Raw genomic sequence first — 115343 nt, forward strand, 5'->3', positions numbered from 1 at the left:
CGGCTCCTGCAAACGGTGGTGGCGGTCGCGGCCGAGAAGAACTCCACGCTCGTGCTCCCGTTCCCGGTGGAGCTGCTGCGCTTCCTGGAACGGGCGCAGCCGCAACCGCCCCAGTCCCCTCCGCCCCCTCCGCCGCCCGCCGTCGAGCAGTAGCGTGGCGGCATGCGCCCGAGGTTCGTGATCGTCGCGGTGGCCGCCGTGCTGGGGAGCGTCGCCGGATGCGGGGACGACGGAAGCGGCCCGTCCGCGCCCACGCCGAGTGCCTCGCAACGGATCGCGGTCACGAGTACGGAGTACACCGAGAACGGCACCGTCCCGCGCCGCTACACCTGTGACGGCGCGGACGTGTCCCCGCCCCTGGCCTTCACCGGCGTCCCCGCCGACGCGGCCGAACTGGTCGTGGTCCTGGAGGACCCGAACGCTCCGCACGGCACGTTCACGCACTGGCTGATGTGGGGAGTGTCCCCGCGCGACACCCGCCTGACGGCCGGGGAGTCGCCCCAGGGCGCGGTCCAGGGCCGCAACGGCTTCAAGAAGGTCGGCTACGGCGGCCCGTGCCCGCCCAAGGGAGCCGCGCCCCACCGCTACGTCCTCTCGGTGTACGCCGCCGACAGGAAGCTCTCCCTCGCTGCCGACGCCTCACCCGACGACGTACGACGTGCCCTGACCGGCCACACCCTGGCCGCGGGCACGCTGACCGGCCGCTACGGGCGCTGACTGGCGGACCCCGCCCCCGCGCCGGAGGATCGAAGGAGCCGACCGGAAGGGGTGCCCCCATGGCCAAGAAGGGCGCAAAGCGCAAGAACGGAAAGAAGACCCTCGCCGACCTGCTCCGCGTCCCCACCGGCCGACCGGTCGACCTCTCCTCCCACGACGCCAGGGCCACCCCCGGCGGCCCCGCCGACAAGGCCGCCGGCCGCAAGGACACCGCCCGGATGGGCGAGCACCTGGCCGACCTGCAAGAACGTCTGTGGGCAGCGAGCACGGCCGGTGACCGGCGCCGCCTGCTCCTGGTCCTCCAGGGCATGGACACCAGCGGCAAGGGCGGCACGGTCGAGCATGTCATCGGCCTGTTCAACCCCTCCGGGTGCCGCATCCGAGCCTTCAAGGCACCCACACCGCAGGAGCGGAAGCACGACTTCCTCTGGCGAATCAAGCGGGCCCTCCCCGAGCCCGGCGAGATCGGCATCTTCGACCGCTCGCACTACGAGGACGTCCTCATCGCCCGCGTCCGCGAACTGGCCCCCCACCGCGAGATCAACGACCGCTACGGCCGCATCAACCGCTTCGAGGAGTCCCTGACCGACGACGGCGTGACGGTCGTCAAGTGCTTCCTCCACATCTCCCACGACCAACAGCGCCGCCGCCTGCTGGAACGCCTCGACGACCCGGACAAGCGCTGGAAGTTCAACCCCGGCGACATCGAGGAACGCGCCCTGTGGCCCGCCTACCAGCAGGCCTACGAGACCGCCCTCACCCGCTGCTCCACCCCGGAGGCCTCCTGGTACCTGATCCCCGCCGACCGCAAGTGGTACCGCAACTGGGCGATCAGCCGCCTGCTCCTGGAGCATCTGACGGCACTGGATCCGCAGTATCCGAAGGCGGACTTCGATGTGGCGGAGTGCCGGGAGCGGCTGCTCGACTCCGGCTGACGGCCTATTCCGTGTCTATGGCCGATTAGTCACTTTTATTGACTTATGTTCCTATGGTGATCATTCGAGTACGACGAGTCGCCGCCGCCTGTGCACTCGGCGCCGCGCTCACCGCCTGCGGCGCCCCCTCTGTGCCCCACGCCAGCCGTCCGGCGCCCGTCGCGCCCACCGCCGCAACCTCGCGGCCTCCCACTCTCGCGCCCGGCCCCGCCGGACTCACCCCCGTCTTCAAGAACGGTCCGCGGATGGACGGCAAGACCGTCGCGCTGACCTTCGACGCCGATATGACCGCCGATCAGGGTCCGCGTGCGGCGGCCGGTGAGCACTTCGACAATCCGCAGCTCATCGCGACGCTGCGGGCGCTGAAGGTGCCGGCGACCGTGTTCATGACCGGTCGATGGGCCGACGAGTATCCGGCCGAGGCCCGCGACATCGGGCGGGACCCGCAGTTCGAGATCGCCAACCACTCCTACAGCCACTACGCCTTCACGGGCGACTGCTACGGCCTGCCGACCGTGTCCCGGGACCGGATGAAGGCCGATGTGGAGCGGGCGTACACGGCGTTCAAGAAGGCGGGCGTGCCGAACGCGATGCCTTACTTCCGCTTCCCCGGCGGGTGTTACGACCGGCAGGCGCTGAAGACGCTGAGCGCGGTCGGTGTCACGGCGGTGCAGTGGGACGTGGTGAGCGGGGACGCCTTCGCAACGGACTCCGATGCCGTGGCCCAGCAGGTGCTGGAGGGTGTGAAGCCCGGGTCGGTCGTCGTCATGCACTGCACGCGCAGCGCCGCCCCCGCGACCGAGAAGGCCGTCCGCATGATCGTGCCCGAGCTGCGCAGGAAGGGGTACCGGTTCGTGAAGGTCTCCGAGCTGATCGGGGCGGCGGACCGGCACCGCTGAAGGACGCGCACTCCTCTTGCGTCACGCACTCCTCTTACGCTGGTCGCATGAGTGACGAGGAGTCGGCGTCGGCGTACGCGGAGTGTGTGCTGTGCCGGGAGCCCACCGAGTACCCGGCGTCGCAGAAGGGGATCACGCTGTGCCCCGTGTGCGAGTGGCAGGAGGCACAGCGGACCGCCTGTTCAGGGTGAGCGGCGGGAGGCGAGGGAGCAGGTCGCGGCGGTCACGGCCGCCGTGACCAGAGCCGCCCCGGCCAGGGGGAGCAGCGGGACCGGGACCGTGCCCGACTGCGAGCCGGTCACCAGGCCGCTTACCGCCGCCTGCGCCGGGGAACCGGTCACCACCACCGACAGCAGGGCCGCCAGCAGCATCGCGGGCACCGCCCGGCCGGGTGAGCGCAGCAGCGGCCAGTTGGTGAGCGCGCCGGCCGCCGTGCCGAGCAGGGCGCAGACCAGGACCGCGAGCAGACCGGCCGCCCCGGCGGCGAGGAGCGGTACCCGGGTGCGGTGATCCGCGCTCGACGGATCGCTGATCAGCGTGACGACGAGGGCAGCCGCCGTGCCGAACACTGCCGCGGTGCCCAGCGCGACCAGCAGACAGGCGAGGTGCGCCCGCGCGGGCCCGACCGCCGCCGCGACACAACTCCGGGCCGCGGGCGGCTCGTTGGTCGTGCAGATCCGCACCAACCAGGCGGCGACCGGCAGTAGGGCCGCGGCTGTGTAGCCGAGCGAGTCGAGCACCGGCTGCCCGCCCTGGACGCCGATGCCCAGGAACGCGGCGTACAGGATGACCGGCGGCAGCCAGCGTTGCGAGCGCAGGAGAAGGGCGGCCTGGTAGCGGAGCAGGGCCGGCATCGCGGTCATCGGGGACCTTCGTCGTCGAGGGGGAGGTCCGGGTCCGGTGATCGGTTCAGGCTCACCACGTGCCAGGGCGGACGGGCCGTCAGCAGGGCGCGGAGCAGGACGTCCGAGTGGGAGGCGGGGACGGTGAGACGGTGGGAGCCGGGAGCGAGTTGCCTCGATCCGGTGATGAACTGGTTTGCTTCTGAAGGGAGTTGTCCCCCCGGCGAGCCCTGGACGTCCACCGAGACCTGTGGTCCGGACGGTGAAGTGACCTTGTCCGTACGGTGGTTGAGGGCTCCCTCGGCAACCGTGTACGTCGCGTCGAGCACGCCGGTGAGGCGGCTCGGATCGTGGTCGACGAAGACGACCGCCCCGCCGGCCGCCGTGCGTTCCGCCACGGCTCGCTCCAACTCCGCCCCGGCGTCGGCGTCCAGGCCGGTCCATGCCTCGTCGAGGACGAGCAGGTCCGGTTCGGCGAGCAGGGCCTGTGCCACGGCGACCTTCTGACTGCTGCCCTTCGAGAGGCGGGTCATAGGGGTGTTCGCGTGGGCGGTGGCCCCGAAGCGGTCGAGCCACTCGTCTGCGGCGCGCGCCGCCGCCGTACGGGAGAGGCCGTGCACCGTGCCCAGGTGGGTGAGGTAGCCCTCGGCGGTGAAGGGGAGCGCCTGCGGGAAGCGCTCGGGGACGTAGGCGGTGCGGGGGCGGCCGGTGACGCGGCCTTCGGTGGGGGCGTCGATTCCGGCCAGGAGTCGGAGCAGGGTGGATTTGCCGGTGCCGTTGGGGCCCTCGATGCGGGTGAGGGTGCGGGGTGCCAATGCGAGGTTTACGCCTCGGAGGATCCAGGGGCCGCGTAATCCGTAGCGGCGGCCGACGTTGTCCAGCTGTAGATCGCGTCGCATGAGGGCATCTTTTCGCGAGAGCGCCGTGGGAAGTGGGTCGTTCGGCGGGTGCGGGTGCGTTTGGGCTGCTCGCGCCCGCGCGGCGGAGCCGCACACTGTCACAGCCCCGCGCCCCTGGTTGGGTGGGTGCTCTCAGTGGTGTTTTCAAGGGGCGGTCCCTCTCCTGGCAGACTGGACGGCGTGACCAGTGATTCCACCGTTCCCGGCGGCGATGTCGACCCCTTCCGCAATGAGCGCACCGTGCGCGACGAGGCTCCGCAGTTCGTGCTGCCCCTGGTCGTGCGGATCGAGCGGGATGCTCCGCCGGCGCGGACGGACGCATTGGAGACGGCGGCCCGGGCCGTGCTGACGATCCTGAGCGATGAGCGGGCCCTTGGCGACGGGGAGTGGGCGCAGGTCATGCGGGACTGGCAGGACGCGCGTATCCGGAAGGTGGTGCGGCGGGCGCGCGGGGCCGAGTGGCGGCGGGCCGAGGCGCTGCCGGGCATCACGGTGACCGGGAAGTCGGCGGAAGTACGGGTCTTCCCGCCCGTCCCGCTCGACGGCTGGCCCAAGGATCTGGCCCGGCTCCAGGTGTCCGGCACCGACCTCGACGACCCCGAACCGCCGGCCGACGCGGACCCGACGGCCCCGGTGCTCTGGCTGAACCCCGATCTCGGCATGTCCGCCGGCAAGACGATGGCCCAGACCGGCCACGGCGCCCAACTCGCCTGGTGGGAGCTGTCGGACGAGGAGCGGACCGCCTGGCGGCAGGCCGGCTTCCCGCTCTCCGTGCGTACCGCCGCCCCCGCCCAGTGGGCCGAACTCATCAGCAGCGAAAGGCCGTTGGTCCGGGACGCGGGCTTCACGGAGATCGCCCCCGGACTGACCGTCGCGGTCGAGGGACACCACCGGGTGGGCGAACTGGGCGACGAGGGGCGCGGAACTGTCGGCTGAGGTCGTGGCCCCCCTCCCCACTACGCCTGCCGACTGCCGGCAGCCCCGGGGCCGACCGGAGCAGGTCGGGTCCACGGGATCAGTGCCGGGACACGGGCGCGGTAGGCCTCGTAGGACGCACCGAACCGGTCGGCCATCATGCCGTCCTCTGTCCGGACCCGGCGCACCAGCCAAAGGACGGCGACGGCCAGGAACACGGTCCAGACGCCGAAGCCGCAGGCCAGCATTCCGCCGAAGACCAGGCCGAGAAGGCCGGTGTAGATGGGGTGCCGCACTATTCGGTACGGGCCCTCGGTGCGCAGTTCGTGGTGTTCGTGGACCAGCGGGATGCTGGCCCACATGACGCCCAGCACCCAACGGGCCCAGAGCAGCAGGGCCGTGGAGGCGACGGCGATCAGGGCACCCAGGAGGGCGAGTTCGGGCTGCCAGTACCGGAGGTGGTGCCAGAAGGAGTCCGGGGTGCGTCCGATGAGCAGGGAGAACGCGTAGGCGCCCACGATCAGGAGAAGCCGCCGGGGCAGGGTGCGGCGCAGGCCGCGTGCCCAGCCACCGAGGCCCGCCTCGCTCTTCACGCCGAAGTACACCGCGCCCGCGATCCACGCCACGACGAAGATCGCGACACAGACGCCGGTGAGAGCCACGAGTGCGGAATGTAGTGATCCCATGGCACAAGGCTGCGCCCCGACCTGCGTCGTTCACCACCACCCACGGGCTGATTCAGCGGCTCCACCCTCGGGTGGAGATTCCGTCACAGGTCCGTCACCCTCGGTCGAGGTGACGTAGATCACGACGGATCAGGGCATCGGTGGGCGCGTGCCGCGGCGTCCCCCTCCTGAAAGTCCGAATGGGGGAACCGATCGTGCGCCGTGGCTACAAGTGGGTCGACCGTGAACTGGCCCGGATGGACCCGGACACCGACTGGGAGCGCATGATCTCGCTCTACGTCGGCCACCGCGTCCCCGAGTTCGCACTGGCGATGATGGTCTATCCGGGCACGATGCGCATGATGCAGCCGGGCTTCGGAGCCGCCACCCTCGCCCACACCGCGAAGCTGGAGAAGCGGCCCCGACGGCGTTTCGAGGACGGCAACGAGTTCTTGATGGCGTGGATGGTCGACGGGTTGTCCAGCCCGGCGGGGCGCGCCGCCGCCGAGCGGCTCAACCGCATCCACCTGGCCATCGCCCGCGCGACCCCGCAGTTGCCCGGCAACTTCGACGACGTCGACGACTTCGTCTATCCCCTGGTCCTGCTGGCCACGTTCGCCGACCGGCTCCAGACCTCGCTGGGCCTGCCCGGTACGAGCGAGAGCATGAAGGTCGCCTGGCACCGCTGGGCGCGGACCCTCTTCCGGCTCCTGGAACGCGAGTCCGGGCCGCTGGCCGACGAGGCGTTCCCCGAGGACTGGGGCGCGATGACCGAGTTCGCCGTGAAGTTCGAGGCGCGACCGTACGAGGGGACGGAGTCCGGTCATCGGGTGGCGACCGCGATGACGGAGTTCTTCGCCGAGCGCTGGTTCCCCGTCCCCTTACGGGCGTTCGGCAGAGACCTGACCCGGTATCTCGCCGGCGAGCGGGTCTGCCGGCTGCACCGGATCGGCACGCTCACCCCGCGCCGCGAGCGTGCCGTCCGCCTGTTCCTGAAGTCCGCGTTCCTCGCCCAACGCCTTCTCCCCGACTACCGCAGACCGCTTCCCGAGCGCTTGCGGCAGACCCGGCGCCGGACCGGCCCGGCGTTCAACTCCCCAGCATCTTGAGGGTCCTTCGGTGCCACACGAGCGGACTCCGCTCGTCGTCCGACCTCATGGCCAGTACGCGCAGCACGATGATGTCGTGGTCGCCTGCCGGATAGCTGTGTTCGACGGTGCACTCCAGCCACACCGGCGCGCCGTCGAGGAAGATCGCACCGGATTCCGCCTCCACCGTGCACAGGTCGGCGAACCGGGCCGCCTTGCTGCGGGAGGCGAGTTGCCGGGCCTTGTCGCTGTGGCCCTCGCCCAGGACGGAGATCCCGATCGCCCGCGCGCGGGACAGCACCGGCCAGGTCGTCGAGGTGTGCTGTGCGGCGAAGGAGACCATGGGCGGGTTGTGGGAGACGCCGACCGCGAACGACGAGACGATCATGACGGTCGGGTCGCCGTGGACGCGCGCGGAGAGGGCCGCGACCCCCGCCGGGAACCCGGAGAACGCCCTCGTCATCTCCCCGGGATCGGAGGTGACGCCCGCCAGGTTCCGCAGGCCTTCCATGCCCTCCGTGCCCTCCGTTCCTTCCGTTGCCGTCATCGTGCGACCCCCGTCCGCGTCGGGCTTCATCAGGCGACTCCTGTGGGCAGCTGTGGCGCGGCGGGCGCGATCGGGCGTCCGCTCCCCGGAGGCCCGGTCCGCAGCAACGCCGACGCGAGGAGACAGAGCAACCCGACCGCCGCGAGCCCGCCGAGGGTGACCGCGTAGCCGTGACCGGCCAGCAGAACGGCACAGACCGCGCTGCCCAGTACCGCTCCGAGTTGCTTCATCGCGTTGAAGGTTCCGGAGGCCGCCCCGACCTCGTCCGGGCCGACCGAGGTCACCGCCGCGATCGAAAGGGGCGACCAGACAAAGGAGTTGGCGACCCCGTACACCGCGAACGTGGCGGTCAGCGCGGCGATCGGGGCGTCGGTCGCGACGAGCACCGCCGACGTGCCGATGGACAGGACTAGCGCGCCGGAGCCGATGACGGCGACCGCGCGGGACCCGATTCCGTTGTTGAGCCGGGCCGACACCGGCGCCCCCAACAGGCAGACCACGCCCATCGGTACGAGGGTGAGAGCCGCCGAGCCCGCGTCGAGCCCGCGCTCCCGCTGGAGGTACAGCATCAGCGGGATCATGGCCGACCCGGAGCAGAAAGCGGCGGCGGCACCGGCCCAGGCCGCGACGACGAACCCACGGCTGCGCAGCAACTCGACCGGTACGAGGGCGCGTTGACCGTCCCGGCGCTGCAGCCAGACGACAGCCACCACGACCAGCACACCCACGCCGGCCAGCAACCACCGCGGCACACCCAGCACTTCCGCACTCGTGCCGTCCGTGCCCTGGATACCGATCACCAGCACACCCGCACCGGCCGCGTTCGCGCAGATAGCCCACACCGGGATGCGCGCCGACTGCCGTGGGAGGACCGGCACGAACACCGTTACGGCGACCATCGCGGCGACGCCGACCGGGACGTTGACCCAGAAGACCGCGGGCCAGCCCCCGGCCGCCACGAGGAAACCTCCCAGCAGCGGCCCGACAGCGACCGCCGCTCCGCCGACCGCGCCCCACACCCCGAGCGCGACGGCGAGACGCGGCGGCCGGAACAGCGCCTTGATGAGGGTCAGGCACTGCGGGGTCATCAGCGCGGCACCGATGCCCTGCGCCACCCGCCAGACGACAAGTGCCCTGATTCCGGGGGCAGTTGCGCACAGCAGCGACCCGAACGTGAACGCCGCCAGCCCGACCAGGTGAACCCGTCGATGGCCGTGGCGATCGCCGAGCCGTCCCGCGACGACCAACGGCACCGCGTACGCGATGAGGTAACCGCTGTTGACCCACATCGTGGCGGTCTCACTGGTGTGCAACCCGCTGATCAGTGACGGCAGCGCGACCGAGGTGATCGTGCTGTCCAGGAGCAGCATGAAGAACCCGGTGCACAGACTGCCGAGAGCGAACCAGTCACGCCGCGCACTCAGACTCTCCGCCGTCACCTCAAACTGCCAGGTTCTCGCGGAGAGTCGATCCGAGGTAGGCCGGTGCGAGCGCGCCACGGCGGCGCAGTTCGGGCAGCAGCAGTTCGCTGATCTCGGCGAAGCCTGCGGGCATGGCCAGCGGGCTGGAGAACATGAAGCCGCCGCGTGCTCCGGTGGCGGCGAAGTTCTCCTCCAACGCGTCGGCCACAGCGGCCGGATCGCCGACGAGGCTGTGGTCGAGGCCGGTCGCCCGCCCCCTGCCGTGCGCGAAGAACTCGCTACGGCTCATGGTGTGGTCCGCGCCGAACTCCGCGACGAGCGAGCCGACGAGCCCCGCCGGACTCGCGTTGGCGGCCGCCAACTCGTCGCGCAGTTCGCCGAGTCGGAAGGAGGCCGGAAGGGTCGAGAAGTCGTAGCCGGCGTTGTGCGAGAGGTAGGTGGCGACCGCCTCCTCGTTCCAGAACTCGTGCACCGCCTCGCAGCGCGCCAGCGCCTCGGCCTTCGTGCGGCCGACGATCACCTGGGTGGCCCAGAGGATGCCCACGTGTTCCGGGTCCCGTCCCTCGGCGAGCAGCGCCTCGTCGAGCAGCTTGCGATGGCGCTGCTGACTCGCCAGATGTCCGCCGAAGCCGAAGACGAGGTCGGCGAAGCGGGCCGAAGCGGCAATGCCCCGGGGCGAGTTGCCCGCCTGCACGATGAGCGGGTGGTACTGCGGGCCGGGTACGGACGCGAGCGGTCCCTTGACGGTGAAGAAGCGCCCCTCGTGGTCGATGGGGTGGACCTTCGCGGGGTCGGCGAAACGTCCCGTGCTCCGGTCGCGGACGATGGCGTCCGGCGCGACGGAGTCCCACAACGCCCGGCAGACGTCGACGAATTCCTCCATCCGCTCGTAGCGCAGGTCGTGGTCCATCAGCTCGGCGAACCCGTAGTTGGCCGCGTCGGCGCCGCGGGTGGAGGCGACCACGTTGAAGGCGATACGGCCACCGGTCACATGGTCGAGCGAGTTCAACAGCCGGGCGACGTAGAAGGGATGCATGAACGTCGAGGAGTACGTCAGCCCGAAGCCGACCTTCTCCGTCACCGTGGACATCGCGGCGATGACCGGTGACATGTCGTGGCGCGGCCACTGGATGCCCCACTCGACGGCCGGCGCGATGCTGCCGCGCCAGGTGCTGGGGATGCCGCTGCCGTCTCCGAAGAACAGCAGGCCGACGCCAGCGCGTTCAGCGGTCTGCGCGAGTTCCATGAACATGCGGACGTCGGGGAAGTCCCGCCCGATCCAGGAACCCTGGCGTGCCCAGGCGCCCTCGGTGTGGGTGAAGGAGAGGTCGTAGCCGATGCGCATTCCGGTCATCGCACGGCCTTCTTCCACAGCTCGACAACCTCGCCGGCATCGCTCAACACAGCCACGTTCAGGCCGAGTTGGAAGAGAGCGGCGGCGTTGACGTGGTGGTCGTAGGCGGTCGTCGTGTCCTGGGGCACGACGACGGGCCAGTCGAGTTGGACGGCGTCCTGGGCGGTGGCGTAGACGCAGCACTCGCTCGTCAGGCCGACGACGGTGAGCCAGTCGCAGCCGGCCGCGCGCAGCCGTGCTTCGAGGTCGGTGCCGAGGAAGCCGCTGTAGCCGCGCTTGACGACCCGCAACTCCCCTTCCGCAGGCTCCATTTGGTACCACTCGGCGCCGGGCGTCCCGATCCGGCACGGCTCGTCCGGGCTCATGGGTGCGTCGTAGTCGCCCTCGCGCAGCCAGTTGCTCGACCGCCACGGCCGTGCCGGGTCGCTTCCCAACTCGACCCAGACGACCGGTACTTCGGCGGCGCGTGCGGCGTCGACGAGTTCGGCGATACGGGTGACCGTCCGGCCCAGTGCCGCCAGCGCCCCGTCCGTCAGGCCGTACGCCCCGACCCGGTCCGGGTCGGCGAAGTCCCGTTGCACGTCGACCACGACCAGCGCGGGCCTGCTGAACGAACCGGCGAGTTGAGCGAGTTGTCTGTCGCGCAGGTCGGACATCAGGCCGCCACCTCGTCGCGGGCGCGCAGCGCGGGCAGCACGGTGTCGCCGAACAGCAGCATGTCCTCGTCGTACTCCGGGAAGATCAGCATGAGTCCGTCGAGGTCCGCCTCCCGCACGATGTACTCGATGTGCTCGGTGACCGTGCGGGCGCTGCCGGCGACGTACGGCGTCTGGAAGGCCGCCTCCCCGTCGGCGCCGTCGGCCCAGGCGCGGGCCTGGTCCTCGGGCACGCCCCAGGTGTGCCGCATATGGGCGAGGGCCTCGCGGTCGACACCCACGCCCCACTCCTTCACCTTCTTGACGGCCAGTTCGTCGGTGTCGTCCTGGACGACGGTGAGCATCGAATAGGTCTTGCAGACTCGGCCGTTGGCCTTCGCGCGGGCATGCACGTCGGCGGAGAGCGACCGCATGTCGTCGAGGCTGTCGGCGGCGAGGAAGGCGCCGTCGGCGTACTTGGCCTGGAAGCGGCGGGCGTCCTCGGAGCGGCCCGCGCTGATGACGGTCGGCCGGGTCGCCGGGTGCGGGCGGGACTCGCAATCGACGAGGTCGAAGTACGGGGTGCGCATGGTGACCGAGTCCTCGGTCCACAGCCGGGTGACGGCCTCGGTCCAGAGTTCCGTCATCCGGTAGCGGTCCGCGTGGCTCAACTCCGGGTCCCAGTCGCCGAATTGCTCGAACTCCCCGGCGTACGAGCCGTTCACGATGTTCATCCCGGCCCGGCCGCCGGAGATGTCCTGGAGGGTGGTGAGCATCTTCGCCGCGACGGCGGGGTTGTGGATGTTGGCGTGCAGGGTCGCCCAGATCCTGACCCGGCTGGTCGCCTCGGCGAGCGCCGCCATCATCGTCATCGACTCCAGCGAGCGGCCCCAGTGGTCCGTACTCCCGCCGAAACCACGCCACTTGGCCATCGACATGACGAAGTCGAGGCCGATGTTCTCCGCGTGCAGGGCGGCACGCCTGTTGTACGCGTAGGTCGCCTCGGGGTGCGGCGCGGTGGTGGACAGCATCCAGCCGCCGTTCCCGATGGGAAGGAAGATTCCGTACTCTTTCGCGGGCACGTTGCGGGCCTTTCTACGGCTCTGCGGTCTCTTGCTTCTTACGGCGCGGGCCAGACCAGCTTGTCGCCGCTGTAGATGTCCTTGACGAACGAGGTGTCGAACCACCCCTGGGCCTTGGCGGCGGTCACACTGCTCGGCACGATCTTGAACTGGTGCAGCATGGCGACGAGCTGGGTGACGTTGTCGGTGTCGATGCCACCGAGCGGCTGTCCGGGCGTCCGGTTCTCCTTGACGACCTGCGTCTCGGTCTTCCAGATCGTGGCGTTGAGCTTCTTGTCGTAGGTGGGCCCGGACAACTTGGCCGCGTAGCCGACGCATTCGGTGATGTGCGCCTCGCTGGAGGAGCAGTACGCGTACGCGTGCAGGGCCGCCCGCAGAATGTCCTCGACGGCGTGCGGGTGGGCCTTGGCGAACGCCGGGTTCACCGCCATCGCGCCGATGGAGCTGGGGATCTTGTAGTCGACCGGCTTCCACACGGTGACGTCCTTGCCGGCCGCCTTGAGCTGGTTGGGCTCGTTGGAGATGAACCCGGTGAGCGCTTCGAGGCCGCCCTGCTTCCGGGGCAGTACGGAGGGGTCGTAGCCCTCCTTGACCAGCTTGAGCGAGCTCCACTTGACGCCGGCCTTGACGAGCATCGCCTCGACGGCGGCGGGGACGTAGCCCTTGTGTCCGACGACCTTGCCGTCGAGCCGGGTCAGGTCGGTGATGTCCTTGTTGGTCATCAGGATGTCGAGACCGGCGTTCGAGTACGAGGAAATGCCCTTGATGTCGATCCCGTTGGCCTGCGCCTGGATCAGGTCCTGCTCGGAGATCGCGGACACGGTGGCCTGTCCGCCGGCGAGCAGCTTGGTGTTCTGCGCGGTGTCGCCGCTGCCGGGCTTGAGGTCGACGGTGAGGCAGAGGTCCTTGAAATAGCCCAACTTGGCGGCGGCGATGTATTCGAGGATCGAGACGGACGACTGGAACTGGTACCCGGAGAGATACGTGATCTTCCCTGCGGCCTTGTTCTCGGCACAACGCTTCGCGGATATCGCGGAACCGGCAGCACCGGCTGAGGTGCTGTCACTCGACCCGGAGCCGCATCCGGCGACTCCGAGCGTCAGCGCGGTGGCGACGAGGGCGGATCTGGTGAGGCGATGACGGGACATGGGTGACTCCAAACTGGCGTCAATGCCGGTGAGTTGAGCGCCCCAAAGGGGCGCGGGACTGTATCGATCTGCGGCTCCGCCGCGTGGGCGCGACCAGCCCCCACCGGGCCCGCAGACAACAACCGTGCTGTCAGGCTCAGTTCGTGCTGTCGTGCCAATGCAGCACACGCCGCTCGACGACAGTCACGGCGAGCAGCAACAGCACGCCCATCACCGCGAGGACGAGGATCGAGGCGTAGACAACCGGGAGTTGGTTCATGGAGGAGGCCACACTGATCGCCGTCCCCAGACCCCCCGTGGATCCGGACGCCGACATCTCGGCGACCACCGCCCCGATGATCGACAGCGGAAGGACGATCCGCAGCGCGGCGAAGAGATACGGCAGCGCGTTGGGCACCCGCACATGCCACAGCAGTTCGACCCGGCTCGCGTCCATCGTCCGGTAGACCTGCAACACCTGCTTCGGCACGGACCGCAGCCCCGTGGCCGTGTTGATGAGGATCGGGAAGAAACAGATCAGCCCGGTGATGATCAGCTTGGGCATCGGCCCGAAGCCGAAGGCGACGACCAGGGCCGGTGCGACCGCCACCAGCGGGGTGACGTTGAGGACGACCGCGACCGGCATCACCGCCCGCCGCACCAGCGGGAGTTCACTGGTCAGCACGGCGAGGACGAACGCTCCGACGAAGCCCATCCCCAGCCCGGCCGTCGCCTCACCCAGAGTGACAAGGGCGTTGTGGACGTAGTAGCCGAAATTGCCGGTGAGCGAACTGCCGACGTCGGACAACGGCGGTAGCAGATAGGGAAGTTGCTCGGCCCCCCACTGCCAGAGCCCGGCGAGGATCGCCAGCATCACGACGAGGGGCAGCCAGACGGCCGGACGGATCCAGGCGATCCGCGACCTCGGGTGCTTGAGGCTGAAGCGGGAGGGTTCGGCAGGCGGCCGGGGCCCGGCCGGTGCCGGTGCGGTGGTGCGCTCGTCGGCCACGGTCATGTCGTCCACGCCCCCACTCACGCGGCTTCGCTGTGCCAGGCGCGCCGCAGCCGCTCTCTCACCAGGTCTTCGTACTCGTGGAACCGCCGTTCCCCGAAGAGCCGTTCACCGCGCGGCCGGGCCAGGTCGACGTCGATGCTCTCGACGACGCGGCCGGGGTTCGGCGCCATGACGACGACGGTGTCGGAGAGCCGTACGGCCTCGGAAACGGAGTGCGTGACGAACAGGACGGTGGTCCGCAACTCCGCCCACAAATCCAGGAGTTGGTCCTGAAGGCTTTCGCGGGTGAACTCGTCGAGCGCCGAGAAGGGTTCGTCCATCACGAGCACGTCGGGTTGCAGGCCGAACGCCCGGACGATCGCGGCGCGTTGGCGCATCCCGCCGGAGAGCTGGGCCGGGAGTTTGTGCAGGGCGTCGCCGAGGCCGGCCTTGACGAGGAGTTCCTTCATGTCGGGGGCCGTCCGGCGCCCGGTGAAGTCGGCGATGCGTTCCCGGCGCCCGGCCGCGCCCCGGTTGATCTTCTGGGGCAGCGTGACGTTCCGCAGTACGGACAGCCAGGGCAGCAGCGCGGGGCTCTGCGGGACGAGTCCGATCAGTTTGGCCGCGCATGCCTGTGCCGGTGTCACACCGTGCACCGACACCTCGCCGCCGTCCGGCTGTTCGAGCCCCGCGACGAGCCGCAGCAGGGTCGACTTTCCGCAGCCGCTGGGGCCGATGAGACTGACGAAACGGCCCGACGGCACCGTCAGGTGGACGTCGTCGAGGGCCGTGGTCGCCGCCGACCCGAACCCGTAGACCCTTCGCACCGACCGCAGTTCGAGTGCTGGCGTACCAGTCACCTTCACGCTCCCATCCATGTCGCGGGCACGAGTGCCCGATCCTGGAAGTCGGAGAGCGTGCGTAGCGAGTGCGACTGACTGCCACGCGGAAATCCGCTTAGGTGCCCCCGACCGTAGGAAGATTGTGTTTCGGGACACCGCATTCGTCTGTTACGGGCGTTTTACGTCTGGCCGCGACGGGAGTCGGAGCGGGACGGCCGCACTGCCGTCGTACACGTGGATCTCGATCCCGAGGTCGGCCGCGGCGCGCGCGACCCAGCCGCCGAGGGCCTGCACGATCAGCTCGCTGACCAGGAGGACCGCACGCTCGGCGGTGGGTACGGACTCGCGCAGCCAGAGCAGTTTGAACATGTCCGCCATGACCTTGTTGCGGTAGGCGGGCTTGTAGGCACCCTGATTGCCGACGAGTTGGACGAGGACACGGCAGGCGGGATCGATTCCCTCGACCTCGACGCGGCTGCCGTCGGGCAGCATCAGCGGCTTCGGGCGCAGCGGGGTGCCGAGCAGGTCGCCGAGCGCGAGCAGCATGCGGCGTTCGACGGAACCCTCGGCGAAGCGGCTCCACTCGGTGGGGGCGTCAAGGACGGTCAGGTGCACCCGCCGCATCCTAGGAAGTGTCCGTTTCCCCCGTGTTGCTTAGGGTGGACCACCATGAGAGCCGGCGGAGCGACAAGGACACCTGACGAGGGTGCGGGCACGACACGTCTCGACGGCCGGGTCGAGCGGGGCAACCGTACCCGGCGGCTGATCCTGCGCCGTACCGTCGACATCGCCTCCGTCGAGGGCCTGGAGGCGCTGTCCGTCGGCCGGTTGGCGACCGAGCTGCGGCTAAGCAAGAGCGGGGTGTTCGCGCTCTTCGGCTCCAAGCAGGAGCTGCAACTGGCCACCGTCCGCGAGGCCGCCCGCATCCACACCGGGAAGGTCATCGGGCCCGCCGTCGAACTCCCCGCCGGGGTCGGCCGGTTGTGGCGGCTGTGCGAACTGTGGCTGGAGTACTCGCGGGGGCGGGTCTTCCCGGGCGGCTGCTTCTTCTACGAGGTCGTCGCCGAGTTCGACGCCCGGTCCGGTCCGGTGCACGACGCGGTGGTGCGCGCACAGCGGGACTGGACGGCCTTCGTGGAAGGGACGATCGCCGGGGCGCGGGACGCGGGCGAGCTGCGGACCGATACCGACATACCCCAACTCGCCTTCGAACTGGTCGCGTTGATGGAGACAGCCAACGTGGTGTCCGTACTGCACGACGAGGAGACCGCATACCGCCGGGCGCGCGTCGGCATCGCGTCGCGGCTGCGGGGAGCGGCCACGGACCCTTCGAGGGTCCCGCAAGTCCCGTAATCCTCACGGCACTTCAGCCCCTGCGTCACCTCGGCCGAAAAACAAGTAGCACGATCGTTCGCACAGTTTTAGCGTCAGTCCCATGACTGCCAGCGGAACGGACATCGTCGAGCTCGACCGGATCGCCGTGTACGAGGCCCTGCGCGTAGTGGAGTTGGCGCAGGAGGAGGACTGGGAGCGGGACACGCCCTGTGCGGGGTGGGACCTGCGGCGGCTCGTGGCGCACATGGCCGCGCAGCATCACGGGTTCGCGGCCGCCGCGCGCGGCGCGGGCCGGGACAGGGCGTACTGGCGGGAGCCGGAGGACATGGGCGACCCGGTCCGGACACACCGCGCGGCAGCCACGGCCGTCCTCGCCGCGTTCGCCGAACCCGGCGCCACCGAGCGGGAGTTCGCCCTGCCGGAGCTGGGCATGAGCTTCCCCGGCCGGACCGCGATCGGCTTCCACTTCATCGACTACGTCGTCCACGCCTGGGACGTGGCCGCCACCCTCGGCACAGCGCCGGACCTGTCGGACGACGTCCTGGACATCGCGCTCGTGGTGGCCAAGCTGGTGCCCACCGACCCGGCCGGACGCGGCCCGGGGTTCGCCTTCGCCCCGGCGTTCGACGTACCGCCGGACGCCGGCCCGCTCGACGAGGCGCTACGGCTGCTGGGCCGGGCGCCGGAGCGCTGGCCCGTCAAGAGCCGCTGAACTCGCCCTCTTTGCCTGCCCTTTGAGCAAAACTGCCCTCCCTTTGAACAAGGCGACCTGCCCGCGCGTACCTCCAGGCACTGGCCACGCGTCAACTTCTCCAACGACCAGTTGGTTTCCCCGGGAGGCTCCCTTGCGTCGTATCAACGGCACGACCGTGCTCATCGCGGCTATCTTCGCCACAACCGGCGCACTCGTCTTTCCCGTGTGGTCGTACGCCGACCGCGCGGGCACCGGTCAGGCGAACGTGGCGGCGGGCACGGTGAACACGCAGTGGGGTCCGCTGACGGCCGCCGACCGGGATCTGATCGTGCGGGTGCGGCTGGCCGGGCTGTGGGAGCTGCCGGCCGGGCAGCAGGCGGTCGAGCGGGCGCCCAGCCAGGCGATCAAGGAGGCCGGGGACCATCTCATCGTCGGCCACACCGACCTCGACAAGCGGGTGCGGATCATCGCGGCCCAGCTCAACGTGGCGCTGCCCAACGTGCCGAACGAGCAACAGCAGGGCTGGCTGCGGGAGATGAGCGCGGCGACCGGCGCGGAGTACGAGTACAAGTTCGCCAACCTGCTGCGGTCCGCGCACGGCAAGATCTTCCCGGCCATCGGCGCCGTACGGAACACCACCCGCAACACGCTGGTGAGACAGCTGGCCTCGGACGCCAACCAGACCGTGCTCGACCACATCACGGTGCTGGAGAAGACCGGGCGGGTCGACTTCGACGCCATCGCCAACGGAATCGCGAACGCCTCCACCGCCAGCCCGACCGGTCCCGCCGCACCCGTACCCGGTCAGGTGGTGCCCTCGGCACCGGCCGCCGTGGCCAGCCCGAACATCGGGACCACCTCACGGCCGTCCCCGGGCGCGCCGGGCACGGTCAACACCGGGCGACCGGATCCGGTCGACTCGAATGGGGTACTGGGCTAGCCGGCCGGGCCCCGGCCCCGAACCTCAAATGTTCCTCTGAAGGTGACACGGCCGGGGTTCGGGGCCGGGCCCGGGGGCGATACCTCCGTCACACCGAACAGCGGTCTTGTGGAGTGGATGGATTTCGGCGAGGACATCGAGAACGGGGACGGGCGATGGAACGACTGGGGACGGGCATCGGATGGCGGCCGGAGATGGCGGACGCCGTGGAACACCTGCCGGGCATCGACTGGGTCGAGGCCGTGGCCGAGAACCTCTGCCCCGGCCACCTCCCCGAATCGCTGCTACGGCTGCGCGAGCGCGGCGTGACCGTGATCCCGCACGGTGTCTCCCTGGGCCTCGGCGGCGCCGACCGGCCGGACGAGGGCAGGCTGACCGCGCTCGCCGAGCGGGCCGAGGCCCTCGGCTCACCGCTGGTCACCGAGCACATCGCGTTCGTCCGCGCGGGCGGCCCGCTGACCGCCTCCCCGCTCCTCGAAGCCGGCCACCTGCTGCCCGTGCCACGCACCCGGGACGCCCTCGACGTGCTGTGCGAGAACATCCGCATCGCCCAGGACGCGCTGCCCGTGCCGCTCGCGGTCGAGAACATCGCCGCGCTGCTCGCCTGGCCGGGCGAGGAGCTGAGCGAGGGCCAGTTCCTGTACGAACTGGCCGACCGCACCGGGGTACGCCTCCTCATCGATGTCGCCAACCTGCACACCAACCACGTCAACCGCGGCGAGGACCCGGCCAAGGCCCTCGCCGAACTCCCCGTCGAGGCCATCGCCTACGTCCATGTCGCGGGCGGCGTCGAACGCGACGGCGTCTGGCACGACAGCCACGCCCACCCCGTGCCCGCCCCGGTCCTCGGCATCCTCACCGACCTGGCGTCCCGCGTCTCCCCGCCGGGGGTGCTGCTGGAGCGCGACGACAACTTCCCCGAAGCGGCGGAACTGGAGCGGGAGTTGACGTCGATTCGCGGGGCGTTGGACAGCGGGCGGGCGCGCTCGGCCGGCGAGGCACGGCGGACGGCTGCCGCAACCCCGGCAGCCGCACCGCGGGCTCCCGCCGCCGCCCGCCAGCGTCTCGCCCTCGCCGAGACCGCGCTGCTCTCCGCGCTGGTCGCCGGTACTCCGGTGCCCGAAGGGTTCGACCGGGTGCGGCTCGGGGTACAGGCGCGGGCGCTCGGGGCGAAGCGGGCCGATGTCGTGGCGAAGGTGGCTCCCGAACTGCCCGAGATCCTCGGGGACGCGTACCGGCCGGCCTTCCTCGCGTACACGCACAGGCACCCCATGACCAGCGGCTACCGGCGGGACGCACTGGATTTCGCCGGGCAGCTGCTGCTCTCCGGCGGGCCGGAGAACGCCGAGGTGCGGCGGGAATTGCGGGAGTGGTGGCTGGAGCGCTCGGGACCGGCCCCGCGATCGACGCGGCCCGCGGTCCGGCTCGCCCGCGCCACCCGGCGGGTGCTGCTGCGCCGCTGACGGGTCGGGGAAGGGCCGGGAGGGGCCTTGGAAGGTGAGAGTGACTCCACAGTAATATTGCGGTTCCGCACGAGAAGCGCACTCACGTGCGGTGCCGTCACAGGAGGCACCCCATGCGACCGCGACCCCCCGTAAAGGGCCGAGGCATATTCAGTGGTACCGGCGTCATCGTCGTGGGCCTGACCGCGACCCTGGCGGCGCTGATCTTCCCGGTCTGGTCCTACGCCGACCGGTCAGGGACGACGGCTGCCAATGTGCTCAGCGACCAGACCGTGGCGACGCAGTACGGGCCGCTGTCCGCGCTGGACAAGGACTTCGTCACGCGGGTGCGGCTGGCCGGGCTGTGGGAGCTGCCGGCCGGGCAGCAGGCCGAGGAGAAGGGCACCACCGCTGCCGTACGGACGGCGGGACAGCATCTGATCGACGGCCACACGTTCCTGGACGAGCGGGTGCGCGATGTCGCCGCCCGGCTCGGTCTGCCGCTGCCGAATCAGCCCAGCGCGCAGCAACAGCAGTGGCTCGCCACCCTCAACGCGGCGTCGGGCGTGGACTTCGACCGCAAGTTCGCCAACATCCTGCGTCTCGCGCACGGCAAGGTCTTCACGGTGGTCGCCCAGGTCCGTGCCACCACCCAGAACTCCCTGGTCCGCGCCCTCGCCGACGACGCCAACACGACCGTCCTGGACCACATCAAGGTCCTGGAGGCCACCGGATACGTCGACTTCGCGGCGCTGGCCCGGGACATGGCCGCGAGCAGCACACCCGCGATCACCAACTCCCCCGCCGCGTCCGCGCCCTTCACCGACCCCGGCCAGGTCGTCCCGCTGACCCCGTCGGTCTCGCCGACGTACTCGCTGCCGCCGCCCGCCTCCAGCCCGCCGCCGTCGACGCAGCCGTAGCCGTAGCCGTAGCCGTAGAACTGTTTCGGCCGTGGTCTGTTTTCGGACAAGCGGAACGTCACAGGCAGACAACGCTCCGTCCGGATTGTGAACAAGGCATGGCGTCCTCCTGGGCCTTTGGCATAGAAACTTGGCATGTTCTGGGTCCTTCTCCTGCTCCTGGCCTGGGCCGTCGCCGGCACGGCGTGCACTCGGCTGTGCCTGGCCGCCGTCAGAGCGGCGGCCGTCGGCGCGGACGACGCGGGCAAGGGACACGATCTGACGCTCTACGAGGCGGCGTTCCTCTCCGGCGGTCCCGCGCGGGTCGCCGATCTGACGCTGGTCTCCATGGCGCGCCAGCACCGGCTGCTGCTCGCCCACACCGGCTGGGCGACCGTCGTGGACCCGCGCGGACGGGACCCCATCGAGCGGTCGGTGATAGGCGCCATCGGGCCCGAGGGGCAGTCCCGGATCGCCCCGGTGCGGGCCACCGCTGCGGCCACGGACGCGGTGCGCGACGTGGCGGACCGGCTCGTCGACGCGGGTCTCGCCGTACCGGACGGGACCCGTACGACGGTCGCCGCCGGGGTCCGGCAGGTGCGGGCCGCCGCGCTCGTCGTGCTGGTGCTGGGCGCGACCGCGCTGCTGACGCCGGGGGCCGAGATGCCGCGCGGGCTGGTCGCGCTCTGGTTCGCGCTGCCGCTCGCCCTGACGCTGAGCTGTCTGGCCATCGCCCGGGTCGAGGTGCACCCGTACTCGCACTGGGCCTCCCCGGCGGGTCAGCAGCTGCTCGGCACGCTGGCCCGGCACGCGGGCGGCGGCGCCGACGACCGTACGTATCTCACCTCCGTCGCCGTTCGCGGCATCCGCGCGGTCGGCGAACCGGATCTGCGGGCGGCCTTCGCGCACCGGGAGCAGTACCGCGAGCAGTTCGACGAGTGGCGGCGCTGACCTCGGCGTGAGAGCGCGCCAAGGGGCGCACAGGGGTCATTGGGGCCGACACCGGCCCGACGGTGCTTGCCTTCGCCAACAAGCGAACGAAACATCCCTTTTGTTGCAGCCGTGCTCCGAAGGGATACGCCACCATGCGAGCCGCCGCCCTGTACTCGGCCGCCGGGTCCTTGCTCCTGACCAGCCTCGCCGCCGCCCCGGCCTCCGGTGCCCCGGATGCCGTCGAGTCGGCCGGCACCGCGCTCGCCGCCGCGCACGCCCGCGCGAAGGGCATCGACTTCGGGAAGTGCCCGGACGCGCAGGACATGCCCGGCACCATGGAGTGCGGCACGGTCTCCGTCCCGCTCGACTACGCACACCCCGACGGCAAGCAGATCAGACTGACCGTCAGCCGGGCCGTCGCCACCCACAAGGACCCGCACAACAGCAAGCGCAGAGTCCCCCGCCAGGGCTCCCTGGTCTACAACCCGGGCGGCCCCGGCGCCTCCGGCCTCTACTTCCCGCTGATCGGCATGCTCCCCGAGTGGAAGCGCATCGCGTCGGCCTACGACCTCGTCGGCTACGCACCGCGCGGGGTCGACAAGTCGGCACCGCTGTCCTGCGAGGACCCCAAGCACTTCTTCAAGGCGCCCTCGCAGTCGCCGGCGTTCCCCTCCGAGTCGTACAAGAAGGAACGCACCGCCGAGGCCAAGGCCTACGCACGCGGCTGCGCCAAGCGCTCCGGCAGCAAGCTGCGGTTCTACAACTCCCTCAACAACGCCCGCGACCTGGACGTCCTGCGCGCCGCCCTCGGCGAGGACAGGCTGACGTTCATGGGCGCGTCCTACGGGACCTACTTCGGGGCCCTGTACGCGACGCTGTTCCCATCGCACGTACGGCGGATGGTGTTCGACTCGGCGGTGAACCCCGACCCCGAGCAGGTCTGGTACCGCAACAACCTCGACCAGTCGGCCGCGTTCGAGGGCCGCTGGGCGGACTTCCGGGAGTGGATCGCCAGGCACGACGACGTGTACGGGCTCGGGAACACGGCCGCGAAGGTGCTGCGCAGCTACGAGAAGGCCTCAGCGCGGCTCGCCGAGAAGCCGGCGGGCGGCAAGGTGGGGCCGGCGCAGTTGCAGGGCGCGATCCTGTCGGCCGGGTACTACGACGACTACTGGCCGCACACCGCGGCGGCGCTGTCGGCCTACCTGAAGGGCAGGCCCAAGCTGCTGGTGCAGCAGGCGGGGCCGACGCCCGGGGCGGCCGTCGAGGCGGAGAACGGCAACGCGGTGTACACGGCCGTCGAGTGCAACGACGCGCCCTGGCCGACGGAGTGGAGCGTCTGGGACCGGGACAACACGCGGCTCGCGCGGGTGGCGCCGTTCGAGACCTGGGACAACGTGTGGATGAACCTGCCGTGCGCGTACTGGCCCGAGCCGCGTCAGCAGCCCCTCGATGTGCGCACGGGCCCGGGTGAACTTCCGCCGGTGCTGATCATGGCCGCCGAGCGGGATGCGGCCACGCCCTATGACGGTGCGCTTGAGTTGCAGCGGCGGTTGTCCGACTCGGTGTTGGTGACCGAGCGGGATGCGGGGACGCATGGAATTGCGGGTGGGTCCAACAAGTGCGTCAACGGGTATCTGGAGGCGTACTTGTTGGAAGGGCGGTTGCCTGAACGGCATGCTGCGTGTGCGCCGCATGCCGAGCCGAAGGCTGCGCGACCTGGCAGTGTTTAGTCTGCGGGCCGGTGGGGGCTGGTCGCGCCCACGCGGCGGAGCCGCATGTCGACACAGCCCCGCGCCCATGAAGGCAACTACGCCAGGCCTGCTACCAGGTCGCCGATGTCCTTGCGGCGGCCCGTGTAGAACGGGACCTCTTCGCGGACGTGCATGCGGGCCTCCGACGCGCGCAGGTGACGCATGAGGTCGACGATGCGGTAGAGCTCGTCGGCCTCGAAGGCCAGGAGCCATTCGTAGTCGCCGAGGGAGAAGGAGGCGACCGTGTTGGCGCGGACGTCCGGGTAGCCGCGGGCCATCTTGCCGTGGTCGGCGAGCATGCGGCGGCGGTCATCGTCGGGCAGCAGGTACCAGTCGTAGGAGCGCACGAACGGGTACACGCTGACGTAGTTGCGCGGGGTCTCGTCGGCCAGGAAGGCCGGGACGTGCGAGCGGTTGAACTCGGCGGGGCGGTGCAGCGCCATGTTCGACCAGACCGGGTCCAGGGCGCGGCCGAGCTTCGTGCGGCGGAAGAGGTTGTACGCCTCCTGCAGCTGGTCGGCGGTCTCGGCGTGCCACCAGATCATGAGGTCGGCGTCGGCACGCAGGCCCGATACGTCGTACGTGCCGCGGACCGTCACGTCCTTCGCGGCGAGCTGGTCGAACAGCTCCTGAACCTCGTCGGCGTATCCGGCGCGGTCCTCGGGCAGTACGTCCTTCAGCTTGAAGACGGACCACAGCGTGTAGCGGATGACCTCGTTGAGGTCCTTGGCCAGCTTGCCCTTGTTCGGGATGCGGCCGGGCTCGGTGGTGGGGGCGTCGTCGCTCATGGGGCTATTCTCCCGCTCCGCCGGACGCGCTCGGCACCGGGTCACCGGTCAGCCGCTCGACGGCCGCGTAGGCGCTCGCGATGGTGGCCGGGATGCCGACGCCGTCGTAGGCCGCGCCGCACACGGCGAGTCCTGGCAGCTTGGCGACGTGTTCGCGGACGCGGGCCACGCGCGCGTGGTGGCCGACCGGGTACTGGGGCAGGCCGTCGGTCCAGCGGGTGACGCGGGTGTCGAGGGGCGTGGCGTCGAGGCCGGTGGCCGCGCCCAGGTCGTGGCGCGAGACGTCGACCAGGTCGGCGTCCTCGCGCTCCAGGATCGCCGTCTCGGCGTACCGGCCGACCGAGGTGCGCAGGACCAGTACGTCCGGGTTCTCGTCGGCGATCCAGCCCCACTTCTGGGAGGCGAAGGTGGACGCCTTGATCGTGCGCCCGTCGACGGGGGGCACCAAGAAGCCGCTGCCTTCGGGGAGTTCGACGTCCGCGCGGCGGTAGGCGAGGGTGACCAGGGCCATCGAGGCGTACTCGACGGCGCTCAACTCGGCGGCGGCGCCGGGCACTTCGGCCCGCAGCAGCCGGGCGGCGACCGGTGCGGGTACGGCTACGATCACCCCGTCGGCGTCGAGGACGCGGTCTCCGGCGACGACCCGCCAGCCCGCCGTCCCGCTCCTGCGCAGCTCGGTCACCGGTGTCCCGGTGAGGACCTCGGCGCCCCGCGCGCGGACCGACTCCGCGACGGCGAGCGGGAGTTGGCCCACTCCGCCCTCGATGCCCATGAAGACCGGGCCGGTCTGCTGTGCGGCGGCGGCGCGCTCCTGGATGCCCCGGACGGCCTCGGTGAGGGAGTCGTGGGTCTTCGCGGCCTGGAAGAGCTGGGGGACGGCGGAGCGCATCGAGATGCGGTACGCGTCGCCCGCGTAGACCCCGCCCAGGAGGGGTTCGACGAGACGGTCCACGACCTCGCGGCCCAGGCGTGCCGCCACGTACTCACCCACCGCCACGTCGTCGCCGACCTCCGTGCGCGGCAGGTCGGCGTCGCGCTCGATGCGGTGCAGGCCCTCGTCCGAGAGGACCCCGGAGAGGGCGGAGGCGGTGCCGGGGACGCCCATGACGTGGCCCTTGGGCATGGGGCGCAGGGCGCCCCGGGTCCAGATCGAGGCGGTGGCGGTGGCGGGCGGCTGCAGCCGGTCGGTGAGACCGACCTCGCGGGCCAGTGCGACGGCCTCGGGGCGGCGGGCCAGCATCGATTCGGCGCCGAGGTCCACGCGGGCGCCCGCGATCTCGCCGGGGAGCAGCTTGCCGCCGACCCGGTCCGACGCCTCGACGACCGTCACGCGCACGCCTGCGTCCAGCAGCCGGTGTGCGGCGGCCAGCCCACCGATCCCGGCGCCGATGACGACGACATGGCCTGTACCCGTACGAGTCTCCAGTTCGCGCATGCCTCCAGCCTCTCAGACCCCGCTGACAGTCCGGCTCCGGGCCGGTGCCTGGCACGAGTCCCGACCGTGACCTCATCGGAACCGTTTCCGGCCAACGTCCGGGCCGGTCCCGGCGTCGAAGGTGCGTCAGTCGTCACGACGAACCTCGGGGGTACCGACCCATGCGCACACGACACTCCGTCCGGCCCGTGCAGGCCCTGGCCGGGCTCCTGCTGGCCTCTGCCCTCGCGCTGACCGGGTGCAGCAGCAGTTCGGACAGGACCAGCGCGAGCGACGCGGGCGCCAAGGCCGCGGTTCCCGGCACCGCCCGGCAGGAGGGCGCCTCGGGCAGCGGCAACGCCCGGAACACCAAGTCCGTGCCGAAGCTCACCGCGAGCAGCATCATCCGTACGGCCTCCCTGTCCGTGCGGGTCAAGGACGTACCGAAGGCACTCGACGAGGCCCGCACCACGACGGAGAACGCGGGCGGGTTCGTCGGCGACGAGACGACCACCCGCGACGGACAGGGCCACGAGCGCACCCGGGTGGTCCTGCGGGTGCCCACCGACAAGTACGACGAGGTCCTCGCCGACCTGGAGGGCGCGGGCAAGCTGCTCGACCGGACCGCGAAGGCTCAGGACGTCACCGACCAGGTCGTGGACGTGGAGAGCCGCATCACCTCGCAGCGGGCCAGCGTGGCACGCGTGCGTGAACTGATGGACCGGGCCACCAAGTTGAGCGACGTGGTGGAGCTGGAGGGCGAGCTGAGCACCCGCGAGTCCGACCTGGAGGCGCTGCTCGCCCAACAGGCCTCCCTGAAGGACCGCACCAGCCTGGCCACGATCACCCTGTCCCTGTCGCAGACCCCGGTGGCGAAGGCCGCCGCCGAGGACGACTCCCCCGGCTTCGTGGACGCCGTGGCGGGCGGCTGGCACGTCTTCGTCACGATGCTGCGCTGGATCGCCCTGGCACTCGGCGCGGTGCTGCCGTTCGCGGCGGTGGCGGCGCTGCTGGTCGTCCTGTGGCTGCGTCTCGTACGGCCGCGCCGGGCGGCGGCCGTGCCCGCGGCCACCGCGGTGGGCCCGCTGCCGGCGGCGGCGCCGGTGCGCGAGGAGGAGCAGGGCGGACAGGACTGAAATGATCGGTCCCCGTAGCGTGTTCGCATGGACATGAGCCGTGCGAGGAGTACCCGGGAACGACTGGTCGTCGTCGGATGCGACGCCGCGGGCATGTCCGCGGCGTCGCAGGCTCGCCGCCTCAGGGGGCCGGACAAGCTGGAGATCGTGGCCTTCGAGCGGGGCCACTTCACCTCGTACTCGGCGTGCGGCATCCCGTACTGGGTGGGCGGTGACGTCTCCGCTCCGGAGGAGCTGATCGCCCGTACCCCGGAGGAACACCGGGCGCGGGACATCGACCTGCGGATGCGCACCGAGGTCGTGGAGCTGGACGTCGCGGGCGGGCGGGTACGCGCGCGTGACGTCGATTCCGGGGCCGAGTCCTGGACGTCGTACGACAAGCTCGTGATCGGGACCGGGGCGCGGCCGATCCGTCCGGAAATGCCCGGGATCGACGCCCCCGGAGTGCACGGGGTGCAGACGCTCGACGACGGGCAGGCGCTGCTCGACTCACTGGCACGCACGCGTGGGCGTCGGGCGGTGGTGGTCGGAGCCGGGTACATCGGGGTGGAGATGGCGGAGGCGTTCGTCAACCGGGGGTATGACGTCACCGTCGTCAACAGGGGCAAGGAGCCGATGTCGACGCTCGACCCGGACATGGGGCGTCTGGTGCACAAGGCGATGGAGGGCCTGGGCATCACCATGGTCAACGACGCCCATGTCACCGAGCTGCGCACCGGGGACGACGGGCGGGTGCGGGCGGTCGTCACCGAGGACGCGGAGTATCCGGCGGACGTGGTGGTGCTGGGGATCGGGGTGCGGCCGGAGACGAGCCTCGCGAAGGCGGCCGGGCTGCCGCTGGGGCAGCACGGCGGGCTGCTGACCGACATGGCGATGCGGGTGCGCGGGCACGAGAACATCTGGGCCGGGGGCGACTGCGTCGAGGTGCTCGACCTGGTCTCCGGGCAGGAGCGGCACATCGCCCTGGGGACGCATGCCAACAAGCACGGGCAGGTCATCGGCACCAATGCGGGCGGCGGTTACGCGACCTTCCCGGGGGTGGTCGGTACGGCCGTGAGCAAGGTGTGCGACCTGGAGATCGCGCGTACCGGACTGCGGGAGAAGGACGCCCACCGCGCGGGCCTGCAGTTCGAGGCGGTCACCATCGAGTCGACCAGCCGCGCGGGCTACTACCCGGCGGCGTCCCTCATGACGGTGAAGATGCTCGCCGAACGCCGTACCGGCCGTCTCCTGGGCGTGCAGATCGTCGGCCGGGAGGGCGCCGCGAAGCGTGTGGACATCGCGGCGGTCGCCCTCACGGCCCGTATGACGGTGGAACAGATGACGGCCCTGGACCTGGGTTACGCGCCGCCGTTCTCCCCCGTGTGGGATCCGGTCCTGGTGGCGGCCCGAAAGGCGACCGCCAAGGTCCGGGCCGGCTCTCGTTGAACGTTCCTACGTGTTCCGTGTCGAACGTTCCTAGGCCGTCCCGTTGATGCGGTCTATGGCCTGCCGTGCCTGCTCGGCCGGCGGCCTGGCGGGCAGCGAGGACACCGACGCGCTCGGCGGCATCATCGCGGCGGGCTGCGCGGCCGCGGGCTTCGCGTGGGCGCCCAGGGCCGTGGAGCGCAGCCGGTTGCTCACCGCCTCGTCCAGGGTCACCGGCCGCCGCATCTGCGCGGCGAGGCGTCCCGCTTCCTGACCGAGCTTGGCGACGTCCTCCCACGGGAGGCGCACCACCAGGGAGATCTCGGCCTCGCCGTCGGGCGTGGCATGCATCTGGGGGGAAATCCGGTCGTTCATCGCCTGTTCCTCACGTCGTCCCCGCGACACGCCTTCCCCGCACCGCGGGCGGTTGAGGAGTCATACGCACCGGCGGACGGCGGTGTTCACCGGTTCGCCGCGCGTATCGGGGGCACTAATCCCTTGTGGTGATCCCCGTCCATGACGTGAACCCGGTGCGCCGCACCCCCTGGGTGACATACGCGCTCATCGCCGCGAACGTGCTCGTCTTCCTGGGCACGCCCGGAATGGCGGGTTCCGTGGCGGGCGGCAGCGACCTCTCGCAGCTGTGCCATCTCCAGGCGTTCCTGGACCACTACGCGGCCGTGCCAAGGGAGTTGATCCACCATCAGATGCCGCAGCTGGTCCCGACCGGTGCCGTCCAGAACGGCCCGGGCGGCGCCGGCTGCGCGGTAGCGCCGCCGAGCTACGACAAGTCGGCGCCCCTGAGCGTCCTCACCGCGATGTTCCTGCACGGCAGCTGGATCCACCTGCTGGGCAACATGCTGTTCCTGATGATCTTCGGCAACAACGTCGAGGACCGCATGGGCCACATCCGCTTCACGCTCTTCTATGTGGTGTGCGGTTACGCGGCGGGCTACGGATTCGCGCTCCTCAACGCCGACTCGGGCGACCCGCTGATCGGCGCCTCCGGGGCGATCGCCGGTGTCCTGGGCGCCTATCTGGTGCTGTACACGAGAGCCAGGGTGTGGGTCCTGGTGCCGTTCCTGTTCTTCCTGCCGCTGCGCCTGCCGGCCTGGCTGGTGCTGGGCTTCTGGTTCGTGCTCCAGGCGTTCTACTCGGCCGGCGAGGGCGTCTCGGAGGCCGGCACCGTGGCGTACGCGGCACATGTCGTCGGCTTCGTCGCGGGGATGCTGCTGGCCTGGCCTCTCAAGACGGGCACTCCCCCGCCGCCGGAACCGCGCGGCCTGTTGTTCGGCAGGCGGGCGCGGCCCCGGCACACGTGGTGAACGCTCCCCGGGGCGGGTCCGGCGGATCATGCCGCAGAGGAGGGGTCAGGCACGCCCTCCCCCACTGCCCCAAAGGCGCGGGCGCCTTGCAGCTGCACGCACCAGACCCCGCTCGCCCGTGCTCATGAGGCGCCGCCGGCTTCCTCCGACCCGATCCGCCGACAGGCCCTAGCGGGCCGTCTCGGTGTGGACGAACTCGGCGAGCCGGGTGAGCGCGTCCGGGTCGGTGGACGGCATCACGCCGTGCCCGAGGTTGAAGATGTGGCCCTCGAGGTCCTTCGCGTCTTCGAGGACCTCGCGGGTCTTCGCCTCGACGGCCTTCGTGGGGGCGAACAGGACGGCCGGGTCGAGGTTGCCCTGGAGCGCCTTGCCGGGGCCGACGCGGCGGGCGGCCTCGTCCAGCGCGACGCGGTAGTCGACGCCGACGACGTCCGCGCCGGCCTCGCCCATGAGCTGCAGCAGCTCGCCGGTGCCGACACCGAAGTGGATGCGGGGAACGCCGTAGCCCTCGACCGCCTTGAGGACCTTCGCGGAGGCGGGGAGGACCGAGCGGCGGTAGTCGGCGGGGGCGAGGGCGCCGGCCCAGGAGTCGAAGAGCTGGACGGCGCTGGCGCCCGCCTCGATCTGGACCTTGAGGAACGCGGTCGTGATGTCGGCGAGGCGGTCGAGAATGTCGGCCCAGAGCTCGGGGTCGCCGTACATGATCGCCTTGGCGTTCTCGTACGTGCGGGACGGGCCGCCCTCGATGAGGTAGCTCGCGAGGGTGAACGGGGCGCCGGCGAAGCCGATGAGGGGCGTGGAGCCGAGCTCGGCGGTCAGCAGGCCGACGGCCTCGGTGACGTAGGAGACGTCCTCGGGGGTGAGGTCGCGGAGCCGGGCCAGGTCGGCGCGGGTGCGGATCGGCTTCTCGACGACCGGGCCGACACCGGGCTTGATGTCGAGGTCGATGCCGATGGCCTTGAGCGGGACGACGATGTCGCTGAAGTAGACCGCCGCGTCCACGCCGTGCCTGCGCACCGGCTGGAGCGTGATCTCGGCAACCAGCTCGGGACGCGTGCAGGACTCCAGCATGGGGATGCCCTCGCGGACCTTGTGGTACTCCGGCAGCGAGCGCCCGGCCTGCCGCATGAACCACACGGGTGTGTGCGGTACCGGCTCGCGCCTGCACGCCTTCATGAAGGCGGAGTCGTAAGTGGCGGTCGGCTGCTGGCCCGTGGGGCTCTGGTTGACACTCACGGGGCAAGTCTCGCACGGCGCCGGAAGGCGATTGCACGGTGTGCTGAACCGAAGAGCGGGTGTCTAGGCCCGCACGATGCCTCCGTTCCCCTTAATCTTCCCGCATGGCTGCGGCTCAGGGACGACTGTCGGACGGCGCTGACGGAATGGACGACTCCAAGGAGGGGGACCGGAATGGGGGCGGTACGGCACCGCCGGCTTTCCAGGCCGCGGTCCAGGCCCTGCGGAACAGTCGGCTGCGACCGCAGATCGAGATCGACCCGACACCGGCGCCACAGCGCCTCGCCCCCTACGCGTACGCGCTGGAGGCAGCGGTCGTCGACGGCGACCAGGACCTGGCCGACGGCCGCCTGGTGCTGCTGCACGACCCGGCCGGGCACGACGCCTGGCACGGCACGTTCCGGCTGGTGACGCTGGTGCGCGCGGAGCTGGAGCCGGAGATGGCGGCGGACCCGCTGCTGCCCGACGTGTGCTGGTCATGGCTGACCGGCGCGCTCCATTCGCGCGGACTGACCTACGGCGAGCCGAGCGGCACCGTCACCCGGGCCAGCTCCCACTACTTCGGCGGGCTGTCGGAGCGTCCGTCGGCATCCCAGATCGAGATCCGCGCCTCGTGGACACCGCGTGAGGGGCTCGGCGGCGTCCCGGACACGGCTGCACATCTGGCCTCCTGGTGCGATCTGCTGGCCCAGGTCGCGGGCCTGCCGCCGGCAGGTCCGGGCGACGCGTCCATCGTCACGCTGCCGCAGCGCCGGGGTCCGCAGTCACGCTGAGCCTTACCCGAGGCGCACCGAGGTCTTACCCGTCACTTGTGGTGTCTTTGTCGATACGGCCACTTTCAATCACGAGTGACCCCTCGAACGAACCCTTTCGTTCACCGAACGATCGACAGCGTGTCCGAATTGCACTGATTGCTACTCACTAAATCGTGATCTTTCTCTAAAGGCCCGCGGGTTTGCTGCCGAAGACGACTGTGACCTTGAAAGTCGTCCCACACCCCAGGAGGCCTGGTGTCCGTTCTCCTCGAGCAGCCCGCAAGCCTGGTCGCCTACCGCCCGAACAAGCCGACCGCCATGGTGGTCGTGGCCGACCCGCGCGTCCGCTCCACCGTCACCCGCCACCTGTGGGCGCTCGGTGTGCGCGACGTCATCGAGGCCTCGTCCGTCGCGGAGGCTCGTCCCCGCATCGGCAACCCCCGCGACATCTGTGTGGCAGACGTCCACCTTCCCGACGGCTCCGGACTCACCCTGCTCTCCGAGACCAGAGCCGCAGGCTGGCCCAACGGCCTGGCCCTGTCCGCCGCCGACGACATCGGTGCCGTGCGCAACGCCCTCGCGGGCGGCGTCAAGGGCTACGTCGTCACCGGCACCCGTACGAACGTCGGGCTCCCCACCCGACCCGGCGCCGCTCCCATCGGCTCCGCCGCCGCCCGTATGCACCGCCGCCCCCCGGGTGCCCCGAGCCACCCGGGCGGCTACCGCGAACTGTCCGGCCGTGAGGTCGAGGTGCTCCGTCTGGTCGCGGAGGGCCAGTCGAACAAGGCGATCGGTGTCTCCATGGGCCTGTCCGCACTGACCGTCAAGAGCCACCTCGCCCGCATCGCCCGCAAGCTCGGCACGGGTGACCGCGCCGGCATGGTCGCGGTGGCCCTGCGCACCGGAATCATCCACTGATCCTGTCCCGGAACCACGTCCTCCACTCCCCCGCCGAGCCGTGAACCGGATCTTTCACTTACCTGACTGGTTTACGACCCCCAGACGCCCGTCGACGGAACGTTCCGTCGACGGGCGTTGTCCATACACGGATACCCTTGACACGTGACCGACGCCCAAGAAACCGCAGCAGACAGTTCACTGCGAACCACCGGAGGCGCCCCTCCGGACGACGTCGAAACGGCGCCGATCCCCTTGCTTGAGCCCCGGGAGGGCATTCCACCCGTGATCGCCGACGAGGACGCCCTCGCCGAGGCGATCGCGGCCCTCGCCGCCGGCACGGGCCCCCTCGCCGTCGACGCCGAGCGCGCGTCCGGCTACCGCTACGGACAACGCGCCTATCTGGTGCAGCTGCGCCGCGAGGGCGCGGGCACCGCACTGATCGATCCCGTCGCATGCCCCGACCTCTCCGGCCTCGGCGAGGCGGTCTCCGGCGTCGAGTGGGTGCTGCACGCCGCGACCCAGGACCTGCCGTGTCTGCGGGAGATAGGCATGGTGCCGACGCGGCTCTTCGACACCGAGCTGGCGGGTCGGCTCGCCGGATTCCCGCGGGTCGGCCTGGGTGCGATGGTCGAGAACGTCCTCGGTTTCGTCCTGGAGAAGGGGCACTCCGCCGTCGACTGGTCCACCCGCCCACTGCCCGAACCCTGGCTGCGGTACGCGGCCCTGGACGTGGAACTCCTCGTCGACCTGCGGGACGCCCTGGAGAAGGAGCTGGACCGGCAGGGCAAGCTGGAGTGGGCCCGCCAGGAGTTCGACGCGATCGCTGCGGCCCCGCCCGCCGAGCCCCGCAAGGATCCGTGGCGGCGTACGTCCGGGATGCACAAGGTACGGCGGCGCCGGCAGCTCGGTGTCGTCCGCGAGCTGTGGCAGACCCGGGACCGGATCGCGCAGCGGCGGGACGTGTCTCCGGGGAAGGTGCTGTCCGACGGGGCGATCGTGGAGGCCGCGCTCTCGCTTCCCGCCGATGTGCAGGCGCTGGCCGCGTTGAACGGGTTCGGGCATCGGATGGGGCGGCGGCAGCTGGAGCAGTGGCAGGCGGCCGTCGACCGGGCCAAGGCCCTGCCCGACTCGGCCTTGCCGCAGCCCGGGCAGCCGGTCACCGGGCCGCCGCCGCCCCGCGCCTGGGCCGACAAGGATCCCGAGGCCGCGGCTCGGTTGTCCGCGGCTCGGGCCGCGGTGTCTGCGGTTGCCGAGGGGCTCAACATGCCTCAGGAGAACTTGATCACCCCGGACACGGTTCGGCGGGTTTGCTGGGAGCCGCCGAAGAGCGTGGATGTGGAGTCCGTGGGCGCTGCGCTTGCAGGGTACGGGGCTCGGCCCTGGCAGGTGGAGCAGGTGGCGCCTGTTCTGGTGGGGGCTCTGTCCGCGAAAGCACCCTAGCGGCTGCTGTCGTGTGGCGGGTACGGGTCGTCTGTGGCTGGTCGCGCCCACGCGGCGGAGCCGCAAATCGATACAGCCCCGCGCCCCTGAAAGCCCGAAGCCGAAGCGTCTAAATCGCGCCAAGATCTTTGAACTCGGCGAACGGGTCACAAGCGGCGGAAGGTGCTGCGAGACTCCCCTCGATGAGCACAACTCGCGTCACCATCAAGGATGTTGCCGCCCGCGCCGGTGTGTCCAAGGGTGCGGTGTCGCTTGCCTTCAACCACAAGCCCGGACTGTCGGACGCGACGCGGGAGCGGATCCTCGAGGCCGCGCGGGAGTTGGGCTGGACGCCCAATCTCACCGCGCGGTCGCTGGCCGGGGCGCGTGTGGACGTCGTAGGACTGGCCGTGTGTCGGCCGGCGCGGCTGCTCGGGCTCGAACCGTTCTACATGGAGTTCGTGTCCGGGGTGGAGAGCGTGCTGGTCGAGCACTCCTGCACGCTGCTGTTGCGGCTCGTGCGGGACACGGACGAGGAGGTCGGGCTGCAGGAGTCGTGGTGGCGGGCCCGGCAGGTCGGCGGGGCGATTCTCGTGGATTTCCGGGCGGACGATCCACGGGTCCCGGTGGTGCGGCGCCTGGGGCTGCCGGTGGTGGCCGTGGGGCATCCGTCGCTGACCGGAGGGCTCACCTCGGTGTGGACCGACGATGCCGGCGCCGTGACCGAGGCGGTGCGGTATCTGGCCGGGCTCGGGCATCGGCGGATCGCGCGGGTGGGTGGGGTGGCGGCGCTCACCGCGCTGCGGACCGCCGCCTTCGGCACGGCGGCGCGGGCGCTGGGGCCGGCCGGGGCCCGGCAGCTGGCCACCGACTGCTCGGGGGAGGCGGGGGCGCGGGCCACGCGGTCGCTGCTGACGAGGGCGGCGCCGGACCGGCCGACGGCCATCGTGTACGACAACGACATCATGGCGGTGGCGGGGCTCGCGGTGGCCGCCGAACTGGGGCTCGCCGTGCCGGCCGATGTGTCGGTGCTGGCCTGGGACGACTCCGAGTTGTGCCGGATCACGCGTCCGACGCTCTCCGCGATGAGCCATGATGTGCACGGATTCGGCGCGGACGCGGCACGGACGCTGTTCGGGGTGATCACCGGGGAGGGTTCCGGTTCGCATCCCGTGCCCACTCCCGTGCTGACCCCTCGGGGGTCGACGGCACCGCCCGGAACGTGATCGCGAGGGTTCCGGGGTGTGACGTTCGCCGCTTGGAGCCCCGGGACTGGGCAGCTTGGTTACTCACAAGTAGCATGGTTCCTGAGCGCGCGCTCAGCGCATCGCAGCAGTGCAGATCCCGCACCCTGGAGGAGAGCCAATCGTGCCTCGTACCGTCAGGGACGTCGTCTTCGTAGACGGCGTCCGTACCCCGTTCGGCAAGGCGGGCCCGAAGGGCATCTACCACGAGACCCGGGCCGACGACCTCGTCGTGAAGGCGATCCGGGAGCTGCTGCGCCGCAACCCCGGTCTGGACCCCGCGAAGATCGACGAGGTCGCGATCGCCGCGACCACGCAGATCGGCGACCAGGGGCTCACGCTCGGCCGTACGGCCGGCATCCTTGCCGGGCTGCCGCAGTCCGTCCCGGGCTACTCCATCGACCGCATGTGCGCAGGCGCGCTGACCGCCGTCACGACCACCGCGGGCTCCATCGCCTTCGGTGCCTACGACGCCGTCATCGCCGGTGGTGTCGAGCACATGGGCCGCCACCCGATGGGCGAGGGCGTGGACCCGAACCCGCGGTTCGTGAGCGAGAAGCTGGTCGACGACTCCGCGCTGTTCATGGGCATGACGGCGGAGAACCTGCACGACCGCTACCCGCACATCACCAAGCTGCGCGCCGACGAGTACGCGGTGCGCTCGCAGGAGAAGGCCGCCAAGGCGTACGCCAACGGCAAGATCCAGCAGGACCTGGTGCCGATCTCGGTGCGCAACACCAACGAGCAGGTGGGCGAGACCGGTTGGGGTCTGGTCACCGCCGACGAGCCGATGCGTCCGGGGACGACCCTGGAGAACCTGGCCGGGCTGAAGACGCCGTTCCGGGTGCACGGCCGGGTCACCGCGGGCAACGCGGCCGGTCTGAACGACGGTGCCACCGCCTCGATCATCGCGAGCGAGGACTTCGCCCGCGAGAACAACCTGCCGGTCAAGATGCGGCTCGTGTCGTACGCCTTCGCGGGCGTCGAGCCGGAGGTCATGGGCTACGGCCCGATCCCGGCGACCGAGAAGGCGCTCGCCAAGGCGGGCCTCGGCATCGGTGACATCGGCCTGTTCGAGGTCAACGAGGCCTTCGCCGTACAGGTGCTGGCCTTCCTCGACCACTACGGCATCGCGGACGACGACGAGCGCGTCAACCAGTACGGCGGCGCGATCGCCTTCGGCCACCCGCTGGCATCCTCGGGCGTCCGCCTGATGACGCAGCTGGCCCGCCAGTTCGAGGAGCAGCCGAACGTCCGCTACGGCCTGACGACGATGTGTGTCGGCTTCGGCATGGGCGCCACGGTCATCTGGGAGAACCCGCACTTCGAGGGGGACAAGTGAGCACCACCACCGAGCTTCTGAAGGGTGCGGCCGAGCTGTTCCCGGACGAGGTCGTGACGTCCGCGCACGTCCGCCACCTCGAACTGCCGTACAGCGCCGGGCGGTTCGCGCTCATCACACTGGACAACGGCTTCGACCACACCAAGCCGACCACCTTCGGCCCGGCCTCGCTGGCGAACCTGAACACCGCCGTGGACCAGGTCGAGAAGGAGGCGGCGGCCGGCGAGATCGTCGGTGTCGGCATCACCGGCAAGCCGTTCGTCTTCGCCGTCGGCGCGGACCTCAAGGGCGTCGAGCTCCTCAAGAACCACGACGACGCGCTCGCCATCGGCAAGGGCGGCCACGAGGTCTTCAAGCGCCTCGCGGACATCGCGGTACCGACCTTCACGTACTACAACGGCGCGGCCATGGGTGGCGGTGTCGAGGTCGGTCTGCACTGCGAGTACCGCACGGTCTCGAAGCACATCGCGGCCTTCTCCCTCCCCGAGGTCTTCCTCGGTCTGGTCCCCGGCTGGGGCGGCTGCACGCTGCTGCCGAACCTGATCGGCGCCGAGAAGGCCGTCTCGGTGATCATCGAGAACAGCCTCAACCAGAACAAGCAGCTCAAGGGCCAGCAGGTCTTCGACCTCGGCATCGCGGACGCGCTCTTCGAGGGCGCCGACTTCCTGGAGCAGTCGCTGATCTGGACGGCGAACGTCCTCAAGGGCGACATCAAGGTCGAGCGTCCGGCGATCGACCGCGGCGAGGCCTGGGACCAGGCCGTCGCCAAGGGCCGTTTCGTCGCGGACTCCAAGGTGCACGGCGCGGCCCCGGCCGCCTACCGCGCGCTCGACATCATCGAGGCCGCGAAGAACGGCGACCTCCAGCAGGGCTACGACGCCGAAGACCTCGCGCTCGCCGACCTGATCATGGGTGGCGAACTCCGCGCCGGCATCTACGCGTTCAACCTGGTGCAGAAGCGCGGCAAGCGTCCGGCGGGCGCGCCCGACAAGTCCCTCGCGCGTCCGGTGACGAAGGTCGGCGTGGTGGGCGCGGGCCTGATGGCCTCGCAGCTCGCACTGCTCTTCCTGCGCCGCCTCGAAGTACCGGTCGTCCTCACGGACATCGACCAGGAGCGCGTCGACAAGGGTGTGGGTTACGTCCACGCCGAGATCGACAAGTTGCTGTCGAAGTCCCGCATCAACCAGGACAAGGCCAACCGCCTCAAGGCCCTGGTCACCGGTGTGCTGGACAAGGCCGAGGGCTTCTCCGACGCCGACTTCATCATCGAGGCCGTCTTCGAGGAGATCGGCGTCAAGCAGCAGGTGTTCGCGGAGGTCGAGGCGGTCGCCCCGGCGCACGCGATCCTCGCCACCAACACCTCCTCGCTGTCCGTCAGCGAGATGGCGTCGAAGCTGAAGAACCCCGAGCGGGTCGTCGGCTTCCACTTCTTCAACCCCGTTGCGATCCTTCCCCTCTTGGAGATCGTGCGCGGTGAGCAGACGGACGACGCCTCGCTCGCGACCGCGTTCGCGGTGGCCAAGAAGCTGAAGAAGACCGCGGTGCTGGTGAAGGACGCCCCGGCGTTCGTCGTCAACCGCATCCTCACCCGCTTCATGGGCGAGATCCAGAACGTCATCGACGAGGGCACCCCGGTCGCGGTCGCGGAGAAGGCGGTCGAGCCGCTCGGTCTGCCCATGTCCCCGCTGGTGCTCCTGGAGTTGGTCGGTCCGGCCATCGGTCTGCATGTCTCGGAGACCCTCAACCGGGCCTTCCCGGACCGCTTCACGGTCTCCCCGAACCTCGCGGCCGTCGTCAAGGCGGGCAAGCGCGGCTTCTACGTCTACGACAGCGGGAAGCCCGAACTCGACCCCGAGGTCGCCGCGTTGCTCAAGCAGGGCGACTCCGTACTGACCGAGGAGCAGGTCCGCGACCGCGTCCTGGACGCGGTGGCCCAGGAGATCGGTCTGATGCTCGACGAGGGTGTCGTCGCCGAGGCCCAGGACATCGACCTGTGCCTGATCACGGGCGCCGGCTGGCCCTTCCACCTGGGCGGCATCACGCCGTACCTGGACCGCGAGGGCGTCTCGGCGCGGGTGAACGGCAAGCCGTTCCTGGCGCCGGGTGTGGCGAGCGTTCCGGCCTAGTCCGTTCGTACGGTGCCCGGTACATCGGCCGATGTACCGGGCACCGGCATGTCAGGGGACGTCCTCTACGTGGACGACGCGCAGTTCGGAGCCGTCCTGGTCACGCTTCGACCGGCCGTGGATGCCGACGGCCAGATGCGAGGGATCGTCGGGCTCGTCCGCCGCGACGAAGGTGACGACGTCCCGGTGATGGCTCGTCACCAACCAGCCCTTGTCGTTCTTGAGTTGGAGTACGCGGAAGTCGCCCGCCGACGTCGCCACCTGTACGGGGCCGAACTCGCGCAGGATCCCGGTGGCCTGTTCGGCGGGATCGCCGTCGGGCTCCTCGAGCAACACGCAGGTGCCGTGCTCGAACAGGACCCACGGCTTTTCGGAGCCGTCGAGGATACGCCGCCAGGCGGCGATGAGTGATTCGGTGTCCACGGTGGCCATCATGGCGCACTCACACCTCCCGCCAGGCCTCCAGGGCCAGGCCCGGCTCGTCCTTCCGCCGGGTGACCAGGAGTTGACCGGTGGACGGGGACACCGTCGCGGCGGCGACCCGGTCGTTCTCGTCCAGGGTGAGCGAAACCTCGGCGTCGGCCGGGAGTTGGGGGCCCGACTCGGTCCACCAGGCGCCCGCGGACTCCTGCTCCGTGGGGTACGCGGCGAAGGCGACCCGGCCGCTGGCCGAGCGCTGGGCGAGCAACGTGCAGTCGTAGCCGTCGAGTTCGCAGCGGACGGCGGAGACCGGACCCGGGCCCGCGGAGGGGAGAAGGGTGATCGGCTTGGTGCCGGGGCGCCAGGCGCAGAGGTCGCCGGAGTCGTCCGTGTGGAAGAGGGTCGTGTTCTCCGGGGAGGTGGCCAGGGCGCGGAGCGTGCCGGGGCGTACGCGGGCCTCCATCGCCTCCTCCAGCACCGGTTGCGCGCCCGGCTCCGCCTGGCGCCAGTGCAGGATCGCGCCGGACACCGCCGCGTACAGCTCGACCGTGCCGGACTCCCCCGTCACCGCGGCCAGGTCCTCGTGGACGTCGCTCCCCTTGAGGTCGCGCCAGGGTTCCCAGCCGCCCTTCTCCTTCTGGGCCAGCATGCTCACCCCGCCCCCCGCGTTGCGCACGAAGACATGGGCCCGGCCCTCCGCGTCGACCGCGATCGCCGGTACGCCGGTGCGGTCGCCCTTCTTGTCGGGGTGGCCGATCGGACTCCAGTCGAGGGCCGCGAGCCTGGGGCGGAAGTGCGTGGAGTGGACCAGACCGGATTCGCCGGGCACCGTGGGCCGCCAGGACACCAGGTGGGCGTAGCCGTCCGCACCCTGCCCGATACCGAGCAGCCCGGGGTGCAGCTTCTGGTCGCCGCCCACCGTGCGCGGGGCGCCCCAGAGGCCGTCGGGGCCGCGTTCCGCCCGGCACAGGACGGCGTCGCCCGAGGGCAGATACACACTGAGCCGGCCGTCGCGGCCGCGTAGGAGCCAGTCGCCGTTCACCGGTTCACTGTAATCGGGGCGGGTGCTTCCGCGTGGGGCGCCCCTGCCTCGCGTGCGACCCTTGCCCCATGGACGAGGACACTCCCCTGCTCGTGATCGTCGACGGTGCGAACGTCGTCGGTTCGGTACCCGACGGCTGGTGGCGCGACCGCAAGGGCGCGGCGGAGCGCCTCCGCGACCGCCTCGCGAGCGACGGTCTGCCGGGCCGCACGGACCCCGTGGAGATCGTCCTCGTGGTGGAGGGCGCGGCCCGTGGAGTCGAGTCCGTCCCGGGCGTACGAGTGGACTCGGCCCCCGGCAGCGGCGACGACCGCATGGTCGAACTGGTCGCCGAGGCCGCCGGCCAACCCTGTCTGGTGGTCACGGCGGACCGTGAACTGCGGCGCAGGGTATCGGAGTTGGGGGCGGAGGTCACGGGTCCGCGTACGGTCCATGGTCCGGGCGCTCCGCGGTGAGTCCGGATCGGGCACGCCACCGTGATCATGCAGCCGTCCGCGGCGCACTTCGCGGCCGTGCCGGTACTGCCCGAAGTGCTCGGCCGGCTCCGGGAGAAGGCGAGGACCAGCACCGCCACGACCCCGAAGGCGTGACCCCCCGCCGTCAGATCGGGTGCGGGTCGAGCTCCAGCCCCACCCGCTGACCACCGCGCAGCCGGACCACCTTGGAGTGCTCCCCGCCTAGCTTGGCATTCAGCGCGGCGAGGCTCTCCTGGGCCAGGTGTTCGGCCTCGGTGGTACGGCCGACCTCGCGAAGCACGATCGAAAGGTTGCCCTTGCAGACAAGGGTCGTTGGACGGTCCGGACCGAGCCGCTCGCACAACTCCTCATACGCCTGGCGGTAGTTGCGCTCGGCTTTCACGACCTCAGCGAGGGCGGCCTCGGTGTTCGCCAGGTTCATCTGGCAGGTCATGCCGAACGGGTGCTCCGGTCCCATGGTGGTCTGCAGCGCCGAACGGGCCGGCTCGCACACCTCGCGAGCCTCGACGGGCCGGCCGGTCGACAGCAGGTTGATGCTGTGATCGACCGCGCAGGCAAGCGTGTTGGGGTGGCCCTCCCCGAGCGCGGCCCGGAACCGGCCGAGCAGTTCGGCGGTCTCCTCGCAGGCCTCCTCGTGCCGGCAGCCGGTGACTCTCCAGTGAGAGGGGCGTACGGCCGTGTCCGAGGAAGCCGTACGGCCTCTGGGCGCCGGGGCGCGCCCGGTGATCGTCGGTGGATGTCCGCGAACGAGTGCTGCGCACGGCCCAGAGGGTGACCCGTGCCTCTTCCGCAGACCGTCCCAGGCCGTCGGAGAGGGTGGGAGCCGCGCTCAAGGGCTCCATGTTCACACGGTAGGGCCGGAGTTGATGTCGTGTCAGGCCTTCCGGTAAGCGGTCCGGCCCCGTGGGTTCCGCCCGAGCGGGGCCCACGGGGCCGGTGGGACAGGGCAGTTGACTACGGCGTCTGGCCGCTCGGCGGCTGCGGTGCCCCACCCGCTTCCGCCGCCTGTCGCAGACCCAGCCGGCTGTGCGTGCGGCCGTAGAAGAAGTACACGACGAAGCCGATGGCCATCCAGATGGCGAAGCGGAGCCAGGTCTCGGCGGGGAGGTTGAGCATCAGCCAGAGGGAGGCCAGGACCGAGAGGATGGGGAGGGCCGGAACCAGGGGGGTGCGGAAGGAGCGGGGCAGGTCGGGGCGCTTGTTCCTGAGGATGATCACGCCGATCGCGACCACGATGAAGGCGAACAGGGTGCCGATGTTGACCAGTTCGGCGAGTTCGCTGAGGCTCGTGAAGCCCGAGATGATCGCGATGATCACGCCGAGGAGGATGGTCGGGCGGTACGGGGTGCGGAAGCGCGGGTGGACGTGCGAGAAGAAGCGGGGCAGGAGTCCGTCGCGGCTCATCGCGAAGAAGACCCGGGCCTGGCCGAGGAGAAGGATCATGCACACCGTCGTCAGGCCGATCGCCGCGCCGAAGCTGATCAGGCCCGCGAACCACGGGTGCCCGGTGGCCTTGAACGCGTCGGCGAGGGGTGCGTCGATCGACAGCGAACTGTACTTCTGCATACCGGTGACGACGATCGACACGGCGACGTACAGCGTGGTGCAGATGATCAGTGAGCCGAGGATGCCGCGCGGTACGTCGCGCTGCGGGTTGCGGGTCTCCTCTGCGGCGGTGGCGACGACGTCGAAGCCGATGAACGCGAAGAAGACCACGGAGGCGGCGGTGAAGATGCCCATGACGCCGAAGTTGGAGGGCGCCCAGCCGAACATCAGCTGGATGAGGGGGGCCTTGAGGTTGCCGCCCGCCTCCACGGCCTGCGACTTGGGGATGAACGGCTTGTAGTTGTCGGCCTTGATGAAGAAGGCGCCCGCGACGATCACCACGAGGACGACGGCTACCTTGATGGCGACGACGACGGAGGTGACGCGCGCGGAGAGCTTCATGCCGAGCACGAGGATCGCCGTGAGGACGAGGACGAGCGCGGCGGCGAGGATGTCGAAGCCGAAACCGTGGGCGCCGTCCCGGCCACTGAGCGCCTCGGGCAGATGCCAGCCCGCGTTGTCCAGCAGCGAGTGGATGTAGCCGGACCAGCCGACCGCCACCACCGCCGTACCGAGGGCGAGTTCGAGGACCAGGTCCCAGCCGATGGTCCAGGCGGGGAGTTCGCCGAGGGAGGCGTACGAGAAGGTGTAGGCGGAGCCCGCCACCGGGACCGTGGACGCGAACTCGGCGTAGCAGAGCGCCGCGAGGGCACAGACGACGCCGGCCACGACGAAGGACAGGGAGACCGCCGGGCCGGCGTTGTTCTTGGCGGCGGTGCCGGTGAGGACGAAGATACCGGTGCCGATGACGACACCGACGCCGAAGACGGTCAGGTCCAGGGCGGAGAGGGATTTCCTGAGCGCGTGCTCCGGTTCCTCGGTGTCCTGGATGGACTGTTCGACTCTCTTCGTCCGGAAGAGGGTGCTGCTCACGGGTGTACCTCCCACGCTTGGCGTCCTCGACATGATCGAGAGGGGGCGATGTGCGTATGCCCCGACGCGGGCGGGTTCACGCGAATGGGCCGCTTTCACCACTGCGAAGAGTGGTGGAAGCGGCCCGTTCAGCGGTGTGGCCGTGCCTCAGTCGCGTGCGGACTCCACCGAGTCGACCTCCGCCGCGGGCCGGTCGATGGGGGTCCCCCCATTCGAGCGAAGCCGAGAAAGGGGGAGGCCGTCCAGCTTGGAGACCAGGCCGGTCACCTGGCGGGCGACGTCGGGGGCGGTGAGGCCGATCTCCGTCATCACCTCGGCGCGCGAGGCGTGGTCGAGGAAGCGCGGCGGGATGCCGAAGTCGCGGAGCGGAACATCCACACCGGCGTCGCGCAGTGCCTGTGCGATCGACGAACCGACGCCGCCGACACGGGAGTTGTCCTCGACGGTGACGACCACCCGGTGCTGCTCGGCAAGGGGGGCCATGGCCTCGTCGACGGGCTTGACCCAGCGCGGGTCGACGACGGTGGTGGTGATGCCCTGCTTGTCGAGCAGGTCGGCGATCTCCAGGCACATGGGCGCGAGCGCGCCGACCGAGACCAGCAGGACGTCGGGGGCGTCGGTGCCGGGCGCGCGCAGCACGTCCATGCCGCCGATGCGGCCCACGGCGGGTACGGCCGGGCCGACCGCGCCCTTGGAGAAGCGGACCACGGTCGGCGCGTCCTTGACCTGGACGGCCTCGCGGAGCTGGGCACGGACCTGGTCGGCGTCGCGCGGGGCGGCGAGCCTCAGGCCCGGGACGACCTGGAGGATCGACATGTCCCACATACCGTTGTGGGAGGCGCCGTCGGTGCCGGTGACCCCGGCCCGGTCCAGGACGAAGGTCACCCCGCACTTGTGCAGGGCGACGTCCATCAGCACCTGGTCGAAGGCGCGGTTGAGGAAGGTGGCGTAGACGGCGAAGACGGGGTGCAGTCCGCCGGTGGCGAGGCCCGCCGCGGAGACCGCGCCGTGCTGCTCGGCGATGCCGACGTCGTAGATGCGGTTCGGGAAGGCGTCCGCGAACTTCTTCAGGCCGACCGGCTGGAGCATCGCGGCGGTGATCGCGACGATGTCCTCGCGCTCCTGGCCGAGGGCGACCATCTCGTCGCCGAAGACGGAGGTCCAGTCGGCGCCGGAGGCCTTGATCGGCAGACCGGTGTCGGGGTGGATGGGGCCGATGCCGTGGAAGCGGTCGGCCTCGTCCTGGAGGGCGGGCTGGTACCCGCGGCCCTTCTCGGTGAGGACGTGGACGATCACCGGGCCCCCGAACCGCTTGGCGCGGGCGAGCGCGGACTCCATCGCCTCGATGTCGTGGCCGTCGATGGGGCCGACGTACTTGAGGCCGAGGTCCTCGAACATGCCCTGCGGGGCGATGAAGTCCTTCAGGCCCTTCTTCGCGCCGTGCAGCGTCTCGTAGAGGGGCTTGCCGACGACCGGGGTGCGCCCCAGGAGGTCCTTGCCGCGGGCCAGGAAGCGCTCGTAGCCGTCGGTGGTCCGCAGGGTCGCCAGGTGGTTCGCGAGGCCGCCGATGGTCGGTGCGTAGGAGCGCTCGTTGTCGTTGACGACGATGACGAGCGGGCGGTCCTTGGCGTCGGCGATGTTGTTCAGCGCCTCCCAGGCCATACCGCCGGTCAGCGCGCCGTCACCGATGACCGCGACCACGTGGTCGTCGCGTTTCAGCACCTGGTTGGCCTTCGCGAGGCCGTCGGCCCAGCCGAGGACCGTGGAGGCGTGCGAGTTCTCGATGACGTCGTGCTCGGACTCGGCCTGCGAGGGGTAGCCGGAGAGGCCGCCCTTCATCTTCAGTCTGGAGAAGTCCTGGCGGCCGGTGAGCAGCTTGTGGACGTAGGACTGGTGGCCGGTGTCCCACAGCACCCGGTCCTTCGGGGACTCGAAGACGCGGTGCAGGGCGATGGTCAGCTCGACCACACCGAGGTTCGGGCCGAGGTGGCCGCCGGTCTTGGAGACGGCGTCGACGAGGAAGGTCCGGATCTCCTCGGCCAGCTGGTCCAGCTGCTCCAGGCTGAGCCGGTCCAGATCGCGCGGTCCCCTGATGCGGGTCAGCAGCGGCACCCGTGCCTCCTTGCGAGTAGAGCTGATCGAGCTGTTGCCGGGCTTGTCGAGTCTAATGTTCCGCCTTTGCGGACCGCGCCCGGGCTGTGCGTCATACGTCACGCGATCGGCTGTACCCAAGAACAGCCTTTCCTACGACCTTTCCTACGACATGACTGTGCCCGGCACCGCGATCGGTACCGGGCACTCGTCCGAAAGGACGCAGGTCAGTCGCAGGTCAGCCGCGACCTGCCGCCTTCTGGCTCTTGCGGGACACCGAGTCGATGACGACCGCGCCGAGCAGAACGCCACCCGTGATCATGTACTGGATCGACGTGTTCATGTTGAGCAGGTCGAGACCGGTCTGGATCGACTGGATGACGAGCATGCCCAGGAGGGCGGACCAGACGGTGCCGCGGCCACCGAAGAGGCTCGTACCGCCGATGACAGCCGCCGCGATGGCCAGCATCAGGGTGTTGCCGCCACCGGCGTTGAGCGTGGCGCTCTGGGTCTGGCCGGCGAAGAACATACCGCCGACAGCCGCGAAGCCGCCGGAGATGGCGAACACGGTGATGCGGATCATGGACACGTTGATACCGGCACGGCGCGCGGCCTCGATGCCGCCGCCGACCGCGAAGATCTTGCGGCCGTACGGCGTACGGCGGAGCACGAAGTCCACGATCACCAGGGAGGCGAGGAAGATCACCAGCGAGTTGGAGACGCCCGCCGCCGAGTTCAGCACGGCCGCGGTGACGAACGCGGCCACGGCGAGCAGCCCGACCCGCAGCGCGATCTCGCTGGTGGGCCGGAAGGGCACTCCGGCGGCCTTGCGGCGGCGCTGGTCGACGAGCGAGCCGTAGGCCAGGGAGACGACGCCGAGCCCGGCCAGGATGTAGGCGCCGGCGATCGACTGGTCCATGAAGAACGAGCTCTGGCCGAGCAGGTGCACCGGACCCGCGTCCGGGATGTTGATGGTGCCGCTCGAACCGAGCAGCCACAGCATCAGACCGTTCCAGCCGAGGAAGCCGGCCAGGGTGACGACGAACGCCGGTACGCCGATCCTCGCGAAGAAGAAGCCGTGCAGCGCGCCGATGCCGATGCCCGTGACGATGGTCAGGACCAGCGCCAGCCAGCCGTTCATCCCGTGGTTGACCACGAAGACGGCGAACAGCGTGGACGCCAGACCGCTGACCGAGCCGACGGACAGGTCGATCTCGCCGAGCAGCAGCACGAAGACCAGGCCGATGGCGAGCATGCCGGTGGCCGACAGGTAGTAGCTGATGTTGGACAGGTTGTCCGCGCTCAGGAACCGGCTGTTCTGCAGCTGGAAGATGACGCCGATGACGATCAGACCGGCGACGACCGGCAGCGAACCGAGCTCACCGCCCTTGACCTTGCGCTTGAACTCGGTGATGTAGCCCTTGAAGCCCTCTTCGCGGACCAGCAGACGCGGGTCGACGACCGAGACGGCCGCGGCCGTGGGGTCGTCGGCGGGAGCGACGGTGGTCTGCGACTCCGCCGATTCCTTCTTCACGGTGTTGGACGTGTCGCTCACTTTGCCGCCTCCGTGCTGCGCACCGCACGACGGGTCACGGCGTTGTCCGTGGCACCGGTGATCGCGGCGATGATCGTTTCCTGACTGGTGTCCTTCACCGGGAAGGAGCCGTTGTTCCTGCCCAGGCGCAGCACGTTGACGGTGTCGGCGACCGCCTTGACGTCGGCCATGTTGTGGCTGATGAGGATGACGCCGAGGTTGCGCTCGCGCAGCCGCTCGACCAGGTCGAGGACCTGTGCGGTCTGCTCGACGCCGAGGGCGGCGGTGGGCTCGTCGAGGATGACGACCTTGGGGTCACCGATCAGCGCGCGGGCGATGGCGACGACCTGCCGCTGGCCACCGGAGAGGCTGGCGATCGGGATCCGCACGCTCGGGATGCGGATGGAGAGGGTGTTCAGCAGCTCGCGGGAGTTCTTCTCCATCGTCACCTCGTCGATGACGCCACGGCGAAGCAGCTCACGTCCGAGGTACAGGTTGCCGACGACGTCGAGGTTGTCGCACAGCGCGAGGTCCTGGTAGACCGTCGCGACGCCGAGTCCCTGGGCGTCGTGCGGCTTGTTGATGCTGACCGGGTTGCCCTCCCATTCGATGACTCCTTCATCGATGGGGTGCACTCCGGCGATGGTCTTCACCAGGGTGGACTTTCCTGCGCCGTTGTCGCCTACCAGTGCGACCACTTCTCCGGCGTGAACCTCCAGCTCTACGTCGGTGAGGGCCTGCACCGCACCGAATCGCTTGGAGACTCCGCGCAACGCCAGCACGGGCGTAGCGGACACGTGAACCATCTCCTTCGCCGCCTGACCGGCGGGGATGCCGCGCTTGTCAAAAGGCGCGGAGGGTTGTGCCGAGGCACAGATTTACAAGATGAACATGCGCGCGGCCGGTGCCAGTTGGCAACGGCTGCGTTCGCACGGGTTCCGATCGGCGCCCGCCCCACAGCGGGGTTTGAAGGTGGGGCGGACGCCGAAGGGGCTTTGTCACCGCTGGGCGGTGGTTACGACAGACCGGCCGCCTTGCACGCGGCGGCGTACTCCGAGGTGCAGATCTGCGCGACGGTGTAGAGACCGTCCTTGATGACCGTGTCCTTGATGTTGGCCTTGGTGACCGACACCGGGGTCAGCAGCTGCGAGGGCACCTTGTTGCCGGAGCCGCTGGTCTGGGTCGTGGTGGCGAGCGAGGAGATGCTCTTGTTCTGCGCCAGGTCGACGGCGAGCGTCGCGGCGGCCTCGGCCTCCGGCTTGAAGGCCTTGTAGACGGTGGAGGACTGGGTACCGGCGACGATGCGCTGGATACCGGCGAGCTCCGCGTCCTGGCCCGTCAGCGGGATGCCGCTGATCTTGGCGCCCTTGAGGACGGTGGCGATGCCGCCGGCCATGCCGTCGTTGGCGGAGTAGACGCCCGCGATCTTGCTGGCACCGAGCTGCGTGATGGCCGCGGACATCTTCTGCCCGGCGATGGTGTCCTTCCACAGGCCGGACTGCTCGTAGGCGATCTTGACCTTGCCGTCGAGGGCCTCGTGGGCGCCCTTCTTGAACTGCCCGGCGTTCGGGTCGGCGTCGTCACCGTTGATCATGACGACGTTCGCCGACGGGGTGGCCTTCGAGCCCAGCGCGGCGAGGAGGGCCTCACCCTGGAGCTTGCCGACCTCGACGTTGTCGAAGGAGACGTAGGCCGAGACCGGGCCCTGGGCCAGACGGTCGTACGCGACGACCTTGATGCCCTTGTCGACCGCCTGCTGGATCGAGGACTTGATCGCGGCGGAGTCCTGGGCGCTGATCACGATGACCTTGACGCCCTTGGTGATCATGCTGCTGACCTGCTGGGCCTGGGTGGCCGCGCTGGCGTTGGCGTTGTTGTACTCGACGGTGCAGCCGGAGCAGAGCTCCTTGACCTTGGCCTCGAAGTACGGCTTGTCGAACTTCTCGTACCGAGTGGTGACGCTGTCGGGCAGGAGCAGACCGATCTTGGCGTTGGTGCCGCCCGAGGAGCTGGAGGAGCTGCTGTCGGACTTCTTGTTGTCGCCGGCCTTGCCACAGGCGGCCATCGAGACCGCCATCGTGGTGGCGATGACTGCAACGGCGGCACGACGCATACGCGTGTTCACTTTGTAACCTCCCTGACGAGGCCGCGTCGTTGCGGCCGAGGTGGCTGGAAGTCAACTCGGCCACGCGTGCGACGTCAAGAAGTAAATACTTAACGAGATGGCAACGGCGTCGTGCGTTCTCTAAGTGAAGGCAGGTGTCGCTGCCGTCAGCGACCCGTCCAAAAGTGTCGAATCGCCCATCTCGCTGAGCGCGAGAGCGAGTGCTCCGAGCACCTCCGCACGGCCTCCAAGTGCCCCCGGGAGAACGGACAGTTGACGCGCCGCACTGGGGATCGCATAGCGGCCTACTGACTCCCTGATCGGCCCGAGCACCAGCTCTCCAGCCTCGGCGAGATCGCCACCGAGGACCACCCGGCTCGGGTTCAGCAAATTGCAGAGATTGGCGACTCCACTGCCGATGTGGCGGCCGACGTCGGCGATCACCCGACGACAGCCCGGGTCTCCGTCCCGCGCCAGCCGTACGACTCCCTCCATGGTCAGGTCGGTGCCGTGACTGCCCTGGAGGAGCGGCAGCACATAGCGCGCGGCCGCGAAGGTCTCCAGGCAGCCCCGGTTTCCGCAACGGCAGACAGGGCCGGACTCATCAAGAGTAATATGCCCGATTTCTCCCGCTGTGCCACCCGGGCCACGGTAGATCTTGCCGTCGATGACCAGTCCCGCGCCGACCCCGCTCGCGACCTTGATGTAGGCCAGGTCCCTGACCCCCCGGCCACTGCCCCAGACCAGCTCACCGAGGGCGCCGAGGTTGGCGTCGTTGTCCACGTGCACCGGTACACCCAGACGGCTGCCGAGCTCCTCGGCGGGTCTGGTGCCGGTCCAGCCCGGAAGGATGGCCGTGGAGCCCAGGGTGCCCGATTTCACGTCGATCGGACCGGGCACGCCGAGGCCCACCCCGGCGATCTTGGAACGGTCCACTCCGGTCGCCGCGATCAGCCGGTTGACCAGCTCCTCCGCCCGGTCGAAGCCCTGCGTGGAGGAGGCGTCCACATCGACGGGTTCGGACTCCTCGGCCAGCACCTGATGGGCCAGATTTCCGACCGCGACGCGCAAATGCGTGTGCCCGAAGTCGACTCCGATGACGATGCCGGCGTCCCCGCTCAGCGACACGCTGCGGGCCCGGCGGCCACCCGCCGAGGTGGGCGTGACCTCGACCGTTCCGCCGTCCTTGAGCTCGCGCACGATGTTGGAGACCGTCGCAGCGGACAGACCCGTCGTCCTCGCGATCTCCGCCTGCGTGAGCGACCCTGCCAGCCGCACCGCTCGCACGACCCGCTCTAGATTCGCTCGGTGCAGCGACGACTGCGACCCCGGAGTCTCCACGACGACCTCCTGCGCGCGGGGCCGCATCGATGAGGCCCCGTCTATGTCCAACTAGTGAACTCTAAGCTGAGCCGTTAGGGTCGCCTCCCGTCAAGAGGTTGAACCGCATCCGGGGTCCCGGACACATACGTGGACACCGCTCCCGGCCTGCCGGGAGCGGTGTCGGAACGATCTCTTCCTGCCGCGTCGTCCAGACGGGTTACTTCAGGGTCGCCGAAGTCAGACCGGACTGCACCTGGCGCTGGAACGACAGGTAGACGACCAGCATCGGGATCATGGCGATCGTGACACCCGCGAAGAGAACGGGCAGGTCGGAGGCGTAGCCCTGCTGCTGCTGGAGTTGGATGAGCCCCTGGGTGAGGACATAGCGCTCCGGGTCCGAGCCGCTCTGCGGCTGCATCAGGACCGTCGGCAGGATGAACTGGTTCCACTGGCCGAGGGTGTTGAAGATGCCGACGCTGATCAACCCGGCCTTGGCCATCGGCAACATCACTTGGAAGAACGTCCGGGTGTGCGAGGCGCCGTCGAGGATCGCCGCCTCGAAGACCGCCGTGGGCAGCGTCCGGAAGAACGCGTGCATGAAGAACACCGTGAACGGCATCGAGTAGGCGATGTAGACCAGGATCAGCCCCTGGTACGTGTTCAGCATGTCGAGGCGCTTGACCATGAAGAACAGCGGCACCAGGGCGAGGAACACCGGGAACATCGCGCCGGCGACGAAGAAGTAGTACAGCAGCCGGTTGCCCCAGAACTGGTAGCGGGCCAGCACGTACGCGGCCATCGAGCCGAACAGCATCGTCAGCGGCACCGAGAACACCAGCACGATCAAGGTGTTCAGGAAGTAGTCGCCGATGCCCTTGTTCCAGGCCCGCCGGAACACGTCGAACGACCAGTTGTGCGGCCAGCCGAAGGCCGAGTTGCCGATCTGCACGTCCGTCTTGAACGAACTGAACACCAGCCACAGCAGCGGCAGCACGATCAGCAGGGCCCACAGGGCCAGGAAGCCGTGCGAGAAGACGTTCAGTACGACGCCCTCGCTTTGCGGTTCACCGGGCCGGGCGCTGGACTTCCCGGCCGACGGCTGCGGCGGGACGGTGCCGCCCGTGGGGGCGGTCTCCTTGAGGGGTGCGCTCATCGTCGTATGTCTCCCGCTCAGAACTCGATGCGCTCACGGCGGGTGGCGCGCAGCGTGACCACGGACAGGACCAGGGTGAGCAGCAGCATGACGACGCCCATCGCGCAGGCGTAGCCGCTCTTCCCGAAGTAGAGGAAGTTGCGCATCATCACGGTCGACATGACGTCGCTGCCGTGGTCGGGACCGCCTCCGTAGGCGCCCATGTTCGAGGTCATGGAGGAGACCAGGACGAACATGTCCATCGCGATGATGCCGAGATACACCCAGGCCGTCTGGACGGTCTCCCAGAGCAGCGGCAGGGTGATCCGGAAGAAGGACTGGGAGCGGTTCGCGCCGTCGATCAGGGCGGCCTCGTAGATGTCCTTCGGAATGGACTGCATGGCCGCGGAGAACAGCACCAGATAGAACCCGACGCCGTGCCACACCACGACCGCCATCAGCGCCCACAGCACCACGTTGGGCTCGTTGAGCCACTCCACCGGATTGTTGGCGTCGACCAGGTGGAGTTTGATCAGGAAACCGTTGAGCAGACCGCCGCCGTCGCTGCGGTACACCGCGTTGAACAGCACCGCGAGAATCGCCAGCGACAGGACCTGCGGGAAGAAGTAGACGATTTTGTAGAACCCGGAACCGGCGACTCCCTGCACGCCGCCGGCCTTGCTGCGCCCTCCCGCGTTCACCATGAAGGCGAAGAAAAGGGCGAGCAGAATGGTGATCACGGGGATGAACACCAGGAACAGGAGGTTGTGCCAGATGGCCTCCTTGAAGACGTCGTCGTGGAGCAGTGCTCGATAGTTCTCCAGTCCGACGAACTTGAAGGTCTGTGACTCACCCTTCCAGTCGGTCAGCGAATAGCCGAACGTCTGGATGTACGGCCAGATCACGAAGATCAGATAGAGCGCCACGGGGACGAAGAGAAATCCCGCGACGAACCTGTACTGCCCTTTGCGCATTGGCGTTTCCTGCCCCTGGTGTCCCGAGCGTGATCAGGTGGTGCGATCAGGCGTTGTGATCAGGAGTGAACGTTCTTCTTGGACGCCGGGTCCTTCGCCTGCTTGTCGACGGCGGCCTGGCAGCGCTTCAGCCACTCCTTGGGCTGGATGCGCTTGGCCATCAGCTCGTTGGACGCGTTCTGGATGGAGGTGTCCATCTCGCTGTACCAGTCGGGGTAGAGGTAGCGGAAGGTGTTGGCGCCGGCCGCCTTGGACGCGTCGACCGTGGACTGGGTGCCCGGGCGCAGGGTGACGCTGGAGTCGACACCGTCCTTGAGGATGGTGAGCGAGTTGGCCTCCTTGGCGAAGAGCGTCGACCACTCCTTGGAGAGCATGTGGCGCATGAACTCCTTGGCGCCGGGGAGGTTCTTGGCCTTCGCCGGGATGATGAAGGGCTCGCCGGAGCCGGCCCGGATCGCCTCGAACGGCATCTTGCTGTCGGCCAGCAGCGGCATCGGCAGGAACTTCATGTCGAAGTCCGTCGGCGTCAGCTTGAGCTGCTCGTTCTCCAGCCAGGAACCGCAGGTGATGAAGGCGGCCTTGTACTGGTTCCAGCGGGTCTGCGACTCGGTGTGGGTCAGGCCGTTGGTGCCGGGCATCAACAGGCCCTTCTCCACCACCTCGTAGATCGCCTCGATGCCGGCCTGCGCGGCGGCCGAGCCGACGAACGCCTTCGGGTCGAGGTTGTCGATCGCCTTGACGGCGTCGATCCCGCCCTTCTTGGCGATCAGGTCCATGATCGCCACGTTGATGTAGTACGGGTACTTGCCCTGGTGTGCGAGGCCGCCGATACCGGCCGCCTTCGCCTTCTGACAGATGGCGATGAACTCGTCCCAGGTCTTCGGCGGGGTCCAGCCCTTCTCCTTGAAGAGCTTGCCGGAGTACCACAACCCCCAGACCGTGTAGATGTAGTTGAGGGCGACGACCTTGCCCTCCTGCACACCCGGGTCGAGGGTGCCGGGGATCAGCAGGTCGCGGACCTTCTTGGTCGGGTCGTCGATCGCGGGCGCGTCCAGTACCGGCGAGAGGTCGAGCAGCTGGCCGTTCTTGTACAGGACGTCGATCTTGATCTGCTGGGCGCCGGAGTCGTCGACGATGTCCGGCGGGTTGCCCGCGTTGAAGCGGGGCTGCAGTTTGCCGGTGATCTCCTGCGTTCCGGTGTGGGTGGAGCTGACGCCGATCTTCGTCTTGAAGTTGGCTTCCCACGCCTTCGCGTAGTCGTCGCCGTAGCCGCCCTTGAAGACGACTACGTCGAGCGTGCTGCCCTTCTTCACACCGAAGGGATTCGACTTCGACGTGGTGCCCTTGGTGTTGTCGTCACTGCTGCTGCCGTTCCCGCCACCGCTGGCACAGGCGGACAGGAAACTCATCGTGGGTACGGCGATCAGGCCGAGTGCGGCCGACCTCTTGATCAGATCACGGCGGCCGACGCCATTGGAACCGTTGTTCTCGGCTGAAGTGGATCCCATGCTCAAGTCCTCGCCTTCAACAGGACTCAGGCGGTGAACCGGATCCTCCCCGGCACCGCGGTCAGGTCGAGCTTGGTCGTGCAGAGGTACTTCGTGCGTACTGCTGTGAGAGCGGTGTCGAACGCGACAGGTATAGTCCACTTCCGGTCGACAGAGCAAGATCGAATGCAGGGTAGGTTGTCGGTCTTTTCCGAAGTGAGACCTCGCGGAAATATGAAGGCCCTGTGCGTTCGATGCCGGAGAAATCCCCGCTATTGCGCCCGAATGCCACACTCAACACCCTTGACATCACTGGCCACTTGACTCCCTACTGTTGCCTGCGCGTCGAAATTGACAACGTTGTCCCACGTGCAGGGAGGATGCCCTCGTATGCATCACAGATGGTGGGGTTCGGCGGCCGTCTCGGTGGCCGCCGTCGCTCTGGTGGCGGGTTCGCAGGGGGCGGCCGTCGCGCTGCCCGTCAAGGCTCCCGCTCCGGCCGGGGAGTTCGCCTCCTCCTTCGAGGCGGGTGATCCGGCGCCGGACTGGCTGAACACCGTGGACACCGCGCCGGACGGCTCCAAGCGGGCCTCCGGTGTCGACGGGGGATACACCAGCGGTATCCCCGGCAATGTGGACGACCACGTCACGGACCTGCGGGCCAGCGGCGAGAACACCGGTGCGGGCGAGGTGAAGGAGAACCTCGTCGACGGCGAGTCCGGCACCAAGTGGCTCACCTTCGCGCCCACGGGCTGGGTCGAGTTCGATCTCGACAAGCCGCTCAAAATAGTGACGTACGCGCTGACTTCGGCCAACGACCACGACGAGCGCGACCCGCAGGACTGGACGCTCCAGGGGTCGACCGACGGCAAGGACTGGAAGACCGTCGACACCCGCTCCGGCGAGTCGTTCTCCGCCCGGTTCCAGACCAAGTCGTACGACCTCGCCGAGCCCGCCGAGTACCAGCACTTCCGGCTCGACGTGAGCAAGAACAACGGCGGCGACATCCTGCAGATCGCCGACGTCCAGTTCTCGACCGGCGGCTCCACCGCCCCGATCCCCGAGGACATGCTCTCGCTGGTCGACCGTGGGCCCAGTGGCTCCCCCACGGCCAAGGCGGCCGCCGGCTTCACCGGGACGCGCGCACTGCGTTACGCGGGCCGTCATACGGCGACGGGGCGGGCGTACTCGTACAACAAGGTCTTCGACGTGGACGTGGCCGTCGGCCGGGACACCGAGCTGTCGTACAAGATCTTCCCGCAGATGGCCGACGGCGATCTGGACTACGACGCCACGAACGTCTCCGTGGACCTCGCCTTCACCGACGGCACCTATCTCAGCGGCCTCGGCGCGACGGACTCGCACGGCTTCGCGCTCACCCCGCAGGGGCAGGGCGCGGCGAAGATCCTCTACGTCAACCAGTGGAACAACGTGCTCTCGCGGATCGGTTCGGTCGCGGCCGGGAAGACCGTCGACCGGATTCTCCTCGCCTACGACTCCCCCAGCGGGCCGGCGAAGTTCCGCGGCTGGCTGGACGACGTGAGCATCAAGTCGGTCGCGCCCGAGAAGCCGAAGGCGCATCTGTCCGACTACGCGCTCACCACCCGGGGCACCAACTCCAGCGGCAGCTTCTCGCGCGGCAACAACTTCCCCGCCACCGCGCTGCCGCACGGCTTCAACTTCTGGACCCCGGTGACGAATTCGTCGTCGCTGAGCTGGCTCTACGACTACGCGCGGGCGAACAACGACGCCAACCTGCCGACGCTCCAGGCGCTCAGCCTGAGCCATGAGCCGAGCCCCTGGATGGGCGACCGGCAGACCTTCCAGGTGATGCCCTCGGCGGCCTCGGGCACCCCCGACACCGACCCGAACGCACGGGAGTTGGCCTTCAGGCACGAGAACGAGACCGCGCGCCCGTACTACTACGGCGTCACGTTCGAGAACGGTCTCAAGGCCGAGATGGCCCCGACCGACCACGCGGCCTCGCTGCGCTTCACCTACCCCGGCGACGACGCGAGCGTGATCTTCGACAACGTCACCGAGCAGGCGGGCCTGACCCTCGACAAGACCAACGGGACCGTCACCGGCTACTCGGACGTCAAGTCAGGGCTGTCCACGGGCGCGACCCGGCTCTTCGTGTACGGCGTGTTCGACGCGCCGGTCACGGACGGCTCCTCCAGCGGCGTCAAGGGCTATCTGCGGTTCAAGGCGGGCGCCGACCGCACGGTCACCCTGCGCCTGGCGACCTCGCTGATCAGCATCGACCAGGCGAAGGCCAACCTGAGCCAGGAGATCCCGGACGGCACCTCCTTCGACACGGTCAAGGACCAGGCCCAGCAGGTGTGGGACAAGCTGCTCGGCAAGGTCGAGGTGGAGGGCGCGACGCCCGACCAGCTGACCACGCTCTACTCCAGCATGTACCGGCTGTACCTGTACCCCAACTCCGGCTTCGAGAAGGTCGGTTCGACCTACCAGTACGCCTCGCCGTTCTCTCCGATGCCGAGCCAGGACACCCCGACGCACACCGGCGCGAAGATCGTCGACGGCAAGGTGTACGTCAACAACGGCTTCTGGGACACCTATCGGACCACCTGGCCGGCGTACTCACTTCTGACGCCCGGTCAGGCGGGTGAGATGGTCGACGGGTTCGTGCAGCAGTACAAGGACGGCGGCTGGACCTCGCGCTGGTCCTCCCCCGGCTACGCGGACCTGATGACCGGCACCTCCTCGGACGTCGCGTTCGCGGACGCGTACGTCAAGGGCGTGCAGTTCGACGCCAGGTCGGCGTACGACGCGGCCGTGAAGAACGCCACCGTCGTCCCGCCCTCCTCGGGCGTGGGCCGCAAGGGCATGACCACCTCGCCCTTCCTCGGCTACACCAGCACCGACACCGGCGAGGGCTTCTCCTGGGCGATGGAGGGCTACAACAACGACTACGGCATCGCGCAGATGGGCCTGGCCCTCTACACGAAGACCGGGGAGAAGCGCTACAAGGAGGAGTCTGAGTACTTCCTCAACCGCGCCCAGGACTACGTGAACCTCTTCGACAAGCAGGCCGGGTTCTTCCAGGGCAAGGACGCCAAGGGCAACTGGCGGGTGGACTCGGCGAGTTACGACCCGAAGATCTGGGGTTACGACTACACGGAGACCGACGGCTGGGGCTACGCCTTCACCGCCCCGCAGGACAGCCGCGGCCTCGCCAACCTCTACGGCGGCCAGAAGTCCCTCGGCGACAAGCTCGACGAGTACTTCGCCACCCCGGAGAAGGCCTCGTCCGCGACCGTCGGCTCCTACGGCGGTGTCATCCACGAGATGACGGAGGCGCGGGACGTCCGCATGGGACAGTACGGGCACTCCAACCAGGTCGCCCACCACGTCATCTACATGTACGACGCGGCCGGCGAGCCCTGGAAGGCGCAGAAGAACGTGCGCGAGGTCATGTCACGCCTCTACACCGGCAGCGAGATCGGGCAGGGCTACCACGGCGACGAGGACAACGGCGAGCAGTCGGCCTGGTACCTCTTCTCCGCGCTCGGCTTCTACCCGCTGGTGATGGGCAGCGGCGAATACACCATCGGCTCCCCGCTGTTCACCAAGGCGACCGTCCACCTGGAGAACGGCAAGGACCTGGTCGTCAAGGCGCCGAAGAACAGCACGAAGAACGTCTACGTCCAGAGCCTGAAGGTCAACGGCAAGGCCTGGACGTCGACTTCGCTCCCGCACTCGCTCCTGGAGAAGGGCGGAGTACTGGACTTCTCCATGGGCTCCAAGCCCTCGTCGTGGGGCAGCGGCAAGAACGCGGCGCCTGTGTCGATCACCAAGAACGACCAGGTGCCGACGCCCCGCAGCGATCAACTCGCCGGTGACGGCGCCCTGTTCGACAACACGTCGGCCACGGCCGCGACGGTGACCTCGGCGGACCTGCCGGTCGCCAAGGCCACCAAGGGCATCCAGTACACGCTGACGTCGTCGGCGGACCACACGACGGCACCGACCGGCTGGACCCTCCAGGGCTCGACCGACGGCACCAAGTGGAAGACGCTCGACAAACGCTCCGGCGAGTCCTTCACCTGGGACAAGCAGACGCGCGCGTTCTCGGTCAGGTCACCGGGCTCGTACGCCCACTACCGCCTGGTCCTGGACAGTTCCTCGACGCTCGCGGAGGTGGAACTGCTGGCCTGAGGCACGGTCACGGCACGGGGAGGCGGGGCAGCAGTTTCCGCAACGCCTCCGCGTGCTGGTGAACCCGTCTGAGCACGCCTCTCCTGGTCGACGCGAAGACGGGGACGTCCTGGGCCGGACCGCACGCGGCGGCCTTGTACAGGTCGTCCAGCCAAGCCCCTTTCCCCCTGGAGCCGTCCGGCGCCAGGGGGATCAGTCGTGTCAGGACCTCTGATTCGGCGCCGCCCAGGAACCAGACGCGCACCATCAGGTCGGCGCGCAGATAACGCAGGCCACCGTCTATGTCCTCCGGCGGCGCGAAGCCCTCGCCCTCGACCAGGAAAGCGAAGGCCGAACGCGCTTCGGCCCGGAACTCCTCGGGCAGCTGCGGCCGTTTACCCATCTGCGGATGCTCGCACGCACCGATGTGCCCCCGCCACCGGAACGGGCGAGGGCACACATGGTGGACGTCAGTTCACCGCAAGGGTGAACACATGGAGATCCGGGTCGTCCGGAAGTGTCACGCTCTTGATGGTCTTGCCCGTGGGTGCCGCGAAGGGCTTGGTGGCGAACACATAGGTGACGACCGGGTCCTTGTCCGCACCCGCGACATTGCGGTACGCGGTCCTGGCGACGACCTCGTTGCCGTACTGCACGGTGCCGCCGCCCCCGCCGACCGTCCAGTCCGTGAAGGAGAGGTCGATGACGTCGGTGCTCCCGTCGGTGTAGGTGACGGTCGCCTTCGTCTGCTGGTTGCCGTTGACCGCGCTGCCGACGAAGGACAAGTTGGCTGCGGGCTGCGGGAGCTGGAGCGTCTGACCGGCCGTCGAGACGTTGTCCGGGCGCCCGTTCGGCGAGCCCGGCCAGGTGAAGCCGAGCCCGTCCACCGTGCCCGTACCGCCCGGGGTGAGCCCGGCCGCCGCGAGCGCCTGCAGGGAGTAGCTCCAGCCGCCTCCGTCGTAGTCCGCCTCGTCGTGCTCGCCGGTGTCGTCGGAGACGCCGGTGTTGTTGTAGGCGGCGAGGAGGGTGCCGGGCGCGGCCACCGTGAGGGACACCGGCTGCTCGTACGACGTGTCGCCCGAGGTGACGGTGACCTTCACGTCGTAGAAGCCCTGCCTGACGTCGTCGGCGGCCGTGAGGGTGATGTCCTGGGAGCCGTCGACGACCGTTCCCTGCGCGGGAGTTGCCGTGACTCCGGCAGGGGTCTCGACGCTGTAGCGCACCTCGGGTCCGGTACCGCCGCTCAGGGACAGGGCCTTGATGTCGACCTTGGTGGTGTCGCCGGGCGCGAGGGTCGCGGCGGTCGGGCCGACCCCGATCTGGTACGGCTGTTCGCCGGTCCGGAAGGACGGCGGGGCGTCGGCGGGGTCGCTGCCCCAGGTGCGGTTCGGGGTGGTGGAGAGGGTGTAGTCGAGGGTGCCGCCGTTCCTCACGATCGAGGACGAGAGCCAGGGACGGTCACTGGTACGGCCGTTGACCTTCAGAGACTGGATGTACGGGGCGTCGGTCGCGGCGCCCTGCGCGTGGATGGAGATGTCGTTGCCCTGCGGGCGCTTGATCTCGATGCGCTCGAACAGCGGTGAGGCGAGGGTGAGTTCGGCCCGGGAGGGGACCTGCGGGTACATGCCGAGGGCGGAGAAGACGTACCAGGACGACATCTCGCCGAGGTCGTCGTTGCCGGGGATGCCGGCGGGGTCGGTCGTCCAGAGCTGCTTCATGGCCGCCCTGACCGTCTCCTGCGTCTTGTAGGGCGCGCCCGCGTAGTCGTAGAGGTAGGGGACGTTGACGGACGGCTCGTTGTCCAGCTCGGACTTGTCGCCGCCGCTGCCCGTGAAGGCCCAGCTCCCGTCCGCCTCGTGGAAGAAGGAGTCGAGGCGGGCAAGGGCCTTGTCGGTGCCGCCCATCGCCGCGAAGAGGCCCGCCGGGTTGTGCTGGACCATCCAGGTGTACTGGGCGGCCGTGCCCTCCACGAAGCCGTTGCCGGTGCCCGGGGTGAAGCCGGTGACCCAGCTGCCGTCCGCCTTCCGGTTGGCGATGTAGCCGCCGGTGGGGTCGGCGGCGATGTTGAAGTTGTTCTGCCACCACTGGGCACGCTTGGCGAAGTCGGCCGCCGTGGTCTTCTTCCCCGCCGCCGTGGCGAGTTGGGAGAGCGCGAAGTCCGCCGCGGACATCTCCAGCGTCTCGGCGGCGCCGCCCCAGGCGTTGGAGACGGACGGCATGTAGTGCAGGTTCAAGTACTTGTCGAGGGACGGGCGTTGGCCCACCGACAGCACCGGCTTGCCCGAGGAGGACAGGTCCTGGGCGGTCGGTACGGTGGCTGCCTGGACGAGGGAGGCCAGGGCCCCCTTCAGGTCGAAGTCCGTGCCGCCGAAGGCCCGGATGCCGGCCAGCGCGGTGGGCGAGGGGTCGCCGTTCATGACGTGGGTACCGCTCGCGCCGTGCAGCCAGCGGTCCCAGATCCCGCCGTTCTGCTGGGCGAGTTCGTAGAGGGACTGCGCGATGTCCGATCCGGTGCTCGGGTTGAGGAGGGTGAGCAGCTGGACCTGCGACCGGTAGACGTCCCAGCCGGAGAAGGTGCCGTACTGCGCCTGGTGCCCCCGCCCGACCTTGTGCACCTTGCCGTCGCTGCCCGTGTATCTGCGGTCGGCGTCGCTGATGACGTTCGGGTGCAGAAGGGAGTGGTAGAGCGCGGTGTAGAAGGTGGTGCGCTCGGTGTCGGTGCCGCCGCCGACCTTGATCGCGCCGAGCCGGTCGCGCCAGGCTCGGTGGGCCGCGTCCTCGACGGCGTCGAAGGAGCGCTTCGGCGGGTTCTCCGCCTTGAGGTTGGCCTCTGCGCCGGCCCGACTGACGTAGGAGATACCGACCTTGACGCCGACCGGGCCGGTGCCGGGCTCGAACTCGACGTAGCCGCCGGCGCCCTTGCCCGCGACGGGACGGCCGCCGTCGGTGAAGCCGCCGGTGCCGCCGGTCGCGGAGGTCGATCCCGGGGTCAGCCTGTCGTCCTGCCAGGTGCCGGTGGTCTTGAAGGCGCGGTCGAAGGTGGCGGTGAAATAGAGCGTGTAGTAGGCGCGTTGGCCCTCGGGGTCGAGGTACCCGCAGAAGTTGCCGGAGGTGACCGAGCCGGAGACCGTGCGGGTCGCCGGGTCGATGGTGACCGACGAATCGGTGGAGCCCACCTCGGAGTTGGCGGTGCGGATCAGCAGTGAGGCGGGCTTGTCGGCCGGGTAGGTGAAGCGGCCGGAGCCGGTGCGGGCCGTCGCGGTGAGGTCGGCCGTGACACCGGACGCGAGGCCGACCTTGTAGTGGCCGGGCTCTGCGGTCTCCGCGGTGTGGCTGAAGTCGGAGGCGTAGACGGCGTCCTTGGTGTCGCTCGCCGGCGAGGAGGTGACCTCGCCGGCGTACGGGAAGAACGGGATGTCGCCGCTGCCGCCCGCGCAGCCCGTACCGGACATGTGGGTGAGGCTGAAGCCGCGGATGCGGGTGGCGTCGTACTGGTAGCCGCCCGGCGCGGCGGTGCTGGTGGCGCTGCCTCTGGTGTTCTCCGGACTCCAGGAGAGCATGCCGAAGGGCACGACGGCGCCCGGAAAGACATTGCCGCCGTTCTTGGTGCCGATCAGCGGATCGACGTAGGCGCTGGGGTCCTTGACGAGTTGCGGTGGGGCGGTGGTGGCCGCCAGAGCGGGGGTGGCGCCGCCGACCGCGAGCGCGGCGGCGAGCAACAGGGACATGGGACGGAAACGCATGACGCGGCCCCTCCTCCTTCGGACGGGTCGCGCACCACAGGTCGCACAAGCCGCAGGGACAGTAACGTGCGCCACCCGTACCACGGAAGAGCGCATGGGCCGGCGAGGGCACGCGCGGCAGCCACTCGGACGGCGTCCGCAGGCCAACTGGGTTGACATCGTTGTCCGTTGAGGCGGTAGAGTCATATGCAGACCATTTGACAACGTTGTCGCATCGCAGTGTCGCCCCAAGCCACGCACCACCCGGGTGGGCTCACCCCCATCGCCCATCCGGCTCGCGGACCCGGTGGCCCCCCGTCCACCGGGTCCGCCCCGAGCATGGGCTCAACCGACCTGGCAGGGAAGGGCAGTTGCCGGGTCACCGCCGTCGCCGTTCACCACATAGCCGAAGGTGGTGCTCTGCCCCGGACTCAGCGACCCGTTCCAGTCGGCGTTGTGGACCATCACGTCCTGGCCGGTGTAGGTCGCGTTGCCGTTCCAGAGGCTGGCGACCGACTGGCCGCCCGGGAGCGTCCAGTTGACCATCCAGCCGAGCATCGGGACGTCTCCGGAGTTGGTGACGGTCACCTCGGACTGGTAGCCGCCGGGCCAACTGCCCGTCGTACGGCGGCTGGCCGAACAGATCCCGGGTACCGGGTCGGTGGGGTTGCCCGGGTCGTGAATACCCGTCACCTCTCCGTTGCCGCCGTCGAATACGACGTCGGAGCAGGAGTAGAAGGTCTCGGTGCTGTCCGAGCGCTGCCACACCATGTAGATGATGTGCCGTCCCGACTTGTTCGCCGGAAGCTGCCCGGTCCAGGAGTAGTTGGCCTCGACGGTGCCCGGGGTGCCGTTGAGCGGCGGGTGGTCGACCGTGAGGAACGGGGTGTCCTCCATGTCGTCCCAGGTGAGTGTCTTCGTCGGGTCGAAGCCGTCCTTGGTGATGTAGACGTAGAACCAACCCGGGTGCGCCGCCCAGGCGTTGTACGAGAAGTCGACCGTCGCACCCGAGGTGAGGTGGGTGAGGGGCCAGTCGTCGCGCGGGAGGTTGAAACCGGTGAAGTTGGGGTTGCCGCCGCTGCACAACTGGCCGTCGGGCACGAAGCCGCGGGTGCGGCCGGCTCCGTCGGAGCGCAGCACGGAGAACCAGTTGTAGAACGGCGTTGTCCCACTGACCTGTTGGGCCGCCTTGCAGGCCGGGTTGATCGGCTTGATCTCGCCGGTGCCGGTGAGCGCGTCCTGCCAGCAGAGGAAGGTGCGGCTGCCGGGTTTCATGGGGGTGCCGTGGGCCTCCGCCCGGCCTCCGGCGGCGAGGACCAGGGCCAGGGCGGGGAGCGTGGTGAGCAGGGCCAACAGGACGAGGAAGAGGGCTCGTCGACGGGTGGGGCGCGGTAATCGTTGATCGGTTCTCAAGATTGTCATAGCCATGACAGTTCTACCTTCGCTCGGCGGTCGTTCGGAACGTGCGGAGGTGAAGGCGTGGGGTGGGGCGACCCGGCCACACCCGGCGGGTTCCGGACCGCCGGGCGGGTGGGAGCGCTCCCACCCCACTGTCCGTGAAGTTAGCGCGGACCGGGGAGGCTGTAAACGGTGGGCGGTAATTGAAGTGGCTCTCGGGGCGGGCCTGTTCGGGAGCCGGGCTCGTTCGATCCCGTCGCGATCGGCGCCTTCTGTACCGGGTGCACGGCAGTCGCCACGTGGTGAGGGGCGCGGCGCCGGACGTGTCGTTCGGGCTCAACTGGGCGCCCGCGTCCAGTGACAGCACCACGCGTACCGTCACCGCGGTCCTCTCCGACAACGGGTCGCGGCCCGTCACCGACGCCGCCCTGGCCCTCACCGGGCCGGCCGGCACGAAGATCACCACGCGTTCGGCGACTCGGGCCAAGACGATTCGCGGCGGGCGTGCGCTGAAGGTCACCTACTCCGTCTCCGTCCCGCCCTCGGCGAAGCTCTTCGACTCCAGCGACTTCGAGGGGAGCGCCACTTACCGCTTCAAGTCGGCGGGGCAGACACGGCTGGCCGCCGATGACACGGTCACCGTCAACCACCAAGCGACCGCCCCGTACAGGACGTTCGCCTCCACCACCGTGAGCTTCAGCCAGTCCGGGACCCAACTCGGCGTCCGGGCCCAGGGCGCTGACCTGTACAACGGCACCAACGAGTACGGCACGGTCTGTCTGCCGGGTGCCGAGCACGACGGTTCGGTGACGACCGTGAAGATCAACTCCCGGTCGGACACCGACGTTTGGGCCAAGGCCGGGATCATGGTCCGCAACGACATCACGCAGCCCGACACCTCCCCCGGCTATCTGGCCCTCGTGGCGACCGCGGGCAACGGCTACCTGCTCGACTGGGACAGCGACGGCGACGGAGAGCTGGACTCGCAGGACTCCACCGGCACCGCCGTCTACCCGTCGTGGCTGAGGCTGGTCCGTAGCGGCACCACGTACAGCGACTACTACTCCACCGACGACGTCACCTGGAACCTGGTCGGCACCATCGCTGTCCCGACCGCCGCGGCCACCCAGGACGTCGGCCCGACCCAGACCTCGCACGCCTCGGGCACCACGGGCGAGGCCGACTTCGACTCGTTCACGACCGCTCCCTAGCAGTCAGTCGCGGACACGCGCCCGTACAGCGGCTGGACCGGCGCCGTACGGGCGCGTATCTGTGGTTCGGCAGCCGGGAGTTCGGCCGCCGGGAGTTCGATGGTGAACTCCGTGCGGCCGGGGACGCTGGTCACGTCGATGCGGCCGCCGTGGGCCGCGGTGATCGCCGTCGCGATGGCCAGGCCGAGGCCGGAGCCGCCCTCCTTGCCGCCGGCCCGGGCTCGGGAGGCGTCGGCGCGGGTGAAGCGTTCGAAGACGGTGGGCAGCAGGGCCGGGGGGATGCCGGGGCCGTCGTCGCGCACCCGGATGACGACGGTGCGGGCGGCTGTGGCCTCGACGCTCGCCGTGACCGTCGTGCCAACAGGCGTGTGCATACGCGCGTTGGCCAACACGTTGGCCAACACCTGGTGCAGGCGGGCCTCGTCGCCGATCACCAGGGCCGGGGCGTCCAGGGACAGCTGGAGCTGCCACTCGTGGCCGGTGCCGGCGGCGCGCGCGTCCCACACCGCCTCGGCGAGCACGGCCGCGAGGTCCACCTCGGCGGACTGCAGCGGCCGACCCTCGTCGAGCCGGGCGAGCAGCAGCAGGTCCTCCACCAGACCCGTCATCCGCGCCGACTCGGCGGTGACCCGGCGCCAGGCGAGCCCGGGTTCGATGCGGTCGGTGCCGCGGTTCATCAGCTCGGCGTAGCCCGCGATCGAGGCCAGCGGGGTGCGGAGTTCGTGACTGGCGTCGGCGAGGAAGCGGCGCATGCGTTCCTCGCTGCGGCGCATCTGCTCCTCGCTGCGCTGGCGTTCGGCGAGCGAGGACTCGACGTGGTCGATCATGCGGTTGAGCGCGGCGCCGACCTGGCCGGCCTCGCTGCCCGGGTCGGTGTCCCGCTCGGGCACCCGGGTGAGCGTGGTGACCTGGCCGTGGCCGAGCGGTGAGCGGGAGACCTCGACGGCGGTGGCGGCGACCCGGCCGAGTGGCCGTAGCTGCCGACGTATGACCACCGCGCACAGGCAGCCCGCCGCGGTCAGTCCGGCGAGGGCGACGGCCGCCTCGACCACCACCAGACCGCTGATCATGTGCTGTACGTCGTCCATCGGGAGGCCGGTGAGTACCCGGACGCCATCCGTGTCGAGGGCGGTGAGCCGGTAGGTGCCGAGGCCGGGCACGGACCGGGTGTGCTTCGCGCTGTCGGCGGTGATGCCCGCGAGGGCCGTGCGCTGGGTGGCGGTGAGGTTCTGGGGCGGGGCGTCCTGTCTGACGACGGCCGCGGCGATGATCTTGCCGTTGGCGTCGAACCGTGCGGCGAGCGTCCCGACGGCGTGGCCGTTCTCCATGAGGAACCCGAGGTCCGCGTCGAAGCCCGGGTGGTGTTCGGCCCCGCCCAGGCTGCGTTGGGCCGCGTCGCCGACCCGGTCGTCCAAGTCGCCCAGCAGATAGGCGCGTTGGACGAAGACGGTGGTGAGGGACATCGCGGTGCAGACGACGACCAGGGTGGCGCTGATGAAGAGCAGCAGGCGGGTACGGAGTGAACGGCCGTGCAGGCGGCCTCGGTTGCTGGTCAGGAGGTTCATCTGCCGTCCTCCACGGGCCGTATGGCGTATCCCATCCCCCGCACGGTGTGGATCATCGGCGCGCGGCCCCGGTCTATCTTCCGGCGGAGGCTGGAGATGTAGACCTCGACGAGGTTGCCGCCTCCGTCGAAGGAGGTGCTCCACACGTGGTCGAGGATCTGCGCCTTGCTCAGCACCTGGCGGGGATGGTCGAGGAGCAGGGTGAGCAGGTCGAACTCCTTGGCGGTGAGCTGGATCGGCTCACCGGCGCGGCGCAGTTCGCGGGTCTCGCCGGACAGCACGAGATCGCCGAGGACCCGTACCGACTCGTCGGCCGGGAGCCGTTCGCTGCCGGCCCGGCGCAGCAGTCCGCGCAGCCGCAGCACGACCTCCTCCAGGGAGAAGGGCTTGGTGACGTAGTCGTCGGCGCCCGCCTCCAGACCGTCGAGGCGGTGCTCGATCGCGTCGCGCGCGGTGAGCATGAGGACGGGCAGCCTCGGGTTCTCGTAGCGCAGCCGGCGCAGCACCTGTACGCCGTCCAGGTCGGGCAGCATGCCGTCGAGGACGACGGCGTGCGGGGCGCAGCCACGGGCGATCCGCAGCGCGCTGTGCCCGTCCGGCGCGGGGTAGGGCCGCCAGCCGGCCTCGGTGACCGCGACGGAGAGCAGTTCGGTGAGCGCGGGCTCGTCGTCGACGATGAGCACGCGGACGCGGCTGCTGCGGGACCCGGTGGTGCCAGTCATGTCCGGATTCTGTCCCGGTCCGCTGAGGGAATCCTGTGTTCCACCTGAGGCGCAGCCGTGCGAGCGGACCGGTGTACGCGGCGGGCGAGGGGCGACGGCCCTGGCCCGCCGCCTGGTGTTTTCTCCAACTCCCTTGGCCAAAGGAGGCGTTGGCACTCTCCGGCCACGTGATTCCCTTGAGCCGCCGTCGCCCCGGCACTCACTCTGATGGCCGGCTTCCGCTCACCGGGCGGAAGCGTTTCCGCGTTCAGGGGAGGACGTCCACCCATGCGAAGACTCCACGCCCTGTGGGCCGTGGCCGGAACGGCCGGACTGCTCGCGGGGGCTCTCACGCCCGCGACGGCCGCCGCCGGTTCCACGGTCTCCACCCACCTCACGGGCCCGAGCACCACCCCACCGCAGACCGTCACCCTCATCACCGGCGACACCGTGACCCTCACCGTCGGACCGGACGGCAAGAACGCCGTCGACGTACGGCGCGGGGAGGGCCGCGAGGCCGCCACCTACCTCATCAACCGGGCTGACGGCAAGCGGGCGTTGACGGTCGGGCTGCCGGTCGCGAAGCAGTCGGGGAGCATCCGGGCGAGCAGTCTGAAGGCCTGGGTCTCCTACGACGATGGAGCGTCCTGGAAGGAGATGAGTGTCACGAAGGGCGAGGCACGGTTCAGACCCGTGAAGGGCGCCGCGTCGGTGTCGCTGCGCGTGCGGGCCACCGACCGCGACGGCAACGCGATCGACCAGACCGTACTGCGGGCGTTCGGCCTGAAGTGAGCCCGAAGTGAGCGGCCGGCGCGAGCAGCCACGGTAAAGCTTCTTAACAAACACGCTCTACCGTGGCGAGCCATGGTGAACACGGCACAGGATCCTGCACGACAGACCCCTGCCGCGAGCCCCTGGGCTGCGGTGGGGGTCTCCGCTTTCGACGAGCGGGTGTACCGGTCGATTCTCCATCAGCCCGACGCCGGCGCGGACGGCTGGGCGCTGTTGGCCAGGGCGACCCCGGCCGAGCTGCGCGAGGCCTGCGACCGGTTGCTCGCGCTGGGACTGCTCCAGCCGCCCGACTCCATGGGCGGGTTACGCGCGGTGGATCCGCGGGTGGCGATCCGCGCGCTGATCCGGCGGCGCGAGACGGAGTCCGAACTGGTCGCCGCCACCGCCGAGGAGATGGCCACCGCGTACGAGGCGGGGCTGCTGCGCGAGGAGCCGTCCCGGCTGATCGAGGTCGCCGAGGGCGAGGGCGCCATCGCGGCCCGCCTGGAGGAGATGTACGCCCGCGCGGAGCACGAGGTGTGCCTCTTCGACACCCCGCCCTACCTCGCCCCGCCCGCACCGCAGGTGGACCTCCAGGCCGACCTGCTCAAGCGCGGGATCGTCTCGCGCGGCATCTGCGCGGCGACCGCCCTGGAGGATCCGAACACTCTGTCCCGCGCCTGGAACATGGTCGAACTCGGCGAGCAGGCCCGGGTGTTGCCGTCCGTGCCGCTCAAGCTGCTGGTGGTCGACGGACGCCGGGCACTGCTCCCGTTGACCTCGTCGGCGGCGGGCGGCTACTGCGCCGTCGTCGTACGGCACTCGGCGGTGACCGAGGCCCTGCAGAAGCTCTTCGAGCTGGCCTGGCAGCAGGCGACTCCGCTCGGGCGGCCCGGGGGGAACGGCGAACTCTCGGAGGACGAGCAGGCGTTGACACGGCTGCTGGCGGCCGGGCTGAAGGACGAGGCGGTCGCCCGCCATCTCGGGATCAGCCTGCGCACGCTGCGGCGGCGGGTGGGCGACCTGCAGGAACGGCTCGGGGCGGCGAGCCGCTTCCAGCTCGGGCTGCGGGCCGCTCAGCGCGGCTGGCTGTAGCACAACGGCGGAGGGCCGCACCCCCGTCGCCGGGGATGCGGCCCTCAACTGCCTTACCGGATCGGCTAGTTGCGGATCAGGTTGCGCAGCACGTACTGCAGGATGCCGCCGTTGCGGTAGTAGTCGGCCTCGCCGGGGGTGTCGATGCGGACGACCGCGTCGAACTCCACACCGGTGTCGGTGGTGACCTTGACCGTGGCGGGGGTGGTGCCGTCGTTCAGCTCGGTGATGCCGGAGACGGAGAAGGACTCCTCGCCGGTCAGACCGAGGGACTCGGCGGACTGGCCCGCCGGGTACTGGAGCGGGATGACGCCCATGCCGATGAGGTTCGAGCGGTGGATGCGCTCGTAGGACTCGGCGATGACGGCCTTGACGCCGAGGAGGGCGGTGCCCTTGGCGGCCCAGTCGCGGGACGAGCCGGAGCCGTACTCCTTGCCGGCCAGGATGACCAGCGGGATGCCCTGCTCGATGTAGTTGCGCGAGGCGTCGTAGATGAAGGAGACGGGGGCCCCTCCTTCACCTTCGGCGGACCGCGTGAAGTCACGCGTGAAGCCGCCCTCGGTGCCCGGCGCGACCTGGTTGCGCAGGCGGATGTTGGCGAAGGTGCCGCGGATCATGACCTCGTGGTTGCCCCGGCGGGAGCCGTAGGAGTTGAAGTCACGCCGCTCGATGCCGTGCTCGGTGAGGTACTTGCCGGCCGGGGTGTCGGCCTTGATGGCACCGGCGGGCGAGATGTGGTCGGTGGTGACCGAGTCGCCGAGCTTGGCGAGCACGCGGGCGCCGTCGATGTCCGAGACCGGCGTGGTCTCCATCGTCATGCCCTCGAAGTACGGGGGCTTGCGGACGTAGGTCGACTGCGCGTCCCACTCGAAGGTGTTGCCCTCGGGGATGGGGAGCGCCTGCCACTGGGCGTCGCCCGCGAAGACGTCCTGGTAGGACTTGTTGAACATGTCCTCGCCGATGGCGTTCGCCACGACGTCGTTGACCTCGGCCTCGGTCGGCCAGATGTCTTCGAGGTAGACCGGCTTGCCGTCCTGGTCGACGCCGAGCGCGTCCTTGGTGATGTCCACCTTCATGGAGCCCGCGAGGGCGTACGCGACGACCAGCGGCGGGGACGCCAGGTAGTTCATCTTGACGTCCGGGTTGATCCGGCCCTCGAAGTTGCGGTTGCCGGAGAGCACCGAAGTCACGGCCAGGTCATGGTCGTTGACGGCCTTGGAGACCTCCTCCGGCAGCGGGCCGGAGTTGCCGATGCAGGTGGTGCAGCCGTAGCCGACGAGGTTGAAGCCGACCTTGTCGAGGTAGGGGGTGAGCCCCGCCTTGTCGAAGTAGTCGGTGACGACCTTGGAGCCGGGCGCGAGGGTCGTCTTGACCCAGGGCTTCCGCGTCAGCCCCTTCTCCACGGCCTTCTTCGCGACGAGCGCGGCGGCGACCATGACGTACGGGTTCGAGGTGTTGGTGCAGGAGGTGATGGCCGCGACCGTCACCGCGCCGTGGTCCAGCTCGTAGGTCGAGCCGTCGGGGGCGGTGACCGTGACCGGGTTCGACGGGACGCCGTTGGCGGCGGCCGGGGAGTCGGAGGCCGGGAAGGACTCCTTGCCCGCCTCGTCGTCGTCGGCGACGTAGTTGCGCACGTCGCTCTTGAACTGCTCGGAGGCGTTCGCGAGGACGATGCGGTCCTGCGGGCGCTTCGGACCGGCGATCGAGGGGACGACCGTGGCGAGGTCGAGCTCCAGCTTCTCGGAGAAGTCGGGCTCGGCGGCCGGGTCGAGCCAGAGGCCCTGCTCCTTGGCGTACGCCTCGACGAGCGCGAGCTGCTGGGCGTCGCGGCCCGTCAGCTTCAGGTACTTGATGGTCTCGTCGTCGATCGGGAAGATCGCGGCGGTGGAGCCGAACTCCGGCGACATGTTGCCGATGGTGGCGCGGTTCGCGAGGGAGGTGGCGGAGACGCCCTCGCCGTAGAACTCGACGAACTTGCCGACCACGCCGTGCTTGCGGAGCATCTCGGTGATGGTCAGCACGAGGTCCGTGGCGGTGGTGCCCGGGGTGAGCTCGCCGGTCAGCTTGAAGCCGACGACGCGCGGGATGAGCATCGAGACCGGCTGGCCGAGCATCGCGGCCTCGGCCTCGATGCCGCCGACGCCCCAGCCCAGCACACCGAGGCCGTTGACCATCGTGGTGTGCGAGTCGGTGCCGACGAGGGTGTCGGGGTAGGCCTGGCCGTTGCGCACCATGACCGTACGAGCGAGGTGCTCGATGTTGACCTGGTGGACGATGCCGGTGCCCGGCGGGACGACCTTGAACTCGTCGAACGCGGTCTGGCCCCAGCGCAGGAACTGGTAGCGCTCGCGGTTGCGGCCGTACTCCAGCTCGACGTTCTGCGCGAACGCCTCGTGGGTGCCGAACTTGTCGGCGATGACGGAGTGGTCGATGACCAGCTCGGCCGGCGCCAGGGGGTTGATCTTCGCCGGGTCGCCGCCCAGCTCCTTCACGGCCTCACGCATGGTCGCGAGGTCCACCACGCAGGGCACGCCGGTGAAGTCCTGCATGATCACACGGGCCGGCGTGAACTGGATCTCCTGCGACGGCTGGGCCTGCGAGTCCCAGGTGCCGAGGGCGCGGATGTGGTCGGCGGTGATGTTCGCGCCGTCCTCGGTGCGGAGCAGATTCTCCAGCAGGACCTTAAGGCTGTAGGGGAGCCGGGCCGAGCCCTCCACCTTGTCCAGGCGGAAGATCTCGTACGACTCGTCGCCCACCTGCAGCGTGCTGCGGGCGTCGAAGCTGTTCGCCGACACGACAGTCTCCTTCATTGATGTGCGCGTTCCCACCGCATCCTGCCGCCACAACGTCTCGGCCGATCCGCTAAGGTAAGGCTAAGTTAGGCAAGCCTTACTGCTGGATCGGCGGAGTGTGCGGCTGCGGTGCACCTCGGCAGATATCTCGATGTCGAGATAACTCTAGTACACGGGCGCGGATTGGTCATGCCCGGCCGCCCCCACCCCCTCACAACCGGACGATCCCGTTCGCCGGACGAGGGGAACCCTGTCCAGGATTTCGAGACGGTCTCTGCTCGAACACTCCGGAACGACCGCCGTCGGCGCGCCGGTCGGCGGCGCGGCGACAGCGCAGCCGGCCCAGACCGCCGCGGAAACCACCGACACCGCGGACACCGTGCCGGCCGACTTCCCCGCCGGAGCGCTCTTCGCGGGGACGGCCTCCCTGGGCTTCGAGTGCCCGCAGCCCAACGATCAAGTTCAGCGTCGCCGCGAGCGAGGCACCGGAGGAGGCCAACCCCGTCACTTCCACGGACATCGCCGACGCGCTCAACGACTTCACCGCCTCGCGGGGCCGGCCGTCGATCACCTTCCACGGCACCCCGGCACCCGCCCCGCCGAACTGCCGCCATATCCCCGGGTGTTCGGGGTACCCGGTGCGGGACGAAAGGGGGCGGGAATGCCGCTCACGTTCCGCAAGAGTTTCCGGATACTTCCCTGGCTTCGACTGAACATCAACAAGGGGTCCATGTCGTTCACCACGGGTGGCAAGCACGGCCCGCGGCACACACGCAGCACCACAGGACGTCGTACGACATCAATGGATTTGCCCGGACCTTTCGGGTGGCGTAAGACTCGTACCAAGAAGCACGACTGACCGGGCGTCACCCGAACGGCCCCCTCAAGAGGCGCCATCTCATATCTGAGATAACCTCGGCCTCATGGCAGACGACTACCTCGTACGTATCGGCAAGCTCATCCGTGACGCCCGCCAGCACCGGGGCTGGACACAGACGCAGCTTGCCGAGGCACTCGGCACCAGCCAGAGCGCCGTCAACCGCATCGAGCGCGGCAACCAAAACATCAGCCTTGAGATGATCGCGCGAATCGGTGAAGCGCTGGACAGCGAAATCGTCTCACTGGGCTATGCCGGCCCGATGCATCTGCGGGTGGTCGGCGGTCGTCGGCTCTCCGGCGCCATCGACGTGAAGACCAGCAAGAACGCGTGCGTGGCACTGCTGTGCGCCTCGCTCCTCAACAAGGGGCGCACAGTGCTGCGCCGGGTCGCGCGGATCGAGGAGGTGTACCGCCTTCTGGAGGTACTCGGCTCGATCGGCGTCCGCACCCGCTGGATCAACGACGGCGTCGACCTGGAGATCGTGCCACCGGCCGAGCTGGAGATGGCGTCGATCGACGCGGAGGCCGCTCGCCGCACCCGCTCGATCATCATGTTCCTCGGCCCGCTGCTGCACCGCATGGACAGCTTCAAGCTGCCGTACGCGGGCGGCTGCGACCTCGGCACCCGCACCATCGAGCCGCACATGATCGCGCTGCGCCGCTTCGGCCTCGACATCGCGGCGACCGAGGGCCTCTACCACGCCCAGGTCGACCGGTCCGTCACCCTCGACCGGCCGATCGTGCTGACCGAACGCGGCGACACCGTCACCGAGAACGCGCTGCTCGCCGCCGCCCGCCACGACGGCACCACGGTCATCCGCAACGCGTCCTCGAACTACATGGTCCAGGACCTCTGCTTCTTCCTGGAGGCGCTCGGCGTACGGGTCGAGGGCATCGGCACCACCACCCTCACCGTGCACGGCGTGCCGACCATCGACGTCGACGTCGACTACTCCCCCTCCGAGGACCCGGTCGAGGCGATGAGCCTGCTGGCCGCCGCCGTCGTCACCGAGTCGGAGCTGACGGTCCGCCGGGTGCCCATCGAGTTCCTGGAGATCGAGCTCGCGGTCCTGGAGGAGATGGGCCTCGACCACGACCGCACCCCCGAGTACTTCGCGGACAACGGCCGTACGCGCCTGGTGGACCTCACGGTCCGGCCCTCCAAACTGGAGGCGCCGATCGACAAGATCCACCCCATGCCGTTCCCCGGCCTCAACATCGACAACGTGCCGTTCTTCGCGGCGATCGCGGCGGTCGCGCAGGGCCAGACCCTCATCCACGACTGGGTCTACGACAACCGCGCGATCTACCTCACCGACCTCAACCGCCTCGGCGGGCGCCTCCAACTCCTCGACCCGCACCGCGTGTTGGTCGAGGGCCCGACCCGCTGGCGCGCCGCCGAGATGATGTGCCCGCCGGCCCTGCGGCCGGCCGTGGTCGTCCTGCTGGCGATGATGGCGGCGGAGGGCACGTCCGTGCTGCGGAACGTGTATGTCATCAACCGGGGTTACGAGGACCTGGCGGAGCGGCTCAACTCGATCGGGGCGCAGATCGAGATCTTCCGGGACATCTGAGAAGCAGGCAAGGGGTGCCGCCGTGCCTTCACGGGTGCGGCGGCACCGCCGCGCTCAGCGGGTGCTCCACTTCTGGTTGTCCTGGCCGTTGCAGTCCCAGAGTTGGAGTCGGGTGCCGTTGCCGGTCTTCTGGTCCTTGACGTCGACGCACTTGTTGGCCTGCGGATTGACCAGGTCGTTGCTGGAGTTGAGGCGGAACTGCTGGGCCGGGTTGCCGCTGCAGACCGCGAGCTGGATCACCGCGCCGTTCGCCGACGAGCCCCAGGCGACGTCCATGCACAGGCCCATCGAACGGACCGTGCCGTCCGAACGGAAGTCCCACTTCTGCCAGTTGTTGCCGTTGCAGCTCCAGATCTGCAGGGGGGAGCCGTCCGCGCCCTTGTGGCCCACCATCTCGATGCACTTGTTGGAGGCGTGGCTGTAGATCGTGGTGCCGGGCGCGGTGGTCACCGTCCTGGTGGCCGTCACCTTGGTGGTGGTCTTCTTCGAACTCCCGCCGGAGGAAGCCTTCTTGGGTGCCTCGGCGGAGCTGCCCGCGATCACTCCGGCACCCGAACCGGCACCGGCGGCCACGGCTCCCGCGCCCTTCTTCACCGTGTTGTTCCTGCCGCCGCCCACCGTGTTCGAGTCGGTCGGCTTCGGCGAGGCCGGGTCCGGGCTGGCCGAACCGTAGGCGCCGGCACCGATGTTCGCCGTCGCGCTGCTCAACACGGTTCCGGCGTCGGCCACTTGCTCCGACGGCTTCTTGTCCGAACTCGACCTGCCGAGCATTCCGGACACCAGGAACGGCACACCGATCAGCAGCGCGCCGGCTATCGCGGCGCCGGCGAGGAGTCCCCGGGAGGGGCGGCCGAAAGCGGGGGCCGCGGCGGCCGTTTCCTCACCGGTTCCGGAGCCGGCCCCGGATTCCGACGAGGCTGCGGTGGCCGTGGCCGTGGCGGCCTCCGGGTCCGGGTCCGGGTCGGAGGCGGCTGCGGACGTGGAGGTGGGGTCGGCGTGGGTGTCGGGGTCCGCTGCCGGGAGTGCGGCTTCGTCGGTGCCGGCAGCGGCTTTCGGAGTCACTCCCCCGCCGGTGGACGGGAGTTGAGTCGGTGTCGTGAGCGCCGCTTCCGCCCGCGCCGCGGCCGCCGAAGCGCCGGCCGTCGTCCCACCGCTCGTCGGCGGGAGTGCCGCCGCGCTCCCGGAGGCGCCGCCCGTGGTGGTGTCCGGGGCCGGGGCGGGCTCCGTCCCGCCCGTCGCTGCCTGGTGCTGCGGGCTGTTCTTGCCGGACATGCTGTTCCTTCCAGGAAAATGGTGGGGGGACAACCGGTCAGTCGTCGCCCGGGGCGGGCGCGGTGACCGAGAACCGGTTGCCGTCGAAGTACAGGGTCAGTGGGATGCCGTCGGCCGGGCCGAACCGGTCGGTAAGGCCGTCGGGGCCGAGCACCTGGACCGGCCGGCCGGTGTTCCGTGCGACCAGGGCCGCCAGGGTGGACGTGTAGACGAGGGTGTCGTCGGGGCGGGCCAGCACCAGGGCGAGGCGCGCGGGGTCGTCCAGTCCGGCGTCCGCCACGGTCACCGTGCCGTTCTGCATGATCGACTGGACCCGCAACTCCTCGGTGAGGGCGCCGATTTCCGCCAGCGCGTCGGTCGGCACCGAGGTGTCCGGGGCCGGGAGTGCCGCGTCGTCGGGTGCTCCGTGAGCCGCCACGTCGGCCTGGGCCCAGGTGAGGAGGGCGGCGTGCGGGTCGCGGGTGCGGGGCCAGGTGGGGGCGGTACCGGAAGCGGTGGGGCCGGGGGCGGGGGCTGTGAGCAACTGAGCCAGTGAACGGGCGAACGTCTCCGGACCCTGCGCCCGGGATACGGCGGCGCGATGCCGGCCCTCACCGCGTTCATCCCCGGGTTCCTCCCCGGCCTCGGTCCCGGCTCCGCCCGGCCGGAACTCCCGTTCCTGGGGCGCTGCTTCAGGCTCCGCCTCGGGCTCGAACTCCGGCTCGTTCTCCGGTTCGTTCCCCGGTTCCACAGTCACTTCGGGCATCGGGCCGACGCCGATGCGGGCCGGCGCCGGGCGGGGGGTGCGGCGGGGCCAGGTGGCCGGGGTGGCGGCCAGGGAACCGGTCGTCAGGAGTGCCGTGCCGTCGCCCGCCGCCGCTCGCTGTGCCTCCAGGGTGGCCACGACATCGCCGAGGTCCCGTTCCGCGTGGCGCTGCCGGGCCGCCTGCCTGGCCTGCTCGGCAAGGGCGTCGGTGATCTCCAGGCCGAGGGCGTCCAACTCCTCCTGGGCCGCGTCCCGCGCGGCGACCGTCTGATCGTGGTGTGCGGTCGCCGCGGCGAGCGCCTGCCGGGCCGTGCGGTCCGTCGCGGTCGCCGTCGCGGCGAGGTTCCGGGCCCGGGTCAGGGCGTCGGCGGCGGCGCGGGCGGCGTCCCGGGCCAGGCCGAGCCGGCCCCTGGTGTCGTCGGCGGCGTGTCGGGCGGTCTCCACGGCGCGGTCGGCCGCCTCGGCCTCCGTCCGTGCGCGGTCCAGTGCGCGCGCTGCCCGGTTCCGGCGCGACTCGCTCCGGGCGAGGGAACCGGGGCCGTCCGAGCCGGAGTTGCCCTCGTCGTGGGCCGAACTCCCGCCCTGAGCCGTCGAGTCGGCAACCCGTCGGTCAGCCCGTTCCGCCGCCTCTCGTACGGCCTCCCGCGCCGCCTCCAGTTCTCCCTCCGCCGTCCTGACCGCCTCGTGGAACTCCCCCGCCGCCCGGGTCACGGCAGCCACCCGCTCGGTCCGGTCCTGGAGATCGGCGGTCAACTCCCTTACACGGGTGCGCCGTTCGTGATCGACTTCGGCAGCGTCAGTCACGGCCCGCTCGGCGAGGACGAGTCCGTCGGCCGCGGTGTCCGCGGCGGCGCGGGCGTCGGTCACGTCCCGTTCCGCCCGGGACACCGGCGGCAGCGCCTCCGCCAGCGCGCGTCGGGCCTCCGGCATCCCCTCCTGGAGCTGCGCCTCCCGCGCCCGCGCGTCGTCCTCCGCCTGCCCGGCCGCCTCCAACGTCCGTATCTGATCGTGTACGGCCCTCCAGCCGGCGTCGTGCGCGGCGTCGTCCTGAGCCCCGCCGTCCCGGCGCCGGTCACCCCGGCCCGAGCCGTCCGGCCCGCCCCGGCCGTCCCGCTCCTCCTCGCCGCGCTCCTCCACCCCGGGCGTCCCCTCCGGATCCCCGTTCCTGTCGAACCGCCGGAAGCGCACCCCCTCCCCGTCCCGCAGTGCGAGCTCGACAGGGCGCTGTAGGAGCGCGGCCGTACCCGAAGCGGCGTACAGGGCGCGGGCCGTCTGTGACGGGTCGCCGTCCGTGGCCAGCCAGAGCTGGAGCATGGGGGCGGTGTCGGGCGCCTGGGCCTGGGCCGTCTCGATGCCGCGGGCCAGCAGGGTCGGGAGGTCGCGGAGCGGCACCGTGCGCCAGTCGCGCAGGACGCCGGCCGCGCGGCCTTCCTGAGCCTGGGCGTCGGCCGCCGCGCGGGTCAGGGAAGCGCCGTCGTACACGCCCGGGTCGGTGCGCGGAGCGGTGACGCCGTGGCCCAGGAGGTCGCGCTCCAGGGGACGCAGCCGGACCGTGCCGGTCACATACCTTGTGCCGTTCGGGCCGTGGACGGTGAGCAGGGCGTCGGCGAGGGTCTCGTGGCTGCGGGTGCCGCGCGCACCCTCCGGGGTGGTGGTGTTGCCGTGCTTGAACCACTCGCGGCGGGTGCCGGAGACGGTGGCGCCCGTGCCCGGGTCCTGCGCCTGGCGGGCCAGTACCGGCACGGTGAAGCCGAGGAGTTGGCGGTTGGAGTCGTCGGCGCTGAAGCCGCCCTGCGCCGAGAGGCCGCCGGTGAGGCCCGCGTGCGAGGAGGAGCCCGCGCTGACCGTGATGAGCCGCACCCGGTCCACCGTCACGTCCCCGGTGTCGGTCACCGGGCGCGGCCGGTACAGCTCCAGGGTGAGCCGGGGCGGGGTGCCGGGAGCACTCTGGAACGGGTAGGCGCCCGGCATCGTGGTGGTGAGGCCGCCCGGGCCGCGCGGGTGGTCCAGCGAGATCGTGCCGGCCTGGAGGAGTTCGCCGATCCGTGCGGCGGTGGTGTCCGCGGAGTCGGAGGCGGCGAGCGAGCGCCAGGAGCGGGTCAGGGCCGGTGCCGCCTCGCCGAGTGCGGCGGCGAGTTCGGTGCCCGCGTCGAAGCCGAAGACCGGTGCGGGGCCGCCCGGTGTGAAGCGGTGTCCGGGTGCCGTGGGCCGGCGGTCGGACCGGCCCGGCGTCGACTGCCGCTCGGCCGGGGCGGGTTCGTCGGTCTCGCTGCCGGTGAAGCGCAGCGCGGCGGTGGCGTGCACGGTCGCGGTGCGCGTCGGGCGGCCGAGGAAGAGATGGGCGACGCGGTCGGCGAGCGGGGTGTTCGCGTCGGTCAGGCTGAGCACGCCGTGCTGGAGCACGCTGCCCGGCAGGTCCACCAGCCAGTCGGCGGTCACGCTGGACCGTACGGTGGCGGTGATCCGGTACGGGACGCCGTCGAAGTCGGCGACGTTGTCGGTGCGCAGCCAGTGCCGGTCCTCGGCGGCGCGGGTGACCCGGGCCGAGTTGCCGCGCACCGTGTCGGCGCTGAGCAGGGCGCCCGCGCGGTCGGTGCGGGGGCCGCCGGTGGGCCGCGGGAGCCGGGTCTGGAACTGGACGAACCCGGAGTGCCGGGTGCTGTCGGCGGTCTGGTCGGTCACCGAGGACGGGGTGTGGCCGTGGTACTGCTCGATGCCGGAGCCCGTTGCCGCCGGGTGGCCGCGCAGCAGTCGTAGCGCGTGGTCGTCGGCATCCGGCCGGGCCGTGAGCGTGACCTCGACGAGGCGGGCGCCGCCGTAGCCGACGTGCCGGAAGCGGAAGCGCTGGACGCGGGTGGGGCCGCGGCCGGGCAGGGTGCGCAGGCCCGCCGTGGAGGTGAGGTCGGCAATGCGGGTGGCCACGCCCGGGAGGTACGACGCGTGGCCGGGCCGGGTCGTGCCGTATGCCTCTTCCTCGATCAGTGTGAGGAGTTCCTGGCGCAGGGCGTCGCGGCGCGGCACCGTCCGTGTGGCGTCGGTGAACTGGTCCATCCCGTTGACGCTGCCGAGGCCCACTTCGCCGGAGGCGGTGAACCGGCGCGGCAGCGGCACGGAGCCCACGGTCGCCTCGGGCACCGTGAGACCGGCCACCGGCGTGAACCAGGCGGCGTGGCGCCGGAGTTGTGCCGGGGTGGCCAGGAACCGCACGGCGTCCGGCAGTTCGACCGCCACCGTCACGGTACGGCCCTCGCCCTGCCCGAACGCGTTGCCGACGACGTTGCGGCGGCCCCGGCGGAACGTCACCAGCAGGAGTGCGTCGGCCGTGATGCGGTGCTGGGCGCCGGCCTCGGTGGCCGTACGGTTCACGACCGTCGAGGAGGCCAGCGCCCGTGCCCGGTCGCCTCGGGTGGTACGGGTGTACCGGGCCGAAGGGTTGAGGCTCGGATGCCGGGGCGCGGTACTCGTCGTCGGGGCGCCCTGTTGCTGCTCGGGTTCGTCGGCGCGGGTGTGCAGCGTGCCGCCGTCGTCCATGCCGCCGATGTCGCCGTCGTTGCCCGCGGCCTGGTCGGAGCCCGGCGTCTGCACCGACGAACCGTTGCGGACGGCGGTGAAGCCGGCCGCCCACTGGGCGCCGTGGGACACCCCGCGCTGCTGCCCGGCCCCGTCAGCTGCGGCCAGCCCGGACTCGAAGTACTGCGTGAGCTCGCCCGACGCCCGCGGCCGGCGCAGGGCGCCCTGGATCTCCACCGACAGCACCTCGTCCGCGGCGAGCCCCGGCAGGGTGAGTCCCTCGACCACGTAGGCGCCCTTGAACACCTGGTGGCCGCGGGCGAGCAGGGCCGCGGGGCTGCGGGCGGCGGTCAGCATCTCCGCCGCCACCGTGGTCGGGTCGGTGGCGGCTGCGCCGGCCAGCGACTCGCCCACGGCCCGGCCGACGCGTGCCACCGGCGCGGGCGTGCGGTCCGCCACCGCGTCCCAGGCCCCGTCCAGCAGGCCGCGCGCCGGGTGCCCCGCATACGTGTTGCCGAGCACCGCGCGGAACGCCTCGTCCAGCGCGGCCGACGCCTGGAACACCTCCACCATCGCGTCGTCCGGCAGCGGTATCGAGTCGGGCCGCGGGGTGCCATGCTCGTCGGTCAGTTCGAGCAGGGCGCGGTCGGCGTCGGCCGCGGCCCGCACGGTGTGCGCGGCGGGCGCCGCCGGGGCGGGCTCGTCGGCGGGCAGCGTACGGAGCGTCGGCACCGAAAGCCGCAGCGTCCCCGGCACCCGGTCCGGCGGCGGAGGGTGCGGACCGGCCGGAGGCGCGCCGTGCGGCTCGTACGGCTGCACCACCGTCTCCTGGGCGAACCGCACCCGCGGCTCCTCCCCCGGCCCCTCGTACAGGTCGAGCGCCAGCTCGGCCGGGACCTCGAACACCTCACTGCGCTGTCCCGCGCCGCTGCCGATGAACTGCTGGTCGTGTCCGAGGGACAACTGCGTGCTGTTGTCGTGCTGCACCCGGTGGGAGCGCACATGGTCGCCGGTCCCACCGAGGGTCCACGCGCCGCCGCGCACCGGCAGCCCGAAGGAACCGCCGGCGCCGTACGACGCCCCGTACTGCGAGCCGTTCGAGTCGCCGGCGACCGTCGCCAGCGAGGCCAGGCCGATGCCCTGCACATCGGGCAGCACCGTGGTGTGCGTGCTCTCGCCCTCGCCGCGCACCGCGCTGAGCACAAGCCTCACTCGACGGGTGCCGCCCACGGTCGGGATCTCCAGGAACAGCGAGTGGCCGCCGTCCACCATGGCGTCCGTCGCCGCCCGCAGTCCGATCTGCGACCGGGTCTGCTCGAACCGGCGCAGATTGTTCAACTGGGCCTGCACCAGCGCCTCGTCGGGCAGCATCCGGTTGCGGGCGTTGGTGTCGCCGGGCAGGAAGCCCTCGCGGCGCAGCCAGTTCTCGGCGTGCACGAAGAGGGGTTCGGTGCCCGCCACGGCCAGCGGTGCCGCGTTGGTGCCGATCGACCGCAGATGCTCCAACTCGGCTGGGAGGCGCCGTAGTTCGTCGTCGGCCGGGGCATGGCCCCGGGCGTCCTCGGCGGTCAGCAGCCGCAGATGCATCCCGCGCGGCCAGTCGCCGGGCTCGAAGCGCTCCTGCCCGCCGCCCGGCCGATGCAGCACCAGCGTGTGCCGTACCGTCGCCGGCGCCAGCAGATGGCTGCGGTTGGTGCGCACCGCGTGCATCAGTGCCGTGCCGGCGCTCTGGGTCAGCGCGTCGTTCGTCCCCGCCTGGACGGCGACCCGCCCCAGCACACCGCCGCCGACCCGCCGCGAAGCGTCCGGGTGCCCCTCGCTGTGGTCACCGGTGAGCGCCGGGCCGACGCTCCCGGACAGGGACACACCGCTGCTGAACCTCGACTGGGCCTCGATCTTCACCACCTGCGTCAGGTGGCTCTCCAGATTGATCTTCCCGGGGACGCTCTGCCGCAGCGGCTCCCCCACCTCCACGTCGGTCAGCAGCTGGAACATGCCGAGGGCGCGCCCCGACTCGTCGAGCAGCACCGGCGAGAAGACCCCGCCGTCCCGCTGCATCGGCAGGGTGCCCCGCAGCAACGGCTCCGACAGGAACGTCTCCAGGTCCGCGAGGGAGTCCTCGTGCAGCGTCCGCAGTCGCGCGTCGAAGCGGGTCAGCGTCTCCGCGAGCAGCCGCCCCGGCTCCGCCACCGTGTCCACGCCCCACACCGGAAGGTCGCCCAGATCCGCCGCCACGGGCAACTCCCCTTCCTCGTCCCGCGCCAGATGCTGCGGGAACCAGAAGGTCACCGGCCCGTGCGACTGCGGCACCCCCCAGGTCACGGGCGCGGCCAGCGCCGGAGTGTCCAGCCGTACGTCCCACAGGGCGGTGAAGTCGTACGGCTCGGAGGGCTCGTTGCTGCGCTGGGCCGTCGTCGACTGCACCACCGTGGTCACCGACGCGGAGGACGAGAGCTGGTTCAAGGTCAGCGCGAGGGTCAGCGCCACGTCGACCCCGCGCACCGGGATCGCCCGGGTGACCGGGAACAACGCGGTCCAGGGCAGCAGCAGGGTACGAATGTTGCCGGACGCCTCCGTCGACACCGACTCCTGGCTGCCGATGCCGCGCCGCTCGACCCTTACGTCCCGCTCGGCGCCCTCGGCCTGCCCGTACCGGGCCGAGGCGACCGGGTTCGCGAGCCGCATCCGCAGGTCCACGTCGCGGTCCCGGCCATCCACGCGCAGCGTGATCCGGAACCCCAGACTGCCGCGCAGATACGGCAGGTTGATCACCAGCGTCTCGGCGCTCGCCACGGTCCGCAGCTGCTCCCGCACCGGATGCGTGTCCGCCGCGCGCGCAAGGCCGAGCTCCGTCATCACCTGCTGGTGCAGCCCGTCCACGACGGCCGCCGACAGCGGTTCGAGGTGCACCAGGCCTACGTTCCCGTCCAGTTGGGAGCCGTAGGCGAGGACGAACGTCGAGGAGGGCGGTGCGACGGGGGCGTTGGAGGTGGGCCAGGTGGGGGTGGTGTCTGCGGGGATGGGGGTGGTGTCGGGGTCCTGGGCGGGGCCGTTTGCCAACTGGCCTGCGTGGTCGTGGAGTTGGGGGCCCGCGGCGGTGACGTTCTCGATGGTGCGGAGGTAACGGCGCGGGATGTGGACGGGAGTGTGGGTGTCGGCCATGACGCCGGTGGTGCGGACGGCGGTGCTGTTGGGGTGGTTGCGCAGCAGGAAGTCGTTGTCGCGCTGCTCGTCCGGGAGGCCGAGATAGTGCAGGACCTCGTGAAGGAGGTCGGCGTCCGAGTGGCCCAGGTCCAGGTGGAGTTGGTCCGCTCGGGCGGGGGCGCTGGTGTCGGTGAGCGTGATCGCCTCGGGGTGATCAGGTTCGCCGATCAGGTTGAGGCCGATGTGGAGCTGGTCGCCCGAACCGGGCAGCTCCAGACCGGAGTTGAGATGCGTGTCCAGAAGCCCGGCGATGCGGTCCTTGAACTGCCGGGCGAGAGCAGGGTCGTTGGTGGAGACCGGCAGGTTGAGCGTGTAGTCGCGGACCCACTGACCGCTGGGTGCCTGGATACGACGGATGCTCGTACGGACAAGAGTCGTCGCACCGCTGAGCACACCCGGACGCGACGGACCGGACTGATCGGCATGCGGATCGAACCGCTCCGTGCTGTGCACGGCGGGACGGGCATACGCACGCAGGCCGTACCAGGAGTCCTTCGGCGCCGGATCGGCGACACGCGACGCGGGACGCTCCTCGTCGGCGTCACGAAGGGGCGCGGGACGGTAACGACCCTCCCGCAGCAGGCTGTTGACATCCCCCGGACCCCGGGGCGCGCTCGACGGAGTGATGGCCGGTGTGCGCGCGCCGCTGGCGCTGTAGTGATTGAGGCCCGTGTAATGGACTTCCAGCGCGGGCGTGTTGGTGGTCGTCGGGCCGTAGCGCAGCACGATGCCCCGGGGGCCGCCGGTCGCGGTGGTGCCGGCGAGGGTGGCGGCCATCGGCTGGAAGACGTGGATGGGGGCGCCGAGGGTGTCGGCGAGCAGCGGCAGGAAAGTGTCGCCTACCGGGTGCGCCCAGGCGGCCGACCAGTTGCGCACCGCGCGGTCGAGCACGGCTTCCTCGTCGGCGGTGAGGGGGGCGGTGCTCCGGTGGTACCCGGCGATCAGCAGCGACCGGCGCTCGTCCGGGGTCATGGTGGCGGGCGTCGGCAGCGCGTCCACCGCGCGGAGGTAGGCGAACATCCGACGGTTGCTCGGCGCGGCGCCGGTCGGCGGGGTCGGGGCGCCCGGCGCCGAGACGGCCTGCAGATAGCGGGTCTGAAGATCGACCGGATCCAGGTCCTCGGCCTGGGTCACGCCCTGAATGCCGTACTGGACCAGCTCGTTGTCGATCCGGGCGGCGGACATGCCCTGCACCGCTGTCGTGAAGTTGCCGACAAGGGCGCTCCGGAGCTGGCCGAGCACCTGGGGCGGGAGCGGCCTGCTGCCGTCACGGGCCGCCGCCAGCCGGGTCAGCACCAGGTTCTGCAACTCCCGCTGGGCGGCCCGCAGATGGCCTGATCCCCGGTTCGTCGTCTGCGGGTGGGCCGTCACCGCGGCGAGGGTCTGCCGTACGTCGTCGGGCCGGGCGAGCCAGGCGGCGGTGCCCGGGGCGAAGGCCGGATTCGCCTGCCGCAGGTGGGTGCGGACCAGGTGCGGTGCGCTGCCGATGACGGCGTAGAGGAGGCAGTTGCCGTCGCCGGGGGTCGGGACGGCGTTGCCGGTCGGGGCGACGTACGGGGACGGCGCAGCGGCCGGAGTTGTGGTGGTCGTGTTCTTGCCGGGGGTCGGCTTCTTGTTCTTGTCGGTCTTGCTCGCCTTGTCGGTCTTGTTCTTTTTCGCGCTGCTCGTACCGGACTTGACCGGTCCACTCTTCTTCGGCTGCTGTTTCGCCGGGGTCGGTGTGGGCGTGGCTGTAGATGCGGCCGTGGTGGTGGCGGGCGCCGGGGTGTGGGTCTGGCCGGCGGCGGGGAGGGGGGCGGGCCGGCCGTCGGGGGTGGGCCAGCGGGGCGGGGTGGTGGCGAAGGTGGTGCGCGGTGACTGTTCGGGGGCCGGAGCACTGTCCTGAACGGCGGTGGACAGGCCCGGCAGTCCGGCGGTGGCCGAGGTCTGGTCGGCGGCGGCCTGCAGCTGCGCGGTGACGGCGGCGACGACCTGCCCGTTGCGCCGGGCGACCTCGTTCTCGGCCTCGGTCACCTCGTCCTGGGCGTCGGCCTCCGCCTGCCTGGCGTCCCGCAGGTCGCCGGCCCGGCGGACCACGTCCGCGGCGTCCTGCTCCGCCTCCTCCACGGCCTCCTCGTGGTTCTCCTCCGCCTCGGCGATGCGATCCGGGCCGACCTCGACGATGTGCTGCGCCCTCGTCAACGCCGTTCGCTCGGTGGCGAGTTGGGCCGCGGCCTGGCGGGCCGCGCGGTCGGCGGCGGTGATCGCCGGGACCGCGGCCCGCACCCGGGGGTCGTCGGCGACGTCGGGTGCGGGATCGTGGGAGCGCGCGGCGCCGGGCGCGACGGGGGCCGGAGCAGCCGGTACCGGGGCGGGGGTCGGCTGCCCGTTCTTCGCGGCCTGTTCGGCGGCGGCCCGCGCGGCGGCGATCCGCTCGGTGCGTACGGCGTTCTCGGTCCCCGTCAGCCGGGCCAGGGCCGTCTGGAGGTCGTGCCGGGCCTTCGCCTCGTCCCGCACATGCTGCTGGATCACGGACGGCAGGGTGGCGACGGTCCGCTGGGCTTCCGCGTGGTCCCGCTTCAGCCGCGCCACCAGCGCCTCGGCGTCACGCGCGGCCTGGTCGGACGCGGCGGCCTTCCGCGTCGCCCGCCGGTGGACGTCGATCGCGTCCGTGACCGCGCGCTGCGCCTCCTGATGGTCCACTACGGCGGTGGTGTGTGCGCGGTTGGCCAGTTGAAGGGCGACGGTGAGGCGGTTCAGGAGCTGCGGGGTGTCGTTGAGGGTGTCGGTGGCGGTGTGCAGGAGTTCGGCCTGGGCGTGGAACGCGGTCCACGCGGTGGTGAGGTCCGGGTCGGCGGTGACCAGGGCACCGTCGGGGGTGAACTCCCAGCGGCGGATGCCTTGTTGGTCCCGGGTCATCAGTTCCAGCGGGCGGTTGCCGAGCACCGCGGTGCGGGAGGCCGCGTAGAGCGCCTGGCCGAGACGGGTGCCCTGCGGGTCGGCGCCGAGGGCCGCCCAGAACTGGACGCCATGACTGCCGGCGGGAATCGCGGCGTGCAGGCGTTCGGGCAGGGTGTGCGGCTGGGCAGTGGTCCAGTCGGGGACGAGCGCGGGCAGGTCGTGGACGTTCGGCGGGGATTCGGCCGGGGCGAGGAGACCGTGACCGAGGAGGTCGCGTTCCTCCACGCGGAGGGTGACGGTGCCGGTGACGTGGCGGGTGCCCTCCGGTCCCTCGACGAGCAGGTGGGCGTCTACGTCGACGACGTAACTGCGCGTGCCACGTGCCCCGTTGGCGGGTGCGGAGGTGCTGCCCGACTTCAGCCAGTCGCGGCGCGATCCGGTGGTGGTGCCGCCGAAGGTGGAGGGCTGGGTCTGCCGCTGCGCGAGCGGCACGCCGATCCCGGCGATCTCGTGGTTGTCGTCGTCGCCGCTGAGGAGATGTGTGTACGAGGTGGCGAGGGAGTGGTCGGCGCCGCCGGCGGTGCTGACCGTGTCGGTGGTGTTGTGGAGCTGGTCGAGGGTGACGTCGTCGGCGTGGGTGGAGCGGCGCGGGTTGTAGAGGGTCACCGCGATCGCCGGGGGCTGCTCGGGTGCTCCTTCGAAGGGGGTGGTGCCGGGCATCCTGCGGGTGAGGTCGGCGGCGAGCCGGGGGCGGTCGAGGGCGACCCGCCCGGCCTGGATCAACTGGCCGAGCCTGACGGCCTGTCCCTCGACCGAGACCGAGGTGATCTGCGCGTGCCAGCCGCGTCCGCCGCGCGGTGCCACGTCGTTGAGGGCCGTCTCCAGATGCGCCCAGCCGTCGAAGTGGAAGGCCGGGGTGGGGCCCACCGGGTGGAACATCTGCGCGGGGACGAGATACGGGCCGGCGGCGGGGCCGGCCGGCCGCACTGTGTCGCGCGGGTCGGCTCCGGAGACGGTGGACGGGGGGTTCGCCCGGGCCGGGCCACCGGGCGGGGTGGTCTCGGTGCCGGTGAACCGCAGCGCGAGCCGGGCCGGGACGGTGCTGGTGCGCGGGTTGCCCCGGGCCAGCAGTTGCTGCGTCCACCGGCGTACGTCGCCGTCCGCGTCGGACCAGGCGATGACACCGTTCTGGATGAGGCCGCCGATGACATTGGGCGGCCAGTCGGTGACCAACGCGGAGCGGACGGACAGCTCGTAGTCGTACTCCAGACCGTCGAAGTCCGCGCCGTTGTCGGTGCGCAGCCAGAAGCGGTTGTCGGCGGTGGCCGCCCGCCGGCTGGAGACGCTGGTGGCCGACTGCGGGGTGAACACGGGCGCGGCGCGGTCCGTCTTGCTGGGGTCGGGGCCCTGGTTCGGGCGGAGGTAGCGGGTGGTCAGGGTGACCGGGAGCTGCGTCTGCCGGACCGAGGCACGCGTGGTGGTGCGGCCGGCGGCGGTGTGCGACTGCCACTGTTCGAGGCCCGAGCCGGGGGTGGAGGAACCGCGGACGGCGGCCAGGTTCTGGGTCCGCCGGGGCACCGCCGTGACCGTGACCTCGACCAGCCGCTCGCCGCCGAAGCCGTGGTGGCGGAAGTGGAAGCGGGTGGTGGCCCGGCGCGGGGTGCCGTCCGGGCCGCGGCCGGGCAGCGAGCGCAGTCCGGCGGACGAGGTGAGCTGCGCGACGCGACCGTGCACACCCTGCTGGTAACCGGAGTGCCCCGGCGTGACCGCTCCGGGCGCCTCGGCCTCCACCAGCGCCAGCAACTCACGCCTGATCTGCCCGCGCCGCTCCCTCGGGTTGACCGGCCCCAGCGGGATCTGGCCGGCGGTGGGCCCGGTCGTGGGGACGGGGGCGGCGACGGGACGGTCGTACTCGATGACCGAGAGAACTCCACCGAGACCCAGTTCGCGGTTGCGGCTGTACGGCGCCGGGAGGGGCGCCGTCAGGGCCGGGGCGGGCGCGGGGGTGAGTCCCTGCACCGAGCCCATCCACCGTGCGTCGCGGGCCAGTTGACCCTGCGTCATGAGGAACTGGAGGCCGTCCGGGACGTCCACCGCGAAGGTGACGGGGGCGATCGTGCCGAACTCGCCGACGCCGTTGAGGAGCGTGCGGGAGCCGGCCCGGACCGTGACCACATAGGTGACGTCGGCGACCACCCGGTGCAGGTCGCCGCTCTCGGTGGGGGTGCGGTTGACGCCCGTACTGGCGGCGAGCGTGTCGGCGGTGTCGGTGCGGGAGACGTGGCCCAGGCGTACCGACGGGTTGAAGAGGCCCTTGTACGACTTGCCGCCGGTCTGGCTGGTGGAGACCGAACCGTCCGACTCCGGACCGGTGTTGCCCTGCCCGGCCGCGTTCACCGGACCCGCCGGCCGCTTCGGCGGGTTCTGCGTGAGCACCCCGCTGCCGCCGAACTGGTGCGACTTTCCGAGGGACTTGAGCTGCTGGGCGCTGTCGGTGGCGGAGACACCCGTCTCCAGATACTGCCGGGTGGTGTCCAGCAGCCGGGGCCGGTGCGCGACGGCCTGGATCTCCAGCGAGTACTGCCCGTCCGCGACCGTCCCTGGCAGGCTGAGGCCCTCAACCACGTAGGAGTTCTTGAACAGTTCGTGCCCGTGGGCGACCAGACTGCCCGGTGTGATCGCGGCGTGCCGGGTCTCGGCGGCACGTGTCGTGCTGTCCGTCAGCCCGCGCCCGGCGAGCGGGGAGACGCCGTCGCGCGCGGGCGGGGCGGGAGCCGGGGCCGTACCGGTCGTCGACGGGGCGGCGACCGGGAGGATCGGGCCGGTGCCGGTGCCGGTGCCGGTGGTGGCGGGGGGCGTCGGCTGTGCCTGGCGGCGGATGTCGGCGGCGGCCCGCTGGAAGACCGACTCGATGGCGGCGGCACCGCGCACGGTGTCGATCAGCGCGTCGTCCGGTATGCGCACCAGCTCCGGGCGCGGGACGCCGTTGGCGTCGGTGCCGTCGAGCCGTGCCCTGTCCACCGGGTTGGTCGGACGCGGCGGACCGTCGGCACGTGCGGGGCGCGTCGCGGCGGTCGTGGCAGGGCCCGTTGCGGGGACCGCCGAGGGCGCGTGGGTACGGCCGTCCGGCACCGCGAGGCGCAGCGAACCGGCGACCGTCGGCGCGTGGACGACCGGAGGGGCGGGGACGGCGGGAGCCGTACCGGTGACGGGAGGCGCGCCGGTGACAGCGGGCGCCGGGGCGGCCGGGGTGACGACCGGGGCCGGGGCCGCCTGCCGGTTCACGTGCTGCCCGAAGCGCTCGCCGGGTTGGTCGCCGCCGTCCGCGTACAGGTCCAGCGCCAGCTGCACCGGCACCGCGAACTCGTGGCTGTCCTGGTTGGTGGCGATGAAGAACTGGTCGTGCCCGGTGGCGCCGCCCACGGTGTCGCCGTGGGTGATCTGTCGGCCGTACTGGTAGTCGGCGCCGAACCCGATGGACCCCCAGGGGCCGGTCGGTCCGCTGACGCTGCCCATCGGTCCGAGCGCCCCGCCGTACGACTCGCCCCGCTGCTCGGCGTCGCTGCCCGCCATCTGTGCCAGACCCATGACCTGGATGCCCGGCAGGACCAGGTTGTGGGTGCTGGCCTGCGCGGTGTCACGGGTGGCGGTGAGGAGCAGCCGGACGCGCCGGACGCCGGTGTCGGTGCTGTTGGGCACCTCGAAGTGCAGGGCGTGGCCGCCGTCGACCATGGCGTCGGTGGCGGCGCGCAGCCCGGTGCGGGAGCGGGCCTCGCGCAGCCTGCGCAGGTTGTTGAGCTGTGCGTGCAGCCGGATCTGGTGCTCGGGCTCGTGGTCGCGTACCGCCTGCTTCAACCGCCCGACGATCCGCGTGGGGCGCGGGGCCGTGGAGGCGGGCGGCAGGAAGCCCTCGCGGCGCAGCCAGGTCTCGGCCTCGTCGAACAGGCCGTCGGTGCCGGTGACGTCGAGCGGGGCGGCGCTCAGCCCGATGCCGTCCAACCGCTCCAGCGAGTCCGGGAGTTCACGCGTCTCGGCGGGAGTCGGCGCATGTCCCGTGGCATCCGTCCTGCTCAGGACCCGCAGATCCATGCCGTGCGCCTGGGTGAGCGCCGGGGCCGGCGCCTCGGTGCCGTCCGGGCGGATCAGGGTGACGTGGTAGGTGACGGCGGAGGGGGTGAGCAGATGGCCCCGGTTGGTGCGGATGGCGTGCATCGTGCCGGCCGAACTGCTCGCGCTGTAGGTGTTGGTGACCGTCGCCTGGGTCTGTCCGCGCAGGCCCAGGCTGCCGCCGATGGTGCTCGACGCGTCCGGATGGCCCTGACTGTGGTCACCGGTGAGAGCTGCGGCACCGCTGCCGCTTACCCCGATACCGCTGGTGTACCGCGACGACAGGTCGACCTTCGCGGTGTTGACCAGATGGCTCTCCAGGTTGATCTGGCCCGGAGTGCTCTGCCGCAGCGGGGTGCCGACGGTCGGCACAGTGACCAGGTGCAGCATGCCGACCGCGTTGCCGTCGGCGTCCGTGATCACCGGCGAGTAGATCCCGCCGTCCACCTGCATGGGCAGCGTCCCGCGCAGCACCTGTTCCGAGAGGAAGTCCGAGACCTGCCCGGCCGCCGTGTCGTCGAGATCGGCGTGGAAGGTCTGGTGGACGTGTTCGTACAGGGCCCTCGGGTCGATCACCGAGTCGACGCCGTAGAGCGGGAGATCGGCCGTCGCGGCCGGTGCGGGCAGCGAACCGGGCGCCGGGTCGGCGGTGGTGAGGTGACGGGGGAACCAGATCGTGGTCGGACCGTGCGACACCGGCGCGCTCCACCCGTCCGGGGCCGGGGCCGTGGTCGCCGCGGTGACCACGGGTCCGTCGACACGTACCCGCCAGTGGGTGGTGAACTCCACTGGATCGGAGGGCTCGTTGGACCGCTGGGCGGAGGTCGTCTGGACGGCCTGCGTGACGGTGGTCGCGTCGCTGGCCTGGTTGTGGGTGATGGCCGCTGTCAGCGATCCGTCGATCGCCCGCACCGCGGTCGGCGCAGTGATCGGCCAGGATCCGGTCCACGGCACCTGGAAGGTCCGATACGTCCCCGACGGCTGACTGGAGAAGTTCTCCCGCGTCCCGAACCCGCGCCGCTCGACATGCTTGTCCGGGTCCCGCGTGTCGAAGCGCCCCTGCCGCAACGAGGTCCGGGCCTCGGAAAGCGTCAGCTGCACGTCGACGGTGTGATCGTTCCCGTTGACCCGGACGGTGACGCGGAGACCGCCGTTCGAGCGCAGATACGGCAGTTGAAGCGCGAGACTCTCCCGGCTCAGCGCGCCCCGCACCTGCTCACGCACCGACTCGGGCGGGTTGTCCGCGTCCAGCCCGAGCGCCCCGTAGACCTGGCCGTGCAGCCCCTCGATCACCTCGTCGGAGAACGGCTCCGCATACACCAGCCCGACGGTGCCGTCCGGGACCGCGCCGTAGGAATTCACGTAGGTGGACGGGAGTTGGGTGCGCGGGGGCGGTGGAGCCGTCGGGGCGTTGGAGGTGGGCCAGGTGGGGGTGGTGTCTGCGGGGATGGGGGTGGTGTCGGGGTCCTGGGCGGGGCCGTTTGCCAACTGGCCTGCGTGGTCGTGGAGTTGGGGGCCCGCGGCGGTGACGTTCTCGATGGTGCGGAGGTAACGGCGCGGGATGTGGACGGGAGTGTGGGTGTCGGCCATGACGCCGGTGGTGCGGACGGCGGTGCTGTTGGGGTGGTTGCGCAGCAGGAAGTCGTTGTCGCGCTGCTCGTCCGGGAGGCCGAGATAGTGCAGGACCTCGTGAAGGAGGTCGGCGTCCGAGTGGCCCAGGTCCAGGTGGAGTTGGTCCGCTCGGGCGGGGGCGCTGGTGTCGGTGAGCGTGATCGCCTCGGGGTGATCAGGGTCGCCGATCAGGTTGAGGCCGATGTGGAGCTGGTCGCCCGAACCGGGCAGCTCCAGACCGGAGTTGAGATGCGTGTCCAGAAGCCCGGCGATGCGGTCCTTGAACTGCCGGGCGAGAGCAGGGTCGTTGGTGGAGACCGGCAGGTTGAGCGTGTAGTCGCGGACCCACTGACCGCTGGGTGCCTGGATACGACGGATGCTCGTACGGACAAGAGTCGTCGCACCGCTGAGCACACCCGGACGCGACGGACCGGACTGATCGGCATGCGGATCGAACCGCTCCGTGCTGTGCACGGCGGGACGGGCATACGCACGCAGGCCGTACCAGGAGTCCTTCGGCGCCGGATCGGCGACACGCGACGCGGGACGCTCCTCGTCGGCGTCACGAAGGGGCGCGGGACGGTAACGACCCTCCCGCAGCAGGCTGTTGACATCCCCCGGACCCCGGGGCGCGCTCGACGGAGTGATCGCTGTCGGGTCGACGACCAGGGGAGCGGCGTCGGTCGCGCTGTAGTGGATCAGGCCCGAGTAGTGGACCTCGATGACGCGGGTGGCGGTGGCCGGTCCGATGAGAGCGACGGTGTTCGTGGTGGGCGACTCGCCCTGCCGCAGTACCTCCACGGCCAGGTCCAGGGTGTCCGCCAGCAGCGGGAGGAACAGCTCTCCCCCGTCGCTCTCATAGGTCTGTGCCCAGTTCCCGACGGCGTGGGCCGCGTGGGCCAGTTCGGCGTCGGTGAACTGCGCGGCGCTCTGGGTGTAGCCGTTCCGGAGCAGCGTGCGGAGCTGTGCGTCGGTGAGTTCGTCCGGTGTGGGCAGCCGGCCGGTGTCGTGCAGATACGTGAACATGTCCGGGACGCCGGGTGCCTCCGGTCCGGGCGCGTTGTCCGCGGTCCGCGCTTCGATGTAGCGCGTCGCGAGATCGTCCAGCTGTTCCGGCTCCGTCACCCCTTCGATGCCGTACTCGCCGAGGGTGGTGAGGAGTTCGGGCCGGGTCATGGTCTCCGTGTGCGCCTCGAACCACGGCATGAGCGCATGCCGTAGCTGGCCCACCACCTCGTGCGGCAGCGGGCGGCTGCGGGCGAGGAACAGTCGGGCATCGGCGAGGCTGCGCAGCCGGTCCGCCGCGGTCCTCAGATGGTGGCCGGCCTGGGGCATCGGGGAGGTCCCCCCGTCCCAGTGGGTGAACTCGGCCAGTCCGGCGCGGACTTGGCTCGGCCGGCTGAGCCATTCGTAGGTGTCCGGGGCCTCGTCGCGCAGTCCGGGCAGCATGTCGCGGACCCGCTCCGGGTCGGTGCCGACGAACGTGTAGAGCATGCACCGGCCGTCGCCGCGCGTGGCGACCGGAACGCCTCGGGCCGACCGCACCTGGAAGGCCGGGGGCAGGGATGCGATGCGGTTGGGGCCGGGCGACGTGTGGTCGCCGTGCTCCTGCGCCGACTCGGTGGAGTCGCCACCGGAAGCTTCCCGCGCGGGTGCCTTGCCCTTGCCCTTGCCCTTGGCTTCGCTCTTGGCCTTGGCTTCGCTCTTGGCCTTGGCTTCGCTCTTGGCCTTGGTCCCGTCCGGGGTGAGAGTGGTCGTGTCCCGCGCGCCGGAGGGTGGCGTGTTGCCGGTGGAGGGGCCCGCCGTGCGGGGGCGGCCCGAGCCCGGCCAGCGGGGGGCGACGGAGGCCAGCGTCGAGCGTGTGGTGGGCAGTGTCGAGGGGCCGTCGGCGAGCACCAGGCCGGCCGCCCGGGTCAGATCCGTCTGCGCGTTCGTCCGGTCGAGCGCGGCGGCGTCGCGGCTGCGGAGGGCGTTGTCGATATGGGTGTCGATCTCGCGGAGCGCCCGCTCCGCCCGCTCATGGATCTCGCGGGTGTTCTCGTGGACCCGGGCCGCGTCCTGTGCGCGCCCACGAGCCGTGCCGGCGTCGGCGCGCAGGGTGCCGGCCGTGGCCTTGACGCCCGGGAATTGCGTGCGTGCCTCGCCCAGGGCCTCCTGGTCGCGCTTCAGTCCGGCTTCGGCGTCCCGGAGCGTTGCCTGGTCCCGCTCAAGTCCGGCCCGCACCCCGGTGAGATCGGCGTCCAACTTGCCGACCTGGGCTGTGACTTCGTCGATCTGCTGTGCGAGACGGGGGTCCACGGCGGGGGTGGGGGCGGTGGTGGTGTCGTCTCCGACCGGTGGTCCTACGGCTGTCTCCGGCCCGGGTCCGGCGTTCTCCGGGTCGGCCGAGCCGGAGGCTCCCGGTGCCGAGGGGGCGGCGGCGCGGTCGGTGAGTTCGGTCAGGTTGCGTCGGGCGGTCCCGAGTTGGGCGCGGAGGCGTAGTTCCTCGCGCTCGCCCGCGGAGACCGCGTCGCGGAGCGGGCCGATCGTGCGGTGGGCCGCGGAGATGTCGCCGGCCAGGGTGTCGATGCGGGTGGTGAGGTGGTGGAGGTTCTGTTCGGCGCGGTCCGCCTCCTGCTCGGCGGTGTTGGCGGCCGTTCCGGTCCGGCCGGCCTCGGCCGCCGCGTCCGTGAGCGCGGCGGCCGCGTCGTTCAGGGCGGCCTCCGCGTCGGGCCGCAGCGCCCGCTGCCCGGCTTCGTCGCGGAGGGCCGCGGCATGCTCGCTCTCGGCCTTGTCGAACGCGGCGGCGACTGTTTCGAACCTCGTCCACGCCCGGTCCAGGGCTACGACCCCGGTGGTGGAGCCCGGAGCGGTGTCACCCGTGCCGGGCACCGTGCCGTCCGTACTCGGCGCCGCGATGTCCGTGCCCGGGGTCGCGAGGCCGGTCCCCGGGGTCGCGCCGCTCGTACCCGCTGCTGTATCCCCCGTCGCCGTCCGTGTCGCCGGCTGGCGGGTGAGTGTGCCGTCCGGGTCGAGGGACCAGATGCGCAGGCCCTCGGGGCCCCGGGTGACCAGTTCCACCGGGCGGCCGTTGGCCCGGGCCACCCGGGAGGCGCCGTAGAGGGACAGGGCCAGGCGGGAGCCGTCCGGGTCGGGGCCGGTGGCCACCCAGAGCTGGTATCCGTCGTCCGTGGGGTCGACGCCGTCGGACAGAGCGGGCCGCACATCGCGCAGCGGTGTCGTCGCCCAGTCCTCCGGCGCGGTGCCGGTGCCGGCGGTGAGCAGGGCGGGGAGGTCGTAGACGCGGGGCACCGGACGGGGGTCGGTGATGCCGTGGCCGAGGGCGTCGCGCTCCTCGACGCGGACCGTGGCCGTACCGGTGACATGGCGTACGCCGTCAGGGCCGGAGACCTCGATGTGCACGTCGGCGCGGACCTCGTAGCTGCGGGTGCCGCGGCCGTCGGCGGGAAGGCTGGTGCTGCCGGACTTGAGCCAGTCGCGGCGCCCGCCGGAGACCGTGCTGCCGAAGTCGCCGGCGTCCACCGGGCGTTGGAGCACTGGCGGGGTTACGCCGAAGAGGTTGCGGTCGGGGTCGTCGGCGCTCCCGGCGAACGGCAGCGACAGTCCGGTGGTGGTGTCGCCGCCGGAGACCGTGCTGCTGTTCTCCGAGCTGATCCGGAGCCGGTCGATGGTCACGTCGCCGCCGTCGGAGACCACCCTGGGCCGGTACAACGAGACGGTGAGCGTGGGCCGTTGGTCCGGCGCGTTGTGGAGCGGATACGCGCCCGGCATCGTGGGCAGCAGGCCGCCGATCTGGCGGGGGGTGTCCAGCGAGAGGGTGCCGGCCTGGATGAGTTCGCCGAGCCGTATCGACGCGTTCTCGTCAGAGGTCGAGGCCGACAGGGAGCGCCAGCCGCTGCCGGTGCTCGGGGCCACCTGGTCGAGTGCGGTGTACAGCTGGCTCCAGCCGTCGAAGCCGTAGACCGGGACGTTTCCGGTCGGCTGGAACAGGTCCGCCTCCCGCAACGTGGTTGTGCCGTCGGTCAGTCGGCGGGGGTCGACGCGGGACAGCGAGGGCGGGGCGGGCGCGGGCAGCGGTCGGCTGTCCGTCTCGCTGCCGGTGAAACGCAGGCTCACCCGGGCCGGTACCCGGACCTGGCCGCCGAATTCGCCGGCGAGGGTGCGGCTCAGCCAGGAGCGGGTCGGCGCGTCGGCGTCGTCCCACGCGATGACCCCGCGCTGCACCAGCGCGCCCAGTACGTTGGGCGGCCAGTCGACGACCAGCGTGGAGCGGACCGTGGCGACCAACTCGTAGTCCAGGTCATCGAAGTCGGCGGCGCTGTCGGTGCGCAGCCAGTACCGGTCCTCGGCGGTGCGCCCCTGCTTGGCGACCTTGTTGGAGGAGGTGACCAGATGCGCGGAGGGGCCGAGCCGGTCCGTGCGGTCGTCGGTGTCGGGGCGGGTGAAACGGGCCGTCGGATTGAAGGTGAAGCGGTGCTGACGGCCCACCGGCGAGGAGAGCGAACGGCCGTCCGCCGTGTGTGAACCCCACTGTTCTATACCGGACTTGTCGCCCGGCACCGCCGTGCCCCGCCGTGCGCCCCGCTGCGCGGCGTTGGTCGTGGGGCGGGCCGAGAACGTCACCTCGACGAGGGCCGAGCCGCCGAACCGGTGGTGCCGGAAACTGTACGTGGCCTGTCCGTTGCCGCGCCCGATCAGCGCCCGCTTCCCGGCGACACCGGTGTTGTCGGCGATCAGCGCGGCGACGCCGGGCAGGTAGGAGGCGTGGCCGGGGGTCATCACGCCGGGGGCGTACCGGTCCACCAACTGCCGTACGTCGTGCTGGAATCGGGAGCGCTGCTCGGTCTGCGTGGTCGCCGTGGGGCCCGTCCCCGGGTCGGAGAGTTCGGTGACCGAGTTGACGGTGGCCAGGCCGAGGGTGGCGTCGCGGACGTAGCGCTCGGGCAGTGACGGGCTGGTCCGCCCGATTGTCGACGGGGCGGGCGGCTGGGGGTTGACGGCACCCATCCACCGTGCGTCGCGCCGGAGTTGACTCTCCGTCATCAGGAACTGGAGGCCGCGGGGCACGTCCACGGCGAGTCTGACGGTCTCCGCGGGCCCGAACCCGAGGGAGTTGGCGAGCACGTTGCGGTGTCCGGACCGTACGGTGATCACGTAGGTGACGTCGGCCGTGACCCGGTGCTGGAGTCCCGACTGGGTGGGTGTCCGGTTGGTGGCGGTGGTGCTGGTGAGGGTGTCGGGCCGGTCGGTCTTGCGGTCGTACTGGTAGCGGCCGGACGGGTTGAAGCGGGACGGCGTGGGGGCCGGGGCAGCGGGCTGCCCGGGCACGGGAGTGGGGGCCGGCGGGTTGTTCTGGGTCGCCGAGCCGCCGAGGCCGAACTGGTGTGTCTTGCTCAGGCCCTTGAGCTGCTGCGCCGTGTCGGCGGCGGAGATGCCGGTCTCCAGGTACTGGTTCACGCTCTGCGTCAGCCGGGGCGTGTGGGCGACGGCCTCGATCTCGATCGCGAGCTGGCCGTCGGCACCGAGCCCGGGCAGCGTCAGCCCCTCCACCACATAGGTACCGCCGAAGATCTGGTGTCCCCGGCCGACCAGCGCACCGGGCGAGAGAGCGGTGGTCCGGGACTCGGCGCTCACCGTGGTGGTGTCGGCGAACGGACTGCCGACCAGCGAGCTGCTCAGGAACCCGGTGACGCCACCGACCAGCCGGGAGACCCGGCCGGGCGGACCGGCGGGCTCGGCTCGGTTGCCGTCACCGGCGTCGGGACGGGCATGGGCTCCGGTGACGATCTGCCGGAAGGCGTCCTGCAGCGCCGCCGAGCCGCGCACCACGTCGATCAGCGCGTCGTCCGGCACACGGACCACGTCCGGGTGGGGGCCCGGCTGCCCGCCGTCGCCCGTCACCGTCATGGCCAGCCGCTGGGTGTCCTGCGCTCTGACCTGCCGGACGGTGTACGGCGCACCGGCCGGCGCGGGCTCCGCGACGTCCACGGTCCGCGCGTGCGGTACGGCCAGCAGGACCCTCCCGTCGACGCCCGGCACGCGGGCGGCCTCCACGTCGCCCGCGGGCCGTGGCCCGGGCATCGCCTCGCCGAATCGGGTCACCGGTTCCTGCCCCGGGCCCTCGTACAGGTCGAGCGTGATGCGGGCCGGTATCGCGAACTCGTGGGAGTCCTGCCCGGTGGCGATGAAGAACTGGTCGTGGCCGAGCGTGGTTCCGGTGGTGTTGCCGAGCGAGGCCTGGCCGACGTACTGGTAGTCGCCGGTCCCGCTCAGGGTCCACGTGCCCCCGTTCGGGGTGGGCCCGGTGATCCCGGCTCCCGCGCCGAGGCCCCCGCCGTAGGTGTTGCCGAGCCGCGCGGTACCGCCGCCCCCGCCCTGGGCCAGGCCCATGACCTGGATGTCGGGCAGCACCCTGCGGTGCACCGGGTCGCCGCCCGCGATGTGGCGGGCGCCCAGTTCGAGCCGTACCCGGCGGCGTCCCGTGGTCGCGGGGATCTCCAGGAACAGCGAGTGGCCGCCGTCCACCATGGAGTCCGTCGCCGCGCGCAGCCCGAGCGGGGAACTCAGCTCGCGCAGCCGCCGCAGATTGTTCAACTGGGCCTGCACGAGCTTCTCGTCGGGCAGTCGGCCCCGCTGCGGTGCGGACCCCGGCGGCGATGGCGCGTCGCCGGGCGGCGGAGGTGCCGGTGGCAGGAAGCCGTTGTCCCGCAGCCAGGTCTCAGCGTCCGCGAACAGCGTCTCCGTACCGTCCACGCCGAGCGGCGCGGTGGACTGCCCGATCGACTCCAGGGTCGCCAGCGCGTGCGGCAGCGCGCGAACCTCGTCCGCAGCCGGGGGGTGGCCGCCCGCGTCGTCGGCGCCGAGCACCCGCAGATCGAGCGCGTGGGTCCAACTCCCGGGCGTATAGGCGGACATGGTGCCGTCGGGGCGGATCAGGGTGAGGGTGTACTCGACGTCCGCCTCGGTCAGCAGATGACTGCGGTTGGTGCGCACCGCGTGCATGGTGCCCGCGGAGTTGCTGGTGCCGAACATGTTCTGCGCGGCGAGGGAGGCGGTGCCCTTGCCGTTGACGGAGCCGCCGATGCCGTGGGAGGCGTCCGGGTGCCCCGCGCGACGGTCGCTCGTGAAGGTCGGTCCGACACTGCCGCTGAGGGTCACCCCGCTGCTGAACGTCGTGTTCTGGTCGTTCTTGACCACGTTGACGACATGGCTCTCAAGGTTGATCTTCTTGTCGAGGCTCTTGGCCACCGGGGTGTTCCCGGTGACCCGCGCGTCCAGCCGCATGATGCCGACCGCACGTCCGTGCCCGTCGGTGAGCACCGGCGAGTACAGCCCGCCCTCGACCTGCATCGGCAGCGTGCCCCGCAGGATCGGTTCACTCAGGAAATTCGCGAGTTGGGCCGACGACGACTCGTCCAGATCGTCCCGGAAGTTCGCCGCCGCACCCTCGTACAGCCGCCGCGGATTCAGCACCGAGTCCACGCCGTAGATGGGTATTTGCCCGAGCTCGGCGGGCGCGGGCAGCGCCTGGCCGTGATCACGGTCGGCGTCCACGAGGTGCTGCGGGAACCAGACGGTGACCGACCCGTGCTGCTCGGCCGGACTCCAGTCGTGCGCGGGATCGGGGTGCGCGACCACAACTGCCGTACCAGTGCCGTCGGTTACGTCCGTGACCGGGGGCGGCGCGTCCACGCGCACCTGCCAGTTGTCGGTGAAGTCGTAGGCGCGGGACGGCTCGTTGCTGCGCTGGGCGCTGGTGGTCTGCACGACCTGGGTGACGGTGGAGGAGCCGTCCGCCTGGTTGTGGGTGATGGTCGCGGACAGCGCGATGTCCACCCCGCGGACCGGGCCCGCCGCCCCGACCGGTACCGACAGGGTCCATGGCACCGGAAGCGTCGAGAACGTGCCGGAAGGCTGCGCGGAGACGATCTCCCGGGTGCCCTGTCCGCGCCGCTCAACATGCTTGTCGGGATCGCTGGTGTCGAGCGCGCCCTGACGCGCCGACGGCCGCCGGTCGCCGAGCGTCAGCCGTACGTCCACCTCCCGCTCGACGCCGTCCACGTCCAGGACGATCCGGTGACCGCCGAGACTGCGCAGATACGGCATGTTCTGCGTCAGCTGCTGCTCCGAGAGCACGTCACGCAGCTGCGCGTGCACGGGGTCGTCCGGACCGGGGGCGGGGCGGCCGAGCGCGGTGAGCACCTGGCGGTGCAGCCCGTCGACCAGGTCCGGCGAGAACGGCTCCATCATGACCAGACCCATCTGGCCGTCGTGCCGCTGCCCGTACCCACCGAGGTAGGAGGTACGGCGCCCGCCGCCGGCCACCACCTCGGTCGGCGTGGTGGTGTCGCCCTCGGGGGTGGTGAGGGTGATCGCGGGGACCGGCGGGAGCGCGGGGAGGGTCTCGGTCTCGGTCTCCGTCGGAGCGGTGTGTGTCGGGAGCATGGGCGTGGTGGACGTGGTGGCCACCGGGGTCGGTGCGGTGTCGGTCGTGTCCGTGGTCTCGGTGGTGGGCTTGCCCGGGGCGGGCGGGTCCGCGCCCGGCTCGCCCTTGGCCGGGCCCCGTCGACCCGTACCGGAACCGGTGCCGGTGCCGGTGCCCCGGGGGTCGTCGGCGGGGTCGCCGACCAGGGTGCCGATCAGGGCGAGGTGACGGGGCCTCAGCCCACCGGACGTGTACGCCGGGTCCGACGCGGGCGCGAACAGCGTCGGGTCGCCCATGAGGCTGGCCGTACCGCCGCGGTGCGGGGCGGCCGAGTCGAAACCGCTCTCGTCGCGCAGCCCGAGCTGGTGCCCGACCTCGTGGGCCAGGTCGGAGTCGGAGATGTCGGCCGGCCAGGAGTGATGAGTGGCCGGGGTCCCGTCCGCCGGGTCGGTGAGCGTGACGTCGAGGTGCGCCGTCTCACCGGGAGCGGCCGGCACGACGGTGACGCGCAGCAGGCTCCCGTCCCCCAGCCGGTGCCCCGGGGTGTTGAACACCCGCTGCACACCGTCCGCCAGCCGCTGCTGGACGCCGTCGACCTGTGACCCCAGGCCCGGGTCGCCCGTGAGCCGGTAGGTGACGGTGAGATCGGTGACCGGCTCACCGCCGTGCTCGAATCGCCGTACGGCGAAACCGGCCCGCACGACGTACTGGGTCCGCGTGCCGTCCGCCCCGACCGGCCGGGAGACCGGGTCGACCCAGGTGTGACTCCGCTCCGAGGGCGTCGCCCCGGCCCGCGCGTCCGCGTAAGGGCCGGGTACCGGGGTCGTGTTGGGGGTCACGGAGCGGGTGAGGACAACGGGTTCCGGGGTGGAAGTGGGGGCGGGCGTGTTGTCCGGCACCGGGTCGGACGAGACCTCCGAGGAGGTGTGCACGGGCGTCGGAGCCGGGGTGCCGGACGGGACCGTCTCCGGCGCGGGCTCACTCTCCGGTGCCGAACTGGTCGTGGGGGGCGTGCTGTTGCTGGTGGTGGTGACGGGCGTGGGGAGGTCGGTACCGGTGCGGGTGCTGCTCGGGAGGGGGGTGGGACGCGTGCTGGTGGTCGTGTCGGTGCCGGAGTCGGTGTGCGTGCCGGTGTTCGTCTCCGGGCCGGTGTCGCTGTCGACGCCAGAATCCGGGTTCGGGGAGGCGTCGCTGCCGTGCGTGGTGTCCGTGGTGACGGTGTTGTCGTCGGACGTCGTGTTCTCCGGGCGCCCTTGCGTCGTCGTACGCGGATTTCCACCGGAGTTCGAGGACGGACCGGAATTGCCCGCCGGGCTGCCCGAGTTCGTACCGCTCCGGGTGGGGACACCGGACCCGGTCGTGTTCGTGTTGGCACCACTGCTCGTACTCGGCGGTACGACGCCCGTGCCGGTCCCACTCACGGCTGGAACGTCCGTCGACGCCACCGGAGTTGAGGTGTCCGATGTCTCGGTGTCGCCCTGCTGAACTGTGCGTACGGGCGCGGGAGTTCCCGAGTTCGTGGTGTGCGGGCTGCCGCTGGAGTTGGAGGGTGAGCCGGACTCGGTAGTGCTCGCGCTCGACGGCACGACACCGGTGCCGGGCCCGCTCGTGACCGGAACGTCCGTCGACGCCACCGGAGTTGAGGTGTCCGATGTCTCGGTGTCACCCTGCTGAACTGCCCGTACGGGCGCCGGAGTTCCGGAGCCTGTGGTGTGTGGGGTACCGCCCCCGCCGGCCGAACTCGTCGTCCCGTGCGGAATGTCGCTCTGCAGGTCTCCCCCGTCGATCTTCACCTCGTCGAAGTGGGTGTCGAGGTCGGGGAGATCCGTGTCGAGGTCGGTGGACCGGGGCGGCGGGGTGCTCGTGGAGGTGCGTTGCGGGGTGTTGACCGTCGACGAACTGCCTTTGTTCGAGGTCGTGTTGATGGGACCGGGGCGCGATGTCGTCGTCGAGTTGTCGTCGGTGATGGGCGAGTTCGACGACGAGTTGTTCTTCGAAGGGCCGGTGTCCGTGTCGGACTCGGTGTCGGACTCGTCCGGGATGTTCGCCGTGCCCAGGGTGTTCACCGGGGCCGGGGTGTTGAAGTTGAACTTGCCGCCCACAGCGCTCGCGCCCTGGCCGAGATGGCGTTCGCTGATCGAGCTGAGGCCGCTGCCCAGGAAGGTGTCGAGGGAGTCGACGGGGAAGCCGAAGATGGACGCCATGGCGAGTTCGGCGAGGGTCTCCGCGCCGCCCTCGGTGAGGAAGTGCTCGCCGTCCTCGCCGAGTTCGTGCTTCAGCTTGTCGCCGAAGGTCTTCGGCTTCGGTGCGGGCGTCGGGGTCGGTGTGGGCGTGAGGTGCGGGTTCGGCGTCGGGGTGGGCGTGGTCTTCGGGTTCGGCGTGGGTGTGGTCTTCGGGTTCGGCCTGGTGTTGACGTCGGGGTTGTCGAACTTCTGGTTGAACTTCCTCCCGTTGCCGGTGACGTCCTTGAACGGGTTGTGGCTGCCGAAGATGTTCTTGAGGTTGTTCTTCAGGCCTTTGCCGAGGTCGGTGAGCAGTCCGTGGAACAGCCCGGCGAAGGCGCCGAACGCACCGTCCTGAAGGATCTGCGACCAGTCGAAGCCGTTGGGGCGGCGGCCCTTGGGCGCACCGAGCATCATGGCCAGCCGTACCGCGAAGGTGGTGAACGCCTCTTCGATCGCCTCGGTGATGCTGGGCATCAGATGCGTCTTCTTCATCAGCCATTCGAGCAGCGTCAGAATGGCGACCCGGCTGCGGGCCTTCGCCACCGCGGCCTGGCTGGAGGCGGAACCGCCGGTGAAGGCGGACAGCACCGCGATGACCATCAACTCGATGAGCAGCCGCACCAGTTCGGCGATGATCTGCCACTTGGACTCCATGATGTCCATGGAGGACTTGGTACGGGACTGCCCGATGCCGTCGAGCTGGTCGGCGAAGTCCCTGAGGTAGTTGACGCCGCCGCTGTCGAGGAACATGTGCATCGCCCGCACATAGTTGTTCCCGACCTGCGGCGGCAGCGCGCGCCCGACCCCACCGGCGGTCTGCTCGATCAGGTCCGAGAGGTCACGCATACGCCGGCCCAGCCGCTCGTACGGCTTGCCGTTGGCGTAGGCCATGTCCTCGTCGGCCTGGAGGAACTTCTCGCCGATGAGCACGAACATGAGGTTGTTCAGCTGGGGCGACGCGTGGATGGTCATCAGGGGCGGTCCGCCGCGTCAGTGCTTTCCGTTGTGCGAACCGCTGTCGGTGTCGCCCGTGTCGATGCTGGAGTCGTGGATGGCGTCCAGGACGCCGCTCTGGGTGCCGAGCACGCTCTTGAGGTTGGTGAGGGTGCCGTCGCCGATGCTTACGATCGCCTCGGAGAGGGACGAGCCGGTCTTGATGGAGCCCTCCCGCTGTTCCTTCTCCTGCGGCCGCATCTGCTTCGCGTAGCTGTCGTCGTGTCCGGGCCAGCCGGAGGTGGACGACACATCGGTGATGAACTCGCTGATCATCTCGTTGGCCAGCCGGCTGATCTGCTCGATCTGCCGGGTGCCGGCGATGAGCGCCGGCGGGCTGGCGGAGTAGGCGTTCTCCGACATCGTCTTCTCAGTCCTCCGGGTCTTCGCTGATCTCGTCGCGGAGCCGGCCGGCTCCGCGCCGTCGGCCGCCCTTGGGGCCCTCCAGCACTCCGGGCCCGAAGATCTTGTTCCAGTCCACGTCGAAGCCGGTGATCTCGGGAGCCTCGGGGCTGGCCTTGGTGAAGGGCTCGAAGGTGGCCATGACGTGCCGGGCCATCCGGGCCCGGGCCTCCTGCACCGCCTCCAGCACGCTCGCGGCGAGCTGACCGGCGGGCATCGTGCGGTACTTGTCGTCCAGGAAGGTCAGCGCGCGCAGGTCGCCCTGTGCACCGACGGTCACCTCGACGGCGCGGTCCGCGGAGCGCACCGTGCTCTCGGCGTGAGCGAGTTCGCCCTCGGCGCGGGCCACCGCGGCCTCGGTGGCCTCCAGTTCGGCCATCGCCTTCGCCAGCCGCTGCTCGATCGACTCGCTGCTCATCGTCCGATCACCGCCGGCGAACCGCCCTCGTCGGTGCCCCAGACGTCCTCGTCCTCGGTGAGCCACGCCTCCCGGGCCCGGTCGCCGCTCTCCGTGGAGCGGCCGTTCTGGCCCGCGCCGTTGCTGCCGGGTCCGCCCACCGGGTAAGGGGCGCTGGACGTGGTGGGCCGGGTGTACACGACGTCCTCGTCCTCGTCCACGGAGGTCGCCCGGTTGGCCCGACCGCGCCTGGTGGCGCCGTTGGACGGATCGGTGAGGACGGCCCGGGTGCGCTCGGTGTTGCCGCCCTGCCCGCCGCCCGCGCCTCCCATACCGCCGCCCATGCCTCCCATGCCGCCCATGCCCATCGGGTTGAGCGGGGTGCCGCCCGACGCGCTCTGCGCGTCGGTGGAGGCGGCGGCGAGGGTGCTGGTGTCGAGGGCGTCGGAGCGCAGCGCGCCGCCGGTGTAGGGGGTGCTGTCGTAGTCGTCGTAGCCGCTGTCGAGGCCCGAATCCAGGCCGCCGCCGGTCGTGTCGAGGCTGGAGCCGCCGAGTCCGCCGCTGTTGAGCCCGGTCGTGTTCAGGCCGCTGGTGTCGAGGCCGCTGCCGTTGTTCAGCCCGCTCGTGTCGATGCCGCTCGTGTCGATGTTGCTGCCGTTGAGGCCGCTGGTGTCGGTCGAGGACGAGGGGAGGCCGCTGCCGTCGATGTCGGTGGTGGTCGTGTGGCCCGACGGGTCGGTGGTGGTGAGCTGGCCGGTGTCCGGGTTGAGGGTCTGGACGGAGCCGTCCGGGAACTTGGTGGTGAGCGTGCCGTCGTTGTTGAGCGTGGTGGTGGAGCCGTCCGGGTTGGTGAAGGACGCGCCCGGGTCGAGGTGCGTGGTGGTGACGTTGCCGGAGGGGTCGGTGACGGAGATCTGACCGGTGTCCGGGTTGAGGGTCTCGGTGGAGCCGTCCGGGAAGTGGGTGGTCACCGAGCCGTCGGCGTTGAGCTGGGCCGTCGAGCCGTCCGGGGTCGTGAAGGAGCCCTCGGTCGGGTTGAGCTGCGACAGCGAGGTGGTGCCGTCCGGGTTGAGGGTGCTGACCTGGCCGGTGGTCGGGTCGATGGTCTGGCTCGTGCCGTCCGGGAACTTCGTGGTGAGGGTGCCGTCGTCGTTCAGGGTGGTCGTCGAGCCGTCCGGGTTGGTGATGGTGCTGCCCGGGTTGAGCTGGGAGACCGAGGTGGTGCCGTCCGGGTTGGTGGTGGTGACCAGGCCGGTCGACGGGTCGATGGTCTGGGTGGAGCCGTCCGGGAACGTCGTGGTGAGGCTGCCGTCGCCGTTGAGCTGGGTGGTGCCCCCGGTCGGGGAGTTGAGCGTGGTCGAGCCGTCCTTGGTGGTGTCGCCGCCGTTGTTCAGGAGCGAGGGGTTGAGGGTGCTCAGCGCGGCGTTGGCGAGGTCGGTCGGGTTGTTCCCGCCCGAACCGTCGCCGTTCAGAAGGCTGTTGGTGTTGAGGTCGTCGAGCCCGGTGCCGACGTTGTTCAGGCTGTTGCCGAGATCGTCGTTCAGGTTGTTGAGGCTCGAATTCAGGCCGTCGCCGATGTTGTTGAGGCTGTCGTTCAGGTTGGTGTTGAGGTTCGTGCCGAGGTTGTTGAGGCCGTCGCCGAGGTTGTTGAGATTGTCGTTCAGGCCGTCGTTGAGGTTGTTGAGGTTGTCCCCCAGGTTGTTGAGGTTGTCGTTCATGTTGTCGTTGAGGTTGTTCAGGTTGTCGCCGAGGTTGTTGAGGTTGTCACCGAGGTTGTTCAGGTTGTCGTTGAGCTTGTCGTTGTTTTCCTTCGCCTCCTCCTCGGCGATCTCGTTCTCCTCCTTCTGGAGGACCTCGGAGAGCGTCTCGTTGTTCTTGTTCTTGACCTCTTGGGCGAAGGCGTCCTCGACATCGGCCCAGGCGTTCTTCACGGCGCTGAGCGCGTCGATGGACGGCTGCTTGAGCTTGGCGTCGGCGTGGTCCGACCAGCTCTTGACCGCGGCGTCGGCCACCTTCTGCCAGGTGGTGTGCTGGGTGAGGTCGCCGTATTCGGGGACGGACTGCTTGAACCCGGCGTCGGTGGAGTAGGTGGTGGAGGTGGAGGTTCCGTACTGGCTGCTGGTGGTGGTCGACTTCTTCTGCACGTGGTTGATGTTGTTGTTGATGACCCACTGACTGATCTCGTCGAGGATCTTCTTCACGTGGTAGTGCGGGTCGTGCTGACCGTCCGAGGCCCAGTCGGTCCACGCGGTCTGGATGGCGGTGACCGCGTCCTTCAGCGCCTTCTGCGCCGCGGCCAGCGCGTCGCTCAGCTTCGACTGCGGGACGGTGCCGCCGAGGGTGGTGTTGGTCGGCGTGTAGTCCCGGCCGCCCAACTGCGAGACGTAGCCGTCGTAGTTGGTCTTGAGCTCGTTCAGCAGATGCCAGAAGAGGCTGGCCGCCTTGCCCTTCCAGGCCGCCTGGTCCTCGCCGAGCGAGGTCATCCACTGGTTGACGATGTCCGAGTGGTCCTTGAAGAACTGCACCACCCGGTCGAAGGACTGACCCGTACGCTCGAAGGAGAGCATGTCGACGGCGTTGTCGTCGGTGACCGACAGTCCGCTGTAGGAGAAGCCCTGCGTCGAGTACGGCGACGACAGCAGATGGTCGAGGACCAGCTTGCTGCCCGAGATGTACTGCGCCATCGGCCCCGAGTCCCACTGGACGTGCGAGTACGAGCCCTCGAAGGCGCCGCCGCCGGTGACCTCGCCGCCGCTCCAGAGGGTGGCCCGGCCGTTCCCGTCGACGGTGACGCCGATCATCACGATCCGCGCCTTCTTCATGCTCACGCTGCTGTGCGCGCCGTCGCCGCCGGCGTCGTAGAAGGCCAGGTCGTAGTCCTCGCCCTTGTTGACCTGCCAGCCGCCGATCGCGGAGTAGTCGGCCGCGGTCACCGACCTCATGCCGATGCCCTGGATGTCCATCCGGAACAGCTTGAGGTCGCCGAAGTCGTCGTTCGCCGAGCTGCTCAGCTTGTTGAACAGCGAGGACCTGGGCGGAATCGTGTAACCGGTGAAGTCGGTGACGGCCTGGGCGAAGTAGTCGTCCGGGTCGTAGCCGGCGGTCCCGGTGGTGCTGTCGGCCATGGGGCGGAACTCCGCTGCGGAGGAGTGGGTGGGGGTGCGGACTGGGTGGGGGGGCCGGGGTGCGGGGCCCGGGGCCCGGAGGAGAGCCGGCGGGCCGCGGACCGGCCTCAGGAGCTCTTGGAGCCGGAGCCGCCCATGTCGCCGTCGACGGTGTCGAAGATGTCCAGCAGCTTCTCGCCGTCGATCGCGTCGAGGCTGTCGCCCTGGTTCTTCAGCAGGGTGGTGATCGTCTCGTCCAGCGCGTCGTCGATGTCGTCGAAGAGCGTCTTGTGGTCGGTGAGGATCTTGTCGAGCGCGGTCGCCTGTGTCTTGAGCGCCTCCACCAGCGTGGAACCGCCGACCGGGTCCTTGCTGTCGCCGCCGTTCATCAGGCCGATGCGCAGGATCTTGGCGAGGCCCGCGGCAGAGCCGGCACCGGTCTCGGCGAGCAGGTTCTTCAGGGACCGGACGCCCGCCGGGTTGTCCTTGCGGATGTCCAGCAGATCGCTGATGAAGTCGGCGACGTCGGTGTTCTTGAAGTTCTTCAGCGCGGTCGAGTCGAGGTGGGTCAGATCAGCCATGGGTGCCTCCGCGGGCGGAACGCGCCGACCCTGGCGTGCGGCGCGGCGACGGAACGGGAAGGAGCCTGGACCGCACCGACCGCGAGGAGACCGGCCGGTGCGGTGGAGCCGAGTGGCTCAGCGACCGATGGTGACCTCGGACCACATCTGGCTGAGGGAGTTCTCGCTGTACTTGTAGCTGTTGGAGATCTCGTTGAGGAGCTGCGAGTGCGAGGTGAGCAGCGTCTCCATGTTCTGTACGGCGCCGTCCCAGGCCGCCTGCTTCTGGCGGTAGGTGTCGGCGTCGTTGCCGTACCAGGTCTTGGACAGCTCGCCGAGTTCCTGCTCAAGGCTGGAGAGCGTCTGCGCGATCGCCTTGGTCTGCGCCACCATGTCGTCCGCGGCGTTCGACATGTGGTTGTAGCTGACGTAGATGACACCGTCGGACAGGTTGTCTGCCACAGCTTGCCTCTCTTACGCGATGGGGGGATCGGACGTGGACGCCAGGTCAGCCGGCGAGCTGGTCGAAGGCCGACTGGGCCGCGTTGTACGCCTGGTTGATGGAGTCGTTCGAGGAACCCTGGGTCTTGTTGTGTTCCACGAGGCTCTGGTTCAGCCGGTCGATGACGTCTTCGAGGTTCTTGAGGATGACGTTGCACTGGCCGTCCCACTGCGCGAGGAGCTGGCCGTACTGGCCGCCGTCGCTGCCCTGGTAGCCGCTGCCCAGGGTGGAACGGGTGCTGTCGACGTCCTGACGGATCTTCACGATGCCGCTGAAGGCGCTCTCCAGGGCCTGGATTCCGTTCCGGGTCGAGCCTTCGCTTGACTGCTGGCCATCTCCAGCCATCGTCCCACCTTTCGTAAGTCGATCTACAGTACGAGCACAACTGAGCCTAGATTGACGGAAGTTGTGACGGCAACGAACTGAGGAAGATCTGAGGTTGCATCCACCTTCCCGTCAAATGCTTTTACTGCTAGGCAACTTGACCGGAACACGTGGCTCCGCGGATTCCGGTTCTGAAGCTGTTCCGGTTTGGCGTGAACACGATCTCGATCGGCGAGAATTCATCAGTTCGCCGCTACAGAGGACGAGTTGGAGCCCACATCCGCCTGCGGCGCCCCGACCCCACCGCTCACCGGAGCCCGCCCGGCGATCGCGGCCGGACCCGAACCGGTCCCACCGGGGTTCGACCCACCGGTCCCGCACTGCGCCGCCGCGCCCGGCGCCTGTGCCGCCCCGCCCGAGTCCGACGCGGCGGCCCGGGCGCTCAGCTCCGGCCCGGTCGGCAGCATCGACAGCAGCGTGGACGGCACCCGCACCGGGGTCGCGCCGTCGTAGCCGAGGGCGGCGAGCGCGTCGGAGTCCGGGATGCGGTACTTCACTCCGTCGTCGCCGACCAGGAACGTGGTGTCGCCGACCGTCTCACCGGCCGCGCCCAACGCCCTTACCAGCGTGCCGTGTCCGGGCCGGGCCACCACCCGGTCCACCGGCACGCAGGCCGCGGTCAGCGCCGTCGGGTCGGCCTGCGCCGCCGGGGACAGCGACGTCTCGGCGACCCGTACCGAGGTCACCCGCACCTGCCCGCCCGCCGGGTCGACCTGGGCGCACACCGACTCCCCCGCCGCGAGCGCCAGCGCGCCGGGCGGAGTGTCCGGCAGTCCGGCGACCGAGGGGTCCGTGCCCGCCGTTCCCGGTGCCTGGTGGGCCCGCAGGTCGGAGACGTCGATCGTGACGACGTTCGGCGCCCCTCCCCCGTAGGCCTCCTTGCGGGTGTCCGGATCGCCGAGGAGCAGCGCCGACTGGGTGTCGGTCACCGGGTGCAGGCCGTCCTTCTGGAGGACGTACTCCTGGTTCCCGGAGCCCGCCACCACGCGGAAGACCTGGCCGATCCGGGTGGCCCGGCCGCCCAGTTCGGGTCCTGCCGTGCCGCGGCCGTCGACCTTCGGGGTGGCCAGGTCGGGGCCGGTCACCAGGGCGTCCAGGAAGGCCGCCGACACCGGGCGGGGAGTCACGGGCGCGTAGCCGAGGGACTCCGCCGCGCCCGAGTCATCGTCCAACTCCAGCCGGCTGCCCTGCCACACCAGATACGTGTGCCTGTCCGGGCCCTTCACCACCAGCGCCGACTTCACGCCGACCGGGTCCGTCGCCACCGGGGCGCCCGGCACGAGGGTCGTCCGCAGGCCGGAGCCCGTCGAGCAGACCTCCCACGGCGAGGACTCCAACTCACCTGACGACGGTACGGAGTCGGGGGCGCCGGTGATGCCGACCGGGGTGCCGACCGGGGTGCCCGCCAGCGAGGCCGAGCCGACCGACGTGGTCTTCAGGTCGGAGCCGCCGATCAGCACGGCCGAGGCGTAGTTGCGCACCGGGCGCAGCCTGCCGTCGGCGTACAGGTAGCGGGCGCCGGTGTCCTTGTTGACGATCAGGGTGTCGCCGCTGCGCCAGGCGTCGTTGCCGCCCGGCTTGAGCAGCCCGAACACCAGCGCCCCGCCGCAGAACAGCACACCGACGATCACACCGATCAAGGCGCCCCGGCTGGTACGGCCCAGCGGGCTCTCCGGTGCGTCCGGGTCGGCCAGCAGCATGCCTGAGGTCAGGCGGCCCATCATGAACGTGTGCGCTTGCACCTGGTCGCGCTTCGACCGCACGCTTTCCTCCTGCTCGGTCGTTCAGGTTCCGGTCGGGTCGGCCCTCGTGGGCGGTCAGCCGAAAAGGCCGCGGAGGGTGCCGAAGACGCCCAGCAGCCACAGGGTCAGCGGCAGCAGGGCGATCGCCAGCAGGGAGTGCAGGATCTCCGCCGCGCGCCCCCAGTACGGGACCATGCGCCGCCCCGGTACGGTCCACACCGCGACCGTGAGCGCCGCCGCCACCGCGAGCAGCCCGGCGACCAGCAGGGTCCGCTCGGTGCCGGACAGCCGCAGCCCCCAGCCGAACGCCAGAAGCAACAGGCCCCACGCGCCCGGGAGTACGAGCACCAGCCGCTGGGCCGTGTTGACCAGGCCCCGGCCGTGCAGGAGCAGCAGCAGCGACAGGACCAGCGCGACCAGCAGCGCGGGGAGGCTCGGGCGTCGGGCCAGGGCCACCAGGCAGGCCGACGAGAGCACGCCCGTCGCGCCGTACAGCGCGGTCATCCACTCGCCGGCGAGTTCGGTGCGGACCGTCACGTCGTTGCCGCGGTAGGGCTCGATGCCCTCCTGCAGTTGTTCCGGGGTGGTGGGCAGCGGGGGCATCCGCATCCCGGCGAACTTGAACGACAGCGAGGGCACCAGGCCCCCGAGCAGCACGGTCAGCGCGGCGATCACCCCGGCCGCGGCGGCCGGTCGTACGTCGAACACCGTCATCAGGGCGCCGCCGCCGGCCGCGGCGAACGCCACCAGTGCCGAGGCCAGGAACAGTGGGGTGCGGGCCGCGGAGGCCGCGAGGGCCAGCACCGCGCCGCCCGCCCAGGCCGCCGCCGCCCCCAACAGCCGTGCCCCCAGCACCTGGTGGGCCTGCGGACCGCTCAGCTCACCGCCCGGCACCAGCCAGCCCGCGAGCGCCAGCGCCGGTGACGCCAGCAGGCCCAGGACCACACCGGTCGCCGGATCGTCCACCGCCCGGCTCGCCGAGGCGGCCCCGGCCAGGAGCAGCAGGCCCGTTCCCACGGCGGTGGCCGCGCGCAGCGACGCCGGGGTGCCCGGCAGGGCCAGCAGGACCAGTCCGGCCAGTACCGCCACCGCGACCAGGCCGCGCAGGAGTCGCCGCGCCGCCTCCGGGCTCCAGCCGTGCAGCCGGTCCCGGGTGACCGCGGCGATGCCGTCGACCAGGTCGTCCAGGCGCACCTCGGGCAACGCCTCGGTGCGCGGCCGGAGATGGAGCGCCTCGCCGTCGGTCAGTCCGAGCGAGGCGAGGGTCGCCTCCTCGTCGAGCGGCCGGCCGCCGAGGCGCTGGAGTATCCAGCCGTCGTGTTCCAGGCCGGTCTCCTCGGCCTCCTCCCCCGCGTACCGCAGCACCGTGGGCAGCAGGTCGGCGACCGGTACGTCGGACGGCACGGCGAGGTCGATGGTGCGGGCCGGGGCCCGCACGGTCAGATGGCACAGTCCGGTCACGGAAGTGTCGGTCATACCGGGGCTCACGTCTCCTGGACATCGAAACGGGGGCACGCGGCGCGGCGTGCGGGGTGGGGGGAACGGGGTGCTGGTGATGCAGGGGGTGACATGGACGTACAGAGTTGACGGGGTGCACACTACTGACACTCCCTGCGACGTGTGTCAACGGGAGCCCCCACGAACGGTGTTGACAGATTCCTCCACCGTGCAAGTGCCGAGGCCTGATCCGGTGCACGCCCCCCACGTACCGCCGCGGTGCGCGAAGTCCGTTAGGAGCCCCAAGCGTTGAGCGTGGTCCTGTTCCGTCGTCCGGCCCGCCGTCGCGGACCCGACATGCCCGCCGGCGAGTTGGTCCTCCAGGAGCCGCCGACTCTGATGGAGATCGTCCCGGACACCTCCGCGGTGTGGACGTATCTGCCGATGGCGATGATGTCGGTCTCGATGATGATGATGTTCATGCGGTCGGGCGGTCAGTCCAGCGGCATCTTCATGTACCTCGCGCTCGGCATGATGGTGATGGCCGCCGGCGCGATGATGGTCGGCCAGGTCATGCGCAAGGCGGGCGACCGCAAGCAGCGGCTGCGCGGTGAACGCCGGGACTATCTGCGCTACTTGGCGCAGAGCCGGCGTACTGTGCAGCGGGCCGTGGTCGAGCAGCAGCTCGCCCTGGCCTGGCGGCATCCCGAGCCCCGGGTGCTGCGCACCATGGTCCGCACCACGCGGCTGTGGGAACGCCGGGTGAAGGACGACGACTTCGGCGAGGTGCGGATCGCGGTCGGCGACCAGCAGCTCGCCATGCGGCTGACTCCCGTCTCCAGCAAGCCCGTTGAGGACCTGGAACCGCTGTGCGCGCACGCGCTGCGCCGTTTCATCCGCGCCTACAGCACCGTTCCCGGCCAGCCCATCGCGCTGTATCTGCGGTCCTGGTCAAGGGTGTTGGTCCGCGGCGACCGGGACGCGGCCCGCGGGATGCTCCGCGCCGCGCTGGCCCAACTGGCGCTGTTCCACCCGCCGGAGGAGCTGTGGATCGCGGTCTGCGCCGCCGACGAGGTGCGGGCCGAGTGGGAGTGGGTGAAGTGGCTGCCGCACAACCAGCATCCCCAGGAGACCGACGGCGCGGGCCCGTTGCGCATGGTGGCCTCGGCCTTCACCGATCTGGAGGACCAGCTCGGCAGCGAGTTCTCCGAGCGGCCCGCGTTCGACCCGGACGCGGTGCCCGGCCGTGACGAGCCGCTGGTGGTGGTCGTGGTGGACGGCGCCGCCATCCCGTCCGGTCACCGTTTCGACGGGCCGGGCTTCCGCAACGCGATCGTCCTCGACCTCTCCGACTCGCTCACCTGGCGGCCCGGCCGCACCACGCTGCGCCTCGACGTGAGCCCGGACGCCGTCGCGCTGGTGCGCACCGACCGCAGCCGCAAGGAGCAGACCACGGTCCTGGGCCGCCCCGACCGGGTGGGTCCGGTGGCCGCCGAGTCGCTGGCCCGGCTGATCGCGCCGTACCGGATGAGTCTCTCCTCCGACGCGGTCGAACCGCTCTCCAACGACACCGAGTTGACCACCCTGCTCGGCATCGCCGACCTGCACCGGCTCGACCCCGACACACTGTGGCGGCGGCACACCGGCTCCGGCCGGCTGCGCGTCCCGGTCGCGGTCGGCGCGGACGGGCGACCCGTGGAGCTGGACATCAAGGAGTCCGCGCAGGGCGGCATGGGCCCGCACGGCATGCTGATCGGCGCGACCGGTTCCGGCAAGTCCGAGCTGCTGCGCACCCTGGTGCTCGGCCTCGCGCTCACCAACTCCTCCGAGACCCTCAACTTCGTCCTCGTCGACTTCAAGGGCGGCGCGACCTTCCTCGGCCTCGACGAACTCCCCCACACCTCAGCCGTCATCACCAACCTCGCCGACGAGGCCGCCCTGGTGGAGCGCATGCAGGACGCGCTGCACGGTGAACTCATCCGCCGCCAGGAGCTGCTCCGGTCGGCGGGCAACTACACCTCGGCGCTTGAGTACGAGAAGGCGCGGGCCGGCGGCGCCGATCTCGCCCCGCTGCCCAGCCTCTTCGTCGTCGTCGACGAGTTCAGCGAACTCCTCGCCTCGCACCGGGAGTTCATGGAGCTGTTCGTGATGATCGGCCGCCTCGGCCGGTCGCTCGGCGTGCATCTGCTGCTGGCCTCGCAGCGCCTGGACGAGGGCCGTATGCACCAGCTGGAGTCGCACCTGTCGTACAGGATCGGTCTGCGCACCTTCTCCGCGATGGAGTCGCGGGGTGTCCTCGGTGTCCCCGACGCGTACGAACTGCCCTCGCAGCCGGGCAGCGGCTACCTGAAGAGCGGTGTCGAGGCCCTCACCCGCTTCCGCGCGGCCTACGTCTCCGGCCCCTACCGCAGGCGCGGCGGCGCCGTCGCGCAGGCCCGGGTCGCCACGCAGGTCGTGCCCTGGTCGACCGGGTACATCGTGCCGCGTGCTCCGGCACCGGCCGCGATCGCGGCCCCGGAGCCCGAGGCGGAGGAGAGCACCGAGAGCCTGCTCGCGGTGGCGCTGGACCGGCTGCGGGACTCCGGGCCGCCCGCGCATCGCGTGTGGCTGCCGCCGCTGGACACCGCGTCCCCGCTCGACACCCTGCTGGGCGGTCTCGCCGAGGACCCGGACCGCGGCCTGACCGCGGCCCGCTGGACGGGCGCCGGGAAGCTGCGGGTGCCGGTCGGTCTGGTGGACAAGCCGTTCGACCAGCGCCGTGACCCGCTCGTCGTGGACCTCGCCGGGGCGGGCGGCCATGTCGCCGTCGCGGGTGGCTCGCAGAGCGGCAAGTCGACGGTGCTGCGCAGCCTCATCATGGCGCTCGCCCTCACCCACACCCCGCGCGAAGTGCAGTTCTACTGCCTGGACTTCGGTGGCGGCACGCTCTCCCAGCTCACCGGGCTGCCGCATGTCGGCGGGGTCGCGGCCCGCCTCGACACAGAGCGGATCAGCCGTACGGTCGCCGAGGTCACCGCCGTCCTCACCCAGCGCGAGCAGTTCTTCCTGGACAACGGCATCGACTCGATGGCGACCTACCGGCGCCGCCGCGCGGCCGGGGAGTTCCCCGACGAACCGCACGGCGACATCTTCCTGGTGGTCGACGGCTGGTCGGCGGTCCGGCAGAACTTCGACCAGTACATCCCCACGTTCAACCAGATCGCCACCAGCGGTCTCAACTACGGCATCCACCTGATCGTCGCGACCGCCCGCTGGCTGGAGCTCACCGCCCCGGTCCGCGACCAGTCCGCGACCCGGCTGGAGCTGCGGCTCGGCGACACGATGGACTCCGTCGTGGACATCCGCAAGGCGAGCGCGGTGCCGCAGATCCCGGGCCGGGGTCTGACCGTCGAGACGAAACTCCACTTCCTGTCCGCGCTGCCCCGGGGTGACGGTTCCACCGACCCGGAGACGCTCAGCGAGGGTGTCGCGGACCTGGTCGACCGGATCGCGAGCGCCTGGCACGGCCCGCGCGCCCCGCAGGTCCGGATGCTCCCGCACCGGCTGCCCGCGGCCGAACTCGCCGAGCCCGAACTCGGCGACGGCCAGAGCCTCAAGCTGGCGCTCGGCCAGGACGAGGAGACCCTCGGCACCGTCTGGCACGACTTCTCCCGCACCCCGCACCTGGTCGCCGTCGGCGACACGGAGAGCGGCAAGACCAACCTGCTCCGGCTGGTCGCGGACTCCGTCGTCGCCCGCTACACCCCGGCCGAGGCCCGCATCCTGGTCGTCGACTACCGCCGCGGTCTGGTCGACGCGGTCCCCGAGGAGTACCGCCTCGGCCACGCGGTGGCCCTGGAAGCCCTCAAACAGCTGGTCGGCGGCTCCGCGAAGGCCCTGCGCACCCGCGTCCCGGGCCAGGAGATCACCCCGGCCCGCATGCGACAGGCCGACTGGTGGTCGGGCCCGCGCCTGTTCGTCCTGGTCGACGACTACGACATGGTCGGCGGCGGCACGGTCATGGACCACCCCTTCGCCCCGCTCTTCGAACACCTCGCGCTGGGCCACGAGTTGGGCCTGCACGTGGTGGTCGCCCGCTCGGCGACGGGCGCGGGCCGCGGCCTCAACGACCAGCTCCTGCGCCGCCTCGACGAGGTCAACACCCCGGGCATCCTGATGTCCTGCTCCCCGTCCGAGGGCTATGTCTTCGGCAACGTCAAGCCCCGGGTCCTCCCCCCGGGCCGGGCCCTCCACATCGTCCGCCGCAAACCGTCCCTCATCCAGACGGCGTTGGCGGCGGGGGCGGAGGAGTAGAGGAGTAACCGAGAAGCCGACCCGACCGGGGTGGGGCCACACGGACTCCGCCCCGGCCGCTCGGCCCTCAGCAGGTCCGGGCTCCCAGGCCGTCAGTCGTCCGCCCGCCCGCGCCGCGAATCCCCTTCAGTAAAGACCGCCAACAGACCTGCGCAGAAAGGCCGTTCGGCACTGCCGGGTTCCGCGAGCGCCCCCTCGCCTGGGGTCACCACCCGGCAATCAACCCTCCATGGGTCCGGGCCCCCCGACCCCCGCCGTGACCGCCGTAGCCGTATCAGGCGTGCTGCCCGGAGTCTCCGAGCCGTCCGGTGTCACCGCGTCGTCCGGCCGCGACGGGCGCCAGCCCAGGCGGCGCCCCCGCGGCAGCACCAGGCCCAGCCACACCACCGCGATGATCACGGCGAGTCCGGCCGACGCGGGCCACAGGGCGCGGCGGAGCGGGCCGGCCGCCCTGTCGGCCGGGAGGTGGACCGGGGAGGCGGGGGCGACGGCGGCCGGTGCGGAAGCACTGGTCAGGACCGACGTGACGGCCGCGTACGGGTCGAGCCGGGGCACGTCGGCCGGGTACG

75 protein-coding genes and 1 pseudogene (1 of these 76 running past the window's edge) are annotated in these 115343 nt (G+C 70.7%); 31 read left to right on the top strand and 45 right to left on the bottom strand.

The genetic code is table 11. From position 1 onward, the window contains the following. The 5 genes and pseudogenes from AB0I51_RS27085 to AB0I51_RS27105 all read left to right on the top strand — a co-directional run. Window positions 1-153: pseudogene (locus AB0I51_RS27085) on the top strand (slipin family protein); the annotation flags it as partial. Window positions 154-162: 9 nt separating this feature from the next. Next, a complete protein-coding gene (locus AB0I51_RS27090; protein ID WP_362979374.1) occupies window positions 163-717 on the top strand; it encodes a YbhB/YbcL family Raf kinase inhibitor-like protein in 555 nt (184 codons plus the stop codon). A gap of 59 nt (window positions 718-776) precedes the next feature. Continuing rightward, a complete protein-coding gene (locus AB0I51_RS27095) occupies window positions 777-1652 on the top strand; it encodes a PPK2 family polyphosphate kinase (RefSeq protein ID WP_362979376.1) in 876 nt (291 codons plus the stop codon). Window positions 1653-1708: 56 nt separating this feature from the next. Next, on the top strand, window positions 1709-2551 hold the full coding sequence (locus tag AB0I51_RS27100; RefSeq protein WP_362979606.1) for a polysaccharide deacetylase family protein: 843 nt from the start codon (window positions 1709-1711) through the stop codon (window positions 2549-2551). 47 nt (window positions 2552-2598) lie between these two features. Continuing rightward, window positions 2599-2742, top strand: coding sequence for a hypothetical protein (locus AB0I51_RS27105; protein ID WP_362979378.1), 144 nt, complete (start codon window positions 2599-2601; stop codon window positions 2740-2742). Here AB0I51_RS27105 and AB0I51_RS27110 read toward each other — a convergent pair. Both AB0I51_RS27110 and AB0I51_RS27115 read right to left on the bottom strand, forming a co-directional pair. Next, a complete protein-coding gene (locus AB0I51_RS27110) occupies window positions 2734-3405 on the bottom strand; it encodes an ABC transporter (protein WP_362979608.1) in 672 nt (223 codons plus the stop codon). The genes AB0I51_RS27105 and AB0I51_RS27110 overlap by 9 nt on opposite strands. Before the next feature lie 5 nt (window positions 3406-3410). After that, entirely contained in the window at window positions 3411-4292 is an 882-nt protein-coding gene (locus AB0I51_RS27115; RefSeq protein WP_362979380.1) for an ATP-binding cassette domain-containing protein, read from the bottom strand. Window positions 4293-4472: 180 nt separating this feature from the next. Between AB0I51_RS27115 and AB0I51_RS27120 the strand changes: the two genes are divergently transcribed. Next, window positions 4473-5228, top strand: coding sequence for a peptidyl-tRNA hydrolase (locus tag AB0I51_RS27120; RefSeq protein WP_362979382.1), 756 nt, complete (start codon window positions 4473-4475; stop codon window positions 5226-5228). A 20-nt stretch (window positions 5229-5248) separates the two neighbouring features. On the opposite strand, the gene AB0I51_RS27125 is transcribed toward AB0I51_RS27120, so the two are convergent. Further along, window positions 5249-5893 carry an isoprenylcysteine carboxylmethyltransferase family protein gene (locus tag AB0I51_RS27125; RefSeq protein WP_362979384.1) on the bottom strand — a complete coding sequence of 215 codons (645 nt, stop codon included), beginning with the start codon at window positions 5891-5893 and terminating at the stop codon, window positions 5249-5251. A 194-nt stretch (window positions 5894-6087) separates the two neighbouring features. Between AB0I51_RS27125 and AB0I51_RS27130 the strand changes: the two genes are divergently transcribed. Continuing rightward, on the top strand, window positions 6088-6981 hold the full coding sequence (locus tag AB0I51_RS27130) for a DUF2236 domain-containing protein (RefSeq protein WP_362979386.1): 894 nt from the start codon (window positions 6088-6090) through the stop codon (window positions 6979-6981). Here the strand turns inward: AB0I51_RS27130 and AB0I51_RS27135 are convergent. The 9 genes from AB0I51_RS27135 to AB0I51_RS27175 form a co-directional block, all read right to left on the bottom strand. Next, window positions 6962-7537, bottom strand: a complete 576-nt coding sequence (locus AB0I51_RS27135; RefSeq protein ID WP_362979388.1) for a flavin reductase family protein — start codon at window positions 7535-7537, stop codon at window positions 6962-6964. The two genes, AB0I51_RS27130 and AB0I51_RS27135, sit on opposite strands and share 20 nt — an antisense overlap. After that, window positions 7537-8946 (bottom strand): MFS transporter, encoded by a 1410-nt coding sequence (locus AB0I51_RS27140; protein ID WP_362979390.1) that lies wholly within the window; start codon window positions 8944-8946, stop codon window positions 7537-7539. Before AB0I51_RS27140 ends, AB0I51_RS27135 begins: the two co-directional genes overlap by 1 nt. 1 nt (window position 8947) lies before the next feature. Further along, window positions 8948-10282 carry an NtaA/DmoA family FMN-dependent monooxygenase gene (locus tag AB0I51_RS27145; protein WP_362979392.1) on the bottom strand — a complete coding sequence of 445 codons (1335 nt, stop codon included), beginning with the start codon at window positions 10280-10282 and terminating at the stop codon, window positions 8948-8950. Beyond that, window positions 10279-10938: an isochorismatase family cysteine hydrolase gene (locus tag AB0I51_RS27150; protein WP_362979394.1), complete on the bottom strand. Its 660-nt coding sequence runs from the start codon at window positions 10936-10938 to the stop codon at window positions 10279-10281. Before AB0I51_RS27150 ends, AB0I51_RS27145 begins: the two co-directional genes overlap by 4 nt. Next, entirely contained in the window at window positions 10938-11999 is a 1062-nt protein-coding gene (locus AB0I51_RS27155) for an LLM class flavin-dependent oxidoreductase (RefSeq protein ID WP_362979396.1), read from the bottom strand. The genes AB0I51_RS27150 and AB0I51_RS27155 overlap by 1 nt, the downstream gene beginning before the upstream one ends. 38 nt (window positions 12000-12037) lie before the next feature. Then, window positions 12038-13147: an ABC transporter substrate-binding protein gene (locus AB0I51_RS27160; protein WP_362979398.1), complete on the bottom strand. Its 1110-nt coding sequence runs from the start codon at window positions 13145-13147 to the stop codon at window positions 12038-12040. Window positions 13148-13283: 136 nt separating this feature from the next. Continuing rightward, the gene (locus AB0I51_RS27165) at window positions 13284-14141 is read right to left on the bottom strand and encodes an ABC transporter permease (RefSeq protein ID WP_362979610.1); all 858 of its coding nucleotides are present in this window, start codon (window positions 14139-14141) and stop codon (window positions 13284-13286) included. 17 nt (window positions 14142-14158) lie between these two features. Beyond that, window positions 14159-14980: an ABC transporter ATP-binding protein gene (locus AB0I51_RS27170; protein ID WP_362979400.1), complete on the bottom strand. Its 822-nt coding sequence runs from the start codon at window positions 14978-14980 to the stop codon at window positions 14159-14161. A gap of 150 nt (window positions 14981-15130) precedes the next feature. Continuing rightward, the gene (locus tag AB0I51_RS27175) at window positions 15131-15586 is read right to left on the bottom strand and encodes a hypothetical protein (protein ID WP_362979402.1); all 456 of its coding nucleotides are present in this window, start codon (window positions 15584-15586) and stop codon (window positions 15131-15133) included. Window positions 15587-15631: 45 nt separating this feature from the next. Between AB0I51_RS27175 and AB0I51_RS27180 the strand changes: the two genes are divergently transcribed. From AB0I51_RS27180 to AB0I51_RS27210, 7 genes are all read left to right on the top strand, one after another. Beyond that, the gene (locus AB0I51_RS27180; RefSeq protein WP_362979404.1) at window positions 15632-16315 is read left to right on the top strand and encodes a TetR family transcriptional regulator; all 684 of its coding nucleotides are present in this window, start codon (window positions 15632-15634) and stop codon (window positions 16313-16315) included. Between the two features lie 82 nt (window positions 16316-16397). Beyond that, the gene (locus AB0I51_RS27185; protein WP_362979406.1) at window positions 16398-17009 is read left to right on the top strand and encodes a TIGR03086 family metal-binding protein; all 612 of its coding nucleotides are present in this window, start codon (window positions 16398-16400) and stop codon (window positions 17007-17009) included. A 133-nt stretch (window positions 17010-17142) separates the two neighbouring features. Continuing rightward, window positions 17143-17931 (top strand): DUF4142 domain-containing protein, encoded by a 789-nt coding sequence (locus AB0I51_RS27190; RefSeq protein WP_362979408.1) that lies wholly within the window; start codon window positions 17143-17145, stop codon window positions 17929-17931. Between the two features lie 155 nt (window positions 17932-18086). After that, window positions 18087-19394 carry a DUF692 domain-containing protein gene (locus AB0I51_RS27195; protein WP_362979410.1) on the top strand — a complete coding sequence of 436 codons (1308 nt, stop codon included), beginning with the start codon at window positions 18087-18089 and terminating at the stop codon, window positions 19392-19394. Window positions 19395-19507: 113 nt separating this feature from the next. Beyond that, window positions 19508-20293, top strand: coding sequence for a DUF4142 domain-containing protein (locus AB0I51_RS27200; RefSeq protein WP_362979412.1), 786 nt, complete (start codon window positions 19508-19510; stop codon window positions 20291-20293). Window positions 20294-20428: 135 nt separating this feature from the next. Next, window positions 20429-21223 (top strand): TIGR04222 domain-containing membrane protein, encoded by a 795-nt coding sequence (locus tag AB0I51_RS27205; RefSeq protein ID WP_362979414.1) that lies wholly within the window; start codon window positions 20429-20431, stop codon window positions 21221-21223. A 134-nt stretch (window positions 21224-21357) separates the two neighbouring features. Then, window positions 21358-22938, top strand: a complete 1581-nt coding sequence (locus AB0I51_RS27210) for an alpha/beta hydrolase (protein ID WP_362979416.1) — start codon at window positions 21358-21360, stop codon at window positions 22936-22938. Between the two features lie 77 nt (window positions 22939-23015). Here the strand turns inward: AB0I51_RS27210 and hemQ are convergent, their stop codons facing one another. Beyond that, window positions 23016-23747, bottom strand: coding sequence for a hydrogen peroxide-dependent heme synthase (hemQ, locus tag AB0I51_RS27215; protein ID WP_362979418.1), 732 nt, complete (start codon window positions 23745-23747; stop codon window positions 23016-23018). Window positions 23748-23751: 4 nt separating this feature from the next. Continuing rightward, window positions 23752-25182, bottom strand: coding sequence for a protoporphyrinogen oxidase (gene hemG, locus AB0I51_RS27220; protein ID WP_362979420.1), 1431 nt, complete (start codon window positions 25180-25182; stop codon window positions 23752-23754). A 161-nt stretch (window positions 25183-25343) separates the two neighbouring features. Between hemG and AB0I51_RS27225 the strand changes: the two genes are divergently transcribed. Both AB0I51_RS27225 and AB0I51_RS27230 read left to right on the top strand, forming a co-directional pair. Then, a complete protein-coding gene (locus AB0I51_RS27225) occupies window positions 25344-26297 on the top strand; it encodes a DUF4349 domain-containing protein (protein ID WP_362979422.1) in 954 nt (317 codons plus the stop codon). 27 nt (window positions 26298-26324) lie between these two features. Beyond that, window positions 26325-27725, top strand: coding sequence for an FAD-dependent oxidoreductase (locus AB0I51_RS27230; RefSeq protein ID WP_362979424.1), 1401 nt, complete (start codon window positions 26325-26327; stop codon window positions 27723-27725). Between the two features lie 30 nt (window positions 27726-27755). Here AB0I51_RS27230 and AB0I51_RS27235 read toward each other — a convergent pair whose 3' ends face one another. Next, complete coding sequence (locus tag AB0I51_RS27235) at window positions 27756-28079, bottom strand: hypothetical protein (RefSeq protein WP_362979426.1); 324 nt, start codon at window positions 28077-28079, stop codon at window positions 27756-27758. Window positions 28080-28204: 125 nt separating this feature from the next. Between AB0I51_RS27235 and AB0I51_RS27240 the strand changes: the two genes are divergently transcribed. Continuing rightward, window positions 28205-29029 carry a rhomboid family intramembrane serine protease gene (locus tag AB0I51_RS27240; protein ID WP_362979428.1) on the top strand — a complete coding sequence of 275 codons (825 nt, stop codon included), beginning with the start codon at window positions 28205-28207 and terminating at the stop codon, window positions 29027-29029. 168 nt (window positions 29030-29197) lie between these two features. Here the strand turns inward: AB0I51_RS27240 and hemE are convergent, their stop codons facing one another. Further along, window positions 29198-30265: a uroporphyrinogen decarboxylase gene (gene hemE, locus AB0I51_RS27245; protein ID WP_362979430.1), complete on the bottom strand. Its 1068-nt coding sequence runs from the start codon at window positions 30263-30265 to the stop codon at window positions 29198-29200. A gap of 104 nt (window positions 30266-30369) precedes the next feature. Between hemE and AB0I51_RS27250 the strand changes: the two genes are divergently transcribed. From AB0I51_RS27250 to AB0I51_RS27275, 6 genes are all read left to right on the top strand, one after another. Next, window positions 30370-31038, top strand: coding sequence for a DUF3000 domain-containing protein (locus AB0I51_RS27250; protein WP_362979432.1), 669 nt, complete (start codon window positions 30370-30372; stop codon window positions 31036-31038). A gap of 237 nt (window positions 31039-31275) precedes the next feature. Beyond that, on the top strand, window positions 31276-31938 hold the full coding sequence (locus AB0I51_RS27255; protein ID WP_019073943.1) for a response regulator transcription factor: 663 nt from the start codon (window positions 31276-31278) through the stop codon (window positions 31936-31938). A 144-nt stretch (window positions 31939-32082) separates the two neighbouring features. Next, window positions 32083-33360: a ribonuclease D gene (locus AB0I51_RS27260; protein WP_362979434.1), complete on the top strand. Its 1278-nt coding sequence runs from the start codon at window positions 32083-32085 to the stop codon at window positions 33358-33360. A 182-nt stretch (window positions 33361-33542) separates the two neighbouring features. After that, window positions 33543-34565 (top strand): LacI family DNA-binding transcriptional regulator, encoded by a 1023-nt coding sequence (locus tag AB0I51_RS27265; protein WP_362979436.1) that lies wholly within the window; start codon window positions 33543-33545, stop codon window positions 34563-34565. A gap of 142 nt (window positions 34566-34707) precedes the next feature. Beyond that, window positions 34708-35925, top strand: a complete 1218-nt coding sequence (locus AB0I51_RS27270; protein WP_019073940.1) for an acetyl-CoA C-acyltransferase — start codon at window positions 34708-34710, stop codon at window positions 35923-35925. Further along, complete coding sequence (locus tag AB0I51_RS27275) at window positions 35922-38051, top strand: 3-hydroxyacyl-CoA dehydrogenase NAD-binding domain-containing protein (protein WP_362979438.1); 2130 nt, start codon at window positions 35922-35924, stop codon at window positions 38049-38051. The genes AB0I51_RS27270 and AB0I51_RS27275 overlap by 4 nt, the downstream gene beginning before the upstream one ends. Before the next feature lie 51 nt (window positions 38052-38102). On the opposite strand, the gene AB0I51_RS27280 is transcribed toward AB0I51_RS27275, so the two are convergent. Both AB0I51_RS27280 and AB0I51_RS27285 read right to left on the bottom strand, forming a co-directional pair. Beyond that, window positions 38103-38483: a hypothetical protein gene (locus tag AB0I51_RS27280; protein WP_362979612.1), complete on the bottom strand. Its 381-nt coding sequence runs from the start codon at window positions 38481-38483 to the stop codon at window positions 38103-38105. A gap of 10 nt (window positions 38484-38493) precedes the next feature. Beyond that, entirely contained in the window at window positions 38494-39513 is a 1020-nt protein-coding gene (locus AB0I51_RS27285) for a hypothetical protein (RefSeq protein ID WP_362979440.1), read from the bottom strand. A gap of 68 nt (window positions 39514-39581) precedes the next feature. Between AB0I51_RS27285 and AB0I51_RS27290 the strand changes: the two genes are divergently transcribed. Continuing rightward, on the top strand, window positions 39582-39968 hold the full coding sequence (locus tag AB0I51_RS27290; RefSeq protein WP_362979442.1) for an NTP pyrophosphohydrolase: 387 nt from the start codon (window positions 39582-39584) through the stop codon (window positions 39966-39968). Window positions 39969-40113: 145 nt separating this feature from the next. On the opposite strand, the gene AB0I51_RS27295 is transcribed toward AB0I51_RS27290, so the two are convergent. From AB0I51_RS27295 to ngcE, 10 genes are all read right to left on the bottom strand, one after another. Beyond that, window positions 40114-40482 carry a tetratricopeptide repeat protein gene (locus tag AB0I51_RS27295; RefSeq protein WP_362979444.1) on the bottom strand — a complete coding sequence of 123 codons (369 nt, stop codon included), beginning with the start codon at window positions 40480-40482 and terminating at the stop codon, window positions 40114-40116. 461 nt (window positions 40483-40943) lie between these two features. Further along, window positions 40944-42467, bottom strand: coding sequence for an amino acid permease (locus tag AB0I51_RS27300; RefSeq protein WP_362979446.1), 1524 nt, complete (start codon window positions 42465-42467; stop codon window positions 40944-40946). A gap of 147 nt (window positions 42468-42614) precedes the next feature. Then, on the bottom strand, window positions 42615-44579 hold the full coding sequence (gene dxs / locus AB0I51_RS27305) for a 1-deoxy-D-xylulose-5-phosphate synthase (RefSeq protein ID WP_362979448.1): 1965 nt from the start codon (window positions 44577-44579) through the stop codon (window positions 42615-42617). Between the two features lie 217 nt (window positions 44580-44796). Continuing rightward, complete coding sequence (locus AB0I51_RS27310; protein WP_362979449.1) at window positions 44797-46113, bottom strand: sugar ABC transporter permease; 1317 nt, start codon at window positions 46111-46113, stop codon at window positions 44797-44799. Beyond that, window positions 46110-46898, bottom strand: coding sequence for an ATP-binding cassette domain-containing protein (locus tag AB0I51_RS27315; protein WP_362979451.1), 789 nt, complete (start codon window positions 46896-46898; stop codon window positions 46110-46112). Before AB0I51_RS27315 ends, AB0I51_RS27310 begins: the two co-directional genes overlap by 4 nt. A 209-nt stretch (window positions 46899-47107) precedes the next feature. Continuing rightward, window positions 47108-48205: a substrate-binding domain-containing protein gene (locus tag AB0I51_RS27320; RefSeq protein ID WP_362979614.1), complete on the bottom strand. Its 1098-nt coding sequence runs from the start codon at window positions 48203-48205 to the stop codon at window positions 47108-47110. A gap of 132 nt (window positions 48206-48337) precedes the next feature. Next, window positions 48338-49537 carry an ROK family transcriptional regulator gene (locus AB0I51_RS27325; RefSeq protein WP_362979452.1) on the bottom strand — a complete coding sequence of 400 codons (1200 nt, stop codon included), beginning with the start codon at window positions 49535-49537 and terminating at the stop codon, window positions 48338-48340. Window positions 49538-49736: 199 nt separating this feature from the next. Continuing rightward, the gene (locus tag AB0I51_RS27330; protein WP_362979453.1) at window positions 49737-50672 is read right to left on the bottom strand and encodes a carbohydrate ABC transporter permease; all 936 of its coding nucleotides are present in this window, start codon (window positions 50670-50672) and stop codon (window positions 49737-49739) included. Window positions 50673-50689: 17 nt separating this feature from the next. Continuing rightward, window positions 50690-51625 (bottom strand): sugar ABC transporter permease, encoded by a 936-nt coding sequence (locus AB0I51_RS27335; RefSeq protein ID WP_362979455.1) that lies wholly within the window; start codon window positions 51623-51625, stop codon window positions 50690-50692. Between the two features lie 59 nt (window positions 51626-51684). Beyond that, a complete protein-coding gene (ngcE, locus tag AB0I51_RS27340) occupies window positions 51685-53133 on the bottom strand; it encodes an N-acetylglucosamine/diacetylchitobiose ABC transporter substrate-binding protein (protein WP_362979457.1) in 1449 nt (482 codons plus the stop codon). A 369-nt stretch (window positions 53134-53502) separates the two neighbouring features. Here ngcE and AB0I51_RS27345 point away from each other — a divergent pair, with 369 nt between their 5' ends. Further along, the gene (locus AB0I51_RS27345; RefSeq protein WP_362979459.1) at window positions 53503-57294 is read left to right on the top strand and encodes a GH92 family glycosyl hydrolase; all 3792 of its coding nucleotides are present in this window, start codon (window positions 53503-53505) and stop codon (window positions 57292-57294) included. 7 nt (window positions 57295-57301) lie between these two features. Here AB0I51_RS27345 and AB0I51_RS27350 read toward each other — a convergent pair whose 3' ends face one another. From AB0I51_RS27350 to AB0I51_RS27360, 3 genes are all read right to left on the bottom strand, one after another. Beyond that, entirely contained in the window at window positions 57302-57676 is a 375-nt protein-coding gene (locus AB0I51_RS27350; protein WP_362979461.1) for a hypothetical protein, read from the bottom strand. Window positions 57677-57743: 67 nt separating this feature from the next. Then, complete coding sequence (locus AB0I51_RS27355; RefSeq protein ID WP_362979463.1) at window positions 57744-61016, bottom strand: GH92 family glycosyl hydrolase; 3273 nt, start codon at window positions 61014-61016, stop codon at window positions 57744-57746. Between the two features lie 324 nt (window positions 61017-61340). Beyond that, entirely contained in the window at window positions 61341-62417 is a 1077-nt protein-coding gene (locus AB0I51_RS27360) for a lytic polysaccharide monooxygenase (RefSeq protein ID WP_362979465.1), read from the bottom strand. A 275-nt stretch (window positions 62418-62692) separates the two neighbouring features. Between AB0I51_RS27360 and AB0I51_RS27365 the strand changes: the two genes are divergently transcribed. Next, window positions 62693-63604, top strand: coding sequence for an NEW3 domain-containing protein (locus AB0I51_RS27365; RefSeq protein ID WP_362979467.1), 912 nt, complete (start codon window positions 62693-62695; stop codon window positions 63602-63604). Here AB0I51_RS27365 and AB0I51_RS27370 read toward each other — a convergent pair. Further along, the gene (locus tag AB0I51_RS27370) at window positions 63601-65169 is read right to left on the bottom strand and encodes an ATP-binding protein (protein ID WP_362979469.1); all 1569 of its coding nucleotides are present in this window, start codon (window positions 65167-65169) and stop codon (window positions 63601-63603) included. The genes AB0I51_RS27365 and AB0I51_RS27370 overlap by 4 nt on opposite strands. Further along, a complete protein-coding gene (locus AB0I51_RS27375) occupies window positions 65166-65891 on the bottom strand; it encodes a response regulator transcription factor (protein ID WP_362979471.1) in 726 nt (241 codons plus the stop codon). The genes AB0I51_RS27370 and AB0I51_RS27375 overlap by 4 nt, the downstream gene beginning before the upstream one ends. A gap of 267 nt (window positions 65892-66158) precedes the next feature. Between AB0I51_RS27375 and AB0I51_RS27380 the strand changes: the two genes are divergently transcribed. Next, window positions 66159-66662: a hypothetical protein gene (locus AB0I51_RS27380; protein ID WP_362979473.1), complete on the top strand. Its 504-nt coding sequence runs from the start codon at window positions 66159-66161 to the stop codon at window positions 66660-66662. A gap of 72 nt (window positions 66663-66734) precedes the next feature. Beyond that, window positions 66735-67736: a LuxR C-terminal-related transcriptional regulator gene (locus AB0I51_RS27385; protein ID WP_362979475.1), complete on the top strand. Its 1002-nt coding sequence runs from the start codon at window positions 66735-66737 to the stop codon at window positions 67734-67736. Window positions 67737-67801: 65 nt separating this feature from the next. Here AB0I51_RS27385 and acnA read toward each other — a convergent pair whose 3' ends face one another. Then, window positions 67802-70531: an aconitate hydratase AcnA gene (gene acnA / locus AB0I51_RS27390; RefSeq protein ID WP_362979477.1), complete on the bottom strand. Its 2730-nt coding sequence runs from the start codon at window positions 70529-70531 to the stop codon at window positions 67802-67804. Window positions 70532-71189: 658 nt separating this feature from the next. Here acnA and AB0I51_RS27395 point away from each other — a divergent pair. Both AB0I51_RS27395 and AB0I51_RS27400 read left to right on the top strand, forming a co-directional pair. Then, on the top strand, window positions 71190-71387 hold the full coding sequence (locus AB0I51_RS27395; protein ID WP_362979479.1) for a DUF4236 domain-containing protein: 198 nt from the start codon (window positions 71190-71192) through the stop codon (window positions 71385-71387). 64 nt (window positions 71388-71451) lie between these two features. Then, window positions 71452-72981, top strand: a complete 1530-nt coding sequence (locus tag AB0I51_RS27400) for a UDP-N-acetylglucosamine 1-carboxyvinyltransferase (protein ID WP_362979481.1) — start codon at window positions 71452-71454, stop codon at window positions 72979-72981. 54 nt (window positions 72982-73035) lie between these two features. On the opposite strand, the gene AB0I51_RS27405 is transcribed toward AB0I51_RS27400, so the two are convergent. From AB0I51_RS27405 to eccD, 10 genes are all read right to left on the bottom strand, one after another. Continuing rightward, on the bottom strand, window positions 73036-74253 hold the full coding sequence (locus AB0I51_RS27405; RefSeq protein ID WP_362979483.1) for a ricin-type beta-trefoil lectin domain protein: 1218 nt from the start codon (window positions 74251-74253) through the stop codon (window positions 73036-73038). Window positions 74254-74290: 37 nt separating this feature from the next. Further along, on the bottom strand, window positions 74291-101932 hold the full coding sequence (locus tag AB0I51_RS27410) for a hypothetical protein (RefSeq protein WP_362979485.1): 27642 nt from the start codon (window positions 101930-101932) through the stop codon (window positions 74291-74293). A gap of 18 nt (window positions 101933-101950) precedes the next feature. Continuing rightward, window positions 101951-102316, bottom strand: coding sequence for a hypothetical protein (locus tag AB0I51_RS27415; protein ID WP_362979487.1), 366 nt, complete (start codon window positions 102314-102316; stop codon window positions 101951-101953). A gap of 7 nt (window positions 102317-102323) precedes the next feature. Then, window positions 102324-102773 (bottom strand): YbaB/EbfC family nucleoid-associated protein, encoded by a 450-nt coding sequence (locus AB0I51_RS27420; RefSeq protein WP_362979489.1) that lies wholly within the window; start codon window positions 102771-102773, stop codon window positions 102324-102326. Next, window positions 102770-105877 carry an AAWKG family protein gene (locus AB0I51_RS27425; RefSeq protein ID WP_362979491.1) on the bottom strand — a complete coding sequence of 1036 codons (3108 nt, stop codon included), beginning with the start codon at window positions 105875-105877 and terminating at the stop codon, window positions 102770-102772. Before AB0I51_RS27425 ends, AB0I51_RS27420 begins: the two co-directional genes overlap by 4 nt. A 107-nt stretch (window positions 105878-105984) precedes the next feature. Next, complete coding sequence (locus AB0I51_RS27430) at window positions 105985-106437, bottom strand: type VII secretion system-associated protein (protein ID WP_362979493.1); 453 nt, start codon at window positions 106435-106437, stop codon at window positions 105985-105987. Between the two features lie 117 nt (window positions 106438-106554). Next, the gene (locus tag AB0I51_RS27435) at window positions 106555-106878 is read right to left on the bottom strand and encodes a WXG100 family type VII secretion target (protein WP_043678268.1); all 324 of its coding nucleotides are present in this window, start codon (window positions 106876-106878) and stop codon (window positions 106555-106557) included. A 46-nt stretch (window positions 106879-106924) separates the two neighbouring features. Beyond that, window positions 106925-107263, bottom strand: a complete 339-nt coding sequence (locus AB0I51_RS27440; RefSeq protein ID WP_033285066.1) for a hypothetical protein — start codon at window positions 107261-107263, stop codon at window positions 106925-106927. Between the two features lie 221 nt (window positions 107264-107484). After that, window positions 107485-109065, bottom strand: coding sequence for a type VII secretion protein EccB (eccB, locus tag AB0I51_RS27445; RefSeq protein WP_362979495.1), 1581 nt, complete (start codon window positions 109063-109065; stop codon window positions 107485-107487). Between the two features lie 54 nt (window positions 109066-109119). Beyond that, entirely contained in the window at window positions 109120-110520 is a 1401-nt protein-coding gene (gene eccD / locus AB0I51_RS27450; RefSeq protein WP_362979497.1) for a type VII secretion integral membrane protein EccD, read from the bottom strand. A gap of 318 nt (window positions 110521-110838) precedes the next feature. Between eccD and eccCa the strand changes: the two genes are divergently transcribed. Next, window positions 110839-114774 (top strand): type VII secretion protein EccCa, encoded by a 3936-nt coding sequence (eccCa, locus tag AB0I51_RS27455; RefSeq protein ID WP_362979616.1) that lies wholly within the window; start codon window positions 110839-110841, stop codon window positions 114772-114774. Between the two features lie 219 nt (window positions 114775-114993). On the opposite strand, the gene AB0I51_RS27460 is transcribed toward eccCa, so the two are convergent. Further along, window positions 114994-115343, bottom strand: the 3' end of a protein-coding gene (locus AB0I51_RS27460; RefSeq protein ID WP_362979499.1) for a S8 family serine peptidase. 943 nt of this gene lie beyond the right edge of the window; the window shows 350 of its 1293 coding nt (coding positions 944-1293); its start codon lies beyond the right edge, outside the window — the gene reads right to left on this strand; its stop codon occupies window positions 114994-114996.

Origin of the sequence: Streptomyces sp. NPDC050549, from assembly GCF_040655035.1 — a bacterium.
Taxonomy (GTDB): Bacteria; Actinomycetota; Actinomycetes; order Streptomycetales; family Streptomycetaceae; genus Streptomyces.

What these genes read in the sequence shown, in the direction of transcription:
- AB0I51_RS27090 (WP_362979374.1), top strand. Translation starts at nt 163, where the DNA reads ATGCGCCCGAGGTTCGTGATCGTCGCGGTGGCCGCCGTGCTGGGGAGC.
- AB0I51_RS27095 (WP_362979376.1), top strand. Translation starts at nt 777, where the DNA reads ATGGCCAAGAAGGGCGCAAAGCGCAAGAACGGAAAGAAGACCCTCGCC.
- AB0I51_RS27105 (WP_362979378.1), top strand. Translation starts at nt 2,599, where the DNA reads ATGAGTGACGAGGAGTCGGCGTCGGCGTACGCGGAGTGTGTGCTGTGC.
- AB0I51_RS27110 (WP_362979608.1), bottom strand. Translation starts at nt 3,405, where the DNA reads ATGCCGGCCCTGCTCCGCTACCAGGCCGCCCTTCTCCTGCGCTCGCAA.
- AB0I51_RS27115 (WP_362979380.1), bottom strand. Translation starts at nt 4,292, where the DNA reads ATGCGACGCGATCTACAGCTGGACAACGTCGGCCGCCGCTACGGATTA.
- AB0I51_RS27125 (WP_362979384.1), bottom strand. Translation starts at nt 5,893, where the DNA reads ATGGGATCACTACATTCCGCACTCGTGGCTCTCACCGGCGTCTGTGTC.
- AB0I51_RS27135 (WP_362979388.1), bottom strand. Translation starts at nt 7,537, where the DNA reads ATGAAGCCCGACGCGGACGGGGGTCGCACGATGACGGCAACGGAAGGA.
- AB0I51_RS27145 (WP_362979392.1), bottom strand. Translation starts at nt 10,282, where the DNA reads ATGACCGGAATGCGCATCGGCTACGACCTCTCCTTCACCCACACCGAG.
- AB0I51_RS27150 (WP_362979394.1), bottom strand. Translation starts at nt 10,938, where the DNA reads ATGTCCGACCTGCGCGACAGACAACTCGCTCAACTCGCCGGTTCGTTC.
- AB0I51_RS27160 (WP_362979398.1), bottom strand. Translation starts at nt 13,147, where the DNA reads ATGTCCCGTCATCGCCTCACCAGATCCGCCCTCGTCGCCACCGCGCTG.
- AB0I51_RS27165 (WP_362979610.1), bottom strand. Translation starts at nt 14,141, where the DNA reads ATGACCGTGGCCGACGAGCGCACCACCGCACCGGCACCGGCCGGGCCC.
- AB0I51_RS27175 (WP_362979402.1), bottom strand. Translation starts at nt 15,586, where the DNA reads ATGCGGCGGGTGCACCTGACCGTCCTTGACGCCCCCACCGAGTGGAGC.
- AB0I51_RS27180 (WP_362979404.1), top strand. Translation starts at nt 15,632, where the DNA reads ATGAGAGCCGGCGGAGCGACAAGGACACCTGACGAGGGTGCGGGCACG.
- AB0I51_RS27185 (WP_362979406.1), top strand. Translation starts at nt 16,398, where the DNA reads ATGACTGCCAGCGGAACGGACATCGTCGAGCTCGACCGGATCGCCGTG.
- AB0I51_RS27195 (WP_362979410.1), top strand. Translation starts at nt 18,087, where the DNA reads ATGGAACGACTGGGGACGGGCATCGGATGGCGGCCGGAGATGGCGGAC.
- AB0I51_RS27200 (WP_362979412.1), top strand. Translation starts at nt 19,508, where the DNA reads ATGCGACCGCGACCCCCCGTAAAGGGCCGAGGCATATTCAGTGGTACC.
- AB0I51_RS27205 (WP_362979414.1), top strand. Translation starts at nt 20,429, where the DNA reads ATGTTCTGGGTCCTTCTCCTGCTCCTGGCCTGGGCCGTCGCCGGCACG.
- AB0I51_RS27210 (WP_362979416.1), top strand. Translation starts at nt 21,358, where the DNA reads ATGCGAGCCGCCGCCCTGTACTCGGCCGCCGGGTCCTTGCTCCTGACC.
- hemQ (WP_362979418.1), bottom strand. Translation starts at nt 23,747, where the DNA reads ATGAGCGACGACGCCCCCACCACCGAGCCCGGCCGCATCCCGAACAAG.
- hemG (WP_362979420.1), bottom strand. Translation starts at nt 25,182, where the DNA reads ATGCGCGAACTGGAGACTCGTACGGGTACAGGCCATGTCGTCGTCATC.
- AB0I51_RS27225 (WP_362979422.1), top strand. Translation starts at nt 25,344, where the DNA reads ATGCGCACACGACACTCCGTCCGGCCCGTGCAGGCCCTGGCCGGGCTC.
- AB0I51_RS27230 (WP_362979424.1), top strand. Translation starts at nt 26,325, where the DNA reads ATGGACATGAGCCGTGCGAGGAGTACCCGGGAACGACTGGTCGTCGTC.
- AB0I51_RS27235 (WP_362979426.1), bottom strand. Translation starts at nt 28,079, where the DNA reads ATGAACGACCGGATTTCCCCCCAGATGCATGCCACGCCCGACGGCGAG.
- AB0I51_RS27250 (WP_362979432.1), top strand. Translation starts at nt 30,370, where the DNA reads ATGGCTGCGGCTCAGGGACGACTGTCGGACGGCGCTGACGGAATGGAC.
- AB0I51_RS27265 (WP_362979436.1), top strand. Translation starts at nt 33,543, where the DNA reads ATGAGCACAACTCGCGTCACCATCAAGGATGTTGCCGCCCGCGCCGGT.
- AB0I51_RS27280 (WP_362979612.1), bottom strand. Translation starts at nt 38,483, where the DNA reads ATGGCCACCGTGGACACCGAATCACTCATCGCCGCCTGGCGGCGTATC.
- AB0I51_RS27290 (WP_362979442.1), top strand. Translation starts at nt 39,582, where the DNA reads ATGGACGAGGACACTCCCCTGCTCGTGATCGTCGACGGTGCGAACGTC.
- AB0I51_RS27315 (WP_362979451.1), bottom strand. Translation starts at nt 46,898, where the DNA reads ATGGTTCACGTGTCCGCTACGCCCGTGCTGGCGTTGCGCGGAGTCTCC.
- AB0I51_RS27320 (WP_362979614.1), bottom strand. Translation starts at nt 48,205, where the DNA reads ATGCGTCGTGCCGCCGTTGCAGTCATCGCCACCACGATGGCGGTCTCG.
- AB0I51_RS27330 (WP_362979453.1), bottom strand. Translation starts at nt 50,672, where the DNA reads ATGAGCGCACCCCTCAAGGAGACCGCCCCCACGGGCGGCACCGTCCCG.
- AB0I51_RS27335 (WP_362979455.1), bottom strand. Translation starts at nt 51,625, where the DNA reads ATGCGCAAAGGGCAGTACAGGTTCGTCGCGGGATTTCTCTTCGTCCCC.
- ngcE (WP_362979457.1), bottom strand. Translation starts at nt 53,133, where the DNA reads ATGGGATCCACTTCAGCCGAGAACAACGGTTCCAATGGCGTCGGCCGC.
- AB0I51_RS27345 (WP_362979459.1), top strand. Translation starts at nt 53,503, where the DNA reads ATGCATCACAGATGGTGGGGTTCGGCGGCCGTCTCGGTGGCCGCCGTC.
- AB0I51_RS27350 (WP_362979461.1), bottom strand. Translation starts at nt 57,676, where the DNA reads ATGGGTAAACGGCCGCAGCTGCCCGAGGAGTTCCGGGCCGAAGCGCGT.
- AB0I51_RS27355 (WP_362979463.1), bottom strand. Translation starts at nt 61,016, where the DNA reads ATGCGTTTCCGTCCCATGTCCCTGTTGCTCGCCGCCGCGCTCGCGGTC.
- AB0I51_RS27360 (WP_362979465.1), bottom strand. Translation starts at nt 62,417, where the DNA reads ATGACAATCTTGAGAACCGATCAACGATTACCGCGCCCCACCCGTCGA.
- AB0I51_RS27370 (WP_362979469.1), bottom strand. Translation starts at nt 65,169, where the DNA reads ATGAACCTCCTGACCAGCAACCGAGGCCGCCTGCACGGCCGTTCACTC.
- AB0I51_RS27375 (WP_362979471.1), bottom strand. Translation starts at nt 65,891, where the DNA reads ATGACTGGCACCACCGGGTCCCGCAGCAGCCGCGTCCGCGTGCTCATC.
- AB0I51_RS27380 (WP_362979473.1), top strand. Translation starts at nt 66,159, where the DNA reads ATGCGAAGACTCCACGCCCTGTGGGCCGTGGCCGGAACGGCCGGACTG.
- AB0I51_RS27385 (WP_362979475.1), top strand. Translation starts at nt 66,735, where the DNA reads ATGGTGAACACGGCACAGGATCCTGCACGACAGACCCCTGCCGCGAGC.
- AB0I51_RS27395 (WP_362979479.1), top strand. Translation starts at nt 71,190, where the DNA reads ATGCCGCTCACGTTCCGCAAGAGTTTCCGGATACTTCCCTGGCTTCGA.
- AB0I51_RS27400 (WP_362979481.1), top strand. Translation starts at nt 71,452, where the DNA reads ATGGCAGACGACTACCTCGTACGTATCGGCAAGCTCATCCGTGACGCC.
- AB0I51_RS27405 (WP_362979483.1), bottom strand. Translation starts at nt 74,253, where the DNA reads ATGTCCGGCAAGAACAGCCCGCAGCACCAGGCAGCGACGGGCGGGACG.
- AB0I51_RS27410 (WP_362979485.1), bottom strand. Translation starts at nt 101,932, where the DNA reads ATGACCATCCACGCGTCGCCCCAGCTGAACAACCTCATGTTCGTGCTC.
- AB0I51_RS27415 (WP_362979487.1), bottom strand. Translation starts at nt 102,316, where the DNA reads ATGTCGGAGAACGCCTACTCCGCCAGCCCGCCGGCGCTCATCGCCGGC.
- AB0I51_RS27420 (WP_362979489.1), bottom strand. Translation starts at nt 102,773, where the DNA reads ATGAGCAGCGAGTCGATCGAGCAGCGGCTGGCGAAGGCGATGGCCGAA.
- AB0I51_RS27425 (WP_362979491.1), bottom strand. Translation starts at nt 105,877, where the DNA reads ATGGCCGACAGCACCACCGGGACCGCCGGCTACGACCCGGACGACTAC.
- AB0I51_RS27430 (WP_362979493.1), bottom strand. Translation starts at nt 106,437, where the DNA reads ATGGCTGATCTGACCCACCTCGACTCGACCGCGCTGAAGAACTTCAAG.
- AB0I51_RS27440 (WP_033285066.1), bottom strand. Translation starts at nt 107,263, where the DNA reads ATGGCTGGAGATGGCCAGCAGTCAAGCGAAGGCTCGACCCGGAACGGA.
- eccD (WP_362979497.1), bottom strand. Translation starts at nt 110,520, where the DNA reads ATGACCGACACTTCCGTGACCGGACTGTGCCATCTGACCGTGCGGGCC.
- eccCa (WP_362979616.1), top strand. Translation starts at nt 110,839, where the DNA reads ATGCCCGCCGGCGAGTTGGTCCTCCAGGAGCCGCCGACTCTGATGGAG.